107 protein-coding genes and 1 other RNA gene (2 of these 108 running past the window's edge) are annotated in these 115343 nt (G+C 36.1%); 91 read left to right on the plus strand and 17 right to left on the minus strand.

What is annotated here, in order from left to right; translation table 11 throughout:
• From queA to I5677_RS04605, 4 genes are all read left to right on the plus strand, one after another.
• A protein-coding gene (gene queA / locus I5677_RS04590; protein ID WP_197660393.1) for a tRNA preQ1(34) S-adenosylmethionine ribosyltransferase-isomerase QueA crosses the window boundary here: on the plus strand, positions 1-954 show its 3' portion. Its footprint begins 102 nt before the window's first position; only the last 954 of its 1056 coding nucleotides appear in the window; the start codon falls outside the window, past its left edge; its stop codon occupies positions 952-954.
• A gap of 291 nt (positions 955-1245) precedes the next feature.
• Positions 1246-1797 carry an RNA polymerase sigma factor gene (locus I5677_RS04595; RefSeq protein WP_197660394.1) on the plus strand — a complete coding sequence of 184 codons (552 nt, stop codon included), beginning with the start codon at positions 1246-1248 and terminating at the stop codon, positions 1795-1797.
• Positions 1790-2539, plus strand: coding sequence for a DUF4367 domain-containing protein (locus tag I5677_RS04600; protein ID WP_197660395.1), 750 nt, complete (start codon positions 1790-1792; stop codon positions 2537-2539). Before I5677_RS04595 ends, I5677_RS04600 begins: the two co-directional genes overlap by 8 nt.
• 66 nt (positions 2540-2605) lie before the next feature.
• Positions 2606-3028 carry a hypothetical protein gene (locus I5677_RS04605; protein ID WP_197660396.1) on the plus strand — a complete coding sequence of 141 codons (423 nt, stop codon included), beginning with the start codon at positions 2606-2608 and terminating at the stop codon, positions 3026-3028.
• 159 nt (positions 3029-3187) lie between these two features.
• Here the strand turns inward: I5677_RS04605 and I5677_RS04610 are convergent, their stop codons facing one another.
• Positions 3188-4591, minus strand: coding sequence for an NAD(P)/FAD-dependent oxidoreductase (locus I5677_RS04610; protein ID WP_197660397.1), 1404 nt, complete (start codon positions 4589-4591; stop codon positions 3188-3190).
• A 262-nt stretch (positions 4592-4853) separates the two neighbouring features.
• On the opposite strand from I5677_RS04610, the gene I5677_RS04615 reads away from it, so the two are divergent.
• The 6 genes from I5677_RS04615 to I5677_RS04640 all read left to right on the plus strand — a co-directional run bounded on the left by I5677_RS04615 (position 4854) and on the right by I5677_RS04640 (position 11331).
• Positions 4854-5147 (plus strand): hypothetical protein, encoded by a 294-nt coding sequence (locus I5677_RS04615; RefSeq protein WP_197660398.1) that lies wholly within the window; start codon positions 4854-4856, stop codon positions 5145-5147.
• 313 nt (positions 5148-5460) lie between these two features.
• Complete coding sequence (gene pheS / locus I5677_RS04620; protein WP_197660399.1) at positions 5461-6501, plus strand: phenylalanine--tRNA ligase subunit alpha; 1041 nt, start codon at positions 5461-5463, stop codon at positions 6499-6501.
• Positions 6502-6514: 13 nt separating this feature from the next.
• Positions 6515-8896 carry a phenylalanine--tRNA ligase subunit beta gene (gene pheT, locus I5677_RS04625; protein ID WP_197660400.1) on the plus strand — a complete coding sequence of 794 codons (2382 nt, stop codon included), beginning with the start codon at positions 6515-6517 and terminating at the stop codon, positions 8894-8896.
• Positions 8897-9159: 263 nt separating this feature from the next.
• Entirely contained in the window at positions 9160-9768 is a 609-nt protein-coding gene (gene lepB, locus I5677_RS04630) for a signal peptidase I (protein WP_197660401.1), read from the plus strand.
• Between the two features lie 77 nt (positions 9769-9845).
• A complete protein-coding gene (locus I5677_RS04635) occupies positions 9846-10400 on the plus strand; it encodes a GNAT family N-acetyltransferase (protein WP_197660402.1) in 555 nt (184 codons plus the stop codon).
• 244 nt (positions 10401-10644) lie between these two features.
• Complete coding sequence (locus I5677_RS04640) at positions 10645-11331, plus strand: DUF6796 family protein (protein ID WP_197660403.1); 687 nt, start codon at positions 10645-10647, stop codon at positions 11329-11331.
• Between the two features lie 105 nt (positions 11332-11436).
• On the opposite strand, the gene I5677_RS04645 is transcribed toward I5677_RS04640, so the two are convergent.
• On the minus strand, positions 11437-11718 hold the full coding sequence (locus I5677_RS04645; RefSeq protein ID WP_330617843.1) for a DUF2812 domain-containing protein: 282 nt from the start codon (positions 11716-11718) through the stop codon (positions 11437-11439).
• Positions 11719-11824: 106 nt separating this feature from the next.
• On the opposite strand from I5677_RS04645, the gene mscL reads away from it, so the two are divergent.
• The 8 genes from mscL to I5677_RS04685 all read left to right on the plus strand — a co-directional run bounded on the left by mscL (position 11825) and on the right by I5677_RS04685 (position 18635).
• Entirely contained in the window at positions 11825-12277 is a 453-nt protein-coding gene (mscL, locus tag I5677_RS04650; protein ID WP_197660405.1) for a large conductance mechanosensitive channel protein MscL, read from the plus strand.
• A 276-nt stretch (positions 12278-12553) separates the two neighbouring features.
• Positions 12554-13591 carry a glycoside hydrolase family 5 protein gene (locus tag I5677_RS04655; RefSeq protein ID WP_197660406.1) on the plus strand — a complete coding sequence of 346 codons (1038 nt, stop codon included), beginning with the start codon at positions 12554-12556 and terminating at the stop codon, positions 13589-13591.
• A gap of 367 nt (positions 13592-13958) precedes the next feature.
• Positions 13959-14477, plus strand: coding sequence for a YqeG family HAD IIIA-type phosphatase (locus I5677_RS04660; protein WP_197660407.1), 519 nt, complete (start codon positions 13959-13961; stop codon positions 14475-14477).
• A 51-nt stretch (positions 14478-14528) separates the two neighbouring features.
• Complete coding sequence (locus I5677_RS04665) at positions 14529-15062, plus strand: shikimate kinase (RefSeq protein ID WP_197660408.1); 534 nt, start codon at positions 14529-14531, stop codon at positions 15060-15062.
• Positions 15063-15090: 28 nt separating this feature from the next.
• The gene (gene aroQ, locus I5677_RS04670) at positions 15091-15531 is read left to right on the plus strand and encodes a type II 3-dehydroquinate dehydratase (RefSeq protein WP_197660409.1); all 441 of its coding nucleotides are present in this window, start codon (positions 15091-15093) and stop codon (positions 15529-15531) included.
• A gap of 206 nt (positions 15532-15737) precedes the next feature.
• Positions 15738-16805 carry a M24 family metallopeptidase gene (locus I5677_RS04675; protein WP_197660410.1) on the plus strand — a complete coding sequence of 356 codons (1068 nt, stop codon included), beginning with the start codon at positions 15738-15740 and terminating at the stop codon, positions 16803-16805.
• A gap of 117 nt (positions 16806-16922) precedes the next feature.
• On the plus strand, positions 16923-17480 hold the full coding sequence (gene efp, locus I5677_RS04680) for an elongation factor P (RefSeq protein WP_197660411.1): 558 nt from the start codon (positions 16923-16925) through the stop codon (positions 17478-17480).
• Between the two features lie 267 nt (positions 17481-17747).
• On the plus strand, positions 17748-18635 hold the full coding sequence (locus tag I5677_RS04685; protein WP_197660412.1) for a DMT family transporter: 888 nt from the start codon (positions 17748-17750) through the stop codon (positions 18633-18635).
• Between the two features lie 200 nt (positions 18636-18835).
• On the opposite strand, the gene I5677_RS04690 is transcribed toward I5677_RS04685, so the two are convergent.
• Positions 18836-19612: a shikimate dehydrogenase family protein gene (locus I5677_RS04690; RefSeq protein ID WP_197660413.1), complete on the minus strand. Its 777-nt coding sequence runs from the start codon at positions 19610-19612 to the stop codon at positions 18836-18838.
• A 425-nt stretch (positions 19613-20037) separates the two neighbouring features.
• Here I5677_RS04690 and spoIIIAA point away from each other — a divergent pair, with 425 nt between their 5' ends.
• The 18 genes from spoIIIAA to I5677_RS04780 all read left to right on the plus strand — a co-directional run bounded on the left by spoIIIAA (position 20038) and on the right by I5677_RS04780 (position 35304).
• Positions 20038-21000: a stage III sporulation protein AA gene (spoIIIAA, locus tag I5677_RS04695; RefSeq protein ID WP_197660414.1), complete on the plus strand. Its 963-nt coding sequence runs from the start codon at positions 20038-20040 to the stop codon at positions 20998-21000.
• A 26-nt stretch (positions 21001-21026) separates the two neighbouring features.
• Positions 21027-21551 (plus strand): stage III sporulation protein AB, encoded by a 525-nt coding sequence (locus I5677_RS04700; RefSeq protein ID WP_197660415.1) that lies wholly within the window; start codon positions 21027-21029, stop codon positions 21549-21551.
• 91 nt (positions 21552-21642) lie between these two features.
• The gene (spoIIIAC, locus tag I5677_RS04705; RefSeq protein ID WP_197660416.1) at positions 21643-21843 is read left to right on the plus strand and encodes a stage III sporulation protein AC; all 201 of its coding nucleotides are present in this window, start codon (positions 21643-21645) and stop codon (positions 21841-21843) included.
• Between the two features lie 100 nt (positions 21844-21943).
• Complete coding sequence (locus tag I5677_RS04710) at positions 21944-22327, plus strand: SpoIIIAC/SpoIIIAD family protein (RefSeq protein ID WP_197660417.1); 384 nt, start codon at positions 21944-21946, stop codon at positions 22325-22327.
• A gap of 80 nt (positions 22328-22407) precedes the next feature.
• Entirely contained in the window at positions 22408-23568 is a 1161-nt protein-coding gene (locus I5677_RS04715; RefSeq protein ID WP_197660418.1) for a stage III sporulation protein AE, read from the plus strand.
• 124 nt (positions 23569-23692) lie between these two features.
• Positions 23693-24316, plus strand: a complete 624-nt coding sequence (locus I5677_RS04720; protein ID WP_197660419.1) for a stage III sporulation protein AF — start codon at positions 23693-23695, stop codon at positions 24314-24316.
• Between the two features lies 1 nt (position 24317).
• Positions 24318-24920, plus strand: a complete 603-nt coding sequence (locus I5677_RS04725; protein WP_197660420.1) for a stage III sporulation protein AG — start codon at positions 24318-24320, stop codon at positions 24918-24920.
• 14 nt (positions 24921-24934) lie between these two features.
• Complete coding sequence (locus I5677_RS04730) at positions 24935-25759, plus strand: SpoIIIAH-like family protein (RefSeq protein WP_197660421.1); 825 nt, start codon at positions 24935-24937, stop codon at positions 25757-25759.
• Positions 25760-25869: 110 nt separating this feature from the next.
• Complete coding sequence (locus I5677_RS04735; RefSeq protein ID WP_197660422.1) at positions 25870-26256, plus strand: Asp23/Gls24 family envelope stress response protein; 387 nt, start codon at positions 25870-25872, stop codon at positions 26254-26256.
• A gap of 408 nt (positions 26257-26664) precedes the next feature.
• On the plus strand, positions 26665-27060 hold the full coding sequence (nusB, locus tag I5677_RS04740) for a transcription antitermination factor NusB (protein ID WP_197660423.1): 396 nt from the start codon (positions 26665-26667) through the stop codon (positions 27058-27060).
• A gap of 158 nt (positions 27061-27218) precedes the next feature.
• Positions 27219-28436: an exodeoxyribonuclease VII large subunit gene (gene xseA / locus I5677_RS04745; protein ID WP_197660424.1), complete on the plus strand. Its 1218-nt coding sequence runs from the start codon at positions 27219-27221 to the stop codon at positions 28434-28436.
• Positions 28437-28438: 2 nt separating this feature from the next.
• A complete protein-coding gene (gene xseB, locus I5677_RS04750; protein WP_197660425.1) occupies positions 28439-28648 on the plus strand; it encodes an exodeoxyribonuclease VII small subunit in 210 nt (69 codons plus the stop codon).
• Entirely contained in the window at positions 28638-29558 is a 921-nt protein-coding gene (locus I5677_RS04755) for a polyprenyl synthetase family protein (RefSeq protein ID WP_197660426.1), read from the plus strand. Before xseB ends, I5677_RS04755 begins: the two co-directional genes overlap by 11 nt.
• A gap of 369 nt (positions 29559-29927) precedes the next feature.
• The gene (dxs, locus tag I5677_RS04760) at positions 29928-31802 is read left to right on the plus strand and encodes a 1-deoxy-D-xylulose-5-phosphate synthase (RefSeq protein WP_279380741.1); all 1875 of its coding nucleotides are present in this window, start codon (positions 29928-29930) and stop codon (positions 31800-31802) included.
• Positions 31803-31927: 125 nt separating this feature from the next.
• On the plus strand, positions 31928-32767 hold the full coding sequence (locus I5677_RS04765) for a TlyA family RNA methyltransferase (RefSeq protein WP_197660428.1): 840 nt from the start codon (positions 31928-31930) through the stop codon (positions 32765-32767).
• 207 nt (positions 32768-32974) lie between these two features.
• Positions 32975-33844 carry an NAD(+)/NADH kinase gene (locus tag I5677_RS04770; protein WP_197660429.1) on the plus strand — a complete coding sequence of 290 codons (870 nt, stop codon included), beginning with the start codon at positions 32975-32977 and terminating at the stop codon, positions 33842-33844.
• Between the two features lie 37 nt (positions 33845-33881).
• Positions 33882-34340 carry an arginine repressor gene (argR, locus tag I5677_RS04775; protein WP_197660430.1) on the plus strand — a complete coding sequence of 153 codons (459 nt, stop codon included), beginning with the start codon at positions 33882-33884 and terminating at the stop codon, positions 34338-34340.
• A gap of 235 nt (positions 34341-34575) precedes the next feature.
• Complete coding sequence (locus tag I5677_RS04780) at positions 34576-35304, plus strand: YebC/PmpR family DNA-binding transcriptional regulator (protein ID WP_197660431.1); 729 nt, start codon at positions 34576-34578, stop codon at positions 35302-35304.
• A 278-nt stretch (positions 35305-35582) separates the two neighbouring features.
• Here I5677_RS04780 and I5677_RS04785 read toward each other — a convergent pair whose 3' ends face one another.
• Positions 35583-36725 carry a serine hydrolase domain-containing protein gene (locus I5677_RS04785; RefSeq protein WP_197660432.1) on the minus strand — a complete coding sequence of 381 codons (1143 nt, stop codon included), beginning with the start codon at positions 36723-36725 and terminating at the stop codon, positions 35583-35585.
• Positions 36726-37133: 408 nt separating this feature from the next.
• On the opposite strand from I5677_RS04785, the gene I5677_RS04790 reads away from it, so the two are divergent.
• The 12 genes from I5677_RS04790 to I5677_RS04845 all read left to right on the plus strand — a co-directional run bounded on the left by I5677_RS04790 (position 37134) and on the right by I5677_RS04845 (position 48436).
• Positions 37134-37817 carry a DUF975 family protein gene (locus I5677_RS04790; RefSeq protein ID WP_243456494.1) on the plus strand — a complete coding sequence of 228 codons (684 nt, stop codon included), beginning with the start codon at positions 37134-37136 and terminating at the stop codon, positions 37815-37817.
• 285 nt (positions 37818-38102) lie between these two features.
• Positions 38103-38774: a response regulator transcription factor gene (locus tag I5677_RS04795; RefSeq protein WP_197660433.1), complete on the plus strand. Its 672-nt coding sequence runs from the start codon at positions 38103-38105 to the stop codon at positions 38772-38774.
• Between the two features lie 72 nt (positions 38775-38846).
• Positions 38847-39950, plus strand: a complete 1104-nt coding sequence (locus tag I5677_RS04800) for a sensor histidine kinase (RefSeq protein WP_243456495.1) — start codon at positions 38847-38849, stop codon at positions 39948-39950.
• A 191-nt stretch (positions 39951-40141) separates the two neighbouring features.
• Entirely contained in the window at positions 40142-40969 is an 828-nt protein-coding gene (locus I5677_RS04805) for an ABC transporter ATP-binding protein (protein ID WP_197660434.1), read from the plus strand.
• Positions 40970-40971: 2 nt separating this feature from the next.
• On the plus strand, positions 40972-42957 hold the full coding sequence (locus I5677_RS04810) for an FtsX-like permease family protein (protein ID WP_197660435.1): 1986 nt from the start codon (positions 40972-40974) through the stop codon (positions 42955-42957).
• A gap of 358 nt (positions 42958-43315) precedes the next feature.
• Positions 43316-43423, plus strand: coding sequence for a putative holin-like toxin (locus I5677_RS17505; RefSeq protein WP_197660436.1), 108 nt, complete (start codon positions 43316-43318; stop codon positions 43421-43423).
• Between the two features lie 232 nt (positions 43424-43655).
• On the plus strand, positions 43656-44519 hold the full coding sequence (locus I5677_RS04820; protein ID WP_197660437.1) for an AAA family ATPase: 864 nt from the start codon (positions 43656-43658) through the stop codon (positions 44517-44519).
• 86 nt (positions 44520-44605) lie between these two features.
• A complete protein-coding gene (locus I5677_RS04825) occupies positions 44606-45445 on the plus strand; it encodes a GNAT family N-acetyltransferase (protein WP_197660438.1) in 840 nt (279 codons plus the stop codon).
• A gap of 144 nt (positions 45446-45589) precedes the next feature.
• A complete protein-coding gene (locus I5677_RS04830) occupies positions 45590-45901 on the plus strand; it encodes a hypothetical protein (RefSeq protein ID WP_197660439.1) in 312 nt (103 codons plus the stop codon).
• Positions 45902-46130: 229 nt separating this feature from the next.
• Positions 46131-47030: a helix-turn-helix transcriptional regulator gene (locus I5677_RS04835; RefSeq protein ID WP_197660440.1), complete on the plus strand. Its 900-nt coding sequence runs from the start codon at positions 46131-46133 to the stop codon at positions 47028-47030.
• Positions 47031-47151: 121 nt separating this feature from the next.
• Positions 47152-47982, plus strand: a complete 831-nt coding sequence (locus I5677_RS04840) for a hypothetical protein (RefSeq protein WP_197660441.1) — start codon at positions 47152-47154, stop codon at positions 47980-47982.
• Positions 47983-48241: 259 nt separating this feature from the next.
• Positions 48242-48436 carry a hypothetical protein gene (locus tag I5677_RS04845; RefSeq protein ID WP_197660442.1) on the plus strand — a complete coding sequence of 65 codons (195 nt, stop codon included), beginning with the start codon at positions 48242-48244 and terminating at the stop codon, positions 48434-48436.
• A 69-nt stretch (positions 48437-48505) separates the two neighbouring features.
• Here the strand turns inward: I5677_RS04845 and I5677_RS04850 are convergent, their stop codons facing one another.
• Positions 48506-49798: a LysM peptidoglycan-binding domain-containing protein gene (locus I5677_RS04850; RefSeq protein WP_197660443.1), complete on the minus strand. Its 1293-nt coding sequence runs from the start codon at positions 49796-49798 to the stop codon at positions 48506-48508.
• A gap of 322 nt (positions 49799-50120) precedes the next feature.
• On the opposite strand from I5677_RS04850, the gene I5677_RS04855 reads away from it, so the two are divergent.
• The 32 genes from I5677_RS04855 to I5677_RS05015 all read left to right on the plus strand — a co-directional run bounded on the left by I5677_RS04855 (position 50121) and on the right by I5677_RS05015 (position 93322).
• On the plus strand, positions 50121-51497 hold the full coding sequence (locus I5677_RS04855) for a PTS mannitol transporter subunit IICB (RefSeq protein WP_197660444.1): 1377 nt from the start codon (positions 50121-50123) through the stop codon (positions 51495-51497).
• A 254-nt stretch (positions 51498-51751) separates the two neighbouring features.
• Positions 51752-53851 carry a BglG family transcription antiterminator gene (locus tag I5677_RS04860; RefSeq protein ID WP_197660445.1) on the plus strand — a complete coding sequence of 700 codons (2100 nt, stop codon included), beginning with the start codon at positions 51752-51754 and terminating at the stop codon, positions 53849-53851.
• A gap of 246 nt (positions 53852-54097) precedes the next feature.
• The gene (locus I5677_RS04865; protein WP_197660446.1) at positions 54098-54523 is read left to right on the plus strand and encodes a PTS sugar transporter subunit IIA; all 426 of its coding nucleotides are present in this window, start codon (positions 54098-54100) and stop codon (positions 54521-54523) included.
• 51 nt (positions 54524-54574) lie between these two features.
• Complete coding sequence (pfkB, locus tag I5677_RS04870; protein WP_197660447.1) at positions 54575-55513, plus strand: 1-phosphofructokinase; 939 nt, start codon at positions 54575-54577, stop codon at positions 55511-55513.
• A gap of 26 nt (positions 55514-55539) precedes the next feature.
• The gene (locus tag I5677_RS04875; protein ID WP_197660448.1) at positions 55540-56799 is read left to right on the plus strand and encodes a zinc-binding dehydrogenase; all 1260 of its coding nucleotides are present in this window, start codon (positions 55540-55542) and stop codon (positions 56797-56799) included.
• 99 nt (positions 56800-56898) lie between these two features.
• On the plus strand, positions 56899-57162 hold the full coding sequence (locus I5677_RS04880) for an HPr family phosphocarrier protein (protein WP_197660449.1): 264 nt from the start codon (positions 56899-56901) through the stop codon (positions 57160-57162).
• A 37-nt stretch (positions 57163-57199) separates the two neighbouring features.
• Entirely contained in the window at positions 57200-58885 is a 1686-nt protein-coding gene (gene ptsP, locus I5677_RS04885) for a phosphoenolpyruvate--protein phosphotransferase (RefSeq protein ID WP_197660450.1), read from the plus strand.
• Between the two features lie 391 nt (positions 58886-59276).
• The gene (locus tag I5677_RS04890; protein WP_197660451.1) at positions 59277-60680 is read left to right on the plus strand and encodes a VanW family protein; all 1404 of its coding nucleotides are present in this window, start codon (positions 59277-59279) and stop codon (positions 60678-60680) included.
• 710 nt (positions 60681-61390) lie between these two features.
• Positions 61391-62716 carry an MATE family efflux transporter gene (locus I5677_RS04895; protein WP_197660452.1) on the plus strand — a complete coding sequence of 442 codons (1326 nt, stop codon included), beginning with the start codon at positions 61391-61393 and terminating at the stop codon, positions 62714-62716.
• Between the two features lie 274 nt (positions 62717-62990).
• A complete protein-coding gene (locus tag I5677_RS04900; RefSeq protein WP_197660453.1) occupies positions 62991-63350 on the plus strand; it encodes an ArsR/SmtB family transcription factor in 360 nt (119 codons plus the stop codon).
• A 7-nt stretch (positions 63351-63357) separates the two neighbouring features.
• Positions 63358-65535 (plus strand): heavy metal translocating P-type ATPase, encoded by a 2178-nt coding sequence (locus I5677_RS04905; protein WP_197660454.1) that lies wholly within the window; start codon positions 63358-63360, stop codon positions 65533-65535.
• 161 nt (positions 65536-65696) lie between these two features.
• Complete coding sequence (locus tag I5677_RS04910) at positions 65697-69524, plus strand: Ig-like domain-containing protein (RefSeq protein ID WP_197660455.1); 3828 nt, start codon at positions 65697-65699, stop codon at positions 69522-69524.
• A 471-nt stretch (positions 69525-69995) separates the two neighbouring features.
• A complete protein-coding gene (recN, locus tag I5677_RS04915; RefSeq protein WP_197660456.1) occupies positions 69996-71681 on the plus strand; it encodes a DNA repair protein RecN in 1686 nt (561 codons plus the stop codon).
• Positions 71682-71853: 172 nt separating this feature from the next.
• A complete protein-coding gene (spoIVB, locus tag I5677_RS04920; RefSeq protein WP_197660457.1) occupies positions 71854-73137 on the plus strand; it encodes a SpoIVB peptidase in 1284 nt (427 codons plus the stop codon).
• 623 nt (positions 73138-73760) lie between these two features.
• Positions 73761-74561 carry a sporulation transcription factor Spo0A gene (spo0A, locus tag I5677_RS04925; protein ID WP_197660458.1) on the plus strand — a complete coding sequence of 267 codons (801 nt, stop codon included), beginning with the start codon at positions 73761-73763 and terminating at the stop codon, positions 74559-74561.
• A 283-nt stretch (positions 74562-74844) separates the two neighbouring features.
• Entirely contained in the window at positions 74845-75030 is a 186-nt protein-coding gene (locus I5677_RS04930) for a hypothetical protein (protein ID WP_197660459.1), read from the plus strand.
• Between the two features lie 12 nt (positions 75031-75042).
• Positions 75043-75921, plus strand: coding sequence for a spore coat protein (locus I5677_RS17415; RefSeq protein ID WP_330617839.1), 879 nt, complete (start codon positions 75043-75045; stop codon positions 75919-75921).
• 235 nt (positions 75922-76156) lie between these two features.
• Positions 76157-77818, plus strand: coding sequence for a Na/Pi cotransporter family protein (locus tag I5677_RS04940; protein WP_197660460.1), 1662 nt, complete (start codon positions 76157-76159; stop codon positions 77816-77818).
• 253 nt (positions 77819-78071) lie between these two features.
• Positions 78072-79082: a type I glyceraldehyde-3-phosphate dehydrogenase gene (gene gap / locus I5677_RS04945; RefSeq protein ID WP_197660461.1), complete on the plus strand. Its 1011-nt coding sequence runs from the start codon at positions 78072-78074 to the stop codon at positions 79080-79082.
• Between the two features lie 287 nt (positions 79083-79369).
• Complete coding sequence (locus I5677_RS04950; RefSeq protein WP_197660462.1) at positions 79370-80563, plus strand: phosphoglycerate kinase; 1194 nt, start codon at positions 79370-79372, stop codon at positions 80561-80563.
• Between the two features lie 256 nt (positions 80564-80819).
• The gene (gene tpiA / locus I5677_RS04955; RefSeq protein WP_197660463.1) at positions 80820-81569 is read left to right on the plus strand and encodes a triose-phosphate isomerase; all 750 of its coding nucleotides are present in this window, start codon (positions 80820-80822) and stop codon (positions 81567-81569) included.
• 257 nt (positions 81570-81826) lie between these two features.
• Complete coding sequence (gene gpmI / locus I5677_RS04960; protein WP_197660464.1) at positions 81827-83368, plus strand: 2,3-bisphosphoglycerate-independent phosphoglycerate mutase; 1542 nt, start codon at positions 81827-81829, stop codon at positions 83366-83368.
• A 139-nt stretch (positions 83369-83507) separates the two neighbouring features.
• Positions 83508-83747 carry a preprotein translocase subunit SecG gene (gene secG / locus I5677_RS04965; RefSeq protein ID WP_197660465.1) on the plus strand — a complete coding sequence of 80 codons (240 nt, stop codon included), beginning with the start codon at positions 83508-83510 and terminating at the stop codon, positions 83745-83747.
• Between the two features lie 349 nt (positions 83748-84096).
• Positions 84097-86232 carry a ribonuclease R gene (gene rnr / locus I5677_RS04970; protein ID WP_197660466.1) on the plus strand — a complete coding sequence of 712 codons (2136 nt, stop codon included), beginning with the start codon at positions 84097-84099 and terminating at the stop codon, positions 86230-86232.
• Positions 86233-86694 carry an SsrA-binding protein SmpB gene (gene smpB, locus I5677_RS04975; RefSeq protein ID WP_197660467.1) on the plus strand — a complete coding sequence of 154 codons (462 nt, stop codon included), beginning with the start codon at positions 86233-86235 and terminating at the stop codon, positions 86692-86694.
• Positions 86695-86997: 303 nt separating this feature from the next.
• Positions 86998-87359, plus strand: a transfer-messenger RNA (tmRNA) gene (gene ssrA, locus I5677_RS04980).
• 725 nt (positions 87360-88084) lie between these two features.
• The gene (locus I5677_RS04990) at positions 88085-88621 is read left to right on the plus strand and encodes a DUF4256 domain-containing protein (protein ID WP_197660469.1); all 537 of its coding nucleotides are present in this window, start codon (positions 88085-88087) and stop codon (positions 88619-88621) included.
• A gap of 216 nt (positions 88622-88837) precedes the next feature.
• On the plus strand, positions 88838-88963 hold the full coding sequence (locus tag I5677_RS17510; protein WP_197660470.1) for a DUF4287 domain-containing protein: 126 nt from the start codon (positions 88838-88840) through the stop codon (positions 88961-88963).
• Between the two features lie 13 nt (positions 88964-88976).
• Positions 88977-90068: a bifunctional diaminohydroxyphosphoribosylaminopyrimidine deaminase/5-amino-6-(5-phosphoribosylamino)uracil reductase RibD gene (gene ribD / locus I5677_RS05000; RefSeq protein ID WP_197660471.1), complete on the plus strand. Its 1092-nt coding sequence runs from the start codon at positions 88977-88979 to the stop codon at positions 90066-90068.
• A gap of 91 nt (positions 90069-90159) precedes the next feature.
• Positions 90160-91347: a GTP cyclohydrolase II gene (gene ribA, locus I5677_RS05005; protein WP_197660472.1), complete on the plus strand. Its 1188-nt coding sequence runs from the start codon at positions 90160-90162 to the stop codon at positions 91345-91347.
• Positions 91348-91524: 177 nt separating this feature from the next.
• Positions 91525-92328, plus strand: coding sequence for a tryptophan-rich sensory protein (locus tag I5677_RS05010; protein ID WP_197660473.1), 804 nt, complete (start codon positions 91525-91527; stop codon positions 92326-92328).
• Positions 92329-92887: 559 nt separating this feature from the next.
• The gene (locus I5677_RS05015; protein ID WP_197660474.1) at positions 92888-93322 is read left to right on the plus strand and encodes a PAS domain-containing protein; all 435 of its coding nucleotides are present in this window, start codon (positions 92888-92890) and stop codon (positions 93320-93322) included.
• A gap of 346 nt (positions 93323-93668) precedes the next feature.
• Here I5677_RS05015 and I5677_RS05020 read toward each other — a convergent pair whose 3' ends face one another.
• Together I5677_RS05020 and I5677_RS05025 are read right to left on the minus strand one after the other, a co-directional pair.
• Positions 93669-94586, minus strand: a complete 918-nt coding sequence (locus tag I5677_RS05020; RefSeq protein ID WP_197660475.1) for an alpha/beta hydrolase — start codon at positions 94584-94586, stop codon at positions 93669-93671.
• A 196-nt stretch (positions 94587-94782) separates the two neighbouring features.
• Positions 94783-96144, minus strand: a complete 1362-nt coding sequence (locus I5677_RS05025; RefSeq protein ID WP_243456496.1) for an MATE family efflux transporter — start codon at positions 96142-96144, stop codon at positions 94783-94785.
• A 308-nt stretch (positions 96145-96452) separates the two neighbouring features.
• Between I5677_RS05025 and I5677_RS05030 the strand changes: the two genes are divergently transcribed.
• The 4 genes from I5677_RS05030 to I5677_RS05045 all read left to right on the plus strand — a co-directional run bounded on the left by I5677_RS05030 (position 96453) and on the right by I5677_RS05045 (position 99795).
• Complete coding sequence (locus I5677_RS05030) at positions 96453-96617, plus strand: (2Fe-2S)-binding protein (RefSeq protein WP_197660477.1); 165 nt, start codon at positions 96453-96455, stop codon at positions 96615-96617.
• 277 nt (positions 96618-96894) lie between these two features.
• Positions 96895-98028 carry a DUF4317 domain-containing protein gene (locus tag I5677_RS05035; RefSeq protein ID WP_197660478.1) on the plus strand — a complete coding sequence of 378 codons (1134 nt, stop codon included), beginning with the start codon at positions 96895-96897 and terminating at the stop codon, positions 98026-98028.
• A gap of 154 nt (positions 98029-98182) precedes the next feature.
• Positions 98183-98623: a GNAT family N-acetyltransferase gene (locus I5677_RS05040; protein ID WP_197660479.1), complete on the plus strand. Its 441-nt coding sequence runs from the start codon at positions 98183-98185 to the stop codon at positions 98621-98623.
• Between the two features lie 107 nt (positions 98624-98730).
• Positions 98731-99795, plus strand: coding sequence for a hypothetical protein (locus I5677_RS05045; protein WP_197660480.1), 1065 nt, complete (start codon positions 98731-98733; stop codon positions 99793-99795).
• 289 nt (positions 99796-100084) lie between these two features.
• Here the strand turns inward: I5677_RS05045 and I5677_RS05050 are convergent, their stop codons facing one another.
• Positions 100085-102688, minus strand: coding sequence for a cation-translocating P-type ATPase (locus I5677_RS05050; protein ID WP_197660481.1), 2604 nt, complete (start codon positions 102686-102688; stop codon positions 100085-100087).
• A gap of 329 nt (positions 102689-103017) precedes the next feature.
• A complete protein-coding gene (locus I5677_RS05055) occupies positions 103018-104379 on the minus strand; it encodes a VanW family protein (protein WP_197660482.1) in 1362 nt (453 codons plus the stop codon).
• A gap of 486 nt (positions 104380-104865) precedes the next feature.
• Between I5677_RS05055 and I5677_RS05060 the strand changes: the two genes are divergently transcribed.
• Both I5677_RS05060 and I5677_RS05065 read left to right on the plus strand, forming a co-directional pair.
• Positions 104866-105492, plus strand: coding sequence for a DUF4004 family protein (locus I5677_RS05060; protein ID WP_243456497.1), 627 nt, complete (start codon positions 104866-104868; stop codon positions 105490-105492).
• Between the two features lie 18 nt (positions 105493-105510).
• On the plus strand, positions 105511-106125 hold the full coding sequence (locus I5677_RS05065) for a hypothetical protein (RefSeq protein WP_197660484.1): 615 nt from the start codon (positions 105511-105513) through the stop codon (positions 106123-106125).
• A 300-nt stretch (positions 106126-106425) separates the two neighbouring features.
• Here the strand turns inward: I5677_RS05065 and I5677_RS05070 are convergent, their stop codons facing one another.
• The 5 genes from I5677_RS05070 to I5677_RS05090 form a co-directional block, all read right to left on the minus strand.
• Complete coding sequence (locus I5677_RS05070) at positions 106426-106830, minus strand: DUF2680 domain-containing protein (RefSeq protein ID WP_197660485.1); 405 nt, start codon at positions 106828-106830, stop codon at positions 106426-106428.
• 125 nt (positions 106831-106955) lie between these two features.
• Positions 106956-107153, minus strand: a complete 198-nt coding sequence (locus tag I5677_RS05075) for a hypothetical protein (protein WP_197660486.1) — start codon at positions 107151-107153, stop codon at positions 106956-106958.
• Positions 107154-107385: 232 nt separating this feature from the next.
• The gene (locus I5677_RS05080; protein WP_197660487.1) at positions 107386-108462 is read right to left on the minus strand and encodes a hypothetical protein; all 1077 of its coding nucleotides are present in this window, start codon (positions 108460-108462) and stop codon (positions 107386-107388) included.
• Complete coding sequence (locus I5677_RS05085; RefSeq protein ID WP_197660488.1) at positions 108459-108956, minus strand: RNA polymerase sigma factor; 498 nt, start codon at positions 108954-108956, stop codon at positions 108459-108461. Before I5677_RS05085 ends, I5677_RS05080 begins: the two co-directional genes overlap by 4 nt.
• A 180-nt stretch (positions 108957-109136) precedes the next feature.
• Positions 109137-109280, minus strand: coding sequence for a hypothetical protein (locus I5677_RS05090; protein ID WP_197660489.1), 144 nt, complete (start codon positions 109278-109280; stop codon positions 109137-109139).
• Here I5677_RS05090 and I5677_RS05095 point away from each other — a divergent pair.
• The 3 genes from I5677_RS05095 to I5677_RS05105 are packed head-to-tail and all read left to right on the plus strand — an operon-like array spanning position 109272 to position 110773.
• A complete protein-coding gene (locus tag I5677_RS05095) occupies positions 109272-109793 on the plus strand; it encodes a GNAT family N-acetyltransferase (protein WP_197660490.1) in 522 nt (173 codons plus the stop codon). The genes I5677_RS05090 and I5677_RS05095 overlap by 9 nt on opposite strands.
• Before the next feature lie 36 nt (positions 109794-109829).
• Positions 109830-110414: a class I SAM-dependent methyltransferase gene (locus I5677_RS05100; protein WP_197660491.1), complete on the plus strand. Its 585-nt coding sequence runs from the start codon at positions 109830-109832 to the stop codon at positions 110412-110414.
• 2 nt (positions 110415-110416) lie between these two features.
• Positions 110417-110773, plus strand: a complete 357-nt coding sequence (locus I5677_RS05105) for an MmcQ/YjbR family DNA-binding protein (RefSeq protein ID WP_197660492.1) — start codon at positions 110417-110419, stop codon at positions 110771-110773.
• Between the two features lie 48 nt (positions 110774-110821).
• On the opposite strand, the gene I5677_RS05110 is transcribed toward I5677_RS05105, so the two are convergent.
• Together I5677_RS05110 and I5677_RS05115 are read right to left on the minus strand one after the other, a co-directional pair.
• Entirely contained in the window at positions 110822-111367 is a 546-nt protein-coding gene (locus I5677_RS05110; protein WP_197660493.1) for a rubrerythrin family protein, read from the minus strand.
• Positions 111368-111651: 284 nt separating this feature from the next.
• Complete coding sequence (locus tag I5677_RS05115) at positions 111652-112257, minus strand: FMN-dependent NADH-azoreductase (protein ID WP_197660494.1); 606 nt, start codon at positions 112255-112257, stop codon at positions 111652-111654.
• A 292-nt stretch (positions 112258-112549) separates the two neighbouring features.
• Between I5677_RS05115 and I5677_RS05120 the strand changes: the two genes are divergently transcribed.
• Positions 112550-113377, plus strand: a complete 828-nt coding sequence (locus I5677_RS05120; RefSeq protein WP_197660495.1) for an endonuclease VIII — start codon at positions 112550-112552, stop codon at positions 113375-113377.
• Positions 113378-113662: 285 nt separating this feature from the next.
• On the opposite strand, the gene I5677_RS05125 is transcribed toward I5677_RS05120, so the two are convergent.
• Entirely contained in the window at positions 113663-114475 is an 813-nt protein-coding gene (locus tag I5677_RS05125) for a DUF2935 domain-containing protein (protein WP_197660496.1), read from the minus strand.
• Positions 114476-114766: 291 nt separating this feature from the next.
• Between I5677_RS05125 and I5677_RS05130 the strand changes: the two genes are divergently transcribed.
• Positions 114767-115343, plus strand: partial view of a sulfite exporter TauE/SafE family protein gene (locus tag I5677_RS05130; protein ID WP_197660497.1) — the 5' portion only. Its footprint extends 182 nt past the window's final position; only the first 577 of its 759 coding nucleotides appear in the window; the start codon lies at positions 114767-114769; its stop codon lies beyond the right edge, outside the window.

The following is a 115343-nucleotide window of genomic DNA, read 5'->3' on the forward strand; positions in this document are numbered from 1 at the left end:
ACAGGGGAAACGCAGCATAGAATATTTAAAGATATCATTCAACTGCTACAAAAAGGAGATTGTTTGGTTATTAATAATACAAAGGTCATACCGGCCAGATTAATCGGAGAAAAAATTCATCAACATAATAACTGCGAGGATGGGAATGAGCATGGAGCTAAGATCGAACTTCTACTCTTAAAAAGAGGTGAGAACGACACCTGGGAAACCCTGGTTAAGCCCGGAAAGAAAGCAAGACCGGGTACAAAAATCAGCTTTGGTAATGGGATTTTAGTCGGCGAAATTCTTGATGTGGTTGAGGAAGGCAATCGGCTTGTTAAGTTTACCTACGAAGGAATTTTTGAAGAAATACTGGATCAATTGGGAGAGATGCCTCTTCCTCCTTATATTACGCAGGAACTTAAGGATAAGGACAGATACCAGACCGTTTATGCAAAAAATGAAGGGTCTGCTGCGGCACCTACCGCTGGGTTGCATTTTACAAATGAGCTTTTAGAACAGATTGAAGCTATGGGGGTCACTATTGCCAATGTAACCCTTCATGTAGGCCTAGGCACTTTCCGCCCGGTTAAGGTAGATAATGTTCAAGAGCATCATATGCATTCAGAATTTTACCAGGTTCTGGAGGAAGAAGCGGCAAAAATAAATGAAGCCAAAAAAAACGGAGGTAGAGTTATCTGTGTCGGAACCACCAGTTGTAGGACAATTGAATCTGCCTCAGATGAAAACGGTGTTCTACATGCTGGAAGTGGAGATACGTCGATATTTATATACCCGGGTTATAAGTTTAAAATTATGGACGCACTGATAACCAATTTTCATTTGCCGGAATCTACACTAATGATGTTGGTATCAGCCTTGGCCGGCAGAGATCATATAATGGAAGCTTATAAGGAAGCAGTGAAAGAACGATATCGTTTCTTTAGCTTTGGAGACGCCATGTTCATTCAATAGTAAAGTCAAAACGTTTCGATTCGAAAGACTCCATCCTAAGGCAATGGTTTTATCGTTGATTTATAGCCTGTGCTATAGAAAATTCAATGCTGTCCATCACACTGCAAGTCAAAAAAGACAAGGAATTTTGGCACATCATGCAGGTCTGACAGAGCAGGGAATGTGAGTGCCTGTAATCTGAGTAACGATTGAAAATTTTAAATCGATGAAATGATTGGTGATAATGGCTTAGGTTATTGGAAAAGTCAGGATATAACGAAAGATTAATTTAAGCTCAGGGGATGGATTAACATGTTATCATTTATTTTAACAATAGAAGATGTAAAAAAGCGTGATAAAATGGAAGACCTATATATTACATATCGAAAGGAACTGTTCTACATATCCTATCAGATTCTCCATAGTTATCATGATGCTGAAGACGTTATACAGAATGCATTTATAAAAATTTATAAGCATTTAGATAAAATTGGCGAAATTAAGTGTAAGAAAACAAGGGCATATTTGGTTATAGTTGTTAGAAACTTATCTTTTGACCGATATAATGAAAAAAAGAGAATTATGCCAACAGAATTTACGGATGGTTTAGAGATAGATGATACAAGTCTATCTTTGGATGAGCATGTCCTTAATTTAGAGCGGGGGAAGGAATTGGCTGAAGCTTTAAGCAAAATCAATTCTGGGTATGCAGATATACTAAGTTTAAGATATTATTATGAGATGAGTCTTACTGAGATTGGGGATTTGCTTAACCTATCTACAGATAATGTCTGTGTGAAGATTCATCGGGCAAAAGCGGCCTTAAAGAAAATATTATCTGAAGGAGGGGTCACGAATGAATGAATTATCTAATATGGACAAGGAATACAAATCGAGCCTCGAAGATAATTTTCTAAGGCATATTGGATTTGAGCATGTTCATAACCTGTGTAGAGAATTGGATATGAATATAAATGGACAGGAGGGAACTATACTTCCTGAGAGTTTGGATTTGTGGTTCGATGCTTACTATAGACAGGAACTAAGAAAGAAGAAAAGAAATGATAACAGGATTAGGGTAATGCGGCAATTAAAAAAAGCTGCCATATTTATCTTGTTGTTGGTTGGAGTTAATTATTTTCTTGTCATAAGTGTTGACGCTTATCGGGTTAGGTTTTTCAATACAATTATGAATATACAGGAGCGATTTACTCAGATTGATTATGTCAAAGATAGCAACCAGACCACCATACCTGATAATTGGGATGGTTACTATTATCCTTCCTATATTCCGGAGGGCTATCAACTGGATTCCGTAATCGGCGATACCAGGCTTGTCAGAGTAATTCATTATGTAAAGGAGGACCAAAAGATCATATTCCAACAGTTTACAGGGCAACCGTCAATACAGGTGGACTCCGAAGGTGGGATAGTTGAAAGAATTGAAATATTCGGAGATCAAAAAGCTGTTTTTGTAGAAAAAGAAAATTATAGATCAATTAGTTGGACTTTTGATGATAGGGTGTTTTTTTTACAAAGTTCAGATATTGATATTACCAAAAACCATTTGATAAAGATTGCAGAAAGTCTTGAAATAAAAAAATAAAGGAATAAGTAAGTGTAAGAAAAAGCCTCCCGGATCGTTATATATGTGTGAAAGGAGGTTTTTGTAATGAAAAAATATATTAATATTCTTATTTTGTGTCTGGCGCTAATCGCAAGTAACTTGGTGTTACCTTCTGAAGCAGCTGCAGCTTCCAAAACAGATCGTATTGTGCAACCAATGTATATTAGTATTAATTCATTTATTAATACCTTTGATATTTCAAGTGATGGAAGAGCAGTCGTTTATTCCTACTTAACAACCAGAGACAGTGATCGGCAGTCCATAAGTATCTATCTGGAGAAATATAATAATGGAGCCTGGTCTTCGGTAGATAGCTGGTCTGCAACATCTTATTCCGGTACGGCGTATATTAGCGATACAATATATGTTGTGCATGGTCAGTACAGAATGCGGGCTACTGGTTCATCCTATAAAAATGGTAGACTTATTGAAATGTCCAGTTATATCAGCCAGACAATAATATATTAATATGAGAATTATTATAGAATTGATAATTAATAACTTTTCCTTTTAATTCATAATGCTTGCCTCCACAAGCATATCAAGGGGCTGTTGTAATAACAACAGCCCCTTGATGATTCAGATGTAACAACCATATTCGATTAAATCATTCATCTTTATTATAATTTAATGTATCTTAAATTTCTCCATTATGCTTCTTGCTACACTGATACCATTGGCAGAGGCCTGTTGTAATCCTCGGGTAACGGAAGCACCGTCACCGATCGCCCTAAGTCCTTCCACACTGGTTTCAAAATCTTTATTTACAACTACTTTATTGGAATAGAATTTAACCTCTACACCATAAAGCAGGGTCTCATCGCTGGCAATACCGGGGGTAACCTTATCAAGAGCTAAGATCATTTCCTTAATATCTACCATAATTCTGTGAGGGAATACCAGAGATAAATCTCCTGGAATAGCATCCTTTAAGGTTGGTATTAAATTATTCCTGCAAAGTCGTTCTTCTGTCGTTCTTCTGCCTCTTTGGAAATCTCCGAAAGTCTGCACTAAGATTCTTCCGCCGCATAGCATGTTGCTGAGCTGTGCAATATGCTTACCGTATTCAATCGGTGTTTTAAAGGGCTTAGTAAAATTCTTGGATACTAAAATTGCAAAATTCGTATTGTTAGTTTTGAACTCTTTCGATTTATAAGCATGTCCGTTAACAACAGCTAAATTATTCTCATAATATTCGGTTGCTACCTCACCCGAGGGATTCGTACAGAAGGTACGGACCTTATCGTCAAAGGTTGGAGTATAGTATACCAGTTTTGCCTCATAGAGGTTTTTATTTAAGAATTCCATAACCTCGTCTCGAACCTCAACCCGGACACCAATATCAACTGTACCAACCTTGGTTTCAATACCATGGTCATTGCAGATATGACAGAACCAGTCAGAGCCTTCACGGCCGATAGCAGCTACAATTTCCTCTGCATAATAGGTATCCCCTTTGGTCGTGGTAATACCCTTTGCTTTTTTATCTTCAATCAGAATATCTTCAACCATCGTGTTAAACATCATTTCTACACCGGATTCCAGTAGGTGCTCCTGTAATCTGGTATATATTTTATAACCTTCTTCCGTACCCAGATGTCTGATCGGACATTCAATTAGTTTTAGATTAGCATTGATAGCCCTTCTTCTGATTTCTCGGATTTCTGTTTCCTTATCGATTCCATATACATTGGTATCAGCACCAAACTTAAGATAGATGTTATCGGATTCATGAATTAATTCCACAGCCTTATCATAACCCAGTATTTCTGGAAGATTTCCGCCTACATCCGGAGAAAGGGATAGCTTTCCGTCAGAAAATGCACCGGCACCGGCGAATCCTGTTGTAATTGAGCATGGCTTACATCCTACACATTGCTTTGTTACTCTCTTGGGACAAGTTCTTTTTTCTATCGGTCTCCCTTTTTCAACCATCAAAATCTTGAGATTTTTGTTTTCCTTAATAAGTTCATAAGCACAAAAAATACCGGAAGGACCGGCTCCAATTATAATAACATCGTACTTTTGCATTCACAACTCTCCTTTTGTGTTTTATAACCATTGCTCATAACCTCGCTCATTCTATCATAAATTCCAATTAAAAACAAGTATTGAGAGCTTTGTGGGATATTAAATATAATGAACTTAAGTATAATCGGGACTTATAACTTAAATATGTTAAAGTATAGAAAGATATTAGAGTCGACAAAATTATATTTGCAATCAACAAAGCACATGCGAAATGTAAATAACTTCTTGACAATATGGAAATAGTCGTTTAATATATGAGAAAATGAAAAAAACATTGAAGGTGAATGTAGTAGGATATATTTTCCCGCCAGAGAGGATGTGCCACCGGCTGAGAGCATGTTCAGGGTTCAGATGTATCACGAAGTTCGGCACCGGAGTTGCCTTTAAAATATCTACAGATATCATTGCATACGCAGTATCTGAAGATAGAAGAGAGGCCGGGTCAGTTCCGTTATCACTGTCAGAGGAGCTTATATACGAAATAAGCTTGAATTTGGGTGGTACCACGATGCTTTCGTCCCTTGCGGATGGGAGCTTTTTTAATGCTGTCATGTAAGCATAACTTATATGAAGGGCTGACGCAAAAGGATATGCTGGAAGTATGATTTACCTCACACACAGGTTGAAGGACACATTATTGATTATGTATGCCTATATCGGACATATATGTACGCTCTGGTCATACATAATCAACAACATGTCCGTCAAACAGTGTATTACGGTAAATCATACTCCCAGCATATCCATCACGGTCAGCCCTTGGACAGCGGAGCTGTCACAGCATTAGCATAGCATACCCGTATCAGTAGCATATAACTTGAGGTTTAGAACATTATGAATTTAAGATAATTAGATTAGGAGGAGATAACATGTTAGAAAACTTGGAAAGAATCAAACAACAGTTTAGTGATGAACTGAGTGCAGTTAAATCAAGAGATGAACTGGAGAAAATCAGGGTTGCCTTTCTTGGTAAGAAGGGACTTGTAACGGAGGAGCTGAAAAATCTTCGTAATCTTAATGCGGAGGAAAAAAAGGTTGCCGGTATGCAGGTAAATATGCTAAAAAATGAAATTGAGCAGGCAATTGTTGACTACCAGAAAACCCTTGAGGAGATGGAATACCAAAAGCAGATTGAAAGCGCCGAGCGTTATGACTATTCTATACCTTCAGAAGTTGAAGTCGGAACCCTACATCCGATTACGATCGTTCAAAAGAAGATTGAAGACATCTTTAAAACAATGGGCTTTATTATAGAGGATGGTTTGGAAATTCAGACTGAGTATAACAACTTTGAGGCGGTTAATATTCCAAAGAACCATCCGGCAAGAGATATGACGGATACCTATTATCTGGAGAACGGACAATTATTAAAGACCCATACCTCTGCTTCTCAGAATACGATTATGAAAAAGTATGGTGCACCAAAGCCCGGTGAACCTTTAAAGGTTTTATTCCCCGGAAGGTGTTTTAGAAATGAAAATATTGATGCGAGTCATGAAAATACCTTCTTCCAGTTGGAAGGAATGATGATTGGTGAAGACATCTCCATCTCTAATCTGATTTATTTTATGAAGGCATTGCTGACGGAAGTGTTCCAAAGAGAAGTGAAGGTACGGTTAAGACCGGGCTTTTTCCCCTTCGTGGAACCGGGCTTTGAACTAGATATTAATTGTGCCATCTGTGGCGGCGAGGGATGTCCTACCTGTAAACATTCCGGCTGGGTAGAGCTCTTACCCTGTGGTATGATACATCCGAATGTACTTTCTATGGGTGGTATTGATCCTGATAAATATACCGGTTTTGCTTTCGGTCTGGGTCTAACACGTTTAGCAATGATGAAATACAATATCAAGGACATTCGTCTGTTCAATAGCGGTAACTTAAAGCAGTTAAGACAGTTTACGAAATAGGAGGGATTGGATTATGTTAATATCAATGAATTGGATATCTGAGTTTACGGATCTTAGCGGTGTGGATATAAAAGAGCTGATTAATCAGTTCACCTTATCCACGGCTGAGGTCGAAGATATATATGAGATGGGTAAAAACATTAAGGATGTAGTAGTAGGAAAGCTGGTTGAGATTAACGACCATCCGAATTCAAAGAAGCTACATCTGGTAAAAGTGGATATCGGTAGTGAAGTAGTTGAATGTGTTTGCGGTGCCCCCAATGTATTCGTCGGAGCTGTGGTTCCTTTTGCTAAACTGGGTGGTCAGGTAGGCGAACTGGTAATTAAAGAGGTACAAATAGCCGGTGCAACCAGCCGCGGTATGTGTTGTTCGGAGAAAGAGTTGGGTATCAGTGATAACCACGAAGGTCTTATGATACTTGATGATATCTATCCTCTAGGAACAGATATCAAAGAATTTATGCAGTTAGAGGATACGGTATTTGAAGTGGATAATAAATCCCTAACAAACCGTCCTGATCTTTGGGGTCATTACGGTATTGCTAGGGAAATAGCTACTCTTACCAAGAGACCTTTAAAACCTTTAGAATTAATGGATACTGACATATATAGAGAATTGGCACCGATTGATTTGAAGGTAGAAAACACGGATAAAATCTATCGTTACAGCTGTATTACAATAGACAATATTACTAAGAAGAAATCTCCGATTAATATGAGAATACGTCTTACCTATTGCGGTATGAGACCAATTAATCTTCTGGCGGATTTGACTAACTACCTGATGATGGAGATGGGGCAGCCGATGCATGCCTTTGATAACGGCAAGGTATCAAAAATCAGGGTGAAAACCATGCCGGAGCAAACTAATTTTTTAACCTTAGATGGTGTGGAAAGAAAAATAGACACCGATACTTTAATGATCTGTGATGAGAAAGAGCCCGTAGCAATTGCAGGTATCATGGGTGGAGAGCTCTCCGAGATTACGGATAATACAGACTCTGTTCTATTAGAATCCGCGAACTTTGATGCAGTTTCTGTCCGTAAGTCAGCTACCCGCCTCGGAATGCGTACGGATGCCAGCGCTAGGTATGAGAAAACTATTGATCCGGAGCTGACGGTTCCTGCAATTAAGCGTTTCTTAAAGCTTTTAGCTGAGATTGATCCGGGAGTTAAAGTGACTTCTGCCCTAACAGACTGTTATGTGAAGCATTATGAAACGATCACAATTCAGTTTGATAAGGCCTATGTAGATAAGTACACCGGAATTGACATTTCTTCAAATTTTATTGAAGAGACTCTAACTGCCCTTGGCTTTGGTTTGAACCGTAAGGGTGATGAATTTGAAGTGGTGGTTCCTTCCTGGAGAGCGACCAAGGATGTTACCATGAAGGCGGATATGATTGAGGAAATTACCCGTATCTATGGCTATGATAACTTTGAAATCAAGTCCACGAAGAGTTTACTTACACCGATCCGTCACAGTGAGGACAGAGACAATGAATTAAAAATGAAGCTGTTCTTATCCGAACGTTATGCGATGAACGAGGTTCACAGCTATCTGTGGTATGAGAGTAAGCTAAACAAAGAAATTGGAATTGTAACAGAGCCAAATATTCGGGTAATCAATTCCTTGACCGCAGAGAATGATACCATTCGCTCTACAATTATCCCCAGTCTTCTTGGATTTGTTTATAAGAATGTAGACACCACTCCGGAGATGGGCATGTTCGAGATTGGTCGTGTGTCAGACGGTTTAAAAGAGGATGGACTTTGCAACGAGAGAAAGAGACTTGGTATTGTTGTTGCAAGTAAGAAGTTAAGCGAAAAAGAGGTTTACTTTAAAGTAAAGGAAATCGTAGAACAGCTTCTTCTTGCCATTAAGAATGTAAGACCTGTATTTGCTATTAAAGAAGAGTTAAGTAAATATAACTATGTTCATCCGGTGAATTCGGCAAAAATAAGCCTAAAGGGTGAGGAGATTGGTTATTTCTCTGTATTGAATCCTAAGGTAAAGAATAAGATTGATAAAAAGTTAAATGTAGCTTATGCAGAGATTGATGTGGAGTTACTTGAGACTGTGACTGCAGAGACCCTACGCTACGTCGAGCCATCCAAATATCCGGGAGTAACCATTGATCTAAGTCTTCTGACAGAGAAGGAACTCCGCTTCGAAAAAATAGCAGAGTATATAGGAGAATACAAATGTGAATACCTTAAGAGTTTCCACCTGGTAGATATCTTCGAGGATGAGAAGCTACTTCCAGGTAAGAAGAGTGTTACAATCCGATTCGAGTTTGTTTCTATGGAACGTACCTTGGAAGGCCAAGAGATATCTGCTATGACGGATGAGTTGTTGGCAATCTTGAAGGCTAAAGGAATTGAGTTAAGATAAAAGGCAGCTAAGTAAAGTAAATAGTTAATGTATTAGAAGTAAAAGGCAACTGTAAAAGATGAGTGTAACAGATATAACTGATTACATCGTATCTAATATAGTTGTCTTTTTATATAAACGTTAAGTTCAGTGGTAGATATTTAATATAAATATTATTTGCTAATATGCATTATGGGTGGTAATATATGGATAAAGTGTTTGTGTTTTTGTCTTTTGCATACAATCGCTTAATTGAGAATGATTTGCACTGTGGAGGAACATATATGGATAAGAAAAAGTTATTAAAAGAAATTGCAAGTTGGGTTATATTATTCTTTATTGCATTTAGTATAGCATTTTTATTTAGTAGTAAGGCTTATGCGAAAGTCATAGTGAAAGAAAGATCTATGGAAAATACTTTATTTGAGAATCAACATATGATGGTAGATATTATTGGTTACAGTTTTAAGGGTCCGCAAAGAGGTGATATTGTAACCTTTTTTACGAATGAGGAAAAAGGTAATTTATTGAATGATTTACAAAGATATATTGATGGTATTGAGTGCCGTTTTGATAAAAACAAAGATTATGATGAATTGCATGAAAGATATGTGAAAAGAGTGATTGGAATTGAGGGCGATGTTATAGACATTCAACACGGATCTGTTTATGTTAATGGAGAGAAAATTGAAGAGGACTATGCGATAGGAGAAACCTTGGCGAGAGAAGTTCAGTTACCAATAAAGGTTGGTAAAGATAAGCTTTTTGTTTTAGGAGATAACAGGGAAGTTAGTATTGACAGCAGAGAATTTGGATTGATTGATGTAAATCAGATAGAGGGTAAGGTGATATTAAGAGTTTATCCTTTTAAATCAGTTGGTAAAGTGAAATAAGAATATTAAGATAGAACAATAAATAAGGAATATAAAAGCTGGTCTCTGTATATTCATTTTCTGAAAGGGTGAGGAAAATGATTAAGCATATAGGGACCAATTCTATTGAAACAATCCGATTAATACTACGAAGGTTTGATATACAGGACGCTAACGATATGTATCATAATTGGGCCGGTGACCCGGAGGTTTGTAAGTTTTTATCCTGGGGACCCCATGATAATATCAGTGTTACCGAGAGACGAATTAGGGATTGGATTAGATTTTATAATCAATCTAATTTTTATAATTGGGCACTTTTTTTAAAAAACGAAGAAAAAGTAATAGGCTCAATCAGTGCAGAGATATTAAATGACATAGATAGAACTTGTGAAGTTGGTTATTGTATTGGAAAGGAATATTGGTGTAGGGGAATTATGACGGAAGCCTTAAGAGCTGTTATGCATTATCTATTTTACGAAGTGGGATACCATAAGATAATCGCAAAACATGATGTCCTTAATGTTGCCAGTGGTATGGTTATGCAAAAAGCAGGGATGCAGTTTGATAAAGTATTATTTCATGCAAATCATAGGAGAGACGGAAGTTATGGTGATGTGGCAGTATATGTGAAAAATAGAAAGGACGATTAATATCTTAAAAGATTTTTTGGCTATTTAATTCAGTTATTTAAGTAGTTTGAAGAGCTGTTAGCATTGTGAAAAAATATATTCATTTTAGGAAATAAAGTTACAACTTAACATAATAATTCAATAGATAATGCTACAATATGGTATACTTTATATAGATAACTGTAAAAAAACATAAATTCAATTGGCGTAGCCACTGGATATAAATGAACGGAATATGAACGTTTATTGCCAAGGAGGAAAGGAAATGAATTGTAGGACAAGCAGAACAGATTTCGTAATCGTATTAGGACTTATTGGTATCTTAGGAATGTTAATCACAATTATCAGTGACTTTATTTTACTGGCAAAACCAACGGATGCGTATACATTTTTTAAGATGGGCACGGAAACTATGGCAGATATTTCGTCTTGGAGAATAACAGTAGGCACCTTTCTTGGGGTCATTGTATTACCGATACAAATCCTTGGCCTCATACCCTTATATTATGCTTTAAAACCTGCCGGGAAGGTACAATCAAGAATTGTTTTTTTTATCAGTGCCCATGCGTTAATGATGGGAGTTGGATTTCATACGGCCTATGCATATATGGGAAGTGGTTGGAGATTATATCATAATGTAGTTACTGATAAGGATTTGGTTTTAGACTTGATGCACCGATATGATTTTTATTGGCGGATTATCATAATAATCATGATGTCCGAGCTTATCGTTAGCTCTATCCTTTATGTTATTATTTTATTAAAAGGAAAATCTATGTTTCCTAAATGGATGGCACTTCTAAATCCGGTTTTTATTATGGCTTTGGTCTTACCACTGATAGCGGTTCTTCCGGCACCGGTTGGAGGCTATGTGGCGCCGGCAGTTCTTAATATATCAACTCTAGTTTTTGTAAGTATAATCATGATTCAATATAAAAGAAAAAAAGTCTAATATTTTTGTTTGGCACTCTCCTTAGGGGATATTACCAATTAATATGGCTGTTATTAGAGTTAAATAGGATAAGTAACTTAAAGGCTTGAGCAAACGTTAACATGATTATTTCAATATTTTATTAAGCGAAAGGAACCGGAAAACAGCTTTGTTTCCGATTCCTTTTACATAATAGATGAATTCACTTATTGAATATCTTCTTCCGCTATCAATTTCAAAATTGATTTTTGCATTAAAATCTAGTTTATAACGATATATCTCATCGGATTTTTTATACGTATGATGAAATAACCCACCTTTTATCAGTTGCCAACCTTTTTCTGCCATAGAATTAATATAGGCTTCATCTCTGTCATATTCCCATGCCAGATATAAGGTTGGTATTATTTTTAGGAAAGATCATTCTGAAGGCTAAGAAGTAATTAAATTAAGTATAATATTAATGATTCGCTAAGTATTTAAGTAAACCGTGGTATAAGTATGGAGGAATATTATGTGGAAAGAATTTAAGAAATTTGCTTTGAAAGGAAATATGATTGATTTAGCAATCGGTATCATCATCGGCGGTGCTTTTAACGGGATTGTTAATTCTTTGGTGAATGATATTATTATGCCGGTATTAAGTGTATTTACAAAGAATATTGACTTTACTAATCTATTCATTACTCTTGATGGAAATGAATATGATACCCTGCAGGCAGCGAAGGATGCCGGTGCAGCAACGCTTAATTATGGACAGTTTATATCGAATATACTTAATTTTCTTATCATGGCGTTTGTGGTATTTTTAATTGTAAAATGGATTAACAAAATAAGAAAACCGGAGACTCCGTCAGCTCCTACAACGAAAAAATGTCCTCATTGCCAGTCTGATATTAATTTGAATGCTACAAAATGTCCCCAATGTACTGCGGATTTGGAAGGTAAGAAAAATGCAAATGTGTAAAAGTTATATAAGATAATGCATCTAAAATAATGTTATATACATTGTAAAAAATAAGTAATTTCATATACTTACCTTAAAGATATACGGAATTCTTTTTATATTAATCAAAGTGTTTTTTGTTATGTAACAAATCAAATTGAACAATGCACATTAATATCAGTACTATGTCGCAGGAACCATTGGTTTCTTATAGTATTATAGATTAATTGATATATATCATAAAACTTACAGCTTGAGCATAATTAACACAAAAACAAGATGAAGGGAAATTTAACTATGAAAACTTTTGATGGATTTATGGCAGGTGTTAATCTGGGAGGATGGATTTCACAGTTTAGGGAAGCGAATAAAGAGCACTTTACAACCTTTATTGTGGAAAAGGATATCAAACAGATCGCATCTTGGGGTATGGATCATGTTAGACTTCCAATTGATTACATGGTAATTGAGGATGATGATAATCCGTTTCAGTATAAGGAAGAGGGATTTGCGTATGTGGACCAATGTATCGAATGGTGTGAGGATAATAATCTGAATATCATTTTGGATTTACACAGGGCAGCGGGGTATGCATTCCATTCTTTGAAGGAAAACCGTTTATTTGAAGATGAGGTATTACAGCAAAGATATATATCCCTTTGGCAAGCTTTTGCAAAGCGATACAAGGATAAGGGGAGACATGTGGTATTTGAGCTTTTGAATGAAATAGTGGAACCTAACAGTGACAGGTGGAATGCTTTAAGTAAAAGAGCTGTGGAAGGTATAAGAGAGATTGATCAAAACAGAGTTATTATCATAGGCGGTAATTTTTATAACAGCGTGTTCACCTTAAATGAACTTAATCCAATTGAAGATAACAATCTGGTTTATACCTTTCATTTTTATGAACCCCATATTTTTACACACCAAAGGGCAAGCTGGGAGCCTCTGTTAAAAGATCTGGAATTTGTTGTTCCCTACCCCTCGGGGAAGGATACTTATAAAAAATACTTAGAAAAATCGGAAGAATTCAAGAAACGATATGGATTTACTTTTAAAGAGCTGGTAGATAAAGAGTATTTGCGAAGCTTACTTCAACCGGCACTGGAATTTGCGAAAGAAAGAGATGTCATGTTGTATTGCGGTGAGTACGGTGTAATCGAAAATGTACCAATGGAATATAACCTAAACTGGCATAGAGATATGTGCGATTTACTTTTAGATAATCAGATTGGACGAGCTGTATGGAGTTATAAACAGATGGATTTTCCTATGGTGGATACACATTCCATAGTAAGGAATGAGGAACTAGTTAAAATTGTTAGTAAAAGATAATTAACATAAAATATAGATAATTAAGGATAATAAAAAATAATAGTTTCTTCTTTGTATCATAGGAAGTGGTTTAGTAAAATAATATTTTTCTGGATAGACCTCCTGAATGTTACAAATGATGTTGAAAAACAAAGGGTTACTTTGGACTGAAATAAATAGCTCAGACTAAAGTAATCCTTTGTTTTTTCTGTTATATTCCTATTGATGCTGGATATCAGTGGTAAATCAGGAGTTTAGCACTTGTACATTTTTCCTTTCGTTGCTATAATAAATCAGGACCTATAAGTAAAAACTGCATATTATAGTAGTACAGGAAAGAATGTAAAGAACGTTCTACTCTTATATTAAAAGAATAGGTGGAGACAAAATGTTAAGAATGTTTTATCCGAAAAGAATAGCAGATTCCGCATATGTTATTGATTATAAGAAACTATATGAAGAAGGTTATCGTGGAATCATTTTTGATATTGACAATACTTTAGTGGAACACGGTGCGGATGCTGATCAAAGAGCAATTAATTTAATTGCACAAATCAAAAAAATTGGTTTTGAAGTATGTTTAATTTCCAATAATAAGGAGGAAAGAGTATCCCGCTTTAATCGGGAGATTAAGGTTCGTGTTATTCATAATGCTCAAAAGCCTGCAAAGAAGAATTTTATCAAAGCTACAAAATTAATGGGTACCAGTATAGATCATACGGTATTTATCGGGGATCAGTTATTTACAGATGTCTTTGGAGCCAATCGTGTTGGAATGATGACTTATTATGTGAAACCGATCGGACCGAAGGAAGAGATACAGATTGTACTAAAGCGTAAATTAGAAAGAGTTGTATTATACCATTATCGTAAGGATATCAAAGAGGGTAAAATTAAAGTACAATAGAGCAGGTTTCGTAGACAAGTGTTATGAACAATTCGATATTTGAGGGTTAGTATGAACAAGAGTTTAAAGCACAACATAATATTGATCGGATTTATGGGGTCGGGAAAGACCAGTGTGGGAGAACATCTGGCTAAAATGATGAATTACCGTTTCCAGGATACGGATTTATTGATTGAACAAAGGGAACGGGATACAATTAACCAAATCTTTCGTAACAAAGGTGAAGAGTACTTTCGAGATGTGGAAACAAACTTATTAACCGAGTTGCAAAACGGATTAAATAATACGGTTTTATCCACCGGAGGCGGTATGCCTTTAAGGGAAAAAAACAGGAAGCTTTTGAAGGAACTGGGCTATGTGGTATATCTCAGGGCGTCCAAAGAAACGACCGTGAAAAGGCTTAGAGGAGACACTTCAAGACCCCTGCTTTCCGGTGAGGAATTGGGGGAGAAGGTGAAACGACTTCTTAAGGTTCGTATTCCATACTATGAGAAGGCCGCCCATAAGATTATAATGACGGATGACAGATCTTTGGAAGAGATTTCAGTTCTGATTATGGAAGCATACTTAAAACAGATCTATTGATTATTATAGGAGATAAGGAGGATGGACGATGAAGCTTTTAGTGATTAACGGACCGAATTTAAATTTTCTCGGTATTAGAGAAAAAAGTGTATATGGAAAACAAGATTACAATTACATGTTGGAGCAAATTGATAATAAAGCAACGTCACTTGGTATAACAATTGATGTTTTCCAGAGTAACAGTGAAGGGGAAATCATTGATCGAATTCAGAAAGCATATTTTGATGAGGTAGATGGAGTTATCATCAATCCGGGAGCCTATACTCATTACAGTTATGCAATTCGTGATGCCTTAGCCTCGTTGTTGGTACCTAAAATTGAAGTACATATTTCGAATATCCACAAGAGAGAAGATTTTCGACATATTTCTGTCACAGCTGCCGGCTGTGATGGTCAGATTGCAGGGTTAGGGTTAAACGGATATCTGTTGGCTATTGATGGAATAATAAATATGCTTGAAAGTAATTAATAATATATTACTTAATAATGACTAGCGTATTCGATGATATTATGAGTCGATAATAATTAGATTTTTAAGATTACAAGAATTCGGATTATAAAATAAATCACTCATAATTAAAACAGGCTATAACTTCTGATTAATTATATAATATGTTATAGTAATATGAAAATGTTTTTATAAGAAATATAATTAGATAAACGGGAAGGTAAACAATGGACAATTATAAAAGAGTGCAAGAATTATTAAACGACTTAAGATTGGATGCAATCTTAATTTCAAATATGAATAATGTTCGTTATATTAGTGGTTATGCTGGAGATACAGGATATCTTTTTATCTCTCAAAAAAGACATGCTTTACTTACGGATTTTCGATATACCTATCAGGCGGAGAGGGAAGCGCTCGGGTATGAAATTATTACCATTGGAGATCATGGATATGAGGAAGCAATCAATGAAATGCTAAGAACAGACCAGATTGATACTTTGGGCTTTGAAGCAAACGATCTTCTTTATGCAAAATATCAAGGCTTTAAAGACAAGTTAGAAGTGAAAGAATTAATACCTATTAAGGATGAAGTGACCCGATTACGACGGATTAAGACACCTCAGGAGTTAGAGTACCTCAAACAAGCAGAAGCAATTGGAGATAAGGTGTTTTCCGAAATATTAGATTTTATTAAACCCGGTATGACAGAACTTGAGGTGGCCGCTAGAATTGAATACCTGCTGAAAACAAAAGGTGGACAAGGTCTAAGCTTTCATGCAATTGTTGCATCCGGAATTAATTCCTCTATGCCCCATGCGGTTCCAACACAAAAGAAGATTGAAGTGGGGGATTTTCTGACTATGGATTTTGGTTGTATTTATGAAGGATACTGTTCCGATATGACCAGAACGATTGTTATCGGTAAAGCAACGGATAAACAAAAAGGTATTTATAATAAAGTGCTGGAAGCTCAGGAGGCAGCCTTGGCGGTGATAAAAGCCGGATTAACCGGTAGGGAAGTGGATAAAGTTGCTAGAGATATCATATATCAAGCCGGATACGAAGGATGCTTTGGCCATGGCTTAGGTCATGGGGTGGGTCTGTTTATTCATGAAAGTCCCAGATTATCAGCGATGGAAGATGAGATTTTGCAACCCGGTATGGTAGAAACTGTAGAACCGGGTATCTACCTAAAAGGTTACGGTGGCGTTCGAATCGAAGATATGGTTGTAGTAACAAAAACCGGTTATGAAAATTTCACTTTCTCAGAAAAAAAATTAATAGAATTGTAATAACTGAAAATAAATGACAATTTATTGAGGCAAAGAGGGTAAGAAAAAAAACAGTTGCAAATATTGTCGGTTTATTATACACTAAAATGTAGTCAATTTTAAGGAGGAGTATCGAGTATGGTTTCAGCAGGCGATTTTAGAAATGGCTTGACAGTTGAAATAGACAATCAAGTTTATCAAATCATTGAGTTTCAACATGTAAAACCAGGTAAAGGCGCAGCATTTGTAAGAACAAAATTAAGGAATATTAAAAATGGTGGTGTGGTTGAAAAAACCTTCCGTCCGACTGAAAAATATCCGCAGGCTCATATCGAAAGAAGTGATATGCAGTATTTATATTCTGACGGTGAATTGTATCATTTTATGAACGTTGATACTTATGACCAGATTGCTATGAATAAAGAGGCAATTGGTGATTCACTCGAGTTTGTAAAAGAAAATGAAATGGTTAAGATGCTTTCCCATGGCGGACAGGTATTTGCAATTGAACCTCCGTTATTCGTAGAGCTTGTTATCACAGATACAGAACCCGGATTTAAAGGAGATACTGCTACCGGAGCAACAAAACCGGCGGTTGTAGAGACAGGTGCTACAGTTTATGTTCCTTTGTTTGTTGAGCAGGGTGATAAAATAAGTATTGATACAAGAACCGGCGAATACATGAAGAGAGTGTAGTCAACGAATGCTTGATAGGTGTAGAGAGCTGTATGATGTAAGGATTTTATGAGCGTATGCACTTATTGTATCATGAATATATGTATGTTAAGGCTGTTATAAGTAAACTGATGTATTTAATTACACAAGCAACTTATAACAGCCTCTTTACGCAATTATAAAAACTTATGTAGCATATATAATCCGGCAACAGGGAAGAAGTATAATCGGTGAAAATACAGAAAAAGAGTGATTTTGAGTACAGAGATTGGGCCAAAAGGAGATGACATGAAATCGAAATTATATCTGATCATTACTATGCTTTTGTTCGGGAGTATCGGACTTTTTGTAAAAAACATATCGCTACCCTCAAGTCAAATTGCTTTGGTAAGAGGGGTTGTTGGTAGTTTGTTTTTACTTATGGTTGCTTTACTGACTAAGAAAAAATTATCTATTCATTCCATAAAGAATAATCTACTCTTATTATTAGCAGCAGGGGCAGCCATTGGCTTTAATTGGATTTTTTTGTTTGAAGCTTATCGGTATACCACCATATCCAATGCGACTCTTAGTTACTATTTTGCCCCGGTTTTTGTCGCATTTATGGCTCCTTTCATCTTAAAAGAGAAAATGAATAAGACGAAAATACTATGTGTTTTGGTAGCTATGATCGGTATGTTTTTTATTGTTGAGATTAATAAAACAAGCGGCTTTCATAAAGATCAGTTATTAGGAATCGGTTATGGTCTGCTAGCTGCAATTCTTTATGCATCGGTAATACTTATGAATAAATTTGTAAAAAACATCTCAGGGTTAGAGACTACAATTATTCAACTATCTATGGCATCTGTCGTATTGCTCCCTTATATTATAATAACAAACCCAATAAATTTATCTGATATACCGGGAAAGTCAATGATATTACTGGTGACCGTTGGTCTCCTACATACAGGCCTTGCATATCTGCTTTATTTTGTTGCTATTCGAAACCTGAAGGCTCAAACCATCGCCTCTCTAAGTTATATTGATCCGATTTCAGCGATTATCATGTCCGGTATTATTCTTGGTGAGGTAATGAGTTGGCAGCAGATGCTTGGAGGCGTTTTAATATTGGGAGCAACCTTCTACAGCGAACTGTCAGGAATATCTGTATCAAAGAAATCACGAATATCATAAGTAATTATGAATCTTATAGGGGCTGTTACAACTCTTTAGTTTGTAACAGCCCCGTAATTTATAAGAAGGGAATCCGCTTATCGGTTCCTTTTCCAGCCAGGATGCGTTCTTACGCATAAGGATTTTTGTCGGTTTATCGACCGCGCTCAGCGCGAGAGTTACTAAAGCAAACTCTTTGCTCTAAATCTGCACCATCAGATTCATTCTACCTTACTATTTATCATAGCAAGGATCTCCATATAAATCTTTTGTATCTTGGACTCCGGTATAGGTCTATCCAGAAAATATTCCACGGCTTGCTTGGCCTGGGCCACTAACATCTCCAGTCCGGTAATAGCTTTCTTATGAAGTTCGATTGCCTGTAGAGTTAGCTTTGTTTGAAGAGGATTGAATATTACATCTACTACAGCTTCACATTCGATAAAGGTAGTCAAATCAAGAGGAGAAGCATCTATATTAGGATACATACCGAGGGGAGTAGTATTAATTATGATTTCGGTATCGGTATGTGTTTTATAGAAATCCTCATACGATATGCTAGTATCCGAAGGTTTTCTGCTGATTACCTGTATATCAGAGGCTCCAAGATGTTCCAGGGCTGCAAAGGCCGTCTGTGAGGTTCCACCATTTCCAAGAATCGCACATTTCTTATCTTTAATTTGTATCTTATTATTTCTTAGCATATATTCAATCCCGTAAAAATCAGTATTATAACCGATGAAACGTCCGGATTTGTTCACAATGGTATTAACAGCACCAATCCTCTTGGCAAGAGGATGCATCTCGTCCAGGTAAGGGATTACGGCCTGCTTGTATGGTATTGTCACATTAATAGCAGTAAAATCCTTTTTTTGCATGAAAACTTTAAATTCTTCTTTGCTTAAGGGTATTAGATCGTAAGTATAATCTGCCAGCTTTTCATGAATGATTTTTGAATAGCTGTGTCCTAATTTTTCTCCAATTAAACCATATCGCATTCTATAACCTCATTTCAAACTTTTTATTTATTCGAATGTCATTTGTTACAACAAGTGGGTACTATATATATTAAGTAGACAACATTAAGGTTCAACATATAGTATTGCTAATACATACGTAAGAAGGATGACACTCTAATTATAGTTACATATTCTAAGAAAAAAGTACTATAGGAACAACTAGATGATATGTTATCCCGATTTTTACAGTGTGAAAAGAACGCCAAAGGGTAGGTAGGACAAGTATTCACGCTCTTTTTCGCTTTTTTCATTACATAAGTTATAAAAAAGAATAATATAACTTCTTTAATTTTGCAAATGTTTTCTTTCCATATATTCGGAATATTTTCGCATAGGGAGAATATATTGTTTTAGAAAGAAAGGTGGATAAGCCTTAATAGGTATCATAAAGGCAGGTGGGGATTATGAATACGAAAGACGAGCTACTAAAAATATTATCTCTTAAATTAAGAACAATCTTCGGAAAATTAAAGATAGATTTTGAGAAGCTTCAGGAGATCCGCCTTCGAATGAATGCCCCTCTTCTCATCATTTATGAAAATGTGGAGTATTTTATAACAGAGGAAGCTAAGTTGGTTAAAAATCCTACCTTGGCTGTCATCGTTACTAAGAATGAAATCCGTGAGACAATGGAATATATCAGTAATTATTCTCTTTATGCTTTTGAGGATGAGATAAAACAAGGATTTATCACGATTAACGGGGGACACCGCATTGGGATTGCTGGGAAAACAATCATTGAAGATGATGTCATTAAAGGAATGAAGCATATCTCCTTTATTAATATTCGTTTGGCCCATCAGGTTAAAGGATGTGCTGACCCGGTATTACCTTATCTGATTAATGAGAAGACCGATGGAATTTATCATACCTTAATCATATCTCCGCCCAGATGTGGAAAGACAACGCTTTTACGGGACATTATAAGGCAATTATCGGATGGTAATACATATTTATCAGGAAAGTCTATCGGAGTTGTGGACGAGCGTTCCGAAATCGGTGCCTGTTATATGGGTACGCCTCAGAATGAATTAGGAATTCGTACGGATATACTGGACTGCTGTCCGAAAGCAAAGGGTATGATGATGCTGATCCGTTCCATGTCCCCGCAAATAATTGCAGTAGATGAAATCGGTTCAAAGGAAGATTTAGAGGCAATTGATTATGTGATTGGCTGTGGCTGTAAGCTGATAGCAACTGTTCATGGAAGTTCTATCGAGGACATAAAGAGTAAACCGGTACTTAGTGAACTGGTGCAAAAAAAGTTGTTTGAGCGCTATGTGCTTCTTAGTAATGTCAATGGAATCGGTCACCTTGATGAAATATATGATACGGTAGGAAGAAAACTGTATGCAGATCATGCATAGGCCAATCGGTAAGGAGGACAAACATTATGTTGATAACAAAAATTATCGGATGCTTGCTTGTGATTATATCTACAACCGGTATGGGAATGTTTTTTAGTAACGAACTAAGATGCAGGATTGAGGATTTGAAAGAGTTAAAGAAGCTAATCCTGTTACTGCGCGGTGATATTCGATATGCCAATACCCCTCTTCCAGAAGCAATCAGCGGGATAGCAAGACGGCATAATGGAGGCTATGAAACTTTTTTATCAAAGGTATCATCCAAATTAAATGAACTGTCCGGGATCACTTTTTCGCAGATTTGGAAAGAGGCTGTGGAACAGGAGCTTACGAAAACCTCTTTAACAAAGAAGGACAAGTTACATCTGGTGCAATTTGGTGAAAGCCTTGGTTACCTGGATAAGGATATGCAGATGAATACATTAGATTTATATATAAATCAGCTGGAGGATGAGACCCTTGAACTATCGAAAACTGTAAAAGAGAAAGCATATCTTCTCAACAGTTTAGGCATCATGGCAGGCATTTTTATTTCAATTATTATGCTCTAAGGAAGACTAAGATTATATCATCTGTAGCGATGATATACATTATTATTAAGTACTTCCGGATAATTAATCCGGTGAAGGCATGGGGGTAAGTATGGATATCAATTTAATCTTAAGAATAGCCGTTGTTGGAATACTGGTTTCCATATTAAATCAGATACTTAAGCAATCCGGGAGAGATGAATTGGCATTTCTCACGAGTCTAGGAGGGTTGGTATTGGTATTGTTTTGGATGTTGCCGTACATAACGGATTTATTTATGACAATACAAAAGCTGTTTACCCTTTTTAACTAGTACGGCGATGTAAGCATTTAAACTGTGATTAGAATAGACGTACAGGTTTTCATAGGACAAGGTATTCAGAATTATTTACTATTTAGATACGGAGGGTAACATGATCAGAATAGCCATTCTAGGAATCGGAGCGGTGTTGGTAGCAATATTATTTAAAAAGGGGAAGGAAGAGTTTTCCCTCTATATTGCTATTGCAGCTTGTTTTTTAATTTTATTACTGGGAATTGGAAAACTGGAGGTGATCCTGGATGCAATCAATAAGCTTCAGGGTTATATACAGATAAACAAAGCATATATCGGTGTGTTGATAAAAATAATAGGGATTACCTATATTACGGAATTTGCATCTTCCTTATGTAAAGATTCAGGATATCAGTCTATCGGAGATCAAATCGAATTGGTAGGTAAGCTGACGATACTGGCTATCAGTATGCCAATACTGTTAGCGTTGTTAGAAACGATAGATAATTTCCTGAAAGCATAACTATGTGAGAGATGTCTTAGTATCTTTTTAGCGTCCTTACTTTTATGGTGAAAACCAGTAGTTTTTGAAAGGTGATATGGATGAAGGACAGGCATAGAAAATTAATATTATTTAACCTTAAAATCATGGCAGGAGTTCTTATGGCACTTGTAATTTTAATGTTTTATCTTGAAGAAGCGAAAGCGAGTACAACGTTATCGGAAGATATTAATTATACTGAAATTCAGGAAGTAATTGATGACATAATGGAGCATGGCAACGCCATTGATTTTAGGTCCTATGTAGACCGGCTGATGCAAGGAAAGGAAGCCTTCTCCCTTAACAATATCGGTACGCAGTTAATCCAGTCTATCAAAGGAGAGGTAAAAGCCAATTTGGGTACCTTTGCCAGGCTGATATCCATTGCTTTGATTGCTGCAATTTTTACCAATCTTTCTATGGCATTTAAGCATAATCAGGTATGCGAGACAGGCTATTATATTACCTACCTGTTATTGTTTGCTTTACTCATGAGCTCCTTTGTCTCCGCCTCCGTTATTGCGGCTTCCGCCATTGGTAATATACTGGATTTTATGAAAGTATTAGTGCCTGCTTACTGTATGTCCGTAGGCTTTGCATCAGGTAGCGCATCCTCTTTGGTGTATTATGAAGTCGCTTTATTTATGATTACCGTGGTTGATCTGGTTTTAATAAAAATAGTAATCCCCCTGATTAACTTCTATATGGTCATTATGCTGGCGAATAATTTGTCAAAGGAGGACATGCTATCAAAACTGGCGGGACTCTTTGAAACCATTATACGTTGGCTGTTAAAAAGCTTATTGGCAGCAGTAATTGGGTTTCAAGCGGTTCAAGGCCTTATTATACCGGTTGCTGACAGGGTAAAGCGGTCGGCACTTTTGAGGGCATCGCAGGCCATACCGGGAGTCGGAACGGCAATCGGAGGCGTCACCCAGACGGTGATAAGCGCAGGGGTCTTGTTGAAGAACTCCATTGGAGTCGCCGGACTGGTGATCATTATAATTATCTGTGCAATACCCTTATTAAAATTGATTGTAATAGCTTTAATCTATAAGTGTGGTAGCGCTGCACTGCAGCCGGTATCCGATAAGCGTATGATCGAATGCATCAGTGCTTCCGCTAAGTCAGCTGAAATGCTTTTACATACCTTGTTTGTCGGTGCGGTTTTATTCCTATTATCAATCACGATTGTAGCAGTAACGACCAGCGGTGCCATATAACTTCGTGAGTGATATTTCCCGCCAATTATGTTGCTGGAAAACCATAATGTGAAGCTGCGAATAACATCATAACATTCCTGATGTATGCTGATTTATATTCATAGGTTCCTTGGAGGCTGTAGAAATGAATGAAATATATGAATGGATAAAAAACATAGTAATTTACATGATTCTGAATACGATTATCATGAATCTGTTGGGAAACAGCAGCTATAAAAAGTACGTCAGTATCGTCTCCGGGATGATATTAGTGTTGATCGTTGTTTCACCGATTATGAGATTCTTAAAGATAGACGAAAAGATGGATTTTTATATCAGATCCAATGATTTTACGGTAGAAGCGTCGGCCTTTAAAAACGATCTGCAACGAATGGAGGAAAAACAGATGCAACAGATATTTGCAGAATATAAGGATAGAATTAAGGAACAGGTGAAGGTGATTCTGTCAGCAGAGGAACTTTATCTGGTCTCCTTTGATATCACATTTAACCTTGATACCCAAAGCAGTACTTTCGGGGAGATACAACGGATGGATATTACAGCAACAGGTACCAAATCGGAGGAAGAAAAAAGCTCAAAAATCATTATAGAAGAGGTTGAAATATCAGACATTAAAAGTGCTTTGCAAAAGGAGAAGGAAGTATCTCAGAAAGTGCCTTCCCCTGCTGAAATTAATATAAAAATTAAATTATCGGACTTCTATAATATAGGAGCAGATAATATAAATATTAGTATACAGGGAGGATAATATGGAGAAAATGAAAATATCTCTAAAGGAAATTGGCCTACCAAAGTTAGTTATGATCTTTGTTGCGGGTATTCTTCTCATATTATTATCTTTTCCAAATCTTTTTGGCTCAAAGGAAGCAAAGGATAAGGGTATAGCGGATGTGAGTGATTTGCTGCAGCAAAATGGTACGAATATGACAAGCCAGGATACGAATACCTATATAGAAGAAATGGAAAATAGGCTTGAAAATATCCTCAAAAAGGTATCCGGTATAGGCGAAGTAGAAGTAATGATAACTTTAAAAGCTTCTAAGGAGCAGATTCCCTTAAAGGATAGTCCTTATATGCAGGAAAGCTTAAATGAAGATGACGGGGAGGGCGGAAACAGAGCGAATAATAGTATTCAACGGGAAGAGAGTACCGTTCTGGTAACCAACGAGAATGGGAAAACGCAGCCTTACGTAATACAGGAACGTGAACCGATTGTGGAAGGTGTCCTTGTGATAGCTGAAGGCGGAGATAATGTTAGGATAATTAAAGACATTATGGAAGCTGCAGAGGTATTATTTGATGTACCTGTGCATAAGGTTAAAGTGATGAAGATGAGTGATGGGATAAAATGATCAGGAGGTTGAAAATGAAAAATATATTTAAAAAGAATCAAATCATAATTACTGCATTGGCCATTATGATTGTGATTGCCGGGTATCTCAGTTTTACGAATGATGATAAGCCGGAGGAACCGGGTACGGTAGAGACCACAAATCCGGACTTGGAAGAATTAGATGTTTTGGCTGGTCTGGATGGTCTTGATGTGGTACAAAATACCGATGACACTACAGATGCCAATGATACCACAGATGCTGATACTACTGATGAAACAGAAGTAACGAATGATACAACAGATGGTGATGTAAATGCAACAGAAGCAGATGATAATGATGAAACTACACCGGTTGATACAGAAGAGGGTACGACTGAACTGGGTGAACTATCAGACGATGATATTCTGGAAGCGGCTAGTGATGTTACAGATACAGGTGAACTGAATCTAAACGAGGATAGTGTTCCGGGAGAAGCCGTACTGGCAAGTACGAATATCAATGCCGGCTATTTCATTGAAAACAGATTACAAAGAGAGCAGATGAGAGCCAGAAATAAAGAAACCTTAAAAGAGTTATTTGAGAGCCCTGATGTAGCCGAAACCTTAAAGCAGGATGCAATCAATAGTTACATAGAAATAACCGCAATTGCAGAGAAAGAGAATGCAACGGAGATTTTACTCGAGGCAAGAGGTTTTGATGATACACTGGTTAGCATCAATAGCGGCAAAGTGGATGTTGTAGTAAATGCTGCCAGCTTAACCGATCAACAGCTTGCCATCATAGAAAATGCAGTGAAGGAAAAAACCGAAATAGAAGCGAAAAACATAACAATTATTCCGGTAGTCATGGAAGAATAAGCAAAAAAATTTATTTATAATTGCAAAAGTTGATTAATTTGGTATAATACTAATAAGAAAGAGAAGTTAAGAATGACCAGTTAATCATAGGAACTTAGGAGGTATTCGTCGTGAATAAGGAACCGGAAATTAGGAACACATATAAAATACATGAGAATGGTAAGGTTGGAGAAGTACAGATAGCAGATGAGGTTGTTGCAATCATTGCAGGTTTAGCAGCAACGGAGGTGAAAGGTGTATCTGCAACAAGCGGTAACGTAACCAATGAACTTGCCGGAAAATTAGGTAAGAAGAACTTATCTAAGGGAGTGAAGGTTCTGGTAAGTCCGGATGCTGTATCAGTAGATATGGCCTTAACCTTAGAATACGGATATGGTATTCCTGAAACTGCAAAGCAAGTGCAAGAAAAGGTGAAGTTGGCGATAGAGAATATGACCGGTTTGCAGGTCAAAGAAGTTAACATCAGAATCGCAGGTGTTAATATCGTAAAAGAGTAAATACTTACTAACAACCCTTAGATGAAAATTTAAGGGTTGTTTATTCGTGTTTATAAATAAAGGACTGAGATTTTAATGGTAGGATAAAATCAGTTTTACCTATAAATATGATCTGATATGATATTTACACCATGGCTTCGTATGACTCGTTGAAATTCACTAATAACTTTTTCTGATGGTAAAGCAGGTTCTAAAAACGCAAACTCTTCGCTTCGCTCGTCAAACAGTGCGATTGTTAGATACTAAACCATCTTCAAAAGTAATAAGTGAATTTATCAACTCGTCATAAGGCGCCATGCTATAAATATCCTACCTGATCATAATATAATATTAAGCACTGATTTTATTATACTTTAGTTAAAAATTTCAGATAATGATAATAACCTGATGGGTTAGGAGGAGTTAACATTGACAAGAAGAGAGATAAGGGAACACATATTTCTTATGCTGTTTCGCAAGGATTTTCATCAAAGCAGCGAATTAAAGGAACAAATGAATTATTATATATCGGAGTTACAAGAACCTACCGTATCGGAGTATGCTTACATGACAGATCGATTACAGGCAGTTGTGGACAAGCTGGATGAAATTGATTCGACTTTGTCAGAAGCAGCCAGCGGTTGGAAGTTAAATCGAATGGGTAAGGTGGATTTGACAATCTTAAGACTGGCCATCTTTGAAATGCGTTATGATGATGATATACCGGTAAAGGTAGCAATTAATGAAGCAGTCGAATTAGCTAAGAAATTCGGTGGAGATGAGTCTCCCGGCTTTGTGAACGGAGTATTAGCAAAACTGGCATAATATAATCGCGCAGTGTTAAGTGAAGTATAAGGAATTATAAAATCTAAGTTGTCGGACTCCTTTGTCATGTGCAATACTGAAAATATGATATAATTTCTCGCATAGTGATTAAAGTTATCAGTATAGGAACTGCCGTAACGGCAGTATGGAGGGTTAATATGAACCAAGCTTTAACGGTCACGGAGATTAACCAATATATAAAAAATATGTTTTTAAAGGATCGGGTCCTTAATCGTATCTACGTGAAAGGTGAGGTTTCAAACTGTAAATACCATACCTCCGGGCATATCTACTTTACCTTAAAGGATGCTCAGGGGCAATTAGCATGTGTAATGTTTGCCGGGCAGAGAAAAGGCCTTGCTTTTCGAATGGAGGAAGGACAGAGTGTTATTATCCTCGGAAGTATCAATGTGTATGAACGAGACGGTAAGTACCAGCTCTATGCCAGTGAAATTCGCTTGGATGGATTAGGAATTTTATATGAGAAATTTGAAAAACTGAAGAAGGAACTTGCGGAGGAAGGTCTGTTTAACCAGGCTCATAAAAAGCCAATTCCTCTTTATCCCCAAAAAGTTGGTATTGTAACTGCTTCCACCGGAGCAGCTATTCAGGATATTATTAATATCTCGAAGAGAAGAAATCCCTATGTACAGTTGATTTTATATCCGGCGCTGGTACAGGGAGCCGGGGCGGCCCAGAGTGTAGTGAAAGGTATCAATGTTTTGGACAAGCTGGGGGTTGACACTATCATCATTGGACGGGGCGGAGGTTCTATTGAGGATCTATGGGCCTTTAATGAAGAGATTGTAGCCAGAGCGGTCTATTCCTGTAAGACACCTATTATATCAGCAGTAGGACACGAAACAGATATTACAATCTCCGATTATGTTGCCGATCTTCGGGCGCCGACACCTTCGGCGGCGGCAGAACTGGCGGTCAATGATTATATGGCTTATCTTACGATGTTGCGGGATTATCAACGGAATATTACGAAGGCTTTAGGGCAGAAGATCACTTTGAACCAATCGAAATTGAAGGAATTTAAACTAAGGCTTTATTATGCAAGCCCCGCTTATCAGATTAAGCAGAAGAGACAGTTTATGATGGATATAGAGCAAAAGCTGCAAAACGGGATGAACCGTCGACTGCGGGACAGCAGGCACAGATTAGAATTATTCATTGCAAAGCTGGAGGGCTTATCTCCGTTGTCAAAGCTTAGTAAGGGTTATGCATTGGTAGTTGGAGAAGATAATAAGCCGATACATAGCATAGGTAAAGTTTCAAAAAGCCAACTGCTGACCATATCATTATTAGACGGGGATATTTTAACAAGGGTTGAGGAAACGAAAGCAATCGAAAGAGATAAAGGAGAATAATTATGGCTGAGAAAGAGTTCAAATTAGAGGAAGCATTTGAAAAACTAAATCAGATCACCGTGGAACTGGAAAAGCCGGATATTAGCTTGGAGGATTCCTTTTCCTTATACCAGGAAGGAATGAAGCTATTAAAAGCCTGTAATGATTCCATAGATAAGGTAGAGAAGGAACTGATTATATTAAGCGATAACGGAGAAGCCAATGAGTTTTGATAATGAAAAAAGTAGTCGGGTAACAGCAATAGAAACGATGATTAAAAACTATATACCGAAAGAAGAAGGGTATCAAAAAACAGTATTTGAAGCCATGAATTACAGCCTTATGGCCGGAGGAAAACGGCTCAGGCCGATGCTGATGGAGGAGACCTTTCTGCTTTTTGATGGTAAAGACAGAGATTTTTTGGATCCATTTATGGCTGCGATTGAGATGATTCACACCTATAGTCTGGTCCACGATGATTTGCCGGCAATGGATAATGATGAGTATCGAAGAGGCAGAAAGACAACCCATGTGGTATATGGAGAAGCAATGGCCATCCTGGCAGGAGATGGTCTGCTTAATTATGCCTTCGAAACGGCGGCGAAAGCATTTGATGCAATATCTGACACCGATAGTGAGAATGAACAACTAATACAGTATAAACGGGTAGCTAAGGCAATGAAAATCCTGTCACAAAAAGCAGGCATCTACGGAATGATTGGCGGTCAGGTGGTTGACGTGGAAGAATATGACGGTATTATTGATAGGGATCGTTTGGATTTTATATATCAACTGAAAACTGCAGCTCTAGTGGAGGCTTCTATGATGATTGGTGCAGTCCTCGCAGGAGCTACAGAGACAGAAGTAGGGCAAATCGAGAAAATTGCAGGAGGCATCGGTCTGGCATTCCAGATTAAAGATGATATTCTTGATGTAACAAGTACAGAAGAAGTTTTAGGAAAACCTATTCACAGCGATGAGAAGAACCAAAAGACAACCTATGTATCCATTATGGGGATTAATGAAGCTGAAAAAGAGGTGGTTAAGATATCTGAGGAGGCGGTTCGTATCTATGATGCACTTCCATATCAGAATGAATACCTGAGGGCCTTAATCCTACAGCTAATTTACAGGGAAAAGTAAAATATGATAATTATGCATATGCTAACGCAGGGAATTAGGATGTGTTTTTCTATAGACGCAATTGATTAAGTCAAGACAGCGATATTATGCTAGAGATATAATCCTGTATGATTATAAGAGAGATTATAACATAAGTAAATAAGATGTATTATGATAGATAAAGTATGTTAAAGATATTTTTAGAGATATTGATGATTGAACAGATAATTATGAATTATGATATACAAAACATTTGATTTTGATTATATAAATAACATTTCCTGTATTAACCGATTATATATCATTACAGACTATTAGAGATTATGATGAAAGATAAGAAAGAAATATGATTTTGTAACTATCATATCAATTATGAAAGAGGTGGATCGATTGCCGAAATTATTGGATTATATTAATCAGGCAAATGACATAAAGAAAATCAGAATGCAAGATTATCCCAAGTTAGCGGAGGAAATCCGGAGCTTTTTGATTTCGCACATAAGTAAAACAGGAGGACATCTGGCCTCCAATCTGGGTGTGGTGGAGTTGTCCATGGCACTTCATCTTTTTCTTAGTTTTCCTAAGGACAAGATAATCTGGGATGTTGGTCATCAGGCTTATACTCATAAGCTGTTGACCGGAAGAAAGGAAATGTTTGCAACGTTACGGCAACTGGACGGATTGAGCGGCTTTCCCAAATGTGAGGAAAGTAATTGTGATTCCTTTGATACCGGCCATAGCTCCACGGCTATATCAGCAGCTCTTGGACTGGTAAAAGCCAGAGAGTTAAACAATGAAAATCATAAGGTGGTGGCGGTCTTAGGAGACGGAGCCCTGACCGGAGGCATGGCATTTGAAGCTCTTAACAATGCCGGTAGATTAAAATCTAACATGATGATTGTATTAAATGACAACAACATGTCTATCTCTGAGAATGTAGGCGGTTTGGCTAATTATCTTGCTAAGCTGCGTACCAATAATAAGTATACCGGTTTTAAGGAGAATTTAGAGAATACTCTGACGCAGATGCCGGGTATTGGTAAGACCGTTGTAGATAAACTAAAACGTTCAAAGGATGCAATTAAATATTTTATGCTTCCCAGTATGTTCTTTGAAGATATGGGACTTACGTATATCGGGCCGATTGACGGACATAACATAAATCACATGATTACTGCATTTCGGGCAGCTGCGAAAGTACAAAAAGCAGTGGTAGTTCATGTTATAACCAAGAAGGGCAAGGGATATCCTCTGGCCGAGAAATATCCCAGCAAGTTTCACGGGGTAGATGCCTTTGATGTAACCAGTGGAAAAGCGGTAAAAGAAGAAAAAGGAATATCCTATACCAAGGTATTTTCCGATGCTCTGGTACGCATTGCAGAAAAAAATGATAAGGTAGTAGCCATAACCGCTGCAATGCCTTACGGAACCGGATTAAGTGATTTTAAGAAACGATTCCCAAGTAGATTCTTTGATGTGGGAATTGCAGAACAACATGCGGTAACCTACGCGGCGGGTCTCGCCATGGGTGGCTTCAAACCTGTAGTAGCTATATATTCGACATTTTTACAAAGGGCATATGACCAGATCATACATGATGTATGCATCAATAATCTACCGGTGGTATTTATGATAGACCGTGCAGGCGTGACCGGAAGGGATGGGAAGACCCATCAGGGAATTTTTGATTTATCCTATCTATCCCATATACCTAACCTTGTGGTATTGGCTCCGAAGAATAAGTTAGAGCTGGAAGAGATGCTATCCTATTCTATATCCTATAACGGGCCAATTGCTATACGCTATCCTAAGGGTGAGGCATATCTGGGATTAGATGAATACCAAGCCCCTATAGAGTATGGTCAAAGTGAGATTATAAAGGAAGAGGCTGAAATTGCGTTATTGGCAGTCGGAAGTATGGTGAAAACAGCAGAGAAAGTAAAAAATGGGCTGAAGCAGATGGGAAAGAAGGCATCGCTAATTAATGTAAGATTTATCTCCCCGTTGGATACGAAGCTTCTTGACAGATTATCAGAAAATCATAGCATATTTATTACCATAGAGGAAAATGTGAGAAGCGGAGGCTACGGACAGAAGGTATCCGACTATTTACATGAAATGAATCGACCCAATAGCAGGCACATTAATATTTCAATTCCTGATATGTATATTGAGCATGGTGGAGTGAGTGAGCTTCATAAAAGGATTGGTTTGGATGCAGACAGTATCCTTGAGCGAATAAAATATTTATTAAATGAGAGCTAGTGTGGAAGAAATCATCCTCACATAACCAAAAAATTATTCTTAGGAAGATAGATATGAAGTACGCACTGTATTCATCTCACGGTAGAAACCGCTATGATATGGTGGTATGGAGGTAAATAATAAACATGAAAGAAAGATTGGATGTCTTATTGGTAAAACGTAATCTGGCCGAATCCAGGGAAAAGGCAAAAGCCATCATCATGTCCGGTAATGTATTCGTAGACGGCCAACGGGAGGACAAGGCGGGAAGTACTTTTCCCGAGGAAGTTCAAATCGATGTTAAGGGAAACCCATTAAAATATGTCAGCCGGGGCGGGTTAAAATTGGAGAAAGCCATTGAGGAGTACGGTATTATACTAAAGGATAGGATCTGTATGGATGTCGGTTCCTCCACTGGGGGCTTTACGGACTGCATGCTGCAAAACGGTGCTAAGTTAGTGTATGCAGTGGATGTAGGTACGAATCAGTTGGCATGGAAGCTGCGTCAGGATGAGCGGGTGATCTCCATGGAGAAGACGAATGTTAGGTATCTGACACCGGATCAGATAAAAGATCCGATCTCCTTCGCTTCCATTGATGTATCCTTTATTTCTCTGACTAAAGTTCTTCAACCAGTGAGGGAACTTTTGGCCGATGATGGGGAAATCGTATGTCTTATTAAACCTCAGTTTGAAGCAGGCAGAGAAAAGGTTGGTAAAAAAGGTGTGGTGAGAGATCCGAAGGTACATCAGGAGGTAATAGAGCATGTGGTTTCCTATGTTATTTCCATCGGGTTTGATTGTAAAGATTTGAATTATTCACCGATTAAAGGACCGGAAGGAAATATTGAATATTTATTATATCTGAAGAAGTTAAAAATTGATGACACGACCGAAAGTCCAATTAGGGGACAGGCAATTACACAGAGGATGATACAAAAAACCGTGGACGATGCTCATGGAAGCTTATCGGCATCAGAGGAGTAGTAAGAAACATTTTATAAGACAGATGAAACATTGCAAGAGTTTATATTTAAGGAATGTTTAAAAATGCTTGTGACTATTACGCATAAATATTCCGAAAATTTATAATTTAAACATAAATTCATTGAAAGTACCTTGAAATTTATGGAATTCTATGATAGACTTTTTTCGTTAGTGTAATGGGCGAAAACTGCTTAAGGAGTATGAAATATGGATCGGTTTTTAATTATAACCAATAAAGAAAAAGACAAAGATAATATTGTCACGAATAAAATTGCAGGTTATATTAGGAAAGCCGGAAAACAGGTATTATTATCTAGAGTATCTGCTTATCATAAGGATCTGAACGAAACGATGCTTGCGGATAAACCGGATTGTGCCATAGTCCTTGGAGGGGATGGTACCATTATACAGACCGCCAACGATTTGATGACCTATGATATTCCGATTTTGGGTGTCAATCTGGGAACCTTGGGATTTTTGGCTGAGATTGAAGAAAATCATGTCATGGATGCATTGGATAGATTATTTATCGATGATTACCGTATGGAAAGCAGACTGATGATACAAGGCAATATACATTACAGTCAGCAGCATACCGGTAGATACGAGAATACAACCGGATATTCACTGAATGATATCGTTATCACAAGAAAAGGGTTTTCAAGGATTATCAGTCTTGGAATCTATGTGAATGAAGAACTGGTGGATAATTTTCAAGGAGATGGAGTCATTATATCCACACCTACGGGTTCCACAGCATATAATCTGTCTGCGGGAGGACCGATTATCATCCCCAGATCAAGTGTCATGGTAATTACTCCAATATGTCCGCATTCCCTAAGCCCAAGAAGTATTGTAGTACCTGCTGAGGATACCGTTAAGGTGGTTGTCGGCAAGAGTAAAAAAACACAGGAAGCAGAAGCTACCGTTACCTTCGATGGGAATCAGGTGTATGAATTGGGAACGGATGATATTATTACGATTAATAAATCGCAGTATGATACAAAACTGATAAAATTAAATCAGACCGGTATTTATGAAATACTGCGTTCAAAGTTAAGTAATAACGGAGATTAACATATATTATAAAATAGAAAGGCACTGGTGTAATCGTATGAAGATAAGCAGGCAAAGTAAGATTATTGAGTTAATCAATAAATATGATATCGAAACACAGGAAGAATTAGCAGAACGTTTAATGCAGGATGGGTATAACGTAACACAGGCGACGGTATCCAGGGATATCAGAGAACTGAAGCTGACTAAGGTTGCAGTGGATGGCGGAAGACAAAAGTACATTGTACTTCAAAAGACAGAACCGGGCATGAGCGAAAAGTACACTCGGGTACTTAGAGATGCTTTTATCTCTATGGATATGGCGCAGAATATATTAGTGATTAAGACGGTTTCCGGTATGGCTATGGCGGTTGCTGCAGCTTTAGATGCACTGCAGATGAACAGTATTGTGGGTTGTATTGCCGGTGACGATACCATTATGTGTGCTATTCGTACGACAGAAGACACCATCTCAGTCATGGAAAAACTGAGTAAAATTATCAATAGTACGGAGTAGAGTTATAAAAACAACGTATATTAATCTGAGATATTTTATTTGGTTATGTTTGACAGTACACTATTTACCCCCCTTGAAAATATATTATATAATATATAATCGATTTAAATATATATTAAATAAATTAACATCAATAAGTGATGATAGCTTTATCTTGCTTATCGATCAATACGGTGTTAAAATAGGAAAGGTTATAATGCCTTTCATTAATACATAAAAGCTTAGGAGAATTAGTATGTCAGGACATTCAAAATTTGCGAATATTAAACATAAGAAAGAAAGAAACGATGCAACAAAGGGTAAGATATTTACGAAACTGGGTCGTGAGATAGCAGTTGCTGTGAAAGAAGGCGGACCCGATCCTAACGTGAACAGCCGATTAAAGGATGTAATTGCTAAGGCAAAATCTAATAACATGCCCAATGATACCATAGAAAGAAGTATTAAAAAAGCGGCCGGAGATGCCAATTCAGTGGATTACGAGGCGGTAACCTATGAGGGCTATGGCCCGAACGGTATTGCTATTATTGTGGAAGGTTTAACAGACAACAAGAACAGAACAGCAGCCAATGTGCGTAATGCATTTACCAAGGGTAACGGTAATGTAGGTACGAATGGATGTGTTTCCTTTCTGTTTGACCGAAAGGGACAGATTATCATAGATAAAGAAGAGTGTGAGATGAAGGCCGATGATCTGATGCTGTTGGCACTTGATGCAGGGGCGGAGGATTTTAAGGAAGAGGAAGACAGCTTTGAGATATTTACAGATCCGGATGCCTTCAGCGAAGTAAGAGAAAACCTTGAAAAAGAAGGTATCCCTATGGCACAGGCCGATGTAACCATGATACCACAAACCTGGGTTGAGCTTAAGTCCGACCAGGATATTAAGAGTATGCAGAAGATCCTTGACTTACTGGATGAGGATGATGATGTGCAGGAAGTATATCATAACTGGGATGAGTAAAAAGAATGCTAAAGCTTTCTGTGATATTTTTATAATGCCTGTAAAATTAAGTATTTTGGATGATTTTATAGATGAGATATTATCCTAAAACAGGGTAAAATTCATCCAGTGATGATATATGTGCATCAAATTGCATTAATTCAATTAAGGATTTACAAAATTTAACCTTCTCAACATTTATCAAACAAATGATGAGAAGGTTTTCTATGTTAGATGAAGATGTTTTGTAAGAGTTTATATTTGATTATAGGAAAGAAAGCTTAGTTTAATAAAACGATCTAATTAATATATTGTCCCTTCAAATAGTTTGTAAGATCATTAATAAAGTGATGAGTATCCTTACAATCAGGTGCATTTGTTAATATAATAATTGCAGCTTTAAGGTCTTTATATATAGTTACTTGAGAATAATAAGTTCCATCACTTCCTCCATGTAATGCATAAGTATCGCCATCATCGATATTATTACACCATCCAATAGAATATTCCGGTATTCCAAATAGTAAATAATTGCAGGTTTCTGATTTTATATAATCATCCATACCAGAAATTCCTTTCAGATATACTTCAATATATTTTGACATGTCTGAAATTCTCATACTGATATCGCCTGCCGGTGCTATTACAAAAGGTAACTTGTTATCATCATAGGGAGGGACAGGCTTTAGTTTTCTAAACCAGCTAATTTTATGTCCCCATGGTTGATTTGTATCTAAAAGGTTAGGTCTTCCGAAGTTTATCTTAATACCAATTTCATTTGCTGTCTGTAAAGCAAGATCTTCCCACGACTTTCCTGTTACTTTTTCCAGCATAATACCTGCTAAGCTGTATCCTGCATTAGAATAGTAAGGAGCATCTTCGGTAACTGGGTCAAGACTTAAAACATATTTACAAAATTCTAGTCTTCGTTCTAAAGGATTATTTGATGTTAATGGTAGTTCTGAATCTACTACATTATGAGTAAATGGTTGAATTTTAGCTCTATGAGATAATAAATCTTTTAAGGTTATTGAGTAATAGGCTGAATTTGATTTCTCTTTCCAATTAAGGTACAGGTCAAAAAAATTTGTATCCCAGCTCAAGCTACCATTATCTACAAGTCTCGCTGCCATAAGTCCAGTAAATGCTTTGGTACAGGAACCAAGCTGAAAGTAGTTATCCCTTTTTATTTTTGTATCAGAGTCTTGATAAATATATCCATATGCATCGCCTATAATGGTTTCTCCATTTTTTATAACAGAATATGTAAAACCTGGAATTTTATAATGCTTTCCTAATCCTTCAATATCTAGTTTATCTATTTCAGAGATATTAAGTACTTTTACACTTTTCAACGTATATAAATGATAAAGGTATGTAAAGAAGATACCAAAACCTAAAATAAAGAAAATAAAAAAGATTTTTAATACTTTTATTTTCATGATAAATCCCCTTGATATTTTAATTATTAATATTAATTGATATAAAGTTCTATCAGCAGTATTTAATAATAAAAGCTTATCATAAAACGTGTATTTTCCATTTGCCAGTTAAAAGAATTATCTTCCAGGTTCTGCATAAAGTCAATGATTTTTTTTATAAATTAACATGTTTCTATTATTCAATTACATATTGGGATTATAGTGATGACTAGTAATAGTTATCTCTTTTTTTAGATTGAACATGTAGATATATGTTGATTAATGAGAAAGATTGGATTATTATACAAGTAGGGATATATTCAGGAGATTGTTTTTTGTAATATATAGTTCTATTTCAATTAAAGGAGTGTTAATATTTAAATTAAAATAATAAATATTTATTACTAGTATTAATAGGAGGAGAGAATAATGTTATATGCAGCAGATTTTAGGAAAATAGCACGAGATGCGCTCAGGGGAAAATGGGCACTTGCTGTTGGCACGGGTTTTGTAGCAATGGTGTTAGGTGGAGTATCCAGAGGGGGTTCCTCGAATGGTAGAGGAGATAATTCCAATTCCTTTGTATTTCAGGAACTAAGTAGCTCGTTTTGGGTATTCATAACTGTTATAATATCTTTCATATTATTATGGGCATTGATTACATTTTTTATTGGGGGAGCAGTTGAGCTTGGATATTGCCGATTCAACAAAAACCTGATACAAGGGACGAATCCTCAATTAAAGGACTTGTTTTCGAGATTTGATATCTTCTTTAAAGCATTGGGATTACGTATTGTTATTGCTATCTTTACATTTCTGTGGGGTCTATTATTGATTATACCCGGAATTATTGCAGCATTAAGCTACTCAATGGCGTTTTACATAATGGAAGAAAATCCGTCAATGGGGATTTTAGATGCAATTGGTGAATCCAAAGAGATGATGAGAGGAAACAAATTTCGTCTATTCTGCCTCGGATTAAGCTTTATTGGATGGTTGATACTCTGTGTATTTACCTTTGGAATCGGAATGTTATGGTTGGTTCCATATATGAATGCTTCCTTTGCTGCGTTCTACCTAGAAGTATCCAAGAGTGATGAAACACTAGCATAAAGATATATGTAAATATATAAAAAAACCTTCTCAAATTTGAAACAAAATTTTGAGAAGGTTTTTCTATAGGGTTCTAAAGATAGCATTACAAGAGAGACTTGGTTATCGATGAGCTTTGTTCGAATGTAGAGGGAACAGAGGCACTATGCTCTAAAATTCTGTCTTATGTTAATGATAGAATTAAGCAAGGAGAAAAGCAGTTTAAAGTATAATTACTAAGAAGATTGGTACTTGCCACAAACTCAGGCAGAAGTTATACTAATTATGGAAATGAGGGGTGGAAGTATGTATAAGATATTTGTGGTAGAAGATGATACGATAATTGCAGAAGAGATGAAGAAGCATTTGGGAAAATGGGGATATGAGGTGGAAACCGCGTCAGATTTTAGTGATGTTATGACACAGTTTGCAGCATTTTCCCCTCACCTTGTATTAATGGATATTATCCTTCCTTTTTACAATGGACATTATTGGTGTTCTCAGATACGCCGTATCTCACAGGTACCTATCATCTTTGTATCATCAGCAGGTGACAATATGAATATTGTGATGGCTGTGAATATGGGTGGAGATGACTTTTTAACTAAGCCCTTTGATCTTGAGGTGCTTGCGGCTAAGGTACAGGCAATGCTTCGGCGTACCTATGCGTTTCGGGGACAAACTACCGTGATGGAATGTCATGGGGTGATATTAAATGTAACAGAGGCTTCCTTAATGATAGGAGAACGCAAGCTCGAGCTCACAAAGAACGAGTTTAAAATCATGCAGCTGTTATTTGAACATATGGGTCAGCCGGTTTCCAGAGAGCAGATCATGAAAAAACTTTGGGACAATGACTTTTTTGTGGATGACAATACCTTAACCGTTAATATAACGAGAATTCGAAAAAAGCTGGAGGAAGCAGGGGTATCAGACCTAATTCAAACCAGAAAAGGTCTTGGCTATATGATTGGTTAAAGCCATATTAACATATATTTTTCAGATTAAAATGAAAGGACAGACATAAGAAGTTAAGTGTATTTCTATGTCATGTATATCATGGGTGGTCTAAAAAGAGAGAAGGATGTAGACAAAAAACAGAATTTAATATGGGATTATATTATAGACAGCAAAGCTATCATTTTGTTGTTTTTTGCAAATGCCCTAGTTTTTGTGGTGGTATGCAGCTTATATCAATTACACAATCTGCCTAAAATCATGTATGCGTTTTTACTGTCTGCCTTTGTATGGATTTGCTATGGGGTCTTACATGCCAGGACATATATACAGAAGCGAAAAAGAATTCAACTAGCGAAGGATAATCTCGAACAGGCATGGGAGGCCTTATTATATGGTAGTGTCCACGAATATTTTAGCCAGGGGAAATTCGACCGGGACAAGCATGATCTGCAGTTGACAAGATTAGATACAGAATACGGGGAATTGATAAGACAATTATGTCAACTGCAAGGCTCTATGGAATCGGATGCTCAGATGCGGCGTACGGAGATGATGGATTATTATATGATGTGGGTACATCAGATTAAGACTCCGATTGCAGCGCTTAAACTTCTTCTTAATAGCAGAGAGGATGGATTCCAGATGATGGAAGAACTGTTTAAGATTGAGCAGTATGTAGAGATGGTTCTTTCATATCTGCGTTTGGAAAGCATTGCATCGGATATGATATTAAAAGAGTATGATTTATATACCATGGTAAAACAGACGGTACGCAAATACTCGGTATTATTCATTAACAGTGGTCTGACCCTAAGACTTGATGAGTTTGATATAAAAGTATTGACGGATGAGAAGTGGCTTGGATTTGTCTTGGAACAGCTGATATCTAATAGTATTAAATATACGAAGATGGGTACGGTCTCCATATACATGAAACCCGGGTCGGAGAAAACTTTGGTGATAGAGGACACGGGAATTGGTATTCGTCAGGAGGACCTTCCCCGTATCTTTGATCGGGGTTTTACGGGATATAATGGACGTATGGATAAGAAGTCAACCGGGATCGGGTTATATCTATGTAAGCAGATATTAAATCAGTTATCCCATAAAATATTAGTTGAGAGCAAGGAGGGAGAGGGTACTAGGATTTATCTGGATCTTTCCCGGAATAATTACGTTGAACATGTGGATTGAATATTTTAATAAAGTGATTTGTGTTGACAAAAGGAATAGCTGGAAAGGGAATGTGACAAAAATGTAAGGTTAAGGCCTTGTAATGTAAGGCTGTTCGATGGTAAAAAAAGTAATCTTAAACTAAAATAACAGTGTAAGAAAGAGATGTCACAGGAAGACCAAGAATTTATATGTTAATTAGGAGGCATGTTATGGCACTGTTAGAAGTGAAAAATTTAAAAAAAATATATACGACCCGGTTTGGAGGAAATAAGGTTCAGGCGTTAACCAATGTTACCTTTTCTGTTGAGGTGGGTGAATTCGTGGCAATCATGGGTGAGTCAGGCTCCGGTAAGACGACGTTATTAAATATTATGGCATCCTTGGATAAACCGACCGGGGGAGCAGTCATACTTGCAGATAAAAACATGGCAGAAATCAAGCAGAAAGAAATCTGTGCGTTTCGTCGGGATAATCTAGGGTTTGTGTTTCAGGATTTTAATCTTTTAGATACCCTGTCTCTACGGGATAATATTTTCTTACCGTTAGTACTGGCAGGTAACAGTTATGAATTAATGAATGAAAGACTTCTTCCTTTAGCGAAAAAACTTGCAATCGAAGATATTCTTGATAAATTTCCATATGAAGTATCCGGTGGTCAGAAACAGCGTGCAGCTGTAGCAAGAGCATTAATTACCAAGCCTCAGATTGTGTTGGCGGATGAACCTACCGGTGCTCTGGATTCGAAGGCTGCGAATAAACTGTTGAATATCTTTGCTGATATCAACAAAGACGGACAGACTATTTTAATGGTAACCCACAGTATTCAGGCTGCAAGTCGTGCAAACAGAGTGTTGTTTATCAAAGATGGCTCTGTATTTAATCAGATTTTTCGAGGAAATCATAGTAATGATCAGATGTATCATATGATTTCGGATACCCTTTCTGTATTACAAACCGGCAATCTGGGAGAAGATGCATCTGAAACAGAAACGGTTGCTTGTGAGATGACATCTGTCTTTGTCGGAGCGGAGGTATAGAGATGAAGAAAAAAGGCTTACTTCCAAGGCTGGCGTTGAATGGAATTCTCCGAAATAGCTCGACTTACCTTCCGTATATCGGAATCAGCGTTTTTGCAATGTTTACGTATTTTGTGTTTGATATTATCATTAACAATAAAATCATGACTACGCTTCCAAGAGCAACCTATGCCCATATGCTAATGATGGTAGGCTTTGTTCTTCTTGGAATTATCATGGTACCGTTCTTATATTATACGAACAGCTTTTTGATTAAGCGCCGCAAAAAAGAGCTAGGGCTGTATAGCATTCTGGGAATGGAAAAAAAACATATCGGTATCCTGATGTTGATTGAGACATTAATTATGTATGCAATTGTAGTGATCTGTGCAATCGTACTTGGACTATTATTCTCAAGGCTGATTTTTCTCTTGCTGCTTAATCTGACTAAACTGCCGGTAGAAGCTTCTTTTTCCATAAGCGGTAAAGCAATTGCTCACACCATTCTCTTCTATGCAGTGATTTCTGCGATCAATCTTTTTACGAATTTGGTGCAGGTTGGGAAAGCCAATCCGACGGAGCTTATGAGTGAATCCAAAAAGGGAGAAAAAGAACCAAAAAGAATACAACAATTGGCATTAGGGGGAGTGCTGCTACTGGGATATGGCTATTATATTGCTATATCATCACAGGTTGATGCCAGCATTTTCACTAATTTTTTCCTGGCTGTATTTTTAGTTGTTATGGGGACTCATTTTCTTTTTACCTCAGGAAGCATCGCGTTCCTAAAAAGATTAAAAAGTAACAAACGGCTTTATTATCGATCCGGTAATTTCATTGCTATATCCGGTATGATATACCGCATGAAGAAAAATGCAGCCAGTCTGGTAAATATCTGTATTTTTGCAACCATGGTTCTTATTACCATGATCTGTACAGTTTCGTTATATCTTGGAATTCCGAAAATTCAGAATTTTATGTATCCATATGATATTGAGATTGAGTTTAAGGAAAATGTATTTACCGACAAGAAAGACTGGCAGCAGGAGGTAGAAACACTGGCAAAAAATGAAGGTGTAACAATAGAAAGTTTTCATACTTACGAATATGCTCGACTTAACATCGTAAAAAAGGATGATAAAATTCTGATTAAAGATGATAAGGCTGATTTTCGCAATATGTATCAAATAAGACTAATTCCCTTAGACAGTTATAATACTTTGGACTCAGCTTCTTATGAGTTAGAACAAGGGGAAGTGTTGGTGTACTCCACCGGAGCGGATTACGGTATGAATAAGATTAGGTTTATCAATAGTGCTTATCAAGTAAAAAAAGAAATCAAAGAAAGCAGCTTAAAGCCAAAAGCTACGAACAATGTTTTCTCCGGTATGTATTTTGTAATAGTGCCGGATCGTAATGCAGTGGAACAAATAGCAGCTGCCTATGGGGTTGAGATATCGGATAACCTGAAACATGTGGTAGAGATGAAGCTTCAGGGTGACGATGCACAAAAGAAGGCTTTTTCTGAAAAACTTAATCAGTTATCCTCCACACAAACTGGTTTTGCACAGTATTCTGATTATGCAGACGATATAAAGGATACAGAAGTAATGTATGGAGGTTTGTTGTTCATTGGTATCTTCTTTGGAATTATCTTTATGATGTGTTTATTGATTATTATGTATTATAAACAGATAACAGAAGGCTTTGATGATCAGAAAAATTATGAAATTATGCAAAAAGTGGGAATGAGTGATCTGGAAGTAAAACGCACGATTAAAAAACAGGTTTTACAAGTGTTCTTTATTCCTTTAGCCGGTGCAATCCTTCATACGATTGTAGGTATGTTTATGGTAATTAATCTGATGGCAGCAATGTTCTTCTTCCAGATTAATCTGATTATCGCATGTACGATAGGCGTATGTGTCTTATTTGCAATCATATATGGAATCAGCTATAAACGTACAGCTAAGGCTTATTATAGAATTGTGAAACAGTGGGGTGTATAAGTAGATTTGTACTTCAAAGATACAGGAAAATCACCCTGTTGTATCATATAGCATAGATTTAATATTTAATTTATTTTTCATGGATTATAAAAATTTATATGTAGATATGATGAGCACACTCTTTTTGTAAACAGAAAGGAGTGTGTTTTTCGTTTACTTCATGGATTCATATAATTTCATAAAAGGTCTTAGTAAACACGACCGAACAAACATTCTGATTTCGATGGACATATTTGTATAATAATGGTATAATATATCAAGGTAACAGGAACAGGATAATCACTTGTATTCGCCCTCCCTTATAAAAGGAGGTGGTGCACTTCTTTTAACTATATTACATAGAAAGGAAGTGAGCCATATGGTAACAGTTTCAGAGACTTTATCACTTTTGATAAGTTTTGGCATGTTCATCATAGCGTTACTCACATTTGTTGTTGTAGTTATTAAGCTACACAATAAAAAATGATTATCCTCTCACTCGCAAAGTAGCAGATAATCATTTTTTAACATAAGGGCGAGTATAAGTTTTTAACTTATATCTCCTGTTACCTATATTATAACAGTAATTTGTACTATTGTAAAGACATGATAATTAAGCTATCTAGTTAAAAATTTGCATAAAAAAAGTGATTTGCTTTTTATAATAATGAATAATCACTAAGGCTTAATAAGTTTATATTGATAGATTGGAGTTTATAATGATTTATTTAAAAAGCTTTACATTTCCCTGTGCTGACTTAGAAACTGATTTTATCCTAAACATAAAAAGGACTTGCTATGATTCGTTTTATCCGTTTAAGATACTATCAAAGAATGATCTTGACAGGCTTGATTTTGAACCCATTACTATATTATACGGCGGTAATGGTTCAGGAAAAACTACAGCATTGAATGTTATTGCTGAAAAGACAGAGATCAGCCGTGACACTATCTACAATAAGTCTAATTTTTTCCCGGACTATGTAAAACTGTGCAACATGAATACGGAAGAGGAGATTTCAAAAAATAGCAGAATTATAACTAGCGATGATGTTTTTGATTATATGCTGAACATCCGCAACTTGAACGAAGGCATTGACTTAAAGAGGAATGAGCTGTTTGAGGAATACCTGGATGCAAAATACGCTCACTTTCAGATGAAATCAATGGTAGATTATGAACAGCTGAAGAATGTTAACAATGCCAGACGTAAGACTCAGTCCCGCTTTGTAAGGAGCAAATTGATTGATAATGTCCGTGAGTATTCGAACGGAGAAAGTGCATTTCGCTACTTTACCGAAAAGATAGGAGAGAATGGACTCTATTTGTTGGATGAGCCGGAAAACAGTCTATCTCCTAAGCGACAGATGGAATTAGTAAGCTTTCTTGAAGAATCAGCCAGATTTTTTGGATGTCAGTTTATTATATCAACACATTCACCGTTCCTGTTAGCCATGCGCGGAGCAAGAATATATAATCTTGACGAGAATCCTGTTATGGTAAAACGCTGGACGGATTTAGAAAATGTACGCACTTATCATGATTTTTTTAAACAACATGAAGAGGAATTTCGAAAGGATTAAGATAGAGTTAACTATTTCATATATAATTAATATAAAAGGAAAAGTATGAACCTTAGCTTTAACAGACTTCATACTAGGAGAGAACCATGGAGAATAACGAAACGATAATCCAAACAATTGAAGAGTACTGTATAAACAAACCGGGAGTATATGAGTCAAGACCATTTGGAAAGTATCCAATCTGCTATCGAGTAATGGGGAAAATATTTGCCCAGTTTATCCCGGAGGAAAAGTTTTATAAGATAACTTTAAAATGCGAGCCGGATAGGGCGTATCTTTATCGAGAACTTTATCCGGAGATTATTGTACGGGGATATCATTGTCCACCTGTCCAGCAGCCCTATTGGAATACCATCAATTTGGATGCTTTCTTTGATATGGAGATGTTATTTCATATGATAGATGAAGCATATGATGCAGTGATATCTAAGTTTAGCAAAAAAGCAAAAGCGCAATTATCCGTATTATCTGAATTAGAATTTAAAAATACTGATGGGGAGGATCCCGATTTTGCAATACTATGTAATCATCTGGATGGTTCCCTTGATGAAATAGTTGGAAAGAAGTTCCAGAGAAGTCAGTATGATCAATATAATAGAAGAGATAATATTCATGATGTGATTGTTGCTTATCAAAAGGGTAAACCGGTTGCATGTGGTGCATTCAAAATGTTTGATGAAGATCATGCAGAATTAAAACGTATTTATACAGAACCTTCTATTCGAAATATGGGGTTGGGTTTAGAGATGATAAGAAGATTAGAGGCGAAAGCTAAAATCAAAGGTTATCGATGGTGTATATTAGAGACAGGGAGGCCTCTAGAGGCGGCTTGTCATGTATATAAAAAGGCAGGATATGAAATTATACCGAATTACGGGCCGTATGTAGACATGCCAAACTCTATTTGTATGAAACGAAAAATTTGATTAATGGACGAAATTCACCTTATACTATATAAATTTTTCTGCTTTATTTCTTTTGTATCATTATGATGTTTCTTGAAGTTTATGCAATCAATAAAATACTTTCATATAATAGAGTAATATAATTTCTAAAAGTGATAATTTTATATGAATGATAATATGAACTATAAGTCCAATAAAATCGATATTAAATCTTCACATTATTGTTTTGCAACCCTACCTCCAAAACAGTTTTCAGTACTCGCAGGTATCCTAGGTGTTGTTATATCGGATGAATTAAGTATTAATGAGAAGAATGCTTTGGGTAATTTTCTTGTTACTGTAGGTCAGGCAATATTAACAGAAGCTGCTCAAGAGCAGGCTTTAGAGAGTAATAGTAATAATATGGATTTGATAGAAGAAATTAATGAACTGAAAAGACAGATTGAATTACTAAAACAATCATCTAAAGGAATGTAAAAATCCTTCTTGCTTAAAGTAAAGTACCTTCTAGCAATTCCTTGATTTGTATGTAGATTGATTCCATATAGACATTATCCGGAATTTCGGAAGAGACAATGTCTATATTGCGAGTGCGTATAATCGAATTAGTATTCTTTAATGGTTTATATAGAAATATATGGTAGATTTACGATTATGTTTATACTATAATTACTTTCAATAAAACTATTATTTAGAAGGTGATAAAATGCTTGTTGGAACCAAAGGATTGAAGTATTATCAGGATTATATTACACCGGTTAATTATTATGAGAACGAAAACGTTCTTTATAATACCGAAATCAGCGACTGCTATCGTCTGGTATACATTGTAGAAGGACAAGGGAGCTTACTTATCAACAATAAAAGAATAACTATCGTTCCCTTGACAATACTATGTCTGAATGAAAATGATGTAATTAAAAATATTGATTTTATCGGAGATAAGATGGTCATCTTATGTTTTCTCCCTTCTGCAATTAATAATAAACTGACGATAGAGAATATTAGATTTAACGAAGGGCTATCCGTATCAGATTCACAGGACAGATTATTCTTATCGCCCTTTATTTTACATGATGAAAAATACATTGAATATAAATATATCGATTTGGAGACAGCATCAAGGTTAAATAGCATATTAGAATGTCTAAAGGAACAAATTTTCATACAAAGCGATGCTTGGCCATGTTTAACCCGCTCTTATCTCATAGAATTACTATTTGTGATAGAGTGTTTTTACAGAATAAAGAAGGACAACGTTAAACAACTGAATACAACGTTTTCAATCGAAGATGTACGTCACTATCTTCATAATAATTTCCGGAAGAAAATTACGCTGGATGATTTGGCAAAAAGGTTTCATACCAATCGGACTACTCTGGCAAAAAAGTTTAAAGAGGCAACCGGCCAAACAATCGTAAATTATCTTCATAAGACCAGAATACATATTGCTGCCGGAATGCTGCGGGATACATATCTGACTGTGGATGCAATTATAGAAAGAGTGGGTTTTAGTAATGTTACTCATTTTAATAAAGTGTTTAAAGAATACAATCAATGTCTTCCAAAGGAATATCGGAATAAATTCAAACCATACAGTTCTTAGAAATTTACGATTTGTTAGTTTTTATTTCTAAAAAATGATTAAAAACCTCTTTGATAAGCTGTAATATAGGAGCATATTTAATTTGCTTTTTAAATTTTATAAACATCAAGGAGGGTAAACATTGAAACACTTAAAAAGAATAATGACAATCATAGTTGCATTAACTATTGTAGCTCTTATGATACCTATAAGCGCTATGGCTGCAACAGATACAGTGGATTTTGAAGACGGTAATTACGATGCCTTTTTCTTAAGAATGGATTCGGATTCGGACAATTCCATCTTGTCTGTAGTTGAATTGAATGGATCCAAAGCACTAAAAGTAGATGTACAGGATGCGAATAAGACTCCAAAAATTCAAATTCAAGTATCGGATCTTGTTAATTCAAAGAAACTTGATCAAATTGAGACAATTGAACTTGATTTAGTAATAGAAAACCCCGAGAATAGCCCTGTAGGCGAAAATTACGGGGGAATAGGCAATTTTGGGGAAGGACATTATCCTAACTGGTCTCAAGGCGAAGATTGGTCAATTATAGATAGTGAAAAATCAATATCATCTGTTACGAAACTATCAAGAACATTTTCAAAAGCATCCGAAAAATTTAGAAACAATGTAAAATCCAGCTATGTACTTATGAAATGGATGGGTAATACGAATGATATGTACATAGATAATGTTCGTTTTTTAGATAAGGATGGAAATCCTATTGAACTTAAGGTGGCGGAAGCAGAAGCTATGGCTAACACAGCAGATGACTCTATAGATAACGCCAATGATAACACAGCAGATGACTCTACAGATAACGCCAATGATAATACAGCAGAAGAATTGCCAGAGACAGGTAATAATATATTAATTATCATATTTATAGCTGTTGCTGCTGTTATTATACTATTTTGTGTTATCATATTTATGAAAAAAAGTAGGTTGAATAAGTCTAATTCTTAGTACAACATTTTTTGCACCAAAAGAATTTTTATAAAAAGAAAATAATTATAAAAGCTACAGGTAAGAACACCTCTTTTTATCGATCAAAGCTTCGATGAATTAGAGGTGTTTTTTTATGTTTTGAGATTAAACAAAGGCCCAGAATATTAGTATTCTTTTTGAAATTGATTTTTATTTCTACAAAAATTTGATACGGTAACATTTTGCCATATTGAAAGTAAAATATTATGGTGATATAATATATATGGAGGTGGCAATTATGTTCAAGAAAGTTAATAAATCAGAAAATACATCAAATAAATTAGCAAAAAAAATGAATAAGATTTCGTACGATGAACATTTTACAAGAGCGACCGATTCAGTTGATGTTATGAAAAATCAGAAGTTTACGGATATCGGAGACGGGATATCGAAACGTAAAGATGAAAACGAAATAGATAAATTAACAAAATAACAAAATAAAAAATCCTCCTGACAATTGTAATTCTTTACAATTGTCAGGAGGATTTTTCACTGGTATCATCTAGTATATAATAGATTCAATATCATATTGAGAGTTTGTTACCAACCATAATTGTGAATAATACTGCATGATATTCCAGATACCGGTCCCCTGTAGATTGTATTCATCTATAAGCTCTAATAAGGAATTAATTGTTCTGGAATCAACAAACCAAACGACATGATTCGTTGGACCTGATTTTGTTTGATCCACATACACAAAGTAAGGTGTCTGTGATGTTTCATCAAATTGTATAATGGCTCCAACTTGTTGGGCTAATACCAGGGTTGATTGAAGGGTAAGAGAGTTAGCTTTAGTAACTCCAATGGTATAAGGTAGAGTCCAATCATAACTGATCAATGGTTGACCCACTAATATCTTTTCTGCTGGGACCTGAGTAATGATATAATCTAAGAATTTTCTTGTTTCATCAATCGATGTAATAGGCCCGGGAAATCCGTAAGTATATCCCCATTTATAACTTAAAATCATAATTCCATCTGCTTCCTGCCCCAACACGGAATAATCAATCTTCTCAAAGGTGATTAAATCACCCTGTCGAATTTGATTTGGAGATATCGTAATAAAAACGGGATATCCTTCACTTTTTAATTGCCTTGTTAATTTCGTATTTAAAAGTTCATATTTTTGAAGTGTTTCAGCACTAATATAACGGTAGGTAATGTTTAATCCATAATAATTTTTTTCTTTGATAATGTTAAGGATGTTGCTGATAAGAGTGTCCATAAGGTGTTCATTGTTTAGAATGTTGAAGTCAACATGAAAATTTTCTTCCCCTCTTTCAGATATGGTGGATAAAAACATTAGGGGTGCTACATTATATTCGTATGCTTGTGCAATAATATCCGTATCATCAATTTGCTCTATTTCTCCACCTTCAATTATTCTATAACCAAAAATCGATAAGTAGGTCAAATATGGCAATGTCTTTCTTAGAATGCTTCTGTTTATAAAATCATTGCAATAGCCGTGAGTCTGAATTGATCTGATTTTATCTCCATAACTGATAATCAAGGTATCTCCCGGATAGATAAATTCTCTATCTGATAAAAAAGGATTATTCCTTAGTAGTTGTAATACAGATATACCGAAAGCATTCGCTATATTATAAAGGGTATCTCCTTCTTGTACCGAGTATGTCTGCTCTGGAAATGTTATTACTATACTTTGTCCGGTTACAAGGTTATCAGGAGTTAAGATTTGATTATCCTGTATTAATCTTTCTGCGGATATTCCAAACATATCTGCTATCGAATAGATTGTTTCTCCTTCCTGTACTACATGTATAATCATAAAAATCTCCAATTATATAACTCAATATTTATTATATGATTGGAGATAGCAGTATATACTGAAATCAAAGAAAGGATATTATAAGTTAGTTATAAATCTTCTTATTATGTTACATAAGTTTTTTACTTTTCATATAAAAAATAACGAAAAACTCTCGGTATTTAGTTGTGTCATTATTCAATAGCGACAAATTAACGTTTGTTCAAGTTGATATAAGGGGTAGCAAAACGTTATAATTTAAATATCTTAAAAAGATGACCGGCCGGTCTTTCAATGAGGAACTAATAACAAATAATAACCAACAGAAATGAGAGGGTATGGTATGAAAGAAAAAGTACAGATAGTTGGTAGGTTTTTTAGCGGTATGGTTATGCCTAATATTGGGGCGTTTATTGCCTGGGGATTAATAACTGCATTATTTATTCCAACAGGATGGATACCGAATGAAAAATTAGCAACTTTGGTAGGACCGATGATCGTATCACTTCTACCGTTATTAATTGCTTATACCGGTGGTAAAGTTGTAGCAGGAACCAGAGGTGGTGTGATTGGTGCCGTAGCAACTATGGGTCTTATTGCAGGATCCGATGTACCTATGTTTTTAGGTGCGATGCTGATGGGTCCCTTTAGTGGTTTTATAATTAAAAAGTTTTATAAATTAATTGAAGGTAAAGTTAAAGCAGGTTTTGAAATGCTTGTTAATAACTTTTCCCTTGGTATTATCGGTGCTGGATTGGCACTTCTTGCATTAGTAGGTATTAGTCCTGTTGTGACAGCACTTAATTCCGTAATGGAAGCCGGCGTTGGATTTTTTGTGGATCGTGGTTTATTACCCTTAGCCAGTGTATTCATTGAACCGGCGAAGGTACTATTCTTAAATAATGCGCTAAACCATGGTATTTTATCTCCTATGGGTATGGAACAGGCAACTGAATTAGGAAAGTCTATTTTCTTCTTATTAGAAGCTAATCCCGGTCCGGGACTTGGTATCTTAGTGGCTTGCTTAATTGCTGGTAAAGGTATGACGAAAAACTCAGCACCGGGAGCGATTATCATTCACTTCTTAGGTGGTATTCATGAAATTTATTTCCCATATATTTTAATGAACCCTACTTTGATTTTGGCGGCGATAGCCGGCGGCGCAAGCGGTGTATTTACCTTTACTTTATTAGGTGGAGGTCTGGTTGCTCCGGCCTCTCCGGGAAGTATCATTGCAGTTCTGGCAATGACTCCTAAGACAGGTTACCTAGCGGTTATACTGGGCGTTTTAATATCAGCAGTTGTATCCTGTCTGGTTGCTATTCCATTATTAAAATGGTTTGGTAAAGGTGAGGATGATATTAATGCAGCCAAAGAAAAAATGAATGAAATGAAGCTTTCCTCTAAGGGTAGCTTAAATACATTTTGTGCGAAAGAAGTGAGTACCATTGTATTTGCTTGTGATGCTGGGATGGGTTCCAGTGCAATGGGAGCAACCGTATTAAAAAAGAAATTAAAAGAAGTTGGGCTTGATCATATTAATGTAATACATTCCTCCGTATCTTCCATACCGGCAGATGCACAGATCGTCGTTACACATAAGGAATTAAGAGAGCGAGCAGCAAGCAGTAACCCAGGTGCAAAACTGGTGCTGATATCTAATTTCTTATCTTCGAAAGAATATGATACTTTGGTGGATGAATTAAAATCAACCATGTAAAAACAATAGGTTGAAGGAAAGAAGTAAAAATGTACGGACAGGCAGCTGATAAAGCTGCCGTTCGTGCATGTATTCTATCCCCGAACATTGCCCGCATTACAAATATACAACATACAAGGTTATCACGAAAGTTGTTAAAATTGAAGAAATGACATTATAAGTGTAGAATTAATTTATAATGGTAGGACAATTCTAAGAAATAAATTAATTCTTGTCAATTTAATAGATTATTTAGATGAAAGGAGAGGTAACCTATGGATTTTTCACCGCGTCTTAGGCAAATATTGTTGATCCTATTATCAGAGGATCAGATAATTTCGGTAAAAAAACTTGCAGATGAAATAAAGGTAAGTAAAAGAACGGTACAAAGAGAACTGGAATATGTAGGTTCCTCTTTAAGTAAGTATAAGGTTTCATTGCAGACCAAAACAGGTCTGGGCATATGGCTTGAGGGAAATAAGGAGGATAAGGAAAAGCTGTATACAATGCTACAGGAACAAGATGTAATTGATTCCTCGAATAAGGATGAAAGAAGAAAAAATCTGATCTTAGAAATGTTGAAAGACAGAACGCCAAAAAAACTCTATTATTATGCTAATATCTTCGATGTTAGTGAAGCAACCATCAGTAATGATATGGAAGCGGTCTCAGGATGGTTTGATCAATTTCATTTAACTATAATACGTAAACAGGGATATGGAGTTGCTTTAGAGGGTAGTGAAAAGAGCTATCGCATTGCTGTGCGTCGCTTTATTGATGAAAATATTGATAATATAGATATACTAAAATATATGGAGGAGAACGAACGAACCGTTTTTGATATTTTAAAGGACAGAGAAGGACAAAACATATATCATTTATTAAATAACGAAGTATTAAGACAAGTCATAACATGCTTTCAAAGCATAAGGGATAAAAGATTAACCAGGCTTACGGAGAATTCTTATATTGGATTAATCTTGCATGTTACCATTGCCATAAACCGCATATTACAGCAGGAGATTATCGAAACTGATCAAGAATTATTAGATAAGCTGACTAAGAATGAAGATTATGATCTGGCCATGCGTATAGCAAATTCATTGGAAGAGGAATTTCAAATCGAAATTCCTGATATTGAGATTGCTTATATTTTACTGCATATAAAAGGCTCGAAATTACAATATATAGACGATAATGAAGTTGAGAATGAGAATAAGAGGGAACGACAGGAGATATTAGATTTCATTCATGACATGATAGAGGTATATGACCAAGAGATATCTTATGAATTAAAACAGGATGAAGAATTTATTACAGGTTTGGCAACTCATATGCAACCTACCTTTCTTAGGCTTAAAAATCATATGATTATATCAAATCCGTTATTGCAGCAAATACAAGATACCTATCCCGATATTTATAAAAAATGTGTAAGAGTTGGAAATCTGATTACACAAAGGTACGGTTTTCAAGTTCCGGAAGAAGAGATAGGTTTTTTAGCAATGCATTTTGGAGCTGCCTGCGTTAGGTTGGAAAATCAAAAAGAAAGTAAACGTAAAGTGGACATTGGAATTGTATGTGCCAGCGGGATTGGCATATCCAGACTAATGCTTTCCAAGTTAAGACGTTTTCTAAAAGACAGAGCAGAGCTTACTACCTACGGAAAAGAAGAATTGACCCCGCATCAGCTAAATAAAATGGACTTTTTAATCTCAAGCATTAGATTGGATGAGATGGATGCAGATATCATTCGGGTGAGTCCGCTCCTGCTTGACAATGATTTGGAACGTATTGATGCCAAGGTCCGGGTATATGCAAAAACACCGAAGAAAACAAAACCGGACAATGAATTTTCCAAGCAGCTGGATCAGGTTAATTTTATCGCGACCCAAATAAAGTATTTGATTAAAGAGTTCCAGTGTATTAAGGTAAGCAGTTCCATAACCTTTGATGAATTACTGGTTGCAATAACAGAGCGGTTATCTCCTTATAATGAAAAACGCATTATTATTCAGGAAGACATAAAAAAAAGGGAGAAATTATCTTCTCAGATTATACCGGAATATGATTTTGCCTTGCTCCACAGTAGGACCAAAGGGGTAATACGTCCGTGCTTTTCGGTATGTGTTACCAATGGTTTAGGATCATTTAAAGATCCTTACTTTCAAAATATTCATGCAGTAATTATTATGCTGATTCCGGAGAATGACCGTGTCAATGAAAACAGTGAAATCATGGGTTATCTTAGCGGTGTTTTAATCGAAAAGAATTACTTTCTGGAAACAATATTTACCGGGGATAGAGATAATATTAGGGAAGTTTTTGCTAAGGAGTTAAAGCAGTATTTTAATCAGTATCTGGAGCGAGTGTAATGTCTTTAAGAATGTCGCTAACGGATAGCGCCAAACTCGTGATTGTATTCATTGAAATATAGGGGCTTATGACAGTATAATGTAATTACAGAAGTTGTTAAAGATAAATATAAAAGATGAATAGGATAAATTTGCAGCTTTCGAATAAAATACTGCACAAAAACGACATGTGATCTGAATGACTGATACGGTGAGACGTTTGAATTGTACCTGTTGATATGGACTATAGAGAGAGGATCTGAAAAAATGGAATTACTCAATAAAAACAATATATTTCTTAACTGCAAAGCGAAAGAAAAGGAAGAGGTAATCAGAGAAATAGGCCGGGTTTTATGTAACAGCGGTTATGTGGATGAGAGCTATATCGATGCTATGATAGAAAAGGAGAATATCTTTTCTACCAATATCGGTAATGGCATTGCAATCCCTCATGGGGTAGAAGCTGCCAAAAAAAAGATTAAGAAAGCCGGTATTGCAGTAATGATCTTCCCGGAAGGAACTAAGTGGAACGAGGAGGAAGTAAAGGTGGTAATCGGGATAGCCAGTGCGGGGGACGAGCATCTGGATGTTCTGGCTAATATTGCGGATAATCTTTCTACCGAAGAGGCAGTACAGGATTTGATGAAAAAAAGTGTCGATGAAATATATAATATATTCACCGGTAAGGCGTAGTAGAAGCAGTTAAATTTAGATTTAAGTTTCATCGGGGAGGTTAGTACGATTATGATTATTACAGTTACCATGAATCCGGCAATTGATAAAACAGTCGATTTGGAGCAGCTCGAAAGAGGTGGACTAAATCGCCTAAAGAATGTGATTGTAGATGCAGGAGGAAAGGGAATTAATGTTTCAAAAACAATAAAAGAATTAGGTGGAGATACAATTGCAACCGGTTTTATCGGAGGTAGCGGAGGTATTCTAATTAAGAAGGCATTATCAGAGCAAGAAATTCAAGCTGATTTTATCGAGATTACCAATGAAATCAGAACAAATATGAAGGTCGTGGAACGGGACGGATATGTTACAGAATTAAATGAACCCGGCCCACTTGTAACACAGGATGAATTAAATCAATTGACAGAGAAACTACTCGGATATGCCAATGAAGATTCTTTGTTTATCCTAGCAGGAAGTGTCCCCAATGGTATTCGTAAAGATATCTATAAAGATTTAACCCTTATGTTAAAGGAAAAGAAGGCTAAGGTATTCATTGATGCAGATGGGGAATTATTTATTCATTCACTGGAAGCAGGGCCAACTATAATAAAACCAAATCGGTTTGAACTGGAAAGATACTTTCATAAGGACTACAGAGTGGATGAAGACGAGTTGATTGTAATGGGACAGCAATTATTACAGAAAGGTATTCGTACGGTTGCTATCTCTTTAGGTCAGATGGGGGCTTTATTTCTAAATGATAATCAGGTATATAAATGTCCCGGATTAAAGGTAGAAGCTCATTCAACCGTAGGGGCAGGAGATGCTATGGTGGCAGCGTTAGCCTATGGTTTAGATCAGGGTCTGGAATTAACAGAATGTATGAAATTAGGAATGGCTGCATCCGCAGGTGCAGTAACAACTCATGGAACCAAGCCACCGAAGAAAAGCTTGGTGGAGGAGTTGCTTGGTCAAGTTAAGGTAGTTCGTATTGACGCTATATAAGCTAACACAGATGGGAGAGAGATGGTATGAAAACAAGAGCGGTCAGAATGTATGGGATGGATGATTTGAGATTAGAAGAATTCGATTTACCGGAGATAAAAGACGATGAAATATTAGTCAAGGTAATCAGTGACAGTATTTGCATGTCTACTTATAAATTAGTGAAGCAAGGAAAAAAACATAAGCGGGCACCACAAAACATTGACACCAATCCGATTATTATCGGTCATGAATTTGCCGGAGATATCGTAAAGGTAGGTTCAAAGTGGGCACATCAATTTAAGCCGGGTCAAAAATTTGCCCTACAACCAGCACTTAATTATAAAGGAAGCTTAGCTTCCCCGGGTTATTCCTATGAATACTTCGGAGGTGCCTGTACCTATTGTATTATTCCGCAGGAAGTTATGGAACTTGGTTGTTTATTAAATTATGACGGCGAAAGTTATTTTGAAGCTTCTCTTGGGGAACCTATGAGTTGTATCATTGGTGGATATCATGCCAATTATCATACCAATAAGCAAAATTATCATCATGAGATGGGAGTAAAAGCCGGTGGAAATCTGCTAATTATGGGAGGTTGTGGTCCTATGGGGCTTGGCGCCGTAAGTTATGGTTTGTGCATTGAGAATAAACCGAAACGGTTGGTGGTTACGGATATCAGTGATGATAGAATCAATAGAGCCAGAGAGGTTATATCCGAAGAAACGGCTGCAAAAAGCGGTGTTGAATTAATCTATGTGAATACACAAACGATGGAAAATCCCGTCAAAGAGTTGAGGGCACTTACAAATGACCATGGATATGACGATGTATTTGTCTATGTACCGATTCGCCAAGTAGCAGAAATGGGAGATTCTCTATTAGCGTTTGACGGATGTATGAATTTCTTTGCCGGACCTACCAATAATCAGTTCAAAGCAGAGATTAACCTATATAATGTACATTATACAAGTACTCATATCATAGGAACAACCGGTGGCAATACGGATGATTTGGTGGAAGCAATTGATTTGGCATCAAAGAAATTAATCGAACCGGCTGTTATGGTAACACATATTGGTGGTATTGACAGTATTGCAGAGGCTACATTAAAGCTACCTGAGATACCCGGTGGTAAAAAACTAAATTATACACAATTTAATATGCCCTTGACAGCAATCGAGGATTTTGAAGAATTAGGGAAAAACGATCCGTTATATAACAAGCTTTCGCAAGCTTGCAAAAGACATAAGGGTTTGTGGAATAGTGAAGCTGAAAAAATTCTATTTGAACATTTTGGAGTATAATAGTTAAAAATGTTTACAGAATACTGCCTAATGAGCATAATAATAAGTGATTAACTAATTTATATTTTGTACTTTTCAAAATAGAAATAGGAGGATAGCATGGTAAGTCAAAAAACAAAAGTAATCAATCCGTCCGGTATGCATGCGAGACCTGCCAGTGAATTGGCTAAGTTAGCTTCAAAATGTGAATCGGATATTACAATAAAGGTTGGGGAGAAAAACATTAACCCCAAGAGTATATTGAATATTATGTCAGCAGCAATACGATGCGGAACCGATATCGTGGTGGAATGCAGTGGTGAAACGGAAAAGGAAGATTTGGCTAAGATAATCGAAGCAATCGAAAGTGGTCTGGGAGAATAAGATGAGAGATTGTCTTAAAGGGCTCATGGAGGTGAATATGAAAACCATACATGTTGAAAGAACTGCTTCAAAAGGAATTGCAATTGGAAAGGCTTATTTGGTGGATAAAACTGATTTAAACATTTCTTATGACACCATTAGAGAACAGGATATTACGAAGGAAATCAGTCGGTTTGAGGCTGCCGTAGCAAATTCTGTGAGGGAGCTAGAGGCTTTGGCGGTCAAAGATAAGATTTTTGATACACATCTGGAAATGATCAAAGACATAACACTGTACGATAGCGTGGTATCAAAAATTAAAGAAAATAGGCAAAATGCCGAAGCTTCATTAGAAGCTGCTATTGCAGAGCTGATTGAGATTTTTGAAGGAATTGAAGATGAGTATATGCGAGAGCGAACAGCAGATATTCGTGATATTAATGAGCGTTTACTCTGTAATCTACAGGGAGTAAAACATAATCCTTTTGAGAATATGAATGAAGAGGCTATCCTGGTAGCGAAAGATCTTTCGCCATCAGATACAGCCTCCTTCAATACAGATTATGTCTTAGGTTTTATCACGCAGGAGGGCGGAATAACCAGCCATGTGTCTATTTTAGCAAAAGGCTTGGGAATACCGGCCTTGGTGGGAGTAAAAGATATTCTTAATCAGATAGAACCAGGGGATACTATTATTATGGATGCGGAGAATGGGAAAATTCTAATTAATCCGGATAATAATACGCTAAGTTTATATGAGAAGGAACGTATTCATCAGCTGAAAAGATCTGAGCAATTGTCACAGTTAAAGGAGCTGCCGGCCATTACAAAGGACGGAAGGAAAGTTAGTTTATGTGCCAATGTAGGAAGCATTCAAGATATCAAAAAAGCGATCGAGTGCGGAATGGATGGCGTAGGACTTTTTCGAAGTGAATTTCTTTATATGGATAACACTCATTTTCCTACAGAAGAAGAACAGTATCTGGTTTATAAAGAGGCAGCACAGTTATCCGGCCCGGAGTTGACGATTCGTACCTTGGATATCGGAGGAGATAAAGCGTTATCCTATTATGAATTTGAGAAAGAAGAGAATCCGTTCTTGGGCTGGCGTGCAATTCGCATTTCTCTTGATTTAAAAGATATGTTTAAGACTCAGTTAACTGCCATCTTACGGGCCAGTGCCTATGGAAAGGTTCGTATTATGTTTCCTATGATTATATCAATGGAAGAGCTGCGTATGGCAAAAGAACTTTTAGAGGAATGCAAAAAAGAACTAGATAATAAAAGCATATCCTATGATAAGGAAATAAAAGTTGGTATTATGATAGAAACTCCGGCGTCGGTTCTACTGGTTGAGGATTTTGCTAAAGAAGTGGATTTCTTTAGTATAGGGACTAATGACTTAACGCAATATCTGCTTGCGGTTGACAGAGGTAACAATAAAATATCTAAGCTGTATAATTCATTTCATCCGGCAGTTTTGCGAAGCATAAGACATGTGATTAGAGCGGGGCATAAGAATAATATTACAGTTGGTATGTGTGGTGAATTTGCCAGTGACATACGAGCAGCGAAATTATTACTAGGTCTTGGTTTGGATGAGTTTAGTATGTCCTATAGAGAGATACCGGAGATGAAGAATATGATAAGAAATAATTCATATGAGGAAGCACAAGCCGTAGCTGAAAAAGTATGTGAAAAGATTACAATTAGGGAAGTATATGAGGTGTTAGGGTTTTCTTAGTCAATGGAATCAAAGGATATTCATTCTATGTCCTATTCTGTTAAATATGGACTATCAATAAGTATGAGTATATCATTTAGGAATACCTTCTGACCGGTCTTTTGGTTTACCGGTCAGAAGTTTTTTAGTGTATAGATGTCCATCATTTATGAAAACCTGCTGGTCGGTCATTGGGATTATTATCGGTCTGAAGGTTTTGTTTGAAACAATAGACATTTGGACCATACGATTTCATTCGGTCTTTTACATCCGCTAAAATAAGATTGATTCTAATAAACATAACAAAGGATTCTCTTGAAATATCGTAATATTATGATACAATTAGGAATACAGATAAAGTCGCATTTAATGATTGTATTTAAAACCTATCTTAATGGTTAGGAGGGTATGAATGAACAAAAAAAGAATCATCACAACTGCATTGTTTTCTATCATAATTATCTTTGTATTTAGCGTCAATACTTATAACACATCTGCAGCGGAGAGTGTTAAGAGAATACATAATGGCGTGTTCATAGATACGGTTAATATTAGTGGTATGACCCAGGCGGAAGCGGAAGAAGCGGTTTCTGATTTTTTAACAGAGCTTCAAAAGAAAGAAATTGCGATCCAGGTTGGAAGTAAAGTGGTATATAGCACCATGGGAGAACTAGGTTATACATATGAGCCGAATAATTATATTAAGCAGGCTTTAAGATTGGCTACTTCAGGGAATGTCATTAAAAAATATAAGGATATTAAGGATATTGAGCACGGTAACATTATCTATCCTCTTACATTTTCCTTCGATGAAAACAGGCTACGTGAGCTAATCGCCGGAGAGGTAAGTTATTATAATATAGAGCCGGTGAATGCAACATTCTCAAGAAAAAACAATGAATTTGTATATGTCGATCACGTGATTGGAAGCAAGGTTGATGTAGATCAGACCTTTGAGTTGATTAGGCAAAATATTAATAGCTGGAATCGCCTTGATATGTTTGTGGAAGCGGTTATGGTTGATGATATGCCGGCTTATACAAGAGAGGATCTGGAGAATAGCAACTCTATCTTAGGTGAATTTACAACTGAGTATACGTCCTCCGCGGAAGGCAGAGCTGCCAATCTGGCTAATGGAGCCAGACTTATGAATAACACGGTGTTATATCCCGGGGAGACCTTTTCTACGATTGATGCCTTGATGCCCTTTACTTATGAAAATGGTTATTTTGACGCAGGAGCTTATATCAACGGTAGAATAGTTGACGATAATATCGGAGGAGGCGCTTGCCAGGTATCCACTACCCTTTATAATGCATTACTGTTATCGGAAATTGATATAGTTAGTAGACAAGCACATTCTATGACGGTGAGCTATGTACCATTATCCATGGATGCCGCTGTATCCGAAACCGGTGGTAAGGATTTACTATTTAAGAACAACACGGATTTACCTATATTGATTGAAGCATTTAGTAAAGACAGAAAAATCACTTTTCGTATCTGGGGTCATGAAACCAGGGATACAAAAAACAGAACAGTAAAATATGAAAACAAAGTGGTTTCAGAAACTGCTCCACCTTCTAAGGATATTATTACGAAGGATCCTACCCAACCTACGACCTATAAAAAGGTAACACAAAAAGCGAAAACCGGTTATAGGACTGAATTATATAAGGTTGTGTATGAAAACGGTAAGGAAGTTAGCAGAACTAAGATAAATTCCAGTTATTATGCTGCGGAACCAAATCATGTTACAGTAGGTACAAAAGAGGTAAAGAAGGATAATAAAGATAATAAAGATAAGAACGATTAAGAGCTTTAGAAAAAACAATTAATTTTATATACGATATAAACAAATTCAGGGTGTCCTAAAACTATGATGTTTATCATGATTTTGAGACACCCATTTTATTTGGTAAAGGGGGTTATAGTAGCTTATATATTGCAATTGGTCATTTTTACGCATTCAGATATACCTTTATCCATACTTTGCGCACATGTTGCTACATATTGGACCCTTTATTAACAGCCTTACGGGAAACATTATTTGCTGCAAAAGCAGTACTTGATGATAATAACATAATTCCTATCACCGCTGCTTCGAATATTTTTTTCATCGTTTTTCCTCCAAATATAATTTAGTTGTTTTTAACGACTAGATTATAATAACTATTTTTTTTACAGGATTGATGTAGATTGTTTGAATAGGATTGTACTTATAGCCAGAAGTATAGGTTTAATTAAGAAGAATATAGGAGGATAAGAAAGAGACCATGAGATAAAGAATAAAGACAGGGTATGATATTTTATCAACTTGTTTTTTAAGATGACGTGTGATAAACTTACTTACAGAAGAAACAAAAATAAGTTCAAATTGACACAAAACTATAAAATAGGAACTAATTCATAATTGTATAAGTATAATAATAATCAGGGTATACTTTTCACAAGTATACGGGGGAAGCCAACCGACTTGGAAGGTAATCCCCCTTTTCTATTACAATTTTACATAGAGGCGGAGTTATGTTTACCAGAAAAGATCTTATTAGATTAATAATACCTTTAATTATTGAACAAACGCTGGTGGTTTTTGTCGGTATGGCAGACGGCATGATGGTCGCCAGAGTCGGAGAAGCTGCGGTATCCGGTGTATCCTTGGTGGACAGCATTAATATATTACTCATAGGCTTGTTTGCAGCATTAGCTACCGGTGGGGCAGTGGTGTCTGCACAGTATTTGGGTCATAAAGAAGGAAAAAATGCATGTGTAGCCGGGGAACAGTTGATTGCGTCTACCTTAGCTTTGTCACTTTTATTAATGAGCCTTACGTTTTTGGGTAGGGATTTCATCTTAGGATTCTTGTTTGGAGATGTTGCTCCTGATGTAATGGAGAATGCCCGTATTTATCTATTCTATTCTGCTATGTCCTACCCTTTTTTAGCAGTATACAATGCCAGCGCGGCATTGTTTCGCTCCATGGGCAATTCTAAGGTATCTATGAAGATATCCTTTGTAATGAACTTAATTAATGTGTCAGGCAATGCGTTATTTATCTTTGTATTTGATATGGGGGTTGCCGGTGCAGCCATTGCTACTTTACTATCCAGAATGTTTGCTGCGATCACTATGTTTGTGCTTTTAAAAGATAAAACACTGGCGATACACGTTGAAAGAATAAAGGATTTTCGTATACATCCGGCTATGGTTAAGAGAATTTTAAGAATTGGTATTCCCAACGGAATGGAAAACAGCGCTTTTCAGGTTGGTAAGATTTTAGTTCATGGCATTATCGCCGGTTTGGGAACATCCGCAATAACAGCCAATGCAATCGCCGGTACGGTGGGCGGACTTAGCGTGCTTCCCGGCTCGGCCATGTCCCTTGGTTTGATCACTGTGGTTGGTCAATGTGTAGGAGCCTGTGACTTCGACGGGGTGAAGCGTTATACCTATAAGTTGTTGAAGGTTACACACCTGGTGATGGGTGGAATTAATGTGATCATTTTTTTCATGATACCAATTATTTTAAGACTATATAATGTGACAGAAGAGACCTATGGGATTGCTTCTCAGCTGATTACTTACCATTGTGTTCTTTCTACGCTTTTATGGCCAATTTCCTTCACACTACCTAATGCCTTAAGGGCTGCCAATGATGTAAAATTCACCATGTGGATATCCATGGTCTCTATGTGGGTATGGCGAATTGGTTTTAGTTATATATTAGCGATTATATTTGATTTCGGAGTACTGGGAGTTTGGATTGCTATGACGATTGACTGGTTATTTCGTTCGATCTGTTTTATTACCCGTTTTCATAAAGAAAAATACCGAAGCATATCCACGATATAGTGAATACAGGAACGGATATCATTACATTTAAATGTTAAATTTTGGGCTATATACCTCACTTAATTTAGAGAATAAATATAGGAGATGAATGTTAGCCCTTTTTAATAAATAAATATTGATTTAATTTCTAATATACTAGTTGATTTTTTTCTATCTATGGAATATAATACAAGTAAACAGTTGAACAATTATTCAATCGTACAACTGAAATGGTTAATACTAACCTTGTTAAATAGGTATTTAAAAGACTAAGGAGAAAGGAAATGTAGATATAATGGATAATAAAAGTATGCAATGTGATTGTGACGTCATCCACGCAGATGTGGTTGAAGATGTGAAAGAATATATGCCTGAGGAAGAGTTGTTATATGATTTGGCGGACTTTTTTAAGGTATTCGGTGATAGTACAAGAATAAAGATTTTATGGGCCTTGGACCGCTCAGAAATGTGTGTATGTGATCTGGCTGTACTTCTCAATATGACAAAATCAGCGATTTCCCATCAGCTAAAAACCTTGAGACAGGAGAAACTCGTTAAGTCCCGAAGAGATGGTAAAATCATATTCTATTCATTACTTGATGAACATGTAAAAAACATACTGGAAATCGGATTAGAACATATTCAGGAGAGGTAGTGATTATATGGATCATAAGATGGAATTTATATTAGACGGACTTTGCTGTCCTAATTGTGCATCGAAAATTGAAGATGAAGTCGGTAGATTGCCTGAAATATCAGAGGTAAGTTTAAATTTAATAAATAATAAATTAAGTTTTAATGCGAAGGATGATAAGAATGCAGATATTACTGAAAAAATAAAAAAAATTGTAAAATCCCATGAACCATCTATTAAGGTAAAGCAATTGCAGAACAGAATGTCTGGAGCAAAGGCTACAGAACACAATCATGAGCATAACAGTGCGGTAGACGACAGTGTATGGCCATTTGTATTGAGACTGGGACTTGCGCTTTTATTAACCACAGTTTTTTCTTATCTTGATGTAGTACCGGAAATCAAAAATGCTGCTTTTGCCGTTGCATATCTGTTATCAGGTTATGAAATCCTTGTGACATCTGCCAGAAATATAAAAAGAGGACAGATTTTTGATGAGAATTTTCTTATGGGTATTGCGTCCCTTGGTGCGTTTTTTATTGGCGAACAGGTGGAAGCAATTACGGTATTAGTGTTTTATGGTATCGGTGAGTTGTTCCAGGATATGGCCGTGCGAAGATCAAAAAAGAATATTGCAGGCTTAATGGATATCCGTCCTGATTATGCTAATCTGGTGAATGGTGGAAATACACAAGTGGTATCTCCGGATAAAGTTAAGGTAGGAGATATCATCTTAGTTAAACCCGGTGAGAGAATACCACTGGATGGAATAGTTATAAAAGGCAGTAGTTTTGTTGATACAAGAGCACTTACGGGGGAAAGTATTCCCATAGAGGTTCTGAAACATGACGAGGTTTTATCTGGGACTGTTAATACCAGCGGAGTATTGGAAATTAAAGTAACGAAGCCCTTTGGAGAGTCTACGGTTACTAAAATACTGGAATTGGTACAAAATGCCGGAAGTAAGAAAGCCCATAGTGAAAAGTTCATTACAAAGTTTGCCAGATATTATACACCAATTGTTGTATTTACAGCGGTTGGAGTTGCCTTATTCCCTCCCTTATTCGGATTTGGATCATATGCAACCTGGATCTATCGTGCGTTGAGCTTCTTAATTATATCCTGTCCCTGTGCTCTTGTAATCTCAATTCCTATTAGTTTCTTTGGAGGCATTGGCGGAGCTGCTAGACACGGAATTTTAATCAAGGGCGGTAATTATCTAGATGCTTTAAATCATATTGATACCATAGTATTTGATAAAACAGGAACTCTCACAAAAGGTGTTTTTGAAGTATCTAAGGTATATCCGGTTAAAGGGGTAAGTGAATCAGAACTAATCCATCTTGCTGCATTAGCAGAAGGACAATCAACCCATCCAATTGCAAAATCAATCATCTCTTATTATGAGAAAAGAAAATGTAAAGATAAGTCTGGTGATATATTTTCGAATACTAACCTAAGGTCAGAAGATTTATCGGTGGAACAGATAACAGAAAGAGCCGGTTACGGTATCATTGCTAAGACCTCTGTAGGAACTATCTATGCGGGTAACGAAAAACTTATGAAGGAATATAGCATTACACCGGCCATACCTTATAAAGCAGGCAGTATTATTCATGTGGCATTTAATCAAAAATATATGGGATATATTCTGATATCGGATGAGATTAAAAGCAATGTAAAAGAAAGCATGAAGCATTTAAAACAATTTGGAATTAAGAGAACGGTTATGTTAACAGGTGATCAAAGAAAAAGAGCGGAAGAGATTGCTAGGCTGGCAGGAATTGATGAGTTTGCCTCAGAGCTTCTACCCCAGGATAAGGTTGAAAAGTTCCAACAATACAAAGAACATATAGCAGATAAAAGTAAAATAGTATTCATCGGAGACGGAATTAACGATGCCCCGGTATTAGCAGGAGCAGATATCGGCATTGCCATGGGAGGTATCGGGTCAGATGCGGCTATTGAGGCTGCTGATATGGTTATCATGAATGACGATATAGGTAAAATTGTTACAGCCATAAAGATTGCACGAAAGACCAGAAGAATTGTAGCTCAAAATATTGTATTTGCTCTTGGATTTAAATTGGCAATCATGGTCTTGGCGTTTTTGGGGATTACCTCCATATGGTTTGCAATCTTTGCCGATGTAGGCGTTGCCTTGTTAGCACTTTTAAACGCCATGAGGGTGCTTCGTACGAAATAAAGAAAGGTAATAACTAAAAGAATTTTCAAGAATTTATATTATGAGGGAATATGACACATAACTGCCAAAAACTACATTTACAATATAGTTAAAATATACTAAGTAAATGGTTTTAATTGCCGATATATTCTATATGACAAGGTTTCTTAGGAGGTTATGTGATGAGCAAAATGAGAAGATACGGTTTACCAATAATAATAGGGTTGATTTTATCCATAGCATGGTTTTTTTCAATAGATTATAATGCGAAGGCATCGCAGGTTACTTTGCCCGAGGAGTATTTTTTCGTGTTTAACGGCCAACAAAAGAAGGCCGGGACGGAATATGAGATGAAGTCTCCTGAGGTATTGCTGAATATTACAGCCGGAGAGGAATGGATGCCAGATGCAACTGTAAGCTGGGTATCATCAGAAACTGGTGTTGTATCTTTAGAAAACACGACTTACGGATCGAACTTTGTTAAACTGGTTAGAAAAGGTCCCGGATATTCCACCATTACAGCGGTAATCAGTACGGGAACCAGTAGTTATTCATTAAGCTGTCAAGTGAAAGTCGGTCTAGAGTTCGATTCTCAAAAAACTGGTTTAATAACCTCTACCACAACCAAAGAGAGAGTATTGATCTTAGAGAATATAGATGATGAGAAGCAGATTTATCTAAAATATCTGGATTATGTTCCTGTAGATGAGACGGAGACTGTAAGCGGTGCAGCTATTTCTGCTTCCTTACTCTCCTTCACCAGTGACAATGAAGGAGTTGTAACCGTAGATGAGGAAACCGGTAAAATCAAAGCCGTGGGTTCCGGTAGTGCAGAAATTACCGTAACTACCAACACAATGTCCTCCAACGATAGACCAATGGAGATAACCTTAAGAGCTGTGGTTAAACCAACCTTTCGCTTAGCCTATGACGATGCATCAGGAACACACCATGATATAGATTCGGTTGGGAAAGAGAATGAAGTGGGACCGGGCATAGGCGTAGCCCAAGGAGTTCCTTCAGAATTTGTAATTGAATCAAACGCTATGATAGGAACTAATCTGAAATGGGAGGTTCGTGATCTGGATGGTAAAAAGCTATCTCCCGATAGCGATTTGATAAACTACACTGTCAGCGAGATTAGTGGTAATGTAACCTTTACTAACGTAAAGGCAGGAACTTATAAGATATATGCTTTTGCTAATGAAAAATTCACTACAGGTACCAATGCCCCTTATGCCTATATGATGGTGGTTGTTCCGATTAATATTGCAGATAGAAATCTGGTTATGACCGTAGGAGATACTTATAGTGTTCTGGAGAATTCGAATATCCCTGATGTGGATATCTTTAATTATTATGAAACGGATCCTAATATTGCAAGTATTGACATTGAAACAGGTGAAATATCGGCGAATCGAAAAGGACAGACTACAATTCAGCTAACTTATAAATCAGTATCCAATTTATATGATAATGATGTGATCGTAGGGACAATCACCCTGAATATAACAGTAATAGACGGAATCGCGCTAAGTCTAACGAATGCTCATATCTATACCTCCGGAACCGTATTATTACAGGCTCTCGTTACCGATCCTACCAAGGAGATAAGGTGGTTCACCAGTGATGATAAAATCGCTACGGTTGAGGGTGGGCTGGTTACCGGTTTAAAACCGGGTATTGTAACGATAACAGCGCAACAGATTATTAACGGCGTAGCGAAAAAAGCTACCTGTAGGGTAACGGTTCAACAATCGGTGGAAACCGTCACCATTACACCGGCTGAAGTAACAATACCAATTGATGGTTTACAGACTCTCCATGCTACCATTACACCAAAGAATTTAAGCGGTATTACATTAACCTGGAAATCATCAAATGACAATATTGTTGAGATACTAGAGAGTACACCACTTTCAGCAACAATAAGAGGTGTCGAAGGTGGACATGCAGTTATATCTGCCATAAATCAGAATAACATTGTAGTCGGATATACTCATGTACGGATACAGCAACCGGTTACCAGTATAGTCTTATCTGAAACAAATGTTACTTTAGATTTAGCTATGAAAAGAGTACAACTGCGGGCGACAGTTTATCCGGAAAATGCGTTAAATAAGACGGTCCATTGGAGATCAACGGATGAATCAATTGCCAGAGTAGATCAAAACGGACTGGTTACTTTGTTAAATCCGGGTTCGGTATCAATCATCGCTACATCCGATGATAACCCAAGGCTTACGGCAACCTGTAATATGACGATCGAGATTCCGGTGGTATCCGTAGCACTGGATGAGACAGAGAAGACGATGTATGTTGGTCAGTCAACCAGGCTTACTTATCTGGTACTTCCATCCAACGCAAGTAAAAACTCTGTAATCTGGACCTCTACCAATACATCGGTTGCAACAGTTGATAAAACCGGTAAAGTGACGGCTAAGAAACCTGGAACAGCAGTTATTATCCTCAAAACCTTGGATGGCGGTAAATCCGTATATTGTACAATCACGGTTAGGCAGGTAGCCACAGGAATAAAGTTCGATGTTACAGAGCTCGATCTAAAGACCGATGAATACTATTACATAAAAGCAGAACTTTCACCAAAGGACAGTACGGATAATGACTTACTTTGGGAATCAACTGATACGAAGGTTGCGATTGTAGATGCACATGGTAAAGTTACGGCCAAAGAAGCCGGTAACGCGCTTATAATGGCAAGGACGGAAGCAGGCGCAATTGCTTATGCGAAGGTAAATGTAACTCTGCCGGTAGAAGGATTACTTCTTAACTTTTCAGATAAAACGATCTATGTTGGAGATGAATTTGAATTAAAAGTATCCGTATCCCCCAGTGAAGCCTCTGAACTGGGTGTAACTTGGGAAAGTTCTAATACCAGAGTGGCAACAATTGATAAGAACGGTGTAGTAGAAGGTCTTATGGGTGGTACAACAGTCATTACAGCAAAGACTTTGGATGGCGGTTATTCGGCTACCTGTGTAGTGACAGTTTGGGAAAAGGTTACTTCTATTCAATTAGATCACTCCATGTATCGTTTAGGTGTGGGTAAGAGTTTTGTCATAAATGCAGATGTTCTATCTAGCTCCGCTACCAATAAGAAGGTTACTTGGGAATCCAGTAATGAAAAGGTTGCGACAGTCAATAAGAACGGTAAAGTAACCGGTGTAGCCTTGGGATATGCAGTCATTACCGCAACCGCACAGGATGGAAGCGAAGTAGAAGCAAGCTGTGAAGTAGAAGTGGTAAGACAGGTAACCAGATTAACTTTGGATAAAGGTTATGTATCTATGTTTGTTGGTGATAATACAGAGCTGAAGGCTACGATTAAACCGAGTAATGCAACCTATAATGAAGCGGCTTGGTCTTCCAGTGATGAGAGTGTTGCAGTCGTGGATGAAGATGGTGTGGTTTTAGCTTTAAAACCGGGTACTGCAACCATTACCGCGTTTGCTCAAGATAACAGTGGTAAGAGAGCAATGACTTATGTAACGGTAAGCAACCGTATTCCATCAACAGGAATAACAGTTATGGATAAAAAACTTGTAATGGTATCAGGGGAAGACAAGGTAGTCAGAGTCACCCTTAGTCCGGTAGCTTCAACGGATGGTTATAGCTGGAGTACGGATAATGTGGCAGTTGCTCAGGTTGATCCGAAAACAGGTAAAATTACAGCGAGAGCTACAGGTACTGCTATGATAACCGTAATGACAGATTCGGGAAAAACAGCGACCATTGAAGTTACTGTAGTCGGACTTAATTTTACGGAACTGACTCTGGAGCAATATACAACATACAATTATGCATTAAGTGTAGAAGGGGCAACCACGCCAGTTACCTGGAGTATTGATAATCCTGAAATTGCCGTACTTAGGAGAATGAATAATACCAGTACAACAATAAGCTCCAGAGGAACAGGGACTGCTACCATAACGGCTACCGTAAACGGACGAAAGCTGCAATGTAAGATTAAAGTAGTTAAAATAAGTTAAATCGAAATATTATTAAATAATAGCCTATTATTATAACAGAAGAGATATAGTTCCTATTCTTGTTAGTATATGAAGAAACAGATAGTTTTTTGTACTAATAAGGAATCGAGTACTGTTTTGATGTTGATGTGACCCCAATAGGTTAGAGTTTATGGCGTAGCAGTTTTAGACTGCTACGCTATTTCTTTATGCAGCTAAGAAAAAGCAGTTATCTTCCAAGCCGACTTGGGAAGTCATTTGTTTTTTTTAATCAATACAATTTTGCGGAGGATAATGTTAACATAACCAATATTATGGCATACGTTTAGATCCCTTGGTCATAATGAATAAAGAAAACGATAAAACATGTGAAATCCTACAAGGATAGAAAGATAGGATTGATAAAACATTTCCATTATGATACAATGTTTTCAGAACATACGTTTTTAGCATTGAGGATCAGATACCGCAGATAAGATAGGAGGATGTTGTTTGTTAGTCAGTCTTCATGTAAAGAATTTTGCTATTATTAATGAAGTGGAAGTGATATTTAAAGATCACTTGAATATAATGACCGGTGAAACAGGTGCAGGTAAATCCATAATCATTGGATCTATTAATGCTGCCCTGGGTGCAAAGGTTTCAAAAAATATTCTTCGAAGCGGAGCGGATTATGCTTTGGTTGAGATGGTATTTGAAACCAAAGACGAAGCGGTTTTTGATATAATGAAAGAACTGGATTTACCTATCGATGACAACCAAATTATTATATCAAGAAAAATTATGCCCGGAAGAAGTATATGCAAAATTAATGGGGAAAATGTTACAGCAACTGCTCTATCTATGGTTGCCGGAATGCTTATTGACATACATGGACAACATGAGCACCAATCTCTTCTACATAAGGCAAAGCATTTGGAAATTGTAGATCGGTATGCAAAGGATGAAATCGATACCTTAAAACAGGAATTAGTAAAGTGCTATAAGGATTATACTATTATAAAGAACGAATATGAGAAAGCCGGTATTGATGAAGAGAAGAGATTAAGGGAAATCTCTTTTTTAGAGTATGAGGTGAATGAAATAAAGAGTGCAGCACTTGTTCTGGGAGAAGATGATGAACTTGCTATAACTTATAAAAAATTATTTAATGCCAATACAATTGCAGAAGGTCTTCAAAGTGTATATCGTTATACCGGATATGAAGCAAATGCTTCCGGAGATATGATTAGCAGAGCCCTAAGACAACTATTAAAACTGGCAGAATATGATGATTCCATTAGCAGTTTATTATCTCAGGCCACAGATATTGAGGCACTGTTGAATGATTTTAATAGAGACGTATCGCAATATATCTCCGATATGGACAATCATGAAGAAGAACTGGCAGAGGTAACGAAACGTCTTGATTTAATTAATCATTTAAAACAAAAATATGGCAATTCCTTGGAAGGAATTCTTCGTTATTGTCGTGATTGCGAGGAAAAACTGGAAAAATACAATAATTATGATTTATATATGTTAAAGTTAAAAAAATCATTAACCGAGTCGGAAGAGAAACTAAAAGACTTATCCTATAAACTTTCTGATATTAGAAAACAAAAAGCAAAAGAACTTACAGATAAGATTAAAGATGCCTTAATTGCTTTGAATTTTCTTGACGTACAGTTTGAAATGGTCTTTAAACAAAATGATACTTATAGCTCCAATGGAATCGATGATGCTGAGTTTATTATCTCTACTAATCCCGGAGAAACACCGAGACCGTTAGCAAAGGTGGCATCCGGTGGTGAACTTTCCAGAATTATGCTAGGAATAAAATCAGTATTAGCGGATAAAGATGAAATTGAAACTCTTATTTTTGATGAAATAGATGTTGGTATTAGCGGAAGAACTGCACAGAAGGTATCTGAACAGCTTTCTGTAATCGCAAAACATCATCAGATTATCTGTATTACCCATTTGGCGCAAATTGCAGCAATGGCTGATTCACATTATGTGATTGAAAAAAAGACAGATGGAGTTTCTACTCAAACCACCATTAGTAAATTAAACGAGGATGAATCAATCGAAGAAATTGCGCGTATTCTTGGAGGAGCTGAAATAACAGAGCGTGTGACAGAAAACGCAAGAGAAATGAAGGAATTAGCAATTACTACAAAAAAATACAAGCTTTAAATACGAAAAAAGCGAATACTAAAGTTGAGGATATACAATACTATGTATATCCTTTTTTGATGCAAAATAATAGGGCAATCGTTGTCCTATTAAGACCGGTCAAAAATAGTAAGTAAGATAAAATCAGATTGGGAAAATACCTATAGAAAAGAAAATAATATGAGGTGAAAGGATGAGGACCAAGAAAATATACAGAAGAGTACTATTATTTCTTCTAATTATTAATATTTTTGCAATTGTATTCTTTGCGATCTATACAATAGACAAAAGAATTCCTGATGAAATTAAAATACTGGTAGGTACAGAAGAAAGCTTTGATTTTAACATGCCGGTCGAAGCTAATATAGAAACGAAAGACATCGGAGTTATCAGTGTAAATGATCTGAGTGTACCTTCCAATCAGATTAATATTAATCTTAATCGGCCTTTTACCTTGGCATCTTCGCAAACCGGTCAGTATAAAATTAATTTAAAATTATTTGGAATATTTAATTTTAAGAACATATCCTTAGACGTAATTGATACCTTTGAATTAATACCCTGTGGCACACCAATTGGGATTTATGTTGAAACAGATGGTATCTTGGTATTGGGAAGCGGACGTATCACCGGTTCGGATGGTTTGAATTATGAACCAATTAGTAATAAACTAAAATCAGGAGATTATATATTGACCATAAACGGATATTCGGTTAGAAATAAAGAAGAATTAATCAATAGAATACAGGAATGTAATGGAGAAGATATCACACTTCTAATACGAAGGAATAATGAAAAAGTAACTGTGAAAATATCACCGATAGAAACTCCTGGGGGGATATATAAAATCGGAGCTTGGATTAGGGATAATACGCAAGGTATTGGAACACTTACTTTTATATCATCCAACGGTTATTTTGGCGCTTTGGGACATGGTATTACAGATATTGATACCGGTCTATTAATGGAAATTAAGAAAGGCTCTATATATTCTGCGGATATAATGTCAATTATTAAAGGAAAAGAAGGAGAGCCGGGAGAGTTAATCGGAATGATCAGACAAAGTGATAAATATAAACTTGGTGATATTAAGAACAATACTTATCAGGGGATCTTCGGAAATATGAATAAAAATAACAGTAATTTATTAAATGATAAACCCTTAAAAATCGCGTTAAAACAAGAGGTTAAGAAAGGGAAAGCATATATCCGGTGTACAGTCGAAGATAAGGTTAATGATTTTGAAATAGAGATTGAAAGTGTAGATATCAGCAACAATAACCATAGTAAAGGAATTATTCTAAAAATAACGGATGAAAGATTACTGAATTTAACAGGTGGAATTGTACAAGGAATGAGTGGTAGCCCTATTATCCAAAATAATAAGATAATTGGTGCGGTTACACATGTATTTATACAGGATTCAACCAAAGGTTACGGTACTTTTATTGAAAACATGGTAAATAATTTAGAATAAGCAAAACTTTTGTTAAAAAAAGAAGTCGACGAAATATTATAAAATACAAGTTATTTATTAAGTAAGTAACATCATATTTACTGTATATAATTTCCAATTATACAAAATGTTGTGGTTACAGATTTTTCTCAATTTTTTTCAATCTTTTTGCTGTCGAATGGTGCGACAAGAAACAATTGAATGTTTGATTTTATATAGCTATAATTCAGGTATGGTAAAAATTTACAAATTACCATACCTTGTTTGGTGTGAAAGAATTGTATTACCTTTGCCCCTTTAAAAAAGCTTGTATAAACTTGCATACAGTTGTTATGACATGATGTAGAATTCTTGGTTTAAATGCTATTTAATGGCTCAAAATGTAAAATATTAATAACATTAGTCATAATTTGGCATTCATATTTTGGTAATTTTGCTAAAACGATAATTATTGACGCATAATTATGAAAGATATATAATGAATACATAAAACAACATGAAATCAAAATCTATGCCAATAATAACACAAATAGTGTAATTTTAAACACAAATACCAAATAACAAATATTCCATAGGAGCTGGGGTTATAAAAGAAACTATAAGTATGGGAAAAATCAGAAAATGTAATGGAGGTTAGAGAGCAAATGGGTAAGATTAATGTTGCAATTGTGGATGACAATGAGAGGATGGTGAATCTACTAGAGGACATTCTAAAAGAAGATGCTGATATTGAGGTAGTAGGTAAGTCTGAAAATGGAATTGATGCCTTGGAAATGATTAAAGAGAAAAAGCCTGATGTTGTATTATTGGATTTAATTATGCCAAAGTTGGACGGGCTAGGGGTAATGGAAAAGGTAAGAAGGGATTCCGAGTTTAAAAAGAATCCTTCTTTTATTGTTATTACAGCAATCGGTCAGGAAGGTGTTACAGAAAATGCATTTGAGTTAGGTGCAAATTATTATATTATGAAACCGTTTGACAATAATGTTGTACTATCTAGAATAAAGCAGATTAAGGGAGATTACCATAATAAACTGATAGATAACCATAGAGTTAGTGCTTATGAAAATAAGAGCGCATATATGGAAAGAAATTTAGAATCAGATGTAACCAACATTATTCATGAAATTGGGGTTCCGGCACATATTAAAGGATATCAATATTTGAGAGATGCAATTATGATGTCAGTGAATGATACAGAGATGCTTAATTCCATCACAAAGCTTTTATATCCTTCTATAGCAAAACGTCACAAAACGACTCCGAGTAGAGTTGAAAGAGCTATTCGACATGCGATTGAAGTCGCTTGGAGTAGAGGGAAGATGGATACAATAGATGAATTATTTGGATATACAGTAAGTAATGGCAAGGGAAAACCTACGAACTCTGAATTTGTCGCACTGATCGCGGATAAAATCAGATTAGAATATAAGTTAAGATCTTAAAAAAAATACTTCAAATAAATAATAAAAAATAGTAAACAGTAATAAATAAAAAGAAATTTATAAATAAACATACGATGTTAGAGTTCCGGAAGTAATTTCGATAGAATTACTTCCGGAGCTTTTTTTATGATATATAATTTCTCCGAATTTCCTATATCATAAAAAGCCCATATAATTTGATATATTTACAAAAAAATTCGAAAGCTAGTTTGTTATGTACGAATATCTTTTATTTTATTAAGAGATAATAATTTTGTATTACACAGAAAAAGGAGGGTATATTATGGCAAATCTTAATGAGATGGAACTTCAAAATGTAAGACACTTATTACAGTTTGGTGAGTCAGATATTGAAAAGTTCAGCAACTATGCTCAAAACTCACAAGATCAGAGTGTAAAACAATTTTTTCAACAGGCAGCTAGTTCGTGTGAAAAGAACAAACAGACCATATTACAATTTTTACAATAGGAGGAAAATAGAATGATGCAGGAAAAAGCAATGGTATCCGATGCGTTAAATGCAATTAATTCCAGTCTGAAGACTTATACAGATATGATCTCTCAGGCAGATAATTCACAGCTTAGAAGTGCATTACAGCAGATGAGAAATGAAGCAGAACAATCCCAATATCAATTATACCAGTTGGCAAAAACCAAGAATTATTATCAACCGCCTCAACAGGCTTCTCAAAATGAAATAATGAGCTTGAAATCGGTTTTCGGTAGTGGAACAGGAATGAATGCAAGCTCTGGGATGAGTGGTGGAATGAGCGGAAGCTCCTCAAGTATGGGAAGCAGTTCCGGAATGAGTGGAGGTGCCAGTATGAGTGGAGGCATGAGCAACGGTTCCGGTATGAGTGGTGGAATGAGCGGAAGTTCCTCAGGCATGGGAAGTAGTTCCGGAATGAATAGCAGCAGCGGAATGAGCGGAAGTTCCTCAGGCATGGGAAGTAGTTCCGGAATGAATAGCAGCAGCGGAATGAGCGGAAGTTCCTCAGGCATGGGAAGCAATTCCGGAATGAATAGCAGCAGCGGAATGAGCGGAAGTTCCTCAGGCATGGGAAGTAGTTCCGGAATAAATAGCAGCAGCGGAATGAGTGGAAGTTCCTCAGGCATGGGAAGTAGTTCCGGAATGAATAGCAGCAGCGGAATGAGCGGAAGTTCCTCAGGCATGGGAAACAGCTCCGGAATGAATAGCAGCAGTGGAATGAGTGGTTCAGGAATGTCTGGTAGTTCATCTGCTGTTAACTCCGTACAAAGTGCAGGCAAACCGGGAAGTGCGGGTATTGTAGGCAGTAAGGGATATATGTCCTCTCAAGCAGACTCTGTCAGAAGTAAAAAAATAAATCCAATGAGTTAAATTAGTTTGATTTCGAAGATCCCGGTTTCGTATGAGAATATACTTCATACACCGGGGTTTTTACTAAAAAGCTGTGTAAAATTCATGTAAAAAAAGTTAATTCTAACAAAAATTAAAAATAAATACATTATAAGTCATAAAATAATTTACCTACAATTTAAAATATGTTATCATTAACATGTATGTGAAAAATTTTGTGGTACATAATATACTAACGGGCATATGGAGGATAAAAATGGATATTAAAATGCTGGAAATGATTTTTGTTTTTGCCGGTGGACTCGGAATGTTTATTTATGGTATGAACGTCATGAGTAGCGGACTTCAAAAAACAGCCGGTGGTAAGATGAAACGTTTGTTGGGTTATCTGACAAGGAATCGTTTTCTCGGAGTGCTGGTAGGAACTCTGGTTACATTCATACTACAAAGTTCATCTGCTACAACAGTTATAGTAGTTGGTTTTGTTAATGCAGGTATTATTAATCTTACACAGGCTGTTGGTATCATTATGGGTGCTAATATTGGAACTACAATTACTGCCTGGATGGTATCCATGAGTGAATGGAGCAAGGTATTAAAACCTGATTTCTTCGCTCCCTTGGTAGTGGCAATTGGTGCTTTTATCATGATGTTTAACAGCAAAAATGAGAAGAGGAAAGAATTAGGGGAGATATTGTTTGGATTTGGTTTGCTATTCATTGGCTTAACATTAATGTCCGATGCAATTAAACCTTATCGTGACGCTCCTATATTTACACAAGCCTTTAGTGTTTTAGGTAAAAATCCATTCTTGGGTGTTATAGTTGGTGCGGTAGTAACTGCTATTATACAAAGTTCCTCTGCATCTGTATCTATACTTCAAACCTTGGCAATGAATTTGTCTTTAGGCTGGAATTCAGTTGTATATATAACCTTAGGTCAAAACATTGGTACCACAATTACAGCGATCCTCGCAAGTATCGGCGCTAATAAGACAGCAAAAAGAGCAGCTGCGATCCATTTGATGTTTAACTTGATCGGTACTGTGATTTTCGGTACAGTAGTCTTTATTATATTCAAAGTAAATACTGCATTTGCTAATTCGCAGATTAATAGTGTTGAAATCGCGATTTTCCATACATTATTTAATGTTGCTAACACTTTGCTGTTATTCCCGTTTGCTAATTTATTAGTGAAAATATCCGGTAAAATCATAGATGATTCTAAGATTGATACAACAGATGACGATATCCGTGTAACCTTACGTCATCTTGATGAAAGAATTTTTGAATCCCCTTCTTTTGCAGTACAAAACGCTGTTAAAGAAGTAGTTCATATGGGTGAGATTACTCTAGATAATGCCAGAGAAGCGGTAGAGGCTCTTTTGAAAAACAATGAAGAAAAAGCTAGAAAAGTTTTAGATGTTGAGAAGATTATCGATGCTCATCAAAAAATAATCTCCGAATATCTGGTTAAGATTAATAATCTATCAATAACAGAAAAACAGAGTCAGATCGTGAACAATCTTTTCCATACAATCAGTAACATTGAAAGAGTTGGTGATCATGCGGAAAATCTTGCAGATTTAGCTCTTGAAAAGATTGAAAATAATATTTATTTTTCAGATGATGCTTATGAAGAACTAAAGGAAATCTGCGAGATAGCAATTGATTCCTTTGATAATGCAATCAAAGCGAGAGACACTGAGAATATAGAATTCATTAAGAACGTAGAGAAGATGGAACAGCAGGTAGATGATTTAAAGGACAAGCTAAGACAGCAACACATCGATCGTTTATCTCAGGGAGTTTGTACTTCAGAAAATGGTGTTATCTTTATTGATGCATTAATAAATCTGGAGAGAATTTCAGATCATTCCTTAAATATTGCAAACTTTGTAGAAAACGAGCTTGAATAATGGTCATACAGATTGAGTAAAACTGTTTCTGAAAAGTTGCACAAAAATATTATTGAAACCTTATAAAATATAAACAAAGTCATAATAATTAATTATTTCATAAGAAAATCTTGATATTTTAGTTTAAATTAGGTAAAATGTGATTGAGAAAAATTTATCAATCTCAGGGACTGAAAGATCAAGTCTTAAAAAATGATATAGTGCTGTCTATTGGCAGTATATAATAAATTAAACAATTAGGAGGAATATAATCATGGCAGTAAAAGTAGCAATTAATGGTTTCGGACGTATCGGCCGTCTTGCATTCAGACAGATGTTTGGTGCTGAAGGTTACGAAATCGTAGCAATTAACGATTTAACAGATGCTAAGATGTTAGCACACTTATTAAAATACGATTCAGCACAGGGTAGATATGCTAAAGCTGATACAGTTGTAGCGAAAGAGAATTCTATCGTAGTTGACGGTAAGGAAATTCAGATCTATGCACAGAGAAATCCTGCTGATTTACCTTGGGGTAAGCTTGGTGTAGATGTAGTTCTTGAGTGTACAGGCTTCTTCGCTTCCAAAGCAAAATCTCAGGCTCATATCGACGCAGGTGCTAAGAAGGTTGTTATCTCTGCTCCGGCAGGCGATGATCTTCCTACCGTTGTATTCAGCGTTAACGAGAACACTTTAAAGGCTAGCGATACTATCATTTCAGCAGCTTCCTGTACAACGAACTGCTTAGCTCCTATGGCAGATACATTAAATAAATTAGTTCCTATTGAAAAAGGCTTTATGACAACCATTCACGCTTACACCGGTGATCAGATGACTCTTGATGGTCCTCACGCTAAGGGTGATTTAAGAAGAGCTCGTGCAGCAGCTGTGAATATTGTTCCTAATTCTACCGGTGCAGCTAAAGCAATCGGTCTTGTTATTCCTGAGTTAAGCGGTAAATTAGACGGTGCAGCACAGAGAGTTCCTGTTCCTACAGGTTCCATCACAGAATTAGTTGCAGTTGTGAATGGTAAAGTATCTAAAGCTGATATTAATGCAGCTATGAAGGCAGCAGCTAGTGCTTCCTTTGGATATACAGAGGATGAAATAGTATCTTCTGACGTAATCGGTATTACCTATGGTTCTTTATTTGATGCAACACAGACTAAGGTAACTGATTTAGGTGACAAAACTTTAGTTAAGGTTGTTTCCTGGTATGACAATGAGAATTCATACACCAGCCAGATGGTAAGAACTATCAAATATTTTGCAGAATTAGCTTAAGCATTAGCTTAAATGATCCATTATGGGTCCGGTCTTTCAGGGCCGGACCTTTTTTGATATTTAATAGAATTATATATGAAGTTATGTTATGTGAAGTTTTTGTTATTTGAAGAGTATCAGCTAGTATATAGAGTCAGATTAAGCATTTCATTAACTTAGATGATTCATAGCAGTGGTAACTTATATTGACACGACACATAGGCTGGAAAAAGTAAATTTATGCAAATTATAGAAACATAGCAACATACATGTTAAATTAGATGATCCATAAGAAAGGAGCAGTTTTCATGTTAAATAAAAAATCTGTTGACGATATCAATGTAAAGGGTAAAAAAGTATTAGTTCGCTGTGACTTTAATGTTCCGTTACAGGAAGGAAAAATCACGGATGAGGTACGTCTTGTTGAAGCGCTTCCTACAATAAAGAAATTAGTAAAAGATGGTGGAAAAGTAATTCTATGTTCTCATCTTGGAAAACCGAAGGGTGAGCCTAAACCTGAGTTGTCTTTAGCTCCGGTAGCAGTAAGACTTGCTGAGCTTCTTGGCCAGGAAGTAAAATTTGCGAAAGACGATAATGTAGTTGGAGAGAATGCGAAAGCAGCAGTTGCAGCTATGAAAGAAGGCGAGGTTGTACTTCTTGAAAACACCCGTTACAGAGCAGAAGAAACCAAAAACGGTGATGCATTTAGCCAGGAATTAGCTTCTCTTTGTGATATATTCGTAAATGATGCATTTGGTACAGCTCACAGAGCACATTGTTCCAATGTTGGTGTAACAAAATACGTTGATACCGCAGTTGTAGGTTATTTAATGCAGAAGGAAATTGAGTTCTTAGGTAATGCAGTTAATAATCCTAAGAGACCGTTTGTTGCTATACTTGGTGGTTCTAAAGTGTCCAGTAAAATTTCTGTTATTGATAATTTATTAGATAAAGTAGATACATTAATTATCGGTGGCGGTATGGCATATACCTTTATGAAAGCTTTGGGAGAAGAAGTTGGATTATCTTTATTAGAAGCAGATTATCTGGATTATGCAAGAGAGATGATGGAGAAAGCGAAGCAAAAAGGTGTTAATTTATTAATTCCGATTGATACTGTGGTTGCACAGGAGTTTTCTAATGATACACCTTATAAAACTGTTGGGCGTGGCGAAATCGAACCGGATTGGGAAGGTCTTGATATCGGTGAGAAGACCCGCGAGCTTTATGCAAATGCAATTAAGGATGCTAAGACCGTTGTATGGAACGGACCAATGGGTGTATTCGAGTTATCTAACTTTGCTAAAGGTACCGTCGCTGTAGCGAAAGCTCTTGCAGAGATTGATGCTACCACAATCATCGGTGGTGGAGACTCAGCTGCGGCTGTTAATACCTTAGGCTTTGGTGATAAGATGACCCATATATCAACCGGTGGTGGTGCTTCCTTAGAATTCTTAGAAGGAAAAGAACTTCCCGGTGTAGCTGCGGCGAATGATAAATAAGTAGAACTAGAATATATTTATTGTAAAGTGAGACAGTACACTAGTAGCAAGCTTTTCTTGATGGCTGTAAGTAATAGAGAGGAGCTTGCTACAATCTATGATATTACACAAGTTTAATAAAAGATTTATCTTAACCGATTAATGATAAATATGAGAGACTGAATCTTCACAATACAAGATAATTTTTTTGAGAGTATCTTTTAAATTTGGATAACATATATAGTAAGAATAATATGATTTAAATAGGAGGACAAACATGCGTAAGAAAATAATTGCCGGTAACTGGAAGATGAATAAAACTCCCAGCGAGACGGTTACTTTAATTAATGAATTAAAACCTTTAGTGGAAACCAAGGATGCAGATGTGGTTTTCTGTGTACCTGCGATATCTTTAACAACTGCAATGGAAGCGGTAAAGGGAACTAATATTCAAATTGGTGCTCAGAATATGTACTTTGAAGAAAGCGGTGCTTATACCGGTGAAATTGCACCCAACATGTTAACGGATATTGGAGTTAAATATGTGATCATAGGACATTCAGAAAGAAGAGAATACTTTGCAGAAACGGATGAAACTGTGAATAAAAAAGTATTAAAGGCATTTGAGCATGGTATCACACCAATTATCTGCTGTGGAGAATCCTTAAAGCAGAGAGAGCAGGGTATTACAATAGATTTTGTACGTCAGCAGATTAAAATTGCGTTTTTAAATGTTACTGCAGATCAGGCAAAGGAATCGGTAATCGCATATGAGCCGATTTGGGCAATCGGCACCGGTAAAGTGGCTACAACAGAGCAGGCAGAAGAAGTATGTAAAGCTATTCGTGAGTGTATCGCAGAAATCTATGATGCAGTTACAGCGGAAGCGATTCGCATTCAATATGGCGGCAGTGTATCTGCAGCCAGTGCGCCAGATTTATTCTCCCAACCAAACATTGACGGCGGTTTGGTTGGCGGTGCAAGTTTAAAAGTTGATTTTGGTAAGATTGTCAACTATAATAAATAAGTAAGTATTTATCATATCTTGAGCAGGGTGAATAATCTTGCTCAAGAATTTCGCAAATATCCTATTACAAAACGGGGACATGGTATTTCAAATATTAATAATTCGTTTTTAATAAGTAGATTACAATGACCAATCCTAATCCTGATACGGAATAAAATACAGGTGAAAACATGAAATGTATAAGGAGTTTGCTTTAAGTAAGCACTATTAAAGTCACATTATAAATTGCATCATAAGAGATAAGAAAAGGAGTAAGTATGAGTAAAAAACCAACAGTGTTAATGATCTTAGATGGTTATGGTTTAAATGATAAGAAAGAGGCTAATGCAATTGCAAAAGCAAGAACTCCGGTCATGGATAAATTAATGGCAGAGTATCCGTTCGCTAAAGGAAATGCCAGTGGTATGGCAGTAGGTTTACCGGAAGGACAGATGGGTAATTCCGAAGTAGGTCATATCAATATGGGTGCTGGAAGGATAGTATACCAGGAATTAACGAGAATTACGAAGGAAATCCAGGATGGAACCTTCTTTCAAAATGCGGCATTATTATCAGCAATAGATAATTGTAAGAGACATGATTCGGCACTACATCTTTATGGCCTATTGTCTGATGGAGGCGTTCACAGCCATAATACCCATCTTTACGGTTTGCTGGAGATGGCAAAGAAACAGGGTTTAACTAAGGTGTTTGTTCATGCATTCTTAGATGGTAGGGATACACCTCCTTCATCCGGAAAGGGGTTTGTAGAAGAGCTATGGGAAAAAATGAAGATCATAGGTGTGGGTAAAATTGCCACAGTAATGGGTCGTTATTATGTTATGGACCGTGACAATCGTTGGGATCGTGTTGAGAAAGCCTACCGTGCCATGGTTCATGGTGAGGGTGAAATCGCAGATAGCGGCGTGCTTGCAGTTCAAAACTCTTATGATCAGGAAAAATACGATGAATTCGTAATGCCGACCGTTATTTCTGAGAATGGAAAGCCGATAGCTACAATTAAGGATAATGATTCTATCATCTTCTTTAACTTCCGCCCTGACAGGGCAAGAGAAATTACTAGAGCTTTCTGTGATGATGAGTTTACCGGATTTAAGAGAGACCATAGATTAAAGCTTACTTATGTATGTTTCTCCGAATATGATATTACGATTCCGAATAAATTGGTTGCCTTCCATAAAATAAAAATAGAGCATACCTTTGGTGAGTTTTTAGCTAAGCATCATAAAAAACAGCTTCGATTGGCAGAGACAGAAAAATATGCTCATGTGACATTCTTCTTCAATGCCGGAGTAGAAATACCTTATGAAGGAGAAGAACGAATTTTGGTTAATTCTCCCAAGGTGGCAACCTACGACCTTCAACCGGAGATGAGCGCTTATCAGGTGGCGGATCATCTGGTAGATGCGATTACATCCGAAAAATATGACGTGATTGTTGTTAACTTTGCAAATCCGGATATGGTTGGCCATACGGGAATTGAAGGTGCTGCGATCAAAGCGATTGAAACCGTAGATGAATGTGTTGGAAAAGCAGTGGAAGCATTACTATCCGTAGACGGTCAGATGTTTATCTGTGCGGATCACGGTAATGCAGAGCAACTGTTAGATTACACAACCAATGATCCTTTTACAGCACATACCACCAATCCGGTTCCATTTATTCTTGTAAATTATGATAAGGAATATAAGTTAGCAGAAGGCGGCTGTCTGGCAGATATCGTACCTACTCTGATCGAAATGATGGGAATGGTGAAATATGATGAAATGACAGGTAAATCCTTATTAATTAAGAAATAACTAACTTGATAAAGTTTGATTTGTCATAAAAGCTGCAAGACATAATTCGAATGGATTAGTACCAAGACCCCAAATAGATTTTTGTTGAAATTATTTCTATTGTATGGTAGAATAGGCATAGTTTTAGGAGGTGTAAACAGTGGATCTATTAAAAGCAATAGTTCAAATTGTATATATTGCGATTTGTATCGTATTAACTGTGATAGTGTTGAAACAGGAAGGTAAAACGGCGGGTTTATCAGGAGCTTTAACAGGTGCAACTGAAACATACTGGAATAAGAATAAAGGCCGTTCAAAAGAAGGTTGGTTAGCGAAGACAACCATGCTTTTAGCAGCAGGTTTTATTGTACTTTCAGTAGTATTAAATCTGAATTGGTAATTGAATTAATTCAAAAACACTCTGTTTACAGGGTGTTTTTTTTCACTATAAATGCTATGGTATTATGTGGTACAAAGGATACATGATGTATTAATTTAAATAATTATTTAAATTAAGTAATATATGGTATACTAATAAGTATAAGAGTACAAACTGATACCGGTTATCTTTCTATTTTGAATAAGATAAGAAAGAAGTAAACTAAACAGTTAATAAAAATGAAAATCCCTCAAATTAATGAAAATTATGAATTGGAGATAGTGATATAAAATTTATATAACTAAATTCAACCGGTAAGAATTTATTAGAGTATACTTAATATTAGACTAACAAAAAAGTAGGTGAATTTATGAAAGACAAAACATTATTAGAAGAAAAGAAAATAATGCTTGAGGAATTTTTCTCAAGTGAAGAATATAAGCCCATGAGATTTAAGGACCTGGTTACAATACTTCAAGTTCCTAAGGAAGCAAAGAACGATTTGAAAGAAGTATTAGACCAACTCATTTCACAAGGAAAAATCATATTAGATCAGGGAGGAAGATATAAACTGCCCGGAGAGGATACAAAGGTAGGAACCTTTTCAGCTACACAGAGGGGCTTTGGTTTTGTAATGATTGATGGAGAGGTAGAAGATATCTTCATTCCCGAAAATGCCACTATGGGAGCTATGCATGGGGATAAGGTAATGCTGGTAATCAACAAGGAACAATCGGGTAAAAGAAGAGAAGGTACTATAATCAGTATCGTGGAACGGGGAAAGAGCGAAATCGTTGGGACTTTTGAAAAGAGTAAGAATTTTGGTTTTGTACTTCCTGATAATCAGAAGTTCACCCGAGATATCTTTATACCGAAGGAGCATACTAAAGGTGCGGTTGATGGGCATAAAGTGGTAGTAAAAATTACAAACTATGGTGACTCGACACAGAATCCGGAAGGAAGAGTTGTGGAAATTCTGGGACATATCAATGACCCCGGTGTGGATATTATGTCCGTGGTGAAATCCTATGACCTACCCGTAGATTTTCCCGAAGATGTTATGCGGGTATTAGATTTTGTACCGGATGAGATTGACCCGGAAGAAATAAAGAATCGTATGGATATCCGAGATGTAAAGACGGTAACCATTGATGGTGAAGATGCTAAGGATCTGGATGATGCCATCACCTTGTCGAAAGAAGGAGATATCTATCATCTTGGAGTGCATATTGCGGATGTCACCCATTATGTGAAGGAAGGTGCAGCCTTAGATAGAGAAGCTTTAAAAAGGGGAACCAGTGTATATCTGGTAGATCGCGTAATACCTATGCTACCACATAAATTATCTAACGGAATTTGTTCCCTTAATCCCAATGTTGACCGTCTTGCCTTAAGTTGTTTTATGGACATCGATGCGAAAGGAAATGTATTAGGTCATAAAATTGCAGAAACAGTAATCTGTTCCGATCGACGTATGACCTATACCAATGTAGCAAAGATAGTAGAAGAAAGCGATGAGGAGGTCATGAAGGAATACGAAGATCTAGTGCCGATGTTTCAGCTGATGCAGGAGTTGGCTGAGGTACTTCGGGAAAGAAGGCATAAAAGAGGTTCCATTAATTTTGACTTTCCAGAAAGTAAAATTATAGTTGATAAAAAGGGTAAACCGATCGAAATAAAACCTTATGAAAGAAACAAAGCGACCAAAATTATTGAGGAATTTATGTTAATAGCCAATGAGACAGTAGCCGAAGACTTCTACTGGCAGGAGATTCCCTTCGTATACCGGACCCATGATAATCCTGATGAAGAGAAGATTAAAAAGCTGGGCATCTTTATCAATAACTTTGGTTACAGCATCAAAGTTGGTAATGAGGAGATCCATCCGAAGGAGTTGCAAAAGCTGTTAATTAAAATTGAGGATACACCGGAGGAAGCCTTGATTAGCCGATTAACTCTGCGGTCTATGAAACAGGCGAAATATACAGTAGCCAATACAGGACATTTTGGATTGTCCGCGAAGTACTATTGTCATTTTACCTCGCCGATTAGGCGTTATCCGGATCTGCAGATTCATCGAATCATTAAGGAAAACTTAGGCGGTAAACTGAACGAGAACAGATTAAGCCATTATGAAAAGTTACTTTTCGAAGTAGCCAATCATTCCAGTAAGACCGAACGCAGAGCGGATGAAGCTGAGCGAGAAGTCGAAAAAATGAAGAAGGTTGAATATATGGTGGATCACATCGGAGAAACCTTCGAAGGTGTTATCTCTGGTATCACGGCTTGGGGTATGTATGTTGAATTACCCAATACGATTGAGGGTATGATTCGGGTTAGTGAGATGCAGGATGATTACTATTTTTACGATGAAGAGCGTTATCAGATGGTCGGTGAACACACCAAAAAGGTATATAAACTGGGTCAAAAGGTTAAGGTGGAAGTAACCAATGCAGATAAGTTTCTTCGAATTATAGATTTTGTGTTAGTGGAGGATGAGGAATAAGTGGGGGAAAATATTAAATTAATAGCTAATAATAAAAAGGCGTATCATGATTATTTCATAGAGGATAAGTTTGAGGCAGGCATTGCCCTGCATGGAACTGAGGTAAAGTCCCTTCGCATGGGTAAATGTAGTGTGAAGGAATCCTTTATACGGATTGAAAACGGCGAGATGTTTATCTACGGCATGCATATCAGCCCATATGAAAAAGGAAATATATTTAATAAGGACCCTCTTCGGGTGAAAAAGCTCCTACTTCATAAATATCAGATTAATAAAATTGCCGGACAGCTGGCACAGAAGGGGTTCACCCTGGTGCCGCTGCAGGTTTATTTTAAAGGAAGCTTAGTTAAGGTGGAGATAGGTCTTGCCCGTGGTAAGAAACTCTATGATAAGAGACAGGACATCGCTAAGAAGGATCAGAGAAGGGAAGCTGAGAGAGATTTTAAGGTAAAGAATTTATAATAAGTTGGTTAGATATACAGAGACTTCCAAAACTGCTAGAAAGAATTCTTGCGATATACTTTATTTTATGATTAGAATATGATAGAATGTATATACACCGATGACGAGGTATTAGTTAAACAGTATATTCTTTTTTACAATAAGTTACGAACATGGAAGAAGAGATATCTTGACACCGGGTGGACGTTATATTACAATATAACATGCGTCTGTGAGACCGAAGATCGCGAGAAGACATATCTTTTAAAGCAAATCAGAATGGATTTTTGATTTTTCTGTTTCGTGATTACAATCATACCTAACGGGGTTGTACTGGTTTCGACGGGGGTTTTGAATTTGTGGTAGCCATTCGCAGACTAGGACTGCGTCATCAACTTAGAAATAAAATTAAACGCAGACGATAATTTAGCGTACGCTGCCTAGTGGCAGCTGTCGACCTTAAGCAACTCGCAGCTTAAGACCTCGGCATCAAATTAGCGAGGCACTTTATCTTCAAAGCTTTGAGAGGATAAAAGATTTATGAAGCTACTGAAATCGGAAGCCTGTCTGTCGGCGTCCGATGGAGGGAACAGCATGTTTGGGCATGCATAAAAGACCGACTGTAATGGGAGAAACTGCAATGGATGGGCTTTCGGACAGGGGTTCAACTCCCCTCAGCTCCATTATGCATTTATGACGGGAAATCCTTATAAATCAAGGGTTTCCCGTTTTTCATGCTTTAAAATATATTGAGGATCTTAATTACATTTGATTACACTTTTTACTTTTCATCTTTTTTCTTATTGCTCAAAGTATTATCTAGCAGTATTTCAGCTCTTCGTCATTTCTGTGATTAAAACTGTAGGATTGGATTTAATAGAGTCTGTGTGTCTTCGTGACCGGAAAATTTTCGAACTTCGTCAATTTTAATGTCAATGTCAATATAATCGTTTTACGAATTTTGTACCGTCTCAAGCGACGTCTTTATACTTGAGATCTGTCTGATTAATTGTTATGTATATGCCATCAATATTTTGAGTTGTGCAATTTGCATAAAAGTATCGTGACCATTGGCACTACCTTAAATATAATACTATACTATAATAATCTTTAAAGAATTAATATGGAGTTTACTAATAGTTAGAATTCACAAGATCATATAAATGAATAATTATGGTTGGACCAACGAGAGAATATTCTAGATTAGCATGTACCAAATGAATTAAAAAAAACAGGGATTTGGAGAGTGGAAAAGCTAAAGAAGCAATAAGGTACTATGTGGAGGTATTTGAAGATTCAGAAATAGGAATGATCAGAGTTAACGAAAACAAAGTTAAGCGTTGAAAAATAAAATATAAATAAATCTTATATTCACTTTAATATTTTGTTAAAACAATAAGGAGGAACAACCATGTCAAACATAGAACTTCTTAATATATTAAAAATCCGTTTTGAGAAAAATATGAACCGTCATAAAGGTCTTGAGTGGGTTAATGTGCAAGCAAAGCTGGAAGCTAATACGGATAAACTTTGGTCGCTGAATGAAATGGAAATGACTGGCGGAGAACCGGATGTTGTTAATTATGATGAAGTTACCGGTGAATACATTTTTTATGATTGTTCAGTAGAAAGTCCTAAAGGCCGCAGAAGTATTTGTTACGACCCGAAAGCACTGGAGTCAAGGAAAGAAAATAAACCGAAAGACAGCGCTATTGGCATGGCATCTGCCATGGGCATTGAACTTCTAACAGAGGAACAATATCGCGAGCTTCAGAAGCTTGGCAATTTTGATATGAAGACATCAAGCTGGTTGAAAACGCCTCCTCATATAAGAAAGCTCGGTGGTGCCATCTTTGGGGATTTTCGCTACGGTAATGTTTTTATTTATCATAATGGTGCGGAATCTTACTATGGAGCCAGGGGGTTCCGTGGCTCCCTAAGGGTATAAATTTTTCACAGGAAGTAAAGTGATTCGCGTTTTAGAAAATAGAAATAGGTTTAATACTCAGACTAAAAAATACTATGATCTTCTTTTTTCTAAGGTGCATCGTTACATTATGTCCACTGTATTCTAATCTAACAAACTGAGAATACCTAGGCGTGGCACTATATTACGTTCACCAAGTTTGAGAGATAGTTAAAATGGTGTGTTCTTGAGGAGGATATGAAAGCGACTGTGTTTACTGACTGGTTAAAGAAAGAGTATCAACTTGGGCGCGGGCATGCGATGGCTATGTGGAAATACTTTATAGATCGGAAATGGATCATCAAGAAATATTCCAAAATGTAAAAGGGAGAAATCCATGAATGAACATTTTATGAAGAGAGCAATTGAATTAGCATATTTGGGTTCCGGATTTATTAATCCCGATCCGCTTTCAGGAGCTGTGCTGGTGAAAGACAATATAGTACTAGGAGAATCATGTTATAGAACATTCGGAGCAGCTTCAGCTGAGCTTGAGGTATTATCTTATGGTTTATGTGATCTTTCTGGAGCTGAATTGTATCTTAATATCGAGCCATTTGGGAACAAAGCTAAGCTCACTGAACTGATCAGGGTAATAAAAGACCGGAAGATTGAAAAGATTTATATCGGAATAGAAGATCGAAATCCCAGGAAAGAGATTCATTTTATTGAAGAGCTGAAGCACTTGGGCATCTCCTGTGAATTGGGTATCCTAAAGGATGAATGTGAAGAAATGAATGAGATATATAGCCATTATATCGTAAATAAAACTCCTTATGTTATCGTAAAGTGGGCAATGACTCTGGATGGCAAGCTCGCAACGAAAACAGGTGACTCTAAGTGGATCAGTTCGGAGGAAAGTTTGCGGTTTGTTCATCATTTAAGGCAACGGGTATCAGCGATTCTGGTAGGTGAGAATACGGTCAGAAAAGATGATCCACTATTGACGACAAGGCTGGAAGGCGTTCAAATTTCTAATCCGATCCGAATTATCATATCCAAATATGGTGATATTCCTATGGAAGCTAAAGTGCTGCAGGTAGATGAAAGCACAAAGACATGGATCATAGCTTCGGAACTCATTTCAAAGGAGAGGGAAGAGAGCATCTGTAATTTAGGTGCCAGAATACTTAAATTAAAAGAGAAGAATGGACATATTGACTTTAATAAAGTCATGGATTTGTTGGGGCGATTAGGTATAGATTCTGTATACATCGAAGGGGGAAGTGCCGTCCTTGGATCAGCTTTTGAAAGTGGTTGTGTTCATAAGGTATATACAGCGATTGCTCCAAAAATTGTCGGAGGAAATAAGGCAGTTACTCCGGTTGGAGGAAATGGTATAGAGCGAATGAATGACGCGATCGTATTAAAACGGCTTTCTTATGAAATAGTTGGACCAGATGTGATTATAAAAGGGTATATATATTAAAGGATATCTTATCTGTATTAAGTGGTATAATTTAAAAGCTATATATATAAAATTCATACAGACTACTGAAAAAAGTACAAGGAGGTTCAATATGATTAGAAGAACAGAGGATGGAATCAAAGAGATTAAGAAAAACAGTCTGGCAATTATTATTGATGATGAACAGGCTGAGAACGGTGGAGTGTTATTTGCACCGGCGGAGGCAATTACGATAGAAACGATGCAATTTCTTATGAAATATGGTACCGGATTTACTTATGCAACGCTGACGGAAGATTTATTAGAAAATGTTCATATCCCTCAGGTTAATACTGTACAAAAGTCCTCCAATACTAATTCCTATGATCTGTCAATCGATCATATTGGTGCAGGATCGGGTATTTCTGCAGAGAATCGTTTGTTAACAATTCAAAAATTATTGGAAGATTCATTGGATGTTCAGCATTTTAAAACTCCCGGACATGTATTTATAATCAAAGCTGTCAATGGCGGAGTTTTGAAAAAAGCAGGCATGGCGGAAGCGGTATCAGATCTGGCAACCATTGCAGGGTATCGTCCTTTCGGTGTGTATACAGAGATCTTAAGTCAGGATAAATCCATTGCCACGATGGACGAACTGCAACAATTATCGGATAAGGAAAATATACCGATTTTTACGATTGAAGATCTGATTGCTTATCGAAGAGAAAAGGATTGTTATGTCATAAAAGAGGCCGAAGCCAATCTTCCTACGGAATATGGTGATTTTCGTATGGTTGGCTTTGTGAATAAATTAAACGGTGAGCATCATGTTGCTATGGTAAAGGGGATTATTGAACCCACGGATGAAGTATTGGTCAGAGTCCATTCGGAATGCTTGACTGGTGATGCTTTTCATTCACTCAAATGTGATTGTGGAGAGCAATTGGCAGCCGCTCTAATGAATATCGAGAAGGAAGGAAAGGGAGTATTACTTTACCTAAGACAGGAAGGCAGAGGTATCGGTCTGATTAATAAGATAAAGGCATATAAACTACAGGAGCAGGGGATGGACACGGAAGAAGCTAATATTGCTTTGGGGTTTCCGTCAGACATGAGAGATTATGGTATAGGTGCTCAGATCTTAAGTGAGCTTAATGTCAGAAGGATCAGATTAATGACGAATAATCCCAAGAAAATCATAGGATTAAAAGGTCATGGGATCGAAATCATAGAGAGGGTACCTCTGATTATAGATGCCAATGTACATAACAAGAGATATTTTGAGACGAAGAAGGAAAAGATGGGGCATTTGTATTAAATGGATTACCTGAATATCCATTACCTCAAAATGGAAGACCGACCGTAAAAAGCAATTAACAATCGAACAGTTGGATCTATTTATCCGGCGATTAGAAGAATTAAATACCTTTTCACTGTGATAATATATCTGCTTTATTTAAGTATATGATTATTTATTATAAAAGGAGGGGATAGTATGGTAAAGAAAATCAACAATATTCTAATACCAATTGTAGTATTAATTACATATATCATAATGGTTATCACTAATTCACTTGCTAACGCTTTACCGATCAATGGTAAGGGAACAGGAGAAATATCCGATTCTTATCAAAATCTTTTTGCCCCGGCAGGAATTACATTTGCTATATGGGGTTTGATTTACCTATTACTTTTGATGTATTCAATAAATCAACTTATAAATTATAAAAGGGAAAGTGATATTAAGCAGCAGATTTTTAATGCAGTGGGTGTTCTATTTTCTGTATCATCCGTAGCGAATACCATATGGATATTTGCATGGCATTACAATGTAATTTGGTTGAGTGTAATACTAATGCTGGTTATCCTCATATGCTTGATTAAAATTAATATCATTTTAAAAGATAAGGATTTTTCTGTGATTGAGAAGTTTACAGTGAAATTACCCTTTACCGTATATTTTGGCTGGATAACAATTGCAACAATAGCCAATGTAACAACATTTTTAGTTTCTGTTAATTGGAATAGGTTATCATTGAGTGAAGTTTTTTGGACGAACCTAATTATAATAATAGGTGCTGTCATTGGATTTATATGTGTATTATTTTATAAAAGTCTTGCCTATGGCTGTGTTTTCATATGGGCATATATGGGTATAGCTTTAAAACATCTCTCACCAGAAACATTTGACGGTAGATACCCATCGGTTATTATTACAGTTTTTATAGCTATTTTGTTAATTATCTTATCACAAGTTATATTGATTCGAGTTCGAGTAAAAGATAAGAAGATTGGATAAAGAATAATGAAGTATGTAATTAATAGATATTATTAAAAAGTAAGGAAAAGAGTACCAGGCTTTTTCACAAACTGGAGCATCAGCAATGCTGATGGAAGCATATATAAATAGTAAGATATATGAGCTGCTTCAATTAGATGTCGATGGCTTTATATTAAAAGTCGCTCTCCATCCTGTGGAATTAAAGATGTTATAGTGTATAATACCTTTAGGAAATCCTCTGCACTAACCCAAAATTCAAAATGCTTTTGGAAAAGCAGTAACTGATACTTGTGGTTTATTAGCTATAGAGGACGAAGGACGTTTATCCAATTACAAAATTCGAGAACTATTAAGAATGATTCATCTCAGACTGTACTTCGGGATGAGTATATTAATACATTGCTATTTTCTCTAAAAGACAACAATCCGGTTATAGATACCTTGATAGAATTTATTGCGGTATGTGTAACTGAAACAGAGAGGGCAGACTGTTAAGAATAGAATAGTATTAAAAATTTTGCGAAAATATGATAAAATGTGGATATCCTATCATAGAAAACTGGAGGTAATATTACGTATGATGAAAAAAAACAAAAGTGAAATTAAAATGGATCAGTATATGAAAGAGTTTTTTGATTTAATACCAATAGGTATGGTAATTGTAGATAGTGATACTAGAATAAAAGCTGTAAATAGAACAATAATCGATATGATGGGTGGAGATGGAATCGTTGAGCTCGGGAAAAGGTTTGGCGATGGATTTCGATGTGTTGAAAGTTTAATTGGGGGTTGTGGTAGCGGGAAAGCTTGCATCATGTGTGAAATAAGAGGAACTATCATGAAAGCAATTAAGACAAGGCATACATACAATAATATTGTATTAAAACATGAATTTATAGTCAATGATAAAGAAGTATCACCATGGTATAAGATGAGCTTCGTTCCATTAAATATTCAAGGTAAAGACCATGTGATGATGACAGTTGATGATGTCACAGATTTAAAAATATAACTAAGGATATTTGAAACGATTTAATGAATTGACTGGCATAAAATGAGTTGATTTTTTGTCTGGGAGGGTTCAAAATAAAGTATCGTATTCTCACTATAATATATTCAATTATTTTTTTATCAATTTTTTTGGGTTTAACATCTATGATTCCTAAATGGGCTGTTATGATATTAGTTTTAATTATATTAATTACAATTAAAGTAATAGAAAAGAAGCATAATTATTGATTTTAAATATGTATATTAAAAGTTATGAAATCCCCGGCGTAAATTCCGGGGATTCTCTAGTTGAAAATAGTACACTTGTTAAAACCACTTATGGTACATCATCATCAAAAATGAAAATGCTAATCCTTCCCAGCGTAGAATTTTAGGTAATCACTAATACTGTCTTTTCTCAAAGTATGGCCGCCGTTATACAGTTCAAACTCAGATGTTACTCCCCTCTTTTGGAGAGCATCATATAAGGATTGCAGACCGACAGAGAACGGATCGTTGCTATTACCCGCATCGAGATATATGTGAAGTTTATCAAATCCTTTCTCTTTATCAAATTCAATAATATCCTCTATCTGATCAACATGATCATTTGGAAACAACCATTTCTCCAATTGTCTGTCAGAATAATCGTTGGAAAGTACTGCTGCGCTATAACCGCCAACTTTACTGAACATATCAGTATGATGAAAGGCAATACGCAGGGCAATCATTCCGCCCATGGAAAATCCACCAATATACCTATCTTTTGCTGATGGTTTGGTATAGTAGTGTGAGTCAATATAGGATACCAATTCCTTACTTATGAATTTATCTATATTGCGTTCATCAAACTTACCATCATCCTCAAAATCCTTAGTAATTTCCTTTAACGTGGCATCCTTGGTATAAGGGAAAACCATTATCATCGGTTCAATCTCACCTTTATTAATTAATTCATCAGCAACTTCCGCTACACCATTGTCTATCCACATGGTTTCGTCTGAATTATAGCCATTCAACCCATACCAGACAGGGTATTCCACTCCATTACCATACCCCTTAGGAAGATAAATCATGCAAGGCATTTCTCTCTCCATGAAATTACTCATTATAGAGAGTTCTAACACCTGAGATTCCTTTATAGGCTCACTGAAACCCGCGCTTCTATGATCCCCTACTTTATCATAATTAATGAATAAAATTAACCATATGAAAATGATAAAAGAAAATAAGATTACGCATAGTAATATTATATTATTTATTTTTACTTTGTTATTTGAACTCATACAATTCATCCCCTCAATCTTATTATAAGGGATAATTATGGAAAAGAAAATTGGAAATTATATATATATTCCTTATAGTTTTATATTATTACAGAAACAACCACATCAAGTGATGTGGTTGTTATGAAGATGAATTATAGACAAATAGCTATAATATCAAAGTAAACGTGCTTATTTTGCATCATCTATTTACTATTTATCTTGTTACATTCTTTAACCATTTCATAGATCTGTACCGCCAATAGCTTACAGGTATCTTTAAAATCTCATCACTGAGTAATACCATATATACAATAGGAACAGGAAGCTTCAACACAAAAGCTGCAATAAATCCTAAGAGAATGGATACTCCCCAAAGGAAGCCTGCATCCAGGTATAAACCAAACTTTGTATCCCCACCGGCTCGGCAAACACCCACTACCACTATGGCATTGAAGGACTGACCAATAGCGAAATACGACATAACAAACATAAAGAAGTTCATATAAGATTTGGCCTGATCACTGAGTGATAGTATATCTTTTACGACTACGGATGCACTGAGAATTACAAAAGCCCCGATAATTCCCATGATAACGGATAATCGAATAAACCGTTTTGCGTAGAGCTTAGCCTGATCTTCTTTATTTTGACCGATTGCCTTACCTATTAGAATAGCAGTTGCATTGGCAAGACCAAAGGATACAACCATGGCAAGCTGTCTGGTAACCTGCGTTATAGAATTGGCAGCAACTGCAGATTTACCAAGATGACCGATGATAGCTGCAATTGTTGAGGTACCGACTCCCCATATAATTTCATTAATCAACACCGGCATTGAGTATTTAATAAAATCTCGAAATAATAATTTATCATGGGGAAAGAGGTCCTTAATATGAAAGTTGATGACCTTGTTCTTGAATTTTGCATAAAACAGTACAATGGAAAGTTCTATCAACCTGGCAATCAAGGTGGCAAGTGCAGCACCACGAATTCCCATTGGCTCCAATCCAAACATACCGAAGATAAAGATGGCATTTAAGGATACATTTACAATTAAGGAAACCAGATATACAATCGTTGAGATGATTACCCTCTCTATACTACGCATGATATTTAGATAAATCAATGTAATCGCAGTAAATACATAGGAGATTGCTATAATACGAAGGTACGACACGCCTTCCCTTATAACATCATCTTCATTAGAAAATATTCTCATTATTTGATATGGGAATAGAAGAACGACGATAGTAAAGAGGACGGCAACTACAAATCCAATCCGCATCGTTATACCCATAACCTTTTCTATGGTTCGGATATCCTTCTTTCCCCAGTATTGTGCTGTTAGTACACCGGCACCGGATGTTAAGCCAAACAGGAACAAAAACATGATAAATTGTACCTGTCCGGCTAGAGAAGAGGCAGAGAGTACGGTTTCGCCCACCTTACCAAGCATAACAACATCAGCAGTGTGTACTCCCACATTAATCAAATTTTGCAAAGCCATGGGTAATACCAAACTGAATACAAGTTTATAAAAATGTCTTTTTTCTTCTTTTTCGCTTATTAAGTTCATAGCTAACTCCTTAAATATCATTAATTTTCATACGTAAAAGATAGAAGTGGTAGTTTATGTACTCTTATGATTTTTATTATAGGCCTATCGATAGATTAGGAATAGTATCTTTAACATATAACATACGTATCATCGGTATGTTTTATTATTTGGGGAAATCTCACATAAATTCCATTTATTATAGCACAACGCATATAATCGGTAAAGATTAAATTTCTACTTATCATATTATTCAGATGGATTATTTATATAAATAGAGTTCAAAAATCGTAAACGGATCATTTGAATATAAAAATAAGAGCAATCTCATGGATAATGAAAATCTAAATTATGAAATCCTGGATAAACTGACAAAGGTATGTATCTGCAAAGGAATTCCAAGATCAACGATTAAAAAGGTAATTAAGGATGGCGCAAATACACTACAAGAGTTTCAGAAAGCTACGGGAGCCGAATCAGGGGCCTTAGGTTGATAAAATGCAAACTGAGAGTTTTTTTCGCTTTCACTTGAATAAGGCAATTTTAGATGATAAACTAATATCTGATGAACAAGAAATCATATTGGATGTTGTTATTTCATCCATTTATATTACTGTCGAATTAATTTTTTTAAATCAAAATCTAGTGACGAACCAAGAAGGAGAGGAGTAGTTTTCAATAAATGTAACTAGGAAGGAAAACTTAAGTAGATACTTAAGTAAATACTTATGAGACATCTTAGGAAACAGGTTATTAAAACGGAAAAACAGTATGATAAACAGCGAAATTTTGGAGATAAAAAAACAGTTTAAGCATGAGAACTGTTCTATAACAAAAGTTAGTGGATGCTATGTGGATGGGGAGAAAGAGATAAAAACTAAGTTTACGGAATCCTTTTTGTGTATGCCGGAGGAGGAGACCTTTAAATACTTTGAGATATTTAAGAAAACCTTGTCCGGAACGATTGGTAAGAATTTAATTAACATGGATTTTCCTTTAGAGAGTGAATTTAACGGCGGTACGCAGGAGTTTTTACTAAAACTTCGAGATAGTGAGTTAAAGGAGGATACCCTTCTTGATGAGTTTTATGAGAAAGTGATACAGATGTATGATTTTGTTGGAAATTATCTGATCCTACTGATCTATTCTGCCTATGATGTACCGGGTAAAACCAGTGATAAAATTATGATGGACGATGCATCGGATGAGGTATATCGATACATACTCTGTTCTATTTGCCCGGTGAAGCTTTCAAAACCGGGATTAAGTTATAATTCCGAGAGAAATCAGATTGAAAAGCGTGTTCAGGACTGGGTTGTGGATATGCCGAGTAATGGATTTTTATTTCCTGCGTTTAATGACCGAAGTACGGATATACATAGTATCTTATATTATTCAAAAGATACAGAGGAGCTTCATAATGATTTTGTAAATCAGCTTCTTGGTTGTGAGGTGCCAATGTCTGCCGGCGGTCAGAAAGAGACCTTCCAGACGATCATTAAAGAAACCCTTGGTGAGGATTGTGAATATGAAATTGTTAAGAATATTCATGAAAAGCTCAATGAAGTAATTGAAGAACATAAAATGAAGGAGATTCCGGAACCGCTTATACTGGATAAAAATGAAGTTAAGAATATATTTGCAGAAAGCGGTGTGACAGAAGAGAAGCTAAAAGACTTGGATAACAACTATGAAAAAATAACCGGTGAAAAGGTATCCTTATTAGCATCTAATATAGCCAATACCAGAGTATTTGAAGTAAAAACCCCGGATGTGATTATTAAGGTAAATCCGGAACGATCTGATCTGGTAGAAACTAAAATGGTGGACGGACGAAAGTGTCTGGTGATAGAAATTAATGATCAGGTGGAAGTAAACGGAATTATAGTGAAACCATCCTGTTAGTAAGTAATATTAGTTTCACCAGTTTTACAGGATGAATCCGAAAGACATATTTAAAAATCATATTAAATATTAAATAATAAAAATAATGCTTACAAACTGTTAGTGGCATACGTTTAAAGAAGAATAATATATGCGAATGAAGGAGCTCTTTAGAATGAATGGATTTTTCAAAATGGAAAACGAAGACCTGAAAGAATATGCAAAACTTTATGTAGGAGTGTTTAATGCACCACCCTGGGATGATCAGTGGACGATAGAAACAGCTTATAAAAGATTATATGATATCAGTAATACATCAGGCTTTATCGGGTATAAATATGTTGAAGATGGTGAAATAAAAGGGTCCATTATGGGGAATCTTGAACAGTGGTATGAAGGTTTTCATTACAACTTAAAGGAAATGTTTGTTGCTACACAATTACAGGGTAAGGGGATTGGAAGTAAGTTATTAATGGAATTAGAGAAAGAACTTAAGGCTTCTGACGTTAATACGGTGTATCTTTTTACCTCAAAAGGTGATTTGACAAGTCATTTCTACTCGAATAATGGATATGAGGAAATTCAATCTATGGTAATGATGGGTAAGAGTATTTGATAAAAAGATTATCTTACAAATATGTGAAAAATCAGATATGGTAGAAATAATAGTTATATATCTGACTGAGTAAACAGAAGATAAATAATAAGGAGAAGATATTTCCTATGAATGCAATTATACCCTTTCGAGTAAATTATGTGCCTATGAAAAAGTTAGCTCTGATTAGTTTTGCTAAAAATCCGGATATTTTATATAGAGGTTTCGAGCTTCAATATCTAGATGGGAAACCATATGGAACTGGATGGAGAGTATTAGCCTACCGTAACGACTACTATGTTGATGTTTATGACGATTTATCTTTAAATACGATTGAAAATGAGAGATTTGATGTAGCCGAAAAAGGATTAAAGAACTATACGAAAAGAGAATTTCGAGAGATGGTGTTTGAGAAGACAGAGTCTGGTATTCTTATTGGTTTTTCCTTTCTAGATATATCTAATCGAAATATCTATGTAAATATAAAAGAGAACACAGATAGAGTGAGTAAGGCAATGAATATGTTGGCACCGGTTGGAGCCGGTTCAGAGAAGCCGTCATCCCTTCCTTTGTTTTTCTTATATGAGTTTGATTTTGTTAGAAAACGGAAAACGGATATAATAATTGAAATTGACGGTAAAAAGTATAAAGCAGATAACTTCCCATTTCCGGTAACGAAGGAGCTACAGTGGAGATATTACACAAGATATTCTATGGATTGTCAAATTATTGAATTTGCGAAAGCAGATGAGGGTAAGCTGATACCGATAGAACTAACGGAGGATTTCACTTATACAGATGGTCAGATAACATATTCCTTTACTCCGAATAATAAAAATATATCATTAAAATCTATCGTAATTGATGATAAAAGACATCCGGTAGAGATAGAATTTCATGAGCCTATCTTGACAGAATGTAATCAGGAAGTAGCGTTGGATGGAAGATTTCATGTGACTACGGAAACTGTTATGGGAACTGTGAAAGGTACATATCAATTAGAACTTGCGAATGGAGTCTGTAAATTTTCAATGTCACCTGATGAGGGATGGAAATCGGTACCCAATTCTTTTCTTACTAAGATGATATTAAGTTCAAAATCGATTTTTTGCACTTGGCCAAAGACATATTGGTATGAACAGGTAATTGATATGAACAATATGGAAGCCAGGTCCAGATGGATAAAAAAATAGAGATAAATTGTTAAATAAACTCTCAGTAGAATGAATGTTTATTAAATAAGAAGTAAGGGGCTGTTGCAAAATAAATCAGCGGGGGATATGACGAAAGTGCACTCAGGTGCACTTTTCTTCTCATATATAGGTTGACGGACACATTATTAATTATGTATGCCTTAATCGAACATATTTGTTCGTCTAGTCAAAAATAATCAACAACATGTCCAACAAACAGTGTATAACGGTAAATCATTACCCCTACTTATTAATAATTTTGCATCAACCCCTTATAAATAAGCTAACACTAACGGTCTCTTACAAAGATCAGCTTATATAACTGAACTAAGACCAAAGGAACCAAGGATAAGCCATAAATAGCAAGATATTGCATACCTGTAAGTGCTTCCACTTCGAATACCTTTGAGAGAGGATTGAAGTTTAATACAAACAGTAATAATAGATTACCGATGATTATGGAAAACCATAGGGGCTTATTTGTAAATACACCAACTTTAAATATAGATTCTTTGGATCTTGAATTAAAACCATGAAATAATCTTGATATACTTAGAGTAGCAAATGCCATGGTGCTGGCAATAACTTTATTACCTGTTTCAAGTCCAATATGAAAAGCAGCCATAGTACTGATAGCAATAATAATTCCTTCAATTAATACTTCAATACCAAATTGCTTATTTAAAATAGGAGTGTTTCTTTTCCTTGGTTTATCTTTCATAATTCTTTCATTATGTGGCTCCAAACCAATAGCAATGGCCGGAAGGCTATCGGTTAACAGGTTGATGAATAAAAGATGAACCGGTGCAAAAGGAACCGGTAAGGAAGCAAGTGTTGCATATAGAACTGCAAGAATACCTCCGGTGTTACCTGCTAACAAGAACTTTATACTATTCTTTATATTCTCATAGATACTTCTTCCGTTTGAAATAGCTTTTACTATGGTGGAGAAATTGTCATCGGTTAAAACCATGGAAGCTGCATCCTTAGCTACTTCTGTTCCGGTAATACCCATGGCGATTCCGATATCTGCTTGTTTTAGTGCAGGGGCATCATTCACACCATCACCGGTCATGGCAACCACATTACCAAGCTCTTGCCATGCTCTTACAATTCGTATCTTGTGTTCAGGTGATACTCTGGCATAAACGGAAATCTGTTCAACCTTTTCTTTGAGCTGCTCATCACTTAGAGAATCTAATAAATAGCCTTCCATAGCTTCGTTTTCATTTTGCAGGATACCAATCTCTTTTGCGATGGCTGCCGCAGTAACCTTATGATCTCCGGTAATCATCACCGGTTTTATTCCTGCTTGAATACAGCTTTCAACTGCCTGCGCAGACTCAACTCTAGGTGGATCCATCATTGCGATTAATCCAATAAATATCAGATTGTCTTCATCCTTTAAGTCAATGTCATTCTTTTGAATTTCTTTATAGGAGAATGCCAGTATTCTGAGGCCGTTTGTAGATAATTCATAATTAATCTTTTCAATTGTTTGTTTATCTGCCTTTGTAAAGGCGGTTATTTCATTTTCTTTTTGAATATGGGATATCCTGCCCAGCATGACATCGAGTGCGCCTTTGGTTATCATGACAGTTTTGCCGTCTAATTTATGGACCGTACTCATTAATTTACGATCAGAATCAAATGGAATCTCACTGATTCGGGGGATGTCCTCACGCATTCTTTCTTCGTCTAAACCGTAGATTTCCCCTAGGTTTACTAAGGCGATTTCTGTTGGATCTCCGATTTCTTTATCCTTAACTGTAATCGCATCATTACATAATAGGGCCATTTGAATCAATTTTTTCTCGGTTTTGTTATTAATATCCAGATGGTTATCGTCAATTATATTATCATTGACATAAAGTTTTTTTACCGTCATCTTATTCTGAGTTAACGTACCTGTTTTGTCCGAACATATTACGGAGATGCTGCCAAGGCTTTCTACAGCATGTAATTTTCTAACAATGGCATTTTGTTTTGCCATCTTTTGCGTACCGAGTGCAAGAACGATTGTTACGATAGAGCTTAAGGCCTCCGGTATGGCAGCAACTGCCAGTGAAACAGCAAACATAAAGGATTCAGCGATTGGATGACCTCGAAATAAATTGATTGAGAAAACCAATGCCGAAATAGCTAGAACAAAGATAGCCAGTTTCTTACCAAATGCATCCAGGTTAGCCTGCAAAGGGGTTTTCTTTTCTTTCGCACTTTCTAATAAATTTGCAATCTTACCAATCTCAGTGTTCATACCGATTGCTGTTATAACAACTACGGCCCTTCCATAGGTTACAAAACTTCCTGAGAAAACCATATTCTTTCTGTCACCAATCGCGATATGATCACCGTCAATTTTATCTGAAGTTTTTAATACGCTTATGGATTCTCCTGTTAAGGAGCTTTCATCTACCTGTAAACTAAAGGTCTCAAGTATTCTGCCATCTGCACTTATATAATCTCCGGCATCTAGATATAAAATATCCCCTACAAGAAGTTCCCTTGATGGAATTTCAACCTTTTGACCATTTCGCAACACTTTAGCAGTAGGAGAGGATAAGGCTTTTAAACTGTTGAGGGATTGTTCTGCTTTTTTGTGTTGGGCTGTACCCAGGATTGCATTGATTATGATAACAACCATAATAACAATGGTACTTTCTAATTTTCCTAAAAAAGCAGTGATGATTGCTGCAGCAATTAATATTAAGACAAGGAAATCTTTAAATTGCTCTATAAAAACTTGAAAGGTGCTTTTGCGCTTCTGCTCTGCCAGTTCATTAAAGCCCTGTTCCTCCCGCCTTTTATGGATATCATCCTTCCTTAAGCCATTTTCCGTTGTGCCTAAACTTTCTAAAACCTGCTTTGATGTTAATTTGAAAAATTCTTGCATTATATAACTCCTTTCAGGGATATTATTATCATTTGAGTATCTTTGCTTTCATGAAATAAAAATTTAATGGTGGTTTTTCATAAAATAAGTTGAAATTTTCATATGGCCTGGAACGTGTTGTCTATATGCCATTATGTAAACACAGATTATACGTTTAACAAGGTAATAAAAAAGACCTTTAGCAGGTTATATATATTATAATCCTACTAAAGGTCTTGCTATCCATGTGGAGTATAAAACCAGACTAATATTTAGCCGATTGTTGGTTTTATAACTTGTAAGCTACTCCCCTTTAACGAAAATACTTTACCATATTATTGTTATTTTTGTCAATCTTCTTTTTTCTCCTTAACACCGATATAAGTAATTCCCGTTATTGGTCTGTAATAATGAGTATCGAATAAGGAACTGTCAACAAGCTCACCATTTTCATATAATTCTTTATAAACTTTGACTTTGTAGCCGGGCCTTGACTCACGATAAGCAAATTCCTCATTCGCGTATTGAACATACTTACCCTCAGTATCCTTCCTAATCGTTGGGTTAGGAGCTTCAATTGTTTCAATTAATTCCGATCTAAACCTAAGTTCTCCGTTGTTTGGAAATGGTTCTCCATAAATTTCAAAGAAAACTTTCTTATCTTTATAGAAAGAACGGATATAGATTGGGCTGTCTTTTGTATTCTTAAACTCTAGATCAATTTCAGGATTATAATTAACCGTAGTATCTAAGCCCATCTCAATATAAGAAGAAGGAATAGAATGTCTTTTGTATCGTAAGACCTCAAGTCCTGCTCTTATAACCGTATTGTATAAGGTTGTGGAGGTTTGAGACACACCGCCACCAGGAACATCTACAAATCGTCCGTTTGATATCATAGGGGCATTTTTATAGCCTTTGGAAGGATGTCGTTCACCGGTAGTATCATTAAAGGAGACTACTTGTCCCGGGTATACAACCATACCGTTAAACTCGGATGCAGCTTTCACTATATTAAAGGTTCGACCCTCAGCACTTCTGGATAGATCTGTTCCAAACGTAACTATTTTTTCATGTTTACCGATAAAGTCAGAAGCTCTGACGCTGGGATTTAATACTTCTCCCTCCAGATTAAAATGCATATTGTAAATACCATTGGCGATATTATCTTGAATTTCTGTAATAATGTCTGATACCTCAACATGAAGTCCATTATGTTCATTCTTTATGAGAAATTTTTGCTTTGCATCGGGTTTAAATTCAATAGTAGCATCCTTTGGTTCTATATAAAGTTCTTCTTCAATTTCTTTCAGCCGGTCAGATAATTGTACCGTATCATAGAAAAATTCGGTTTCTAATTCATATCCAACAGAATTGATATGCTTGTGGGCAATAAAATTTTGTAATAGACTACCCATCCTTCCACGTTGATATGCCTGATTTAATTTTTCCTCAATGTCATAAGATGCACCAATATCTTTATAATCCAATAACCATAGCTTGTTATCATATTCAAGTTTAATCTCAAATTCATCTAGATTGGTGTTTCTGGCTTCCGATAACTGTTTTTTAGCCTCATCTATGGTGAGCCCTCCAAGATTGATATCATCAATATATATTCCATTGTAATATGTATTTACATTAACGGTTTGATCCAAATAATGATATGCTTCTTTAGAAAAAGCAGATAAAAATAAAAACTGAATAAGCATGATATAGGTTTTTATCAAAATAATTTCATTCCTTTCTTATGTGAAATTTGAACTATTTTCTAAGGTTTATTAACATAACTTTTATGAACCATATAAAAGGATAGTATTAAATCCATAGATAACTATAATAACATATATAGATTATTTGGGGTATATACAAATATCTTACAAGAAGATGTTTTGATTTTAATTATATCGGTTTCTGATATATCTTAATTATCAGAATTTGATTTGTTATTGCTTGTAAAGCTTTGAGATATTTTTATCATAACATAAATATATTAATAAATTGTGACTGAATTGTGGTTTCCAATGATTACCATGTTGAAAGGTTGAAATGAAGCATATAACTGTTATAAGTTTACGGGATTTTTTATATGCAGAGCGATTAGTAAAAAAAATACCATATAAGGCGTTGACAGCGTAACAATGTTATGTTACATTAATATCACAGAACAAAACAATGTTACGCTAAGAGGTGATGATTTGAATTTAATATCTAAAAAAGATCTGTTGGCAATCACAGGAATATCCTATGGTCAGTTATACCGTTGGAAAAGGGAGCGGCTGATACCGGAAGAGTGGTTTATCAAACAATCTGCTTATACCGGTCAGGAAACCTTCTTTCCCAGGGAACAGATTTTAAGCAGAGTAAAATCAATCTTGGAACTTAAGGATAAGTATTCCTTGGAGGAACTTGCGAAAATTTTATCTCCGGAAACTTCTCTAACTAAAATCACGATCAAGGATTTATACGAAATAGAGGAAATAAATAAAGGTCTTCTTGAATTGCTACCAAAGATCTATAAAAATGATTATTATGACTTTATTGATGTGGTCTTTATAGTTGCAGTGTCTGAGAGTACAACAAAAGCCGGATTAACCAATCAACAATGTGCAGAACTGATTGGCTACAGTATCCCTGTAGTTTCAAAACAAAAGAGTACCAACATCACATGTACAGTTTTTTCTGTTGGTGAGGAATATCACATGGTTATATCTCCAAGTTCCCTATCGTTGGATTTTGATGGTGGTATTCAGATTATTGACCGGTTATCACTTAGTGAGGTTGCAGATAAGATTAAAATTAAATATGATAACAAATTCATTTAATCAGATTGGAGGATTCGTATGCAGGATTTTAGTTTAGAAGGTATCGGCAAAATTAACGGTGGAGAATTTCGTACCCTTAATGTGGAAGGAGTAGGTAGCTGCTCCAGTGGTGTAAAGGCTGAAAACATCTATATTGAAGGAGTATTTAATTGTTCTGGAGAGATAGAGGTTGAACATCTGCACTGTGAAGGTGTAGCTGATTTTACAGCGAATATTAGGGCAAAACGAATCAATGTGCAAGGTGTAGTATCCGTCCGAAGAGATGCAAAAATAGAAGCGGAAGAAATCATCTGTGAAGGTGTGATAAAAGCCGGTGGGGAGATTTCGGCAGATTTCATTAATGCAGAAGGGTTTATTCAGGCGAAGGAAATCTTTGGTGATCGTATCAGAATAAACTCTCATTATCACGGAAAGAGAATAGTGAATTTCTTTAAAAGAGAAAAGTCTGATATAAAGTTAATAGAAGCAACTACGATTGAATTAAGCGATGTAACCGTTAGTACAGTTAACGGAAGAGATATTACTATTGGACCATATTGTAAAATAGATCATCTCGACTGTAATGGTACGCTGTTTATTGATCGAACGGCAACTGTTGGCAATATCACCGGGAATTACACTATGAAAAACTAGTTTTGTTCGTTATATTCCAGTAGAATCGTGAACATGAAAACAAATATAAACTATAAAACAAAATAGACAGTTGAATCTATAGCTGATATATGTAAAGACGGAATATAGAGTTTCCAACACACTAGAAGGAGTACACATAAATCTACTTCTCCATATAGTATGTTTAGAGTCTTTATATTCCGTCTTTTTTTATTAAGAATTAGCATTTCTTCTTACATTAAAGTATCCATCAAATAAATTCATTCATGAAAGTAGATTCCTAACGAAGTAACTACCGTAACCTATCCGAATTAATCTTAATTATCTGCTATTTTTATGAGATGATTTCCTTGGAAAGGGAAACTCACCACTTTCTTTCATATGGTTGAATTTCTCTGTCATTCGGACTTTAAGTCTATCAACTTCATCCTTATCCATAACACCTAATTTAACCAATTTATCCATCAAATTAAGCTTGGATTGCATTTCTTTTTCCATTAACAGATAAACTTCATCCTTTTGCTTATCTGTTAGAGTATTCCATTTTTCTCTGGCTTTTTGTACCTTCTCTTTCATAGCAGTTTTTTTATCTTGATTATTTTGATCTTTTTCTGACAGTGTTATCGATTTTGTGCTCATATCACCTGCATAAGCAGTAATCGGACTCAATCCAATAAAACCAATTAAACCGGTTAATGCGAAACCACATAATTTTGTTTTGTACATCCGATATCCTCACTTTCTTGAAACAGCGTTAGGACTCTAACTTTCAGGTTTATTATTTCCAACTGTTATGAAGATATTGAGGAATATTCAATGTAATTGTTAACATTTCGAATTTACTACATAATTTATCTTACATCTCTTGCAGGCATCTCATCCGGAATAGAAGGGGATGCAATGGAGGGATTGGGTTGATTGTATTCCGAAGTCTGCCCAACCTCATTACCCGAACTACCGGATTCATTGGAGGTATTCATGGAACCGGAATTGTTTTTTAAACCGGTACGTTTTGTTGGGGTTCCTTTATTATCATTCATCTTATCCATAATATTATGCTCCTTATATTAATTTGTACATGATTAAAGTGTAAATACAAGCTATTTCTAAGCATATAGGTATACTGGCATACAAATACATAGATTATATCTAAAATAATTGCAGCTCCTTATGACACTTTAATCAAAAATTATAGTTAATAAGCTACATGCATAGTTTTTCGTAGTTCTAACAGAAATATACATAGATGATTGAATGGATTTTTGAATGTTTTACGATTGGTTATTCTGTTTTGAATACAATCGGATCTTCATATGAGATGTCTTCATACTTTGGTTGGATGATGGTTATCGCATCGGCATCAATTGGTACACTTTCTAGTATTTCCTCTATTTCCTCCTGTGTCATCCCGGGAGAGAATTGTAAAGTATAGATACCATTACCCAAAGTCTCACTGTCAAACATGATTTTTGCATCATTAAAATGTCTTTCTTTCTGATAATCAATTAAGGTAAAGGTTAATCCATTTTTTGTTGTATAATCAGAAGTTACAATATCATAATCATCATTTGAAATAAATCTAATGTCCTCTATTGATGCGTCAACCGGATAATAGAATAGATAGACCTTTTTATTAAGGGTTGAATCATAAGTAAAGAAGGCTCTGATATATTCATGTGTACGATTATCGTATTCTTCCTTCTTATACACATAACCGTCTTTATCTAAGAGATAATGGTTCATGAGATGTGTCGGGGTTATATCAGGAAGGCCTATTTCGGCAAAAGCATCATCTCCCGGATAGATATCACAATTATCTAGGATGGTTTTTATTACATCTTCATCCGGTTCCTGCCCAATTCTGTAACCAACCACAAAAGGACCGTTTATTATTTTTCTACCACCACGATAATTCTTTGTGGTGATTTTTTTTGCATTCATATCTTTCGGGAGAAAATCTGCTTCAATTTCCTCTTTCATAGGCTCTATCGCTTGTGCTGTATTCTCTTCTGTGGCAGGTTCTATCATTTCCATTATAGTTTCTAAATCATCATCTGAACTTTCAGCCAACTTGGGATTTACTGAGTTTGCATTACCGGGAGAGGTACGTTTGAAATATCCGGATGACCAAACCAGAGCTATTCCCATTACGAAAAAAAATATGAATGCAGCAGCTACTCTGGCTACAGAAGATAGGAAAGCTTTCTTTCGTCTTATAAGGGATTCTGCGCGCCATTTTATCTTATTGTTTTTTACAGAACCTTCTTCATAAGCAAGAAGATGCTCTGTAATCCTTTTGTCCATGAAAGCATCAGTATCTATCTGTGATATTGTTTTATTGAACTCATTTTCTCTCATTTGGCATCCTCCAATTCAATTTTTAATAACTCCCGCCCTCGCTTTAGTCTCATTTTAACCCCGGATTCACTTAAATTCAGAATTTCGGCAATTTCTGATACCTTATAACCAACAAAATAGTATAATTGAATCACGGACTTATATTTTACAGGCAACCGAAGGAGGTCTAAGATTACTTCTTCTGTTTTCGGCTCATAGGCAAATGACTCTAGATTATCAATATTTACTTTGTTTTTGTACCAAAAACTCCTAAGATGATTTTTACACAGATTAATGGTAACCCGTATGATCCAACGTTTCTCATCCTCAGCACTTGAAAAGTCAGGTGCATAATAACAAAGTTTGATAAATGCCTCTTGCAGTATATCCTCACTATCCTGTTTGTTGCCTACGTAAGAAAAAGCAATCCGAAAAAGAAAAGATTTATAAGATTGGTATTTTTCGTATATGAATTTTTCTGTATTCCATAGCTCGCTACATTCTATCTGATCCATAATAACCTCCCTTCACTATGAAAACACTTGAATATATGAAATGGTCACACTATATTAAAAAAGTTTTAAGTTTTCTAAAACAACTGAATAGATAAGTCAATTCTAAGTTTTTGGTGGGGTTTTTTGGATATTCTATTTTAACATTTTTAGGTTATATAAGTAAATGATAATTGACCTAGATTATTCATGAAGCCATACCTCATCTAACCTTCGTCTTTCATCCTCTAAGGCATGTTCCATGAATAATCCGGGTTGAATATAACCGGTAGTTATGTTACTATAACTGGTAGAAAAAGGATAAGGATAAAAGAATAGATGAATCAAATTAATATTAGTTTGGCACAACCTGAGGATCTGGATACAATATATGAAATCACAACAATCGTCGCAAAAGCTTTGGAGGATAATCTGTATTTTAGTCCTGATAGTAAAGAGATAACAAGCCTGCATATTATTGAAAGAGGGTTTACACTTCTTGCATCCTGTGAAGAAAAGGTAGTGGGATTTCTTGCGGTGCGAATACCTCAAAGTGATAATGATAATCTGGGATATGATATCAGTATGTCTAAAACGGAACTTCATAAGGTTGCACATATTGAGACGGTGGCGGTCCTACCTAATTACAGGGGGAAGGGACTTCATGTTAAGTTATTGAATGAAGCAGAGAAGCTAATAAGGGACCAAGGTCTACATTATAGTATGGCTACGGTATATCCCAATAATCGATATAGTCTAAATAATTTTTTGAATAGGGGATATAAAATTGTAAAAACGACGGAGAAATACGGTGGTTTACTGCGACATATTGTATATAAAGACTTATTTTGCGAAGTCTGAACATAGGATTTGAGTAATGAAAGAGGAGGTGTTTGTATGCCGGAGGAGCATCAAATAGCAGAGGAGAGACTTTATCGGATTGAAACACAGGAAGTATCCCTGGAGAAACTGGTTTTACCCGGAAGGATATTAGACATAGGAGGCGGAGGAGAAGGGATTATCGGCCAAATATTTAAAGACAGAGTAATTGCCATTGACCCAAATCCTATGGAGCTTGAGGAAGCCTCCGAAGGACCTTTAAAAGTCGTAATGGATGCCAAGGAACTGAAATTTTTAGAGGCTTCTTTTGATGCCATAACCTCATTCTTTACATTTATGTTTATTCCAAATTGTGATCATCAACAGGTATTTGCTGAAGTATTCAGAGTCTTAAAACCCGGAGGAAAGTTCGTGGTTTGGGACATAACCATTCCACCCTATGATGGAGGACTCAAAGATATCTATGTTGTTCCGTTAAAACTCTGTCTTCCGCATAAGAACGTTGAAACAGGATATGGAACCCGTTGGATAGAGAAAGAACAAAGTACGGAATATTTCTGCAGGCTTGCCGAGGCAACCGGTTTTAATGTCGACGCAACCCAGATGAATGGGCAAGTGATGACACTTTGGTTTAGGAGATAAATATGCAGACGAGGAAAAGCGTAGTAGAGTATTGTTTGACATTTCCTAAGGTTTATGAGGATTATCCATTTCATGATGATAATTGGACAGTTATGAGATGCCTTGGTAATAAGAAGGCCTTTGCCTTTATTTACGAAAGGCAGGATAGAATTTGGATTAATATTAAGTGCAATCCGGCTTGGATTGATTTTTGGAGAACTGCTTATGAATCGATTATACCTGCCTATCATATGAATAAGCGTTACTGGAATACAATTATTCTTGATGGCTCTGTATTAGAGACTGATATAAAAAGGATGATTTCGGAAAGTTATGATATCGTAAAACCTAAAAGTAAAGTAAAAAGAAAAGTGCTATAATCTAATATAGGTTCGCACTTTTCTTATGCTTTATAGTAATCGAAATTGTTATAAATCAATATTTCTGCTGTATAGTCTGTAATAGCCTTGCGGAAAGCCACAAACCGGACAGATTATCGGAGCACATTCACCGGACATAATATTACCACACTGCATACAGATCCATAGAGTAGCTCTATCCTTGCAAAATACATCACCCCGTATAACTTCTTCATATAATTCACGAAATCTTAACCCGTGATTTAAGTCAATATTAGCAACACCGTTAAAAAGAGCCGCTATTTCATTATAACCTTCTTCTCTGGCAACACGGGCAAATTCCCGATACATCTCATTACCTGCCAAAGTTTCTGCTTGAGCAGATTCCTCAAGAGCTTCAGCTGTAGTGGGTAATACACCATCATTCATCACTCTTAACCAGGTACGAGCATGCTGTCTGTCATTTCTTGCAGTAGTTTCAAATACATTTCCTATCTCTATATATCCCTCATTTCGGGAAATTTCTCCGAATATTTCATACCTTGCACTTGCCATAAGTTCATCTTCATATGCCGTCATCAGATTACTATAGGTTCTGCTTTGCTGAAAGTCCATAGTTCCTCCTAAAGGATAATCCAAACTATGTTATATCTTATGTGAGAATATAATTATTTATGTTGTATTAATTTATGATTTGTTTATGGCAGCCTAGTATTAATTTCATAGAAATTTTAGCATAAAATACGTCCATTATCATGTTTTTGATTCTACTACAGTAATTGATAGGTGACAGTATGTCTTTGTAAATTATAATTCTATTCATTGAATTACTTTAATAGGCATATCATTCCTAGCTGTCAACGAAGTATTCTGATACTCGAAAGATTTTTGTCTTTTAGTTAAAAGCTTTTCGCTTTTACTTCCGCTTCTTTTATTGCGTTAGTTATAATAGTCTCGACATCATTGCCGATTACATCCAGTGCGTCAGCAGTGATGGTGGTAAAATCCTGAATTCCTAAAAATCCAAAGACGGTACGTAGATACCGATCACCCATTTCATAAGCTGCTCCGGGGCCATCGGAGTAAGACCCACCCCGGGATGTGATGTGAATTGCTTTCTTGCCTTGGCATAAGCCGACCGGTCCTTGCTCTGTATACTTAAAGGTGATACCGGTTACACAGATATAATCAATATAAGCTTTTAGTATGGCAGGAATGCTTAGATTCCACATAGGTTCTGCTATAATATATTTATCAGCCTGTGCAAATTGATAAGCATATTTCAGGATTGGATGAGAATTGCTTTCCTCGGTTTTTGGTCCGAAAACCGTATCAATATCTTCACTGGTTAACATCCGAATTCCTTCTTTATATAAATCAAGAGTAATAATTTCATCTTCCGCATGAATTTCCTTATAGCTTTTTATAAAACTGTCAGAGATACGAAATGTCCGTGATGCTCCTTCCGGCTTCGGATTTGCTTTTAAATACAGTATTTTACTCATCATAATACCTCCATTATTTTATTAGTATAGTATTGCTTAATGAGCTTAAAAATTATTTGAGGAAAATCTTATAAACTAATGGTTTCTATAAGATATATATTATATTCTTGAACACAATGGGAAAATACACTATTATTTTCAATAAAAAGTCATGTAAATATGACATATAGCTGTCAGATTATAGATTCTATAATCAAGTTTACAAATATTATGAACGGTATAAGTCGATCCTAAATGAATGGAAATTAAGAAAGATAATAGAAGCAAATATTTTTTTGAAAGAGGTGTGATCATGATTGAATTAGTAGAATCAACAATTTTAGCGGAGCAATTAAAACAGACTATAGTGGGGAAAAAGATAAAAGATGTTATCGTGGGACAGTCTCCTCATAAATTTGCCTTCTTTACCGATGACCCCGAAAAATATCCATCTTTACTTATAGGGAAAGAGATCAGTGAGACAAATTCCCATGGAAGCTTTGTTGAAATAGTAATAGAGGATAGAGTACTTCTGTTAAATGACGGTATCTCTCTTAAGTATCATGATAAAAATGAAAAACGAGCTGTTAAGCATCAGCTGCTGATTGAATTTGAAGACTTGTCATCAATCAGTGCCTCGGTTCAGATGTATGGCGGAATTTTATGCTATCCGAAAGGTGAGATTGATAATTCCTATTATCTTGTTGCGAAGGAAAAACCCTCGCTCCTTTCAGATGAATTCAACAGAGCATATTTTACAAGTATCCTTAGTATGCCGGGGATGGAAAAGTTAAGTGCAAAGGCCTTCTTAGCAACGGAGCAGCGCATCCCGGGCATTGGTAATGGTGTGTTACAAGATATTTTATATTATGCTAAAATACATCCAAAGACTAAGATAAAAGCCTTCTCTGAGGAAGATAAGGACAGGCTGTTTTCTTCAATTAAAACTACCCTAAAAGATATGATAAAAGCAGGTGGCAGAGACACGGAGAAAGATTTGTTTCAACAGATCGGTGGTTATCAGACCAAGATGAGTAAAAACACTCTGGGAAAGGAATGCCCGGTATGTAAAACAATAATTCAAAAGGAAGCATATTTAGGAGGTAGCATCTATTATTGTGGTGGATGTCAGAGAGTTTAATTATCATGATTAGTGTGTCAAAAAACCTTTTATCAAACTTGGATTCGTCAATTTGCACATACTCTTTCTTTATGCAGAGGGATGCAAACATAATTTAGTGAGCAACTGTTATGAAGTCGTTGGTACTTAGACTGCGTGTTTTCGGTCTTATGTGCCACTACGTACTTCATTCAAGCGAGAGCGTGTTGCGAAATAACAGGCTGATTATGCATATGGAAAAACGAATTATAATAGATGTATAGTATTTCGAAACCATATGCATAGTAAGCCTGTTTCTCAGTGTTCTCAGGCCTCAATTCTCTCATGTAAAGGGTCACAATCAGGTCTCTTAATCAATCCTGCGCTTTGAGATAATTTCCATAGATAATAACATTCTTCCCGTGCCATATGATCAGCCATCAAGGGGAATATGGTTCCTAAGATTCGTCCATCCATTCTTTGGTCACGGATGTCCTCCAAAAACTCCTTAAATAGTAATACGGCTTCCCCTACCTGCTCATTAAATCGGCTTAAAGACGGAAATTGATCCATCTGCGTTCGTAGATATCCGTTCATTATTATGGCTTTTAAGTTAAGATCAGAAAATTTTGCTTCAAAGCAATTACTTTTATCAATCATATCCTTTTCAATCAAGTCCAAATTGGAGGTTACACTGGCTGCATGACCTATGGCATCTACTAACCATAACCTATGGTAATGTAAAGGATGAAATCTCGCATGCTGTCCATCAACAAGGGTATTTACAATTAACAGATACTCTTCAAGCTCATTTAGCATATCGTTAATGAAGGTTGGGGGTAGATGGAGCTTGACATCTGAATTTAATAAAAGTGAAAGCAATAATAACTTGAATTCTCTGAATTGAAACGTAAGGGGATAAACCTGTCTGTTTAGTAAATCAAGTTCTGTTGATGAAAGCTGTTTACGGGCTTGCTCCAAAAGGTGATCATAATTAATAATGAAATCTTGAGCCCGCTGTAAATATTCAACTTCATTTGGTGCCAACGAAAAGAAGATAAACCTCGCATGATCACCCATTATCTGTAGCCAGAAACGATGTTCAAATAGAAGTGATTCTGTAATATCATAATTCTCCAAATAAAATACCTCCTGGGTATCCTTACTCATAAAATATATATGCATAAGTAGAAGTAAATAGTTGAGAAATTTGAATTATAACTTTATTGACTTTAGATAGACGTCAATATATACTAAATTTCATGTTATCAAATATTGACTGAACGTTGACAGATAAAAGATGATAAAGAATAAGAGGATTCGATGATTCACGTAGATAGTGTGGAACACGGATGGAAAGTTAAGATAATTCCATAAGATAAATTAGTACGACGTTCAAAATCGTGAGCTATAGTAGATAGGAGAATTATAATGGAAATTACTTTAGAGATGTTTCTGATTGTTTGCCCTTTGGTATTTCTGGCAGGTTTGGTTGATTCAATTGCAGGAGGGGGAGGGTTAATATCCCTGCCTGCTTATTTATTCGCAGGAGTACCGCTACATTTTTCCATAGGAACGAATAAATTATCCTCTGCTATAGGGACTACCATATCGACTTATCGGTATTGCAAGAATAAATTTGTTGACTGGAAAGTAGCGATACCTTCTGTAGTCCTTGCGTTAATTGGATCTACTATTGGTGCCAATCTGGCTCTAATGGTGGATGAAAAGGTTATGAAATACATACTGATAGTAATCCTTCCTATTATTGCTGTTTATGTTATGAGGGGCAAATCCATGAAGAAGGATACCGGTGGGAATCTACTTTCTAGAAATAAAGTATATTTGATAGCCTGTCTTGCCTCATTTTTTGTAGGAGCTTATGATGGCTTTTACGGTCCTGGGACAGGTTCGTTTTTAATCTTAATCTTCACCGGCCTAGCCAGAATGAATATTAAAGTTGCTTCGGGTAATACAAAATTAGTGAATTTGGCTTCGAACATAGCTG

This window comes from Mobilitalea sibirica (assembly GCF_015999265.1).
Classification (GTDB): domain Bacteria; phylum Bacillota; class Clostridia; order Lachnospirales; family Lachnospiraceae; genus Mobilitalea; species Mobilitalea sibirica.

Coding starts and splice junctions, on each gene's coding strand:
- I5677_RS04780 (WP_197660431.1), top strand. CDS start 34,576: ATGTCAGGACATTCAAAATTTGCGAATATTAAACATAAGAAAGAAAGA.
- I5677_RS04675 (WP_197660410.1), top strand. CDS start 15,738: ATGGACAATTATAAAAGAGTGCAAGAATTATTAAACGACTTAAGATTG.
- I5677_RS05115 (WP_197660494.1), bottom strand. CDS start 112,257: ATGAGTAAAATACTGTATTTAAAAGCAAATCCGAAGCCGGAAGGAGCA.
- I5677_RS05045 (WP_197660480.1), top strand. CDS start 98,731: ATGAATGCAATTATACCCTTTCGAGTAAATTATGTGCCTATGAAAAAG.
- I5677_RS04940 (WP_197660460.1), top strand. CDS start 76,157: ATGGATATTAAAATGCTGGAAATGATTTTTGTTTTTGCCGGTGGACTC.
- spo0A (WP_197660458.1), top strand. CDS start 73,761: ATGGGTAAGATTAATGTTGCAATTGTGGATGACAATGAGAGGATGGTG.
- I5677_RS04665 (WP_197660408.1), top strand. CDS start 14,529: ATGAACAAGAGTTTAAAGCACAACATAATATTGATCGGATTTATGGGG.
- I5677_RS04640 (WP_197660403.1), top strand. CDS start 10,645: ATGAATTGTAGGACAAGCAGAACAGATTTCGTAATCGTATTAGGACTT.
- I5677_RS04860 (WP_197660445.1), top strand. CDS start 51,752: ATGGATTTTTCACCGCGTCTTAGGCAAATATTGTTGATCCTATTATCA.
- gpmI (WP_197660464.1), top strand. CDS start 81,827: ATGAGTAAAAAACCAACAGTGTTAATGATCTTAGATGGTTATGGTTTA.
- I5677_RS04880 (WP_197660449.1), top strand. CDS start 56,899: ATGGTAAGTCAAAAAACAAAAGTAATCAATCCGTCCGGTATGCATGCG.
- I5677_RS05100 (WP_197660491.1), top strand. CDS start 109,830: ATGCCGGAGGAGCATCAAATAGCAGAGGAGAGACTTTATCGGATTGAA.
- I5677_RS04785 (WP_197660432.1), bottom strand. CDS start 36,725: ATGAAAATAAAAGTATTAAAAATCTTTTTTATTTTCTTTATTTTAGGT.
- I5677_RS05040 (WP_197660479.1), top strand. CDS start 98,183: ATGAATGGATTTTTCAAAATGGAAAACGAAGACCTGAAAGAATATGCA.
- xseA (WP_197660424.1), top strand. CDS start 27,219: ATGAACCAAGCTTTAACGGTCACGGAGATTAACCAATATATAAAAAAT.
- I5677_RS04715 (WP_197660418.1), top strand. CDS start 22,408: ATGAAGGACAGGCATAGAAAATTAATATTATTTAACCTTAAAATCATG.
- I5677_RS04610 (WP_197660397.1), bottom strand. CDS start 4,591: ATGCAAAAGTACGATGTTATTATAATTGGAGCCGGTCCTTCCGGTATT.
- I5677_RS05070 (WP_197660485.1), bottom strand. CDS start 106,830: ATGTACAAAACAAAATTATGTGGTTTCGCATTAACCGGTTTAATTGGT.
- I5677_RS04825 (WP_197660438.1), top strand. CDS start 44,606: ATGGAGAATAACGAAACGATAATCCAAACAATTGAAGAGTACTGTATA.
- I5677_RS05110 (WP_197660493.1), bottom strand. CDS start 111,367: ATGGACTTTCAGCAAAGCAGAACCTATAGTAATCTGATGACGGCATAT.
- I5677_RS04900 (WP_197660453.1), top strand. CDS start 62,991: ATGGATAATAAAAGTATGCAATGTGATTGTGACGTCATCCACGCAGAT.
- lepB (WP_197660401.1), top strand. CDS start 9,160: ATGGATAAGAAAAAGTTATTAAAAGAAATTGCAAGTTGGGTTATATTA.
- I5677_RS04930 (WP_197660459.1), top strand. CDS start 74,845: ATGGCAAATCTTAATGAGATGGAACTTCAAAATGTAAGACACTTATTA.
- spoIVB (WP_197660457.1), top strand. CDS start 71,854: ATGAGGACCAAGAAAATATACAGAAGAGTACTATTATTTCTTCTAATT.
- I5677_RS05055 (WP_197660482.1), bottom strand. CDS start 104,379: ATGCTTATTCAGTTTTTATTTTTATCTGCTTTTTCTAAAGAAGCATAT.
- I5677_RS05035 (WP_197660478.1), top strand. CDS start 96,895: ATGATAAACAGCGAAATTTTGGAGATAAAAAAACAGTTTAAGCATGAG.
- I5677_RS04660 (WP_197660407.1), top strand. CDS start 13,959: ATGTTAAGAATGTTTTATCCGAAAAGAATAGCAGATTCCGCATATGTT.
- I5677_RS04795 (WP_197660433.1), top strand. CDS start 38,103: ATGTATAAGATATTTGTGGTAGAAGATGATACGATAATTGCAGAAGAG.
- I5677_RS04865 (WP_197660446.1), top strand. CDS start 54,098: ATGGAATTACTCAATAAAAACAATATATTTCTTAACTGCAAAGCGAAA.
- I5677_RS04835 (WP_197660440.1), top strand. CDS start 46,131: ATGCTTGTTGGAACCAAAGGATTGAAGTATTATCAGGATTATATTACA.
- I5677_RS05080 (WP_197660487.1), bottom strand. CDS start 108,462: ATGAGAGAAAATGAGTTCAATAAAACAATATCACAGATAGATACTGAT.
- I5677_RS04755 (WP_197660426.1), top strand. CDS start 28,638: ATGAGTTTTGATAATGAAAAAAGTAGTCGGGTAACAGCAATAGAAACG.
- I5677_RS17505 (WP_197660436.1), top strand. CDS start 43,316: ATGGTAACAGTTTCAGAGACTTTATCACTTTTGATAAGTTTTGGCATG.
- I5677_RS04765 (WP_197660428.1), top strand. CDS start 31,928: ATGAAAGAAAGATTGGATGTCTTATTGGTAAAACGTAATCTGGCCGAA.
- I5677_RS04990 (WP_197660469.1), top strand. CDS start 88,085: ATGTCAAACATAGAACTTCTTAATATATTAAAAATCCGTTTTGAGAAA.
- I5677_RS04600 (WP_197660395.1), top strand. CDS start 1,790: ATGAATGAATTATCTAATATGGACAAGGAATACAAATCGAGCCTCGAA.
- I5677_RS05030 (WP_197660477.1), top strand. CDS start 96,453: ATGGATAATGAAAATCTAAATTATGAAATCCTGGATAAACTGACAAAG.
- I5677_RS04820 (WP_197660437.1), top strand. CDS start 43,656: ATGATTTATTTAAAAAGCTTTACATTTCCCTGTGCTGACTTAGAAACT.
- pheS (WP_197660399.1), top strand. CDS start 5,461: ATGTTAGAAAACTTGGAAAGAATCAAACAACAGTTTAGTGATGAACTG.
- I5677_RS05105 (WP_197660492.1), top strand. CDS start 110,417: ATGCAGACGAGGAAAAGCGTAGTAGAGTATTGTTTGACATTTCCTAAG.
- I5677_RS04895 (WP_197660452.1), top strand. CDS start 61,391: ATGTTTACCAGAAAAGATCTTATTAGATTAATAATACCTTTAATTATT.
- I5677_RS04890 (WP_197660451.1), top strand. CDS start 59,277: ATGAACAAAAAAAGAATCATCACAACTGCATTGTTTTCTATCATAATT.
- I5677_RS04845 (WP_197660442.1), top strand. CDS start 48,242: ATGTTCAAGAAAGTTAATAAATCAGAAAATACATCAAATAAATTAGCA.
- I5677_RS04905 (WP_197660454.1), top strand. CDS start 63,358: ATGGATCATAAGATGGAATTTATATTAGACGGACTTTGCTGTCCTAAT.
- I5677_RS05075 (WP_197660486.1), bottom strand. CDS start 107,153: ATGGATAAGATGAATGATAATAAAGGAACCCCAACAAAACGTACCGGT.
- I5677_RS05065 (WP_197660484.1), top strand. CDS start 105,511: ATGCAGGATTTTAGTTTAGAAGGTATCGGCAAAATTAACGGTGGAGAA.
- ribD (WP_197660471.1), top strand. CDS start 88,977: ATGAATGAACATTTTATGAAGAGAGCAATTGAATTAGCATATTTGGGT.
- ribA (WP_197660472.1), top strand. CDS start 90,160: ATGATTAGAAGAACAGAGGATGGAATCAAAGAGATTAAGAAAAACAGT.
- I5677_RS04655 (WP_197660406.1), top strand. CDS start 12,554: ATGAAAACTTTTGATGGATTTATGGCAGGTGTTAATCTGGGAGGATGG.
- I5677_RS04730 (WP_197660421.1), top strand. CDS start 24,935: ATGAAAAATATATTTAAAAAGAATCAAATCATAATTACTGCATTGGCC.
- gap (WP_197660461.1), top strand. CDS start 78,072: ATGGCAGTAAAAGTAGCAATTAATGGTTTCGGACGTATCGGCCGTCTT.
- tpiA (WP_197660463.1), top strand. CDS start 80,820: ATGCGTAAGAAAATAATTGCCGGTAACTGGAAGATGAATAAAACTCCC.
- I5677_RS05025 (WP_243456496.1), bottom strand. CDS start 96,144: ATGAACTTAATAAGCGAAAAAGAAGAAAAAAGACATTTTTATAAACTT.
- I5677_RS05010 (WP_197660473.1), top strand. CDS start 91,525: ATGGTAAAGAAAATCAACAATATTCTAATACCAATTGTAGTATTAATT.
- I5677_RS04950 (WP_197660462.1), top strand. CDS start 79,370: ATGTTAAATAAAAAATCTGTTGACGATATCAATGTAAAGGGTAAAAAA.
- I5677_RS04850 (WP_197660443.1), bottom strand. CDS start 49,798: ATGATTATACATGTAGTACAGGAAGGAGAAACAATCTATTCGATAGCA.
- argR (WP_197660430.1), top strand. CDS start 33,882: ATGAAGATAAGCAGGCAAAGTAAGATTATTGAGTTAATCAATAAATAT.
- efp (WP_197660411.1), top strand. CDS start 16,923: ATGGTTTCAGCAGGCGATTTTAGAAATGGCTTGACAGTTGAAATAGAC.
- I5677_RS05095 (WP_197660490.1), top strand. CDS start 109,272: ATGAATCAAATTAATATTAGTTTGGCACAACCTGAGGATCTGGATACA.
- I5677_RS04615 (WP_197660398.1), top strand. CDS start 4,854: ATGAAAAAAACATTGAAGGTGAATGTAGTAGGATATATTTTCCCGCCA.
- I5677_RS05120 (WP_197660495.1), top strand. CDS start 112,550: ATGATTGAATTAGTAGAATCAACAATTTTAGCGGAGCAATTAAAACAG.
- I5677_RS04790 (WP_243456494.1), top strand. CDS start 37,134: ATGTTATATGCAGCAGATTTTAGGAAAATAGCACGAGATGCGCTCAGG.
- spoIIIAC (WP_197660416.1), top strand. CDS start 21,643: ATGGATATCAATTTAATCTTAAGAATAGCCGTTGTTGGAATACTGGTT.
- I5677_RS04810 (WP_197660435.1), top strand. CDS start 40,972: ATGAAGAAAAAAGGCTTACTTCCAAGGCTGGCGTTGAATGGAATTCTC.
- I5677_RS05015 (WP_197660474.1), top strand. CDS start 92,888: ATGATGAAAAAAAACAAAAGTGAAATTAAAATGGATCAGTATATGAAA.
- I5677_RS04635 (WP_197660402.1), top strand. CDS start 9,846: ATGATTAAGCATATAGGGACCAATTCTATTGAAACAATCCGATTAATA.
- I5677_RS04595 (WP_197660394.1), top strand. CDS start 1,246: ATGTTATCATTTATTTTAACAATAGAAGATGTAAAAAAGCGTGATAAA.
- I5677_RS04725 (WP_197660420.1), top strand. CDS start 24,318: ATGGAGAAAATGAAAATATCTCTAAAGGAAATTGGCCTACCAAAGTTA.
- I5677_RS04855 (WP_197660444.1), top strand. CDS start 50,121: ATGAAAGAAAAAGTACAGATAGTTGGTAGGTTTTTTAGCGGTATGGTT.
- I5677_RS05050 (WP_197660481.1), bottom strand. CDS start 102,688: ATGCAAGAATTTTTCAAATTAACATCAAAGCAGGTTTTAGAAAGTTTA.
- I5677_RS04830 (WP_197660439.1), top strand. CDS start 45,590: ATGAATGATAATATGAACTATAAGTCCAATAAAATCGATATTAAATCT.
- I5677_RS04685 (WP_197660412.1), top strand. CDS start 17,748: ATGAAATCGAAATTATATCTGATCATTACTATGCTTTTGTTCGGGAGT.
- ptsP (WP_197660450.1), top strand. CDS start 57,200: ATGAAAACCATACATGTTGAAAGAACTGCTTCAAAAGGAATTGCAATT.
- I5677_RS04605 (WP_197660396.1), top strand. CDS start 2,606: ATGAAAAAATATATTAATATTCTTATTTTGTGTCTGGCGCTAATCGCA.
- aroQ (WP_197660409.1), top strand. CDS start 15,091: ATGAAGCTTTTAGTGATTAACGGACCGAATTTAAATTTTCTCGGTATT.
- I5677_RS17415 (WP_330617839.1), top strand. CDS start 75,043: ATGATGCAGGAAAAAGCAATGGTATCCGATGCGTTAAATGCAATTAAT.
- rnr (WP_197660466.1), top strand. CDS start 84,097: ATGAAAGACAAAACATTATTAGAAGAAAAGAAAATAATGCTTGAGGAA.
- I5677_RS04910 (WP_197660455.1), top strand. CDS start 65,697: ATGAGCAAAATGAGAAGATACGGTTTACCAATAATAATAGGGTTGATT.
- pfkB (WP_197660447.1), top strand. CDS start 54,575: ATGATTATTACAGTTACCATGAATCCGGCAATTGATAAAACAGTCGAT.
- I5677_RS04800 (WP_243456495.1), top strand. CDS start 38,847: ATGTATATCATGGGTGGTCTAAAAAGAGAGAAGGATGTAGACAAAAAA.
- I5677_RS04875 (WP_197660448.1), top strand. CDS start 55,540: ATGAAAACAAGAGCGGTCAGAATGTATGGGATGGATGATTTGAGATTA.
- I5677_RS04690 (WP_197660413.1), bottom strand. CDS start 19,612: ATGCGATATGGTTTAATTGGAGAAAAATTAGGACACAGCTATTCAAAA.
- I5677_RS05020 (WP_197660475.1), bottom strand. CDS start 94,586: ATGAGTTCAAATAACAAAGTAAAAATAAATAATATAATATTACTATGC.
- pheT (WP_197660400.1), top strand. CDS start 6,515: ATGTTAATATCAATGAATTGGATATCTGAGTTTACGGATCTTAGCGGT.
- I5677_RS05085 (WP_197660488.1), bottom strand. CDS start 108,956: ATGGATCAGATAGAATGTAGCGAGCTATGGAATACAGAAAAATTCATA.
- I5677_RS04770 (WP_197660429.1), top strand. CDS start 32,975: ATGGATCGGTTTTTAATTATAACCAATAAAGAAAAAGACAAAGATAAT.
- I5677_RS04720 (WP_197660419.1), top strand. CDS start 23,693: ATGAATGAAATATATGAATGGATAAAAAACATAGTAATTTACATGATT.
- I5677_RS04710 (WP_197660417.1), top strand. CDS start 21,944: ATGATCAGAATAGCCATTCTAGGAATCGGAGCGGTGTTGGTAGCAATA.
- xseB (WP_197660425.1), top strand. CDS start 28,439: ATGGCTGAGAAAGAGTTCAAATTAGAGGAAGCATTTGAAAAACTAAAT.
- spoIIIAA (WP_197660414.1), top strand. CDS start 20,038: ATGAATACGAAAGACGAGCTACTAAAAATATTATCTCTTAAATTAAGA.
- mscL (WP_197660405.1), top strand. CDS start 11,825: ATGTGGAAAGAATTTAAGAAATTTGCTTTGAAAGGAAATATGATTGAT.
- I5677_RS17510 (WP_197660470.1), top strand. CDS start 88,838: ATGAAAGCGACTGTGTTTACTGACTGGTTAAAGAAAGAGTATCAACTT.
- I5677_RS04805 (WP_197660434.1), top strand. CDS start 40,142: ATGGCACTGTTAGAAGTGAAAAATTTAAAAAAAATATATACGACCCGG.
- I5677_RS04700 (WP_197660415.1), top strand. CDS start 21,027: ATGTTGATAACAAAAATTATCGGATGCTTGCTTGTGATTATATCTACA.